This window comes from Clostridium sp. CS1-1, assembly GCF_056135525.1.
Genome location: NZ_CM148680.1, coordinates 1,672,474 through 1,787,816 on the forward strand (window position 1 = coordinate 1,672,474; position 115,343 = coordinate 1,787,816).

Here is a 115,343-nt window from a genome sequence, read left to right on the forward strand (position 1 = left end):
TGATTCATTGATGAAAGCTCTATATTTAGCTACAGAGCAGATTATGAGAAAATGGACTTCGCCGAGTCAGAACTGGTTCTTAACATTAGCTCAACTTAGTATAATGTTTGAAGATAGGCTTGAACAATATATCTAAAAAGCTACGCTTGTACTTTTTTGAATAAAAGAGAATAATAATGAAAAAATTACAAACAATACTAACAGATAAAAGCTATACTACGACATTATCTAGTATTACCACAAAAAGTAAAAATTACTACAGGAATTTTTTCCTATAGTAATTTCCAATTAAGTTAGACCTCATCTATATAATTTTACACAAACCTATGAACGTTCTCAAGATGTAGTACAGGCTGTTTCGAAAATGCTAAGCCTATAGGTTCTTAATATTATGAATTTAGGGGCTCGACTGAGTCCCTTTTTCCGTGGCATTTATGCCAAGCTTAATCCAAGCTCATTGGTGCATAAACATTGTATTTAAAAGCCGGGTACATGGCTTCATTCACCATTTTGCTTTCCTCCCTGTTGTTGCAGTATGCCTTTATGGAAAGCGTCTTTATCATCATTTTGTCATAGACAACGCTGGTTTTTGTGGCAATGTTTGCGCTTCTTAAAATATCTGCAAACTCTTTGCCGCTGTCCATATTGTCTGCTGTGATATCAAAGATGTAAAGCTTCTCCTTCTCAGACTTTTTAACGACAAGCCCCGGAATCAGAGTCCCTATAAATGTTGCGGTACATATCGCCATGATGCTGAGTATACCATCTGACTTTGCCATCCTCACAACAGCAAGCATGTATACAGTTGTAGACAACGCTGCTAGCAAGCTCGAAAAGAAGAATTTTTCACGGGTTAGATATATATTTTTCATTGTACCCAGAGTGTTGTCGAGCAGTTTAAGTAAAAATACTATTAAAATTTCCATTTTACCTCCTGATTTTGTTGCAATAAAAAAACAAAAACTCTTGTAATAAAAATCACAAGAGCCGAATAATATCTTAATTTATTGATAAAATTGTTTTGCACCATAGGGTGCGTCCTTATGCAATTATATTAGTATATCATAAAATATATAGATTGTCTACATATTAATAGTTGAGTTTTCATGTTTTATCCATTTGCAAGTAAAATACAAATATTATATAAAAAGGTAGAACAAAATCGGAGCAAAAGTATATTAAAAATGGTTTATAATAGTAATATAGAAAACTTGAATTAGAGACTGTGATATACGCTAGGGGCTACAAACTGGTGGCACAGTAAAGAGCACTTAGTTAAATCCAAGTGCTTATTTATTTACATAGAGTTAACAAATTACATAAATATGTAATAAAATTGACATAAATATGTAACAATTACTATTTATAATAATAAGTGTACTAAGGAATTAGGCCTTAGAGGAATTAAAAAGTATATAATAAGTCCCCTTTATTATATATAGCAGATAAGCACTGGTAGAAATACTGGTGCTTATTTATTTTGGAAAAGGAGAGAGAATATGCTAAACATCTATACAAGCTATAAATGTAAAACATGTAAACTAGATTTTATACTGTTATCTGAAGATGCAGATAAAATACTAAAGGATAGATATTTAGTATGTCCTTATTGTTGTAGTAAGAGAGTAGATAAAGAAAATGTTGCAGATAGCTTAAAAGACTACATGAGGGAAAGAAGTTATAAGAAAGTACATGGAGTTATAAAGCAAATAAAATAAATCTTTATTAATTTTATTTTATAAAAGAAAATTAATAAACACGATAAATCAAGATGTTTCACTAAATTTATTATTATTTAAAACCATACAAAGAATTTATAAGATAAAAAATTGATGTATTAAATATTACAATAATTTTGATTTACAATGCTAAAAGAGAAAATGTGAGGGATTGTATTTTCAAGGTGTATAGGGGGTTTATTAGATATAAATAAAATAACTAGTAAAGCTAAATCTACTAGTTGTTTTATAATTTTTATTAATATTATTCATTAATACACCTTTTTTTGAATAATTTCATACAATAGCATAACATAGAAGCGTGAGAAAATGAAACAATAGGATACGTATTCGAAGAAATAGCGTTGTAATTTGCTTTGTTAATTAAATATGTTGGAAAATGAGTGTATTTAGCTTAATTTAAGTGGTTTCATTTTGTTAATATTATTATTTTATAAAAGGAAGGTGAGCGTGTGAGTAAGAGATATAAATTTAATACTAGATGGAATAAAGATATATTAAGATGCGTATGGCTATATAGAAATGCATGTTGTGATAGATTTAAAACCTGTGAAGTATTAGAAATTACACTTGATCCTTATGGCGATTTAGAAGAATGTATGAGACAACGTAGATATAAAAGAGATAAGGGTGCAATTAGGCAGAGGTAAAAGAAAGATAATGAAAATACTTAAGCAAGCATATAAGGTAATTAAGACTATCCTGTGTGCTATTTTATTTTCAGAGATTATTATTTAGGCATTAATGAAATCAAGTCAAGATAAGAATAAAAAGTGTTACTTAAATTGAATTGTTATGCAATAAATTTTATTAACTTAATATTTAACAAGCCAGATTGTAAAAGGGGTTTAACCCAGATACAATCTGGCTATAGTCCATTATCTAACAGATGTACTAAATATCAATAGGAAAATGATAACCATAGCAAGAATAAAAAACACTCTTGCAGGTAATCTTATTTAGTTTTTCCTCCTGTATTTATATCGATATGTTAAATACTCGCATAGTTATTATAAAATGATTGTCCTAAAAAATGTATGATAAAATAATGTAAAATTAGGAGTAAAAAAGAAGTTACCTGAACCTTAGTTATTTTTATTTTATAAATAATTTTAAGTCAAGAAGGAAACCGTCTTTTAACACAGAAATTGTTATGTGGGAGGGGAGAAAATGGAAGAGAATAATATTGAAAATTTAACAGAAAGTTTTTCAAAAGAATTAGTAAAAGAATTAAATGACCCGATAATTGATATAGCAGAAACAGGATTAGACACTATATTTAATGAAGAAGTTATTAAAGAGATACCTTTTTTAAAGACAATTGTAGTAACGTGCAAAGTAGGATTAAATATTAGAGATAGATATTTTGCAAAAAAGCTTGTAAGTTTTATTAATAACTTTAGGAAACAAAGATTAGATGATGAAGAATATAATGAATTTAAGGCTAATATGAAGGATGAGAGTTTTAAAAATAAAGTAATTGAAACGATAATTGTTAAAATAGATGGCTTAGATGATATTAATAATACTATTAGGATATCCAAATTGTTTAATTCTTTTATAGATAAAAAAATAAGCTGGAAAGATTTTTTAGAGTTTTCTAGTTTGGTTAACTATTTAGTTAAAGAAGATTATGAAGCTCTAGCAATATTAAGAGAAGAATGTAATAATACTATATGTTTTAATACCCACGAAAGAAAAGATTTAACAGGTTCCGCCTACAAGTTATCACAATTTGGTTTAGTAACTTATCAGATCATCGTAAGTACTTTTGCGGGAGTGAGTCCAGCAACAACAACACATAAAATTAGTGAAAAAGGTGTGAAATTTTACAATAGTATAAAATAATATAGAGATAAAAAATTATAAAATTAGCATTTATACATAAGTATAGATGCTTTTTATTTTGTAACTAGCAATGAGGTGGTGATATGGACGATATAAGAGCTCCAGATGTAAAAGACTTAGCTGAAAAAGATTATATAGATAGAATGAAATACAAAGATATAGCAGCTAAATATGAGGTGTCTTTAAATACAGTTAAGTCATGGAAAACAAGATACAAGTGGAGTAGAAGAAGTGTGCACATAAAAGAAAAAGTATGCACACAAAAAAATAGTAGGCATATTAATAATATAAAGGAGCCTGAGCTTGAAGCAGTTACCGGATCAGAGAATTCGGAATTGACTGATAAGCAAAGGCTCTTTTGCATTTACTATATAAAATACTTTAATGCAACTAAAGCAGCGATAAAAGCAGGGTACTCAAAAGATATAGCATATTCACAAGGGCCTAGGCTGTTGGATAATGTTAAAGTGCAAAAATAAATACAAAGTCTGGAAGCTTCAAAGTTCAGATGATGCAACTAAGCAAGGTATAACTGTAATGGATAGTAAAGGGAATGCAGTAAATGTAGGTATTCAACTAGGGCAAGATAACAAAACAGTTTCAGTAATGGCTCCGCAAGGTGGATATACACCAGGAGAAAGTTACATATTAAATGTTGGAGCTAAGGCACACTCTAATAAAGGAAAGTCGTTAAAAAATCAATATTTGTTACACTTTAATGTTAAAGACCGTATGTCTACTGAACCAAAAATAAAAGAGATTACTTGTGCTGACAATGGAGATATTAGTATTAGGTTTGATAGGCCAATGGATACGGAAACAGCAGTTAATTTTAACTACTATAAAATTAATGATCACGACATCGACGGAGCTAAAATTGAGCTTAAGGAAGGTAATACTGTTGTAAAAATATCAAGATTACCTAAGGGGATACTAGATTATGGTACAAATGTATTATTAATTACTGATGATGTTAAGGATGCTTATGGAAACAAAGTGGATGATGATATAAGGCTAAGTTTTGATAAACAAAAAGATGAAATAAAACCAACTATATTGAGTGCTACAATAATAGATAGTACTACCCTCCGTGTTCAATTTAGTGAAGATGTTAAGTATGCTTACGCTACAAATGTAGATAATTATAAACTAAAAAATGCATACGATACAGATATGATGAGCAAAGCTGGAATATATATAAGAGCATCGTCTGAAGTTGATGAATATGATAAGGCTGATACTGATACGTATGATATTAAATTGGATAAAACATCATATGAACTTGACAGTTCAAAGTATACTTTGGCTGTTCAAGATATAATTGATCAAGCAAGTGACCCAAATAAAATGGATGATCAGATAATAACAATTGACGGAAATGACAATACTGCACCAGATATAAATAAGATGGAAGCGGTTGTAAAACCGGGTTCAAATACAGAGGTAGCTATATACTTTGGTTCAAAGATGGATTTATCTTCAATTTCGAATAAGAATAACTACTACTATGTTAATGGAGACGGAGATTCAGAAGAACTTCCAGATAATACTGATATAATAATAAGTGCTGATAGCAAAGCTGTAGTTATAGATTTTAGTGATACTAATAAGACAGTAAATCCAAATGCAACTTCAGGAGAAGCCATAGTAAAAAAAATCGGAGTTAAGACTGTTAAAGATGCTTCAGGTAATGAAGTATATCCAGGAGCATTAACAATAGCATCTTCCTCAACTACTGGCCCCAAATTAGAAGATAATACATTCAAGTTGTATATGGATGGAGATGACGTTAAGGCAGAGTTCAAATTAGATACTGCTTTAGATACAGTAAATGTAGATGACTTTAAAGTTTCTGGAGTAGCTGCAGATGACGCAGATATTGATGGAGATACAGTAACTCTTACATTTGCTGAAGGAGATTCAGCTGATAAGGTACTAGCTCTTGGAAGTGCAGCAGAACTTCAAATAAAGGCATCTTCAACAGATCCATCAGAAGATATAGCTGGACGTACAATAGAACCAGCTACACAAAAAGTTTATTTCAATTGCATTGCACCAGAAACTGATAGAGATAACTATAGCGCAAAAGTTTCTTTAAGTGGTACTACTGTAACATCTGCACATATATACATTACCCTTAAGACACCAGTTGACAGGGATATATTAGGAGCATACAAAGATGATTTTATATTTACAAATACGACTAAAGGAACAAAGCTTACTGTTTCTAATGCAGAACTAGATGGAAATACGTTAATATTTACAATAAAAGATGCTGCTATAAAGGTATCAAAAATGGATAAGATAGATATAACTGCTAATCCAAATGATAGTGATATCGATTTAAGGAGTGAAGAAGATGGAGATGGAACTCATTCTGTATTTATTCCAACATCTGATGACTTAAAAGTTAAAACAGTTAAAGTTATAGAACAACTATAAGTGACACAATTGCAATAAAATTAGGCGATATGGATATGGATGTTAATATAACTTAAAATATATAGTTACATATTACCTAAAGCTATAAGAGTTGTAAATGTTACCAGTAATAAAAAAATTAAAGTTAAGAGTTTGAACAAGTAAGTTCAAGCTCTTTTATTTTATAAAAAAGTAGGAGGTGCAACATGAATTAACTAGAAACACTACAGGACCATGAGAAAAGAATAAGAAGACTTGAAGAAAGTGATGCAGCTGGCTAGTATAGAAAAGTCTCAGATAGAAATAAAATTAATAATTAATGAAAATTCAAAGGAACAACAAAAAACACTTAATGATTTTATCGAGAAAATACTGACCGCATTTACCTCTAATATATCAGATGATAACAAAACTAAGAATAAGATTAAATTTTATAATACAAAGGAATTTTGGGCTATTGCTGCAGCTATAGTTACTGCGGTGGTAGCTCATTCTTCTAAGTAAAAATAAGGAGATGGTTTTATGAGTATTACAGAAACAAATTTAAACTCTAGAGGATTAGCTTATACTAATAAACCTAATAAAATAGTATTACACCATTCAGAAGCTTCTAAGTGTACTATACAAGACATTCATCAGTGGCATTTAGCTAATAGGTGGGCAGGATGTGGATATTATTTATGGGGTTATAAAGTAGCTTTTATAACTGGAGTTTTTGATAACGAAACTTTCCAAGCCGTAACTGAATTGCAGAAAAACTGGGAACTTGCTACTGATGGAATTATAGAACCTAAGACATAGAATATATTCTTAAATAATTAATTTGAGGGAGTTGTGAAAGGCTCTCTTTTCTAAAATGAATTTTAGGAGTGATTTGTATGGATATAAAGAAAAGATTACAAAATAAAGCTTTCTGGTTAGCCTTAGCGGCATTTATAGCACTTATGGAAAAGACATTTAATTTATTTACTGTACCAAATAGCTATGACCAATTAGTTAATATGTTATTAGGCTTATTGACTATGCTTGGTATAGTGATTGATTTTAGTACTCCAGGAATATCAGATAAGTGATTTTGACTTATAGGTACGTTATATTTAAAGGGCTTTTAAGTAGTTCTTTTTATTATTTTAAGACTTAATGTGGCCTTTGAGGAGAGGGTAATGCATCTCCTTTTTCTATAGATTTTGAAAAAATCAAGATTCAGGCGGTCAAATTATGTATTAAAAGGAAATAATAAATGTAGACAAGCTAAAACACTATAATAGGTATTTTTCTTTTTATGGAGAGAAGAATTGCCGGATAAGTTCCGCTAGCTCCTAGAAAATAAAATCTAGGGTAGAGATTTATATGAGAGTAGTAAAAATCAATGAAGTAAATGCAAAAGTATTCGAAAAAAAGGAGTTAGTTGAAAAACTAGGATTTACAGAAGATGAAGCTAAGATAGTTATGAAGTATCAAAAGACATTTCCGGAGTTGTTACAAGATGGAGTTGAGGGATTTGTCATTGATGGAGAAACCTTATGGCAGCAATTAGACAAACCACAAGGAGAGTTTGGCAAATGGCTTAATAGAAAGATATTTAGTAAGTTTGTTGAAAATACTGACTTTACCAGTAACGACAAGATTGTCGACATTGAGGATATAAATCTAAAGAGGAGCAAACTAGAAGTAAAATTAACTTTAGAGATGACAAAACATTTAGCTATGTCTACTGATATGGATAACAACTCCAGTGAGAAGGTAAGAGAAAAAGGAAAACTAGTAAGAAATTATTTTATTAAAATGGAAAAAGCTATCAGAGACTATGAGCAATGGACAATGATAAGAGAAACGCAAAATATAGGGTACATCCAATTGAGCAAAGTATTAGATGAAAATTATAAGCTAACTCATAAAGGTAAAGAAGCTCCTAATTACATATATTCCAATGAAGCAGATATGATAAATAGAGCATTGCTAGGAAATTCGGCTAAAAATATAAATAAATTTCTAGAAAATAAGGACAAGACTACCAGAGAGCACTTAAATATAGAAATAAATAAAACCATAAGTGAACTTCAAACTATGGACATGGCTCTAGTTATGGCAGGACTGGAATATGAGGCGAGAAAAAAGGCTATTAATAATATATACAGTACTAAGTACATACATATATCACTTATAGTTAAAGAATTAAGAAAAACAAGTTAAAGTTAATTTTAACTCAGGCTTATGCTTGGATATTATTTTTATGCAAAAAAGCTAGCAATTACGCCAGCTTTTTAAGGAAAGAGATTCTCCAATTAAGGAGAGCTATGCGAGTTTGTAAAGGAAGTATTTCACAAGATACATAATAGATTATAACCACATAAGAAAAATATAGTCATATAGTATACTAACCTTAAAAATGCATAAACTATACATCCCTTACTTTTAGCAGAATTTTGCTATAGCAAAAAGCCTGTATCTAATTGATGCAGGCTTTTCTATGTTACAAAATATGAATATTGTTTTATATTTATAGTCAATTCTTTTATTACTCAACATGTTTAAAGTTTTTATCTTTTTTATCCTTCATTGGTGATATACTTATTTGAGTTATATCTTTAAGTTCTGAATTATAATTATATCTATAATTGTAAATAACTTTTGGTTCATCATTAAAAATTACATTTATAGAGTATGGTCCTCCGAATGAACCCACGCTATCTGTATGATATTCAACATTTACCTTAAACTCGTCTTCTTTATAGCCTTTCGTTTTCAAATATGATACTACCTTTTGTTTGACAGATTCTACAGGTTCTACTTTATTTTCTTTTGGTGATACTCTACTACAACCAATTATTAAAATACTAATTATAAAGATACTAACAATTAGTGCAGTTCTTCTTTTTGAAACTCCCATGGAAAACCTCCATTTTTAAATCTTTATATTATATAATATCCTACCATTCCAACATATCTTATAAATAAATTGCACTATTAAAAACTCTCTTTCTTATTTTCTTCTGATATATGCTTTATAAAGGATTCAGCAAGTACTGATATATACATAAAAAAATAGTGAGACAACTTAAAAGGCGTTAGCTTTAATTATAAGTCTAGCTGATAGAACTTATAGCAATATAAAATATTAACAATACTTTAGGGTGTTGAATTGCTAAAATATTTGTATTATAATTTACAATGTTGTTTAAATTTGTAACATGGGGATGGGATAATGGAAGATCAATTAGAAATACTTAGAGAAGAACTAAATCTGTTAACAGAAGGTGATGTATGTCTGTGTTCAGATGAAATAGTAAAACTCAGCCAACAGTTGGACAGGCTTATTTATAAATGCTATCAAGACTTAGTAAAAGAGAATAGAGTAGGTTAACGTTTGTCTATCTGCTTTAATGAGCATAATAAAAATTTTATTATAGAATTAAGCCTGTGTTTTATAGGATACAGGCTTAAGTTGTTTTCTAAAACCAGAAAAGTACACCTTGACTAAAATCTATATAAATATATAAGTTTACAAGATGCTATCTAGGAATTCTTTCTTCTTATAAATCTGTTTTTTGATATTCCTCTTCGTCTATTAAATTATTCTCTTTGAGTTTATTTAGCAGATCAATTATGTTAATACATAGTTCCTTTAAGTTTTCTTCAATATCTTTATTGTAATCATTCATACTAGTGGTCTCCAGTATCATAAGTTTATATTAGTTATTTTAATATTCTATAAATGTTAAAAGATCCCTTCTACACTTTGATATTTTTAACAACTATCTTCCTTATTGTCATTAACGATATACTTTATAAAGAATCCAGCTAATACAGTCATGTATATAAACAGCATTATAATTGCACTTCCAAATCCATAGCACATTACTTTTATTATATCTAATTCCATATATTTATCACCTTTCTTATAAAATAGTAATCCTAATTGAGATTCTTTCAAGAAGCATTCCTGAGTGATTATTTTGGGGATAGCCTAGCATCTGTATTCTGGACAAGTCAGACAGTTGTTATACATTATTTACTAAATTTAAAAGGGAATAATAACGATACCTAGAATACATAGATATAAACAAAAGGGGAGGCATAATTGTGGATATAGAACTTAAGAAAGCAACAATTTTTCAGTTAATAGAACTTGGTTATGGAGAACTAATAGGTAATAAGACAAAGCTTAGTAGGGAGAAAATTAATAATAAAATTGAAGAGCTGGAACCATTGGAATTAGATAAGGATATATATGAAGCTGTTGAGACTAGAGAACTTCTCATAGGTATAATAATTGCACTAATTATAGCCAAAGATGGAGAAGAATTTCTCGAACTTATGAATAATCCTCATAAGATGAAAAAACAAGGAGCTTTAGAGCTATTTGTACTATTGACGCTATTTTATAATATAGATGAACCAGAATTTGATGATGAATATTGTAGGCTTAAACTTTTAGGGGATATCGATTTTCTTATTAAACAATATGAAAAAATTAATTTGACCTACATAAACTAAAAAAGGGGTGATGTATATGGGGTGAAAAATGGACTTAAAGAAGAGGTATAATATACGCATTACTTTATAATGTTCTGGAGGATTGCTTGATGGGACAATTAATTGATTTAACAGGTAAAATATTCGGGAGACTAACAGTTATAGAGAGATATAGTCCTTATAGTGAAAAGAGTAGTATTAAGTGGAAATGTTCTTGTGAATGCGGCAATGAAGTTATTGTATACGGTTCCAGTCTGAAAAAAGGTGCTACAAAATCATGCGGATGTTTAAATAAGGATATAGTTAAAGATAGAATGACTAAACACCATTTGTTTGGGACAACAATATATAAAATATGGGCAGATATGCTGCAAAGGTGCAATAATCCTAAAAATCCATACTATAGTAATTATGGCGAGAGAGGAATAAAAGTTTGTGGTGAATGGATAATACCTGAAAACTTTGTTCAATGGTCCTATAATAATGGTTACAATGAAGAGTTGACTATAGACAGAATTGATGTAAATTCTAACTATGAACCTAAAAATTGCAGGTGAGTTACAATTAAAAAGCAACAAAATAATAGAAGAAATAATAGTTTTTTTACCATTGAAAATAAAACCAAAACTTTAGCTGAGTGGTGTAATGAATATGGTATGAACTACTATTCAGTATACTATAGAGTTAATAATGGATGGGATATCAAGCAAGCATTAACAACGCCAATTAATCAAGGAAATAATGGATTTAAAATAAATATTTGAGGTGGGGTATGGCAGTAAAAAATAACTTAAGAACCATACGAATGAAAGAATATATATAATGAGCGCTGTGGAGTTATCTAAAATGCTAGAGGTAAAAAAGTCGACATATTCTCAATGGGAAAATGAACTCAATAATCCTACTCTTGAAAAAGCATTTGAGATAGCTAGAAAACTAAATAAAAATATTAATGAGATATGGTATGAAGAATAACCATATCTTTTTTTATAAATAAAGTTCAAAAATTATAAAAAAAGTTCAATTAAATATGAAAGAACTGCATGATGAACAATGAAGTTTTTTACGTTTAAAGACTAAAGCGAACTTTATCATAAGCAAAATATATTACTTTAGTAATATAGCTTTTAGTATCCAAAGTAACTATAAAAGGCCTAGGCTATGAAGTATACTTAACGAGTAACAAATAAGAAATTGATATATGCACTAGATATTAAAAGGAGCGTGATTAAATGTATCAGAATGAAGAAATAAGTCAACATATTAGAAAAACGCAAAAGAAATTATTATCAAGTATTGTTTTAAGCTTAGTTGTTCCCTTGGTAGTAGTAGTGCTGTTACGTGACAATTTTGAAGGTGATGCTACTATTCTTGCTATTGCCGGAGCTATTCCGGTAGTGAGAACTATAGTTTTATGGGCATGGCGTCGACGAGTTGATTGGATAGGCTTAATAGGTGCAATTGGATTTGCTGTCTCATTTGCAATTACAGCAATCCTTGGTCGAAACGCATTGCCTCTTAAATTATATCGACCAATAGGCACTGGAGTGATTGGATTGACATTCCTAATCTCTGCAATTATAGGAAAACCGTTTCTATTATTTTTACTTAGTAAAATCAAGAACATTGAAACAGAGCGTTTTAGTAGCCTTGAAAAACGGAAAAAAGTTACTATAATGACTGCAGTGATTGGGCTAGTACTCATCGGCGATGCTGTGGCTCACATAATAATGGCACTTATAGTACCGACCACTGCAACTTACCTAGTCATGTCTCGAGTTATCACGATAGTCATGATTGTTATATTAATAGGAATAAGATTTATTGCTCAACGAGATAAATAGGAACTAAACGCATTCTTAAGATATAAATAGAAAATTGATAAATTTGATGAATAATTTAATATTTTTGAAAAATGTCATGTTATTTATAGATTGATATTGACATAGCGTCAACCGTTATAATTCTTATCAGAGAGGATGGACTGAAGAAAATGAAAAGAATTTCAATGAGGGATATAATATCTCTCGTTCGAAACTTAAAAAATTAGTTAAGCAAGAAGCAGACCCCGCAAGTATAGGAGCTCAAGAATTAGGAAATTTATTATATGATATAAACAATAATTGTATTCAAGGCTACTCTGATATACATGAAGGAATGAAAAAATCGCGAGAAAATTATAATGCTAGTTCTGATGAAAGAAAACCTTTAATCTATAAAATACCAGATGCAGAAGTAGGGTTTATCAAAAAAGTAACGATAATTTTTTTGCAAAAATAAGACATTAGGAAAATGAAATAAGTTATTTTAACATCCTCTTCAGTAAATTGAAGAGGATGTATTATTTGTAAATGTAAGTTTTGAGCTTATGATTCAAACTGATTAATAAATAGCGCAAGTTCAGTTCTACTAGTTAACTCTAACTTCTCAAATATTCTAGTTACATAATTTTTTACTGTACCTTCTGTTAAAAAAAGTATTTTGCAAATATCCTTGTTACTTTTACCTTTAGCAACGAGCTTTGCAACATCAAGCTCTCTTGGTGTAAGTATATCTAATTTATGCTTATGTTCATTAAGTTTGTTGGAATTTTGATTTCCACTTTCCATTGAATTATAAGCTTTAACTATTTTTACTGCAACCTCTGGATCAAGCAGCATATTACCATTATAGGCTGTTTTTATGGCTTTAATTATATCCTCCGACCCAGCATCTTTTAGTATGTATCCATCAGCTCCATTTTTAATTCCCTTAAAAATATATTCATCTTCATTAAAAGTAGTTAATATGATTACCTTTATGTTTTTATATTTTTCTTTAACAATCTTAGTTGTCTCAACACCGTCCATTAGGGGCATTCTAACATCCATGAGAATTACATCAGGAAGTATTTTTTCAAGAAGTTCTAGTAATTGTTTTCCATTCTCCACTTCTTCTATAACATTTATCTCTTCATCCAAACTCAAAATCATTTTTATTCCTTCTCGCACAATTTGTTGATCATCAGCTAATATAACATTTATCATATTTTGGTTTCCTCCATTTACATCGGAATGAATATCTTTATACCAAAGCCTAAATTATTATGACTAAAATAATCTATTGAGCCTTTTAGCAAAGTTATTCTATTTTCAATTCCACTTAACCCAGTAGATTTCACAATTTTAGCGCAACCTATACCGTTATCTGTTATAGCAAGATTTACACCATCGTTATTGGTTGAAATTTTAATATTAATTTCTGTTGCATTTCCATGCTTTATGCTATTAGTTATAGACTCCTGGACAGTTTTATATATAGAAGTTTTAACAGTTAAATTTAAGTTATCAATGCTTTTATCTCTATTAAAAGCTATTTTAATGTTACTAAATAAATGAAAGTTATCAATAAGTTCCTCAATCGAATCATTAAGATTTTTTATTTCACGTTCCTCCTTAAGAAGGTTAACTGCCCTTCTTAGGTCATTAATACTTGTTTTTGCAATATTCCCAGATTTTATTAAAACCTCTTTTGCTTTTTCTGGTTTTGTATCACATATCTTCTTAGCAAATTCTAAATGCATAGCTAAAGCCATCAAGGAATGGCCTAATGAATCATGAAGCTCCTGTGCTATCCTTGTTCTTTCTTTAGAAACAGTCAACTCTTCTACTTGAAGTGCATATTCTTGAAGTTTTATATTTGCTAACTTTAATTTTTCATTTAACTGTTTTATTTCTTCTTTTTCTATTTGAATCATTTTCATAGAGTATGCTATGCTAGCTATAGCAAAATAACCTAATAAGTTAACACCTAAGCTTGAAAGCTTACTCATAGTATTTGGAATTCCGGTGTTTAAAATAGATACTATAAAAAATATAAATGAATATAGTGATAAAAGAATTATTAATATATTTCTTTTTAACTGGAAAATTTCAGTTAAGAAAAAAAATATATATATATTAGATCCTATTCCCTTTACAAAATATTTTAGTAGTGCTGCTCCTAAAATACTAAGAAATAATGATGAATACTTATATAGATTATCTCTTTTTAACCTTGTAATTCTTATATAGTCATTAATCATTATTGTGGAACTAAAGATAAGCAATAGCATCATTAATAAGATAAAACTATTATATTGAGAATAGATATTTATAAATATTGATACTAACACTATATATTTTAAACGTACTAAATACTTTCTAAATCCGAACATCTGGTTGACCTCACTTTGTCATAGGTATTCTTTTCTATATTATAGCATTGTGCATTTATAGAGAATATATGACTTAGGTCATATGATATCCTATAGCTATTGTTTAAAGTTAAGAATGTAATGGGGCTCTAAGAGTTTAGAGAAATCTAAGCTCTTTTTATTTAACAGGAAATATTATATCTAATTTATGTAGATGTGCACATAAATTAAATGGTGTAAATATAGATACAGAGATAGATATATTCAATTTATTAAAGCTCTAATTAGGATATTTAATATAATAATCAGTTATTATTAAGAATATTAAACTTAAAATTAAAAATGTTAATTTTAATATTGATTAAATTAATAAATGGTATTATAATTAAAGTATAGCAAAGGAGAGAATAATTATGGGTTACAGAGTGATAAGCAATTGTCCTATATGTAGTGCAAAACTAAAGGTTACTAAGCTTAAATGCAATAAATGTGGAACTATCATAGAAAATGACTTTGAGTTTTCTAAGTTCGAATATTTATCAGAAGAACAGCTTAACTTCATGGAAGTTTTCTTAAAGTGTAGAGGTAATATCAAAGATGTAGAAAGAGAACTCGGTATTTCATATCCTACTGTAAGAGCTAAATTAGATGAAGTTGTTTCTGCTCTCGGTTATACTGTAGTAAAAAAATCTACAGTAGGAAGTAAGGAAATAATTGACATGCTTGAAAAAGGCGAAATATCAGCTGAGCAAGCTGTAAATATGATTAAAGATAACTAAAATTTTAAGGGGTGGATTATAAAATGAAGGAAGAAGTTAAAAGAATCCTAAAAATGGTTGAAGAGGGAAAAATTGATTCTGATAAGGCCGCTGAGCTTATTGAAGCCATTAATAAACCTGTAAATATGCAGCAACTATCTGTATCAGAAAATATAAATAGGATGTTAATAGTTAAAGTGTTATCAGCTACAAATGACACTGTAAATGTAAAAGTACCTGTTAAATTTTTAAAGGCTATAGGAAATGCAGTTAACAATATAAAAATACCAGGTATATCGGAACAGGAAGGAATAGATATAAAGATGATTATGGAAGCTATTGATTCTGGATTAGAAGGTAAAATAGTGGATGTAAAAAGTGGTAATGGAGATATAGTAGAAGTTTCCATAGAATAAGTTTTATTAAACGGGTAGCTGAGAGTGGAAGTAGGTATGCTTAAGGTGCCTATATGATTAATGAAAGGAGTTATATAGTTGAGGGTTTATGTAAAACTTAACAACGGCAGACGTTTTAATATACCAGCACCAATAGGACTTGTAAAAGCTGCTCTTAGTTTTGGTGGTTTAGGAGTATCAATTTCCAAAAGATATATTCCAGTGGAGCAAAGACAATATGTTGATTGTATTGATTTCAGGAAACTTAGAGAAAGTCTTGATGTATTAAGAGTCTATAGAGGGCTGAAAATAGTAGATATAAAAAATAGTGATGGAACAGAGATAACAATAGTTGTTTAAATCATGTATAAGATATATCAGGGAAGGTATGTTGAAATAGTCTAATTAACATACCTTTTTACGTTAATTTAAGTGTTATAACTACAGTATTTTTAATATGTTCATCAACAGTTAACAATAATTCTACTTATAATTTTAGATAAGATGCAATATAAATAACAGTAGCTTTTATGGGGGGAGAATATATATAACTTAAGATTAAAACCATAGTAGATACATATTATTTAAATGATATAAATTATGTTATAAAAAAAGTAGTATCCTCCAAAGAGAAGCTAGAGAAATTTCTTAATGAAAAATTATATGCCGATATAGGCTTTATAGAAGTACTAGAAAAGGTTGTTGCATATTATAATAAAAATTCTAGAATTCCAGTGTCTATTCACTCTTATTTAGATTCCAGAGTTATAAACTTGGGTTTTATTTGAATGGAAGGATATATTAAAATGGAGGAAGAGGAGTATAGTATTTTAACTAAGTTTATCACGTATTAGCCATTATGGAACTCTTCTGAATTAGTACTGGACTCTAATAGATTGCAAGAAAGAGCAGAAGATATAAAAAAACGCATCGTTGATGTTATTCATATTGAAGTTCCTCATAATCCTACAGTACGTTTTGATAATGGCACAGTAGTAAATTATAATAAAGAAGTTTAAATTATATTGACAGTTTTAGCAAAGAATAGTATGCTTTCATTGTAATTTGTAATAAAAAAGGAGATTTAGTCTAATGAGCATTATTATTCTTAAATAAGCTATTAAAAATTAATAGTAATTTGAAAGCATTAAGATATTTCTATAACATTTTGGTGTAGGTTTATTTGTGCTTTTTAAGAATAATCTCAGCAGATAAGTTTCTTTACAGTATAAAGGTATTGATAATTCGCATTTCATGAGATATATATGTTAGTATCATGTGTTTTGTGAATTTTGGTATTATAGATTTTGTAATGGAAGTTGTGCTTTAGGGTACAACTTTTTATATTTATATAGTTTTTGTTTAGGTAAATTTATATGACAAAATAATATATCGAATAGATAAATTTCTGGATATGATATTTTGGATAAATACCTAGGATAAATGCTAAAATAAAATTTTATTATTTATGCTTAAAGAAAAATTAAGTTTTGTAACTAACAATACTGTTTTGCTATCCCTGTAAGTGAGATTATTCATTTGCAGGGATTTTTTGTTCAATTAAAGCAATAACAGAATTCATATACTACAAGTGTTAGAATTACATATTAAAATGGTATTGTTATGCTATTTTATAAGCATTACTAAATATATAAGGGAGGATTGGCTCGAATGAGAACTAAAGTTATTGAATATTCACTTACGATTAATGATGCAGGTCCTTATGGAATTACTGTTGGACCAGATGGTGCGTTGTGGTTTACTGGAAATAAAAGTAATAAGATAGGAAGGATGACTCTATCAGGCGATATTACTGAGTATTCTGTTCCTACAGTAGATGCTGGACTTTCTATTATAGTACCCGGATTCGATGAAGACTTATGGTTTACAGAATACAAAGCTAATAAAATAGGCAGAATTACGGTAAGAGGAGAGGTTATTGAGTACTCTATACCTACTGCTGGTTCAGGTCCATTTGGAATAACTCCAGGTCCAGACGGAGCCTTTTGGTTTACTGAGATTACTGGAAACAAGATAGGGAGGATAACAACAAATGGTGAGATTACAGAATATAACCTATTAGCTCCAGGTTCTTTTCCATCTGGTATCGTAATGGGGCCAGATGATGCATTATGGTTTACAGAGAATCAAAGTAACAAAATAGGAAGAGTTAATACGTTTGGCAATATATCGGAGTACTCGATACCAACACCTAATTCAGCTCCTGTGGGAATTACAAAGGGAGTAGATAGTGCTCTTTGGTTTGTAGAAATAGGTGGAAATAAGATAGGAAGAATCACTACTTCAGGTGAGATTTGCGAGTATACAATTCCTACAATAAGTGCTCGTCCACATGCAATTGTGTCAGGGAATGATGGGGCCCTTTGGTTCACAGAGTGGGCAAGTAATAAGATTGGACGAATCACTACAGACGGAGATATTACAGAATATGGTATTCCGACAGAAAGTTCTGAGCCACATGGTATTGTATCAGGGCCAGATGGAGCAATATGGTTTGCTGAAGAAGTAGACAAAATAGGAAAATTAATATATTTATCGGAGTAAAAATAGGAGAAGGAATTAATTTGATATTCATTCTCTTTAAAATAGCAAATATGATAATAATTATAGAAATTATAAGTATCTTAAAGTGTTCAATATAACTAATAGAATATTAGAACTACAATAGCTTTTAATATACTAATGAAAAGCAGTCTTTAAAATAGGCTGCTTTTCTTATAAAAGAGTTAAATCACCACTGTCTCCCAGGATCATCTGCCATAAGGTTAGCAGTTCCTTGTGGGTAAAGAATAGAGTAATGATCTAATAAAGGGTCTGGATTTTTGCTTGTGGGCTCAGGAAACACAAGTAATATTTTAAACTCATTGCTCGCTACGTAACCAATTATTTCTTCACCATTTACTTTAACATCATAGGATGGTTTTCCAAACACTTCTTTTACTTTAGAAAGAGATACTTTCTTTATTTTGTTATCAAAGGATCTAACTTCAAATATTTGAGAGCCTTTGTTAAATCCAAAAGCTACACTGTGTTTTGGATATGTGGCATAAGTTCCTTTAGCGGTAGGAACCCAATCTGTTTTTTCAGGTTTTCCCCACTTTTTTTCTATATCGTCAATAACAGTAGTCTTAGCTGGGAATTCGCAGTTAATAACTTTTCCTTGCTTGGCTAATTGCATAATACTTGACAAGAGGTTTTTTGTATAGTCTTCTTGAGTAGAAGATTCTTTAGAAGTATTATTAGAATTAGAAGGCAAAGTATTAGTCTCCGATTTAGAAGGTTGAGTAGTGTCCGCAACTTTTTTATTTGAGCTATCTTCAGTAATTTTTTCCGTTTGCGTGATAAATTTAGAGCATCCTGTCATTAGGGTTATAAATACAATAGGTATAATTATTCGTTTTATAGAAAAGCTTTTTTTCCACAAGAACATAATATAGTCCTCCTTTTAATATCTAGTGTATATCTCTATGCACTAATTAATTTTGTTTGTTTTTTACATAGAATATATATTGTCTATACTTTACTAATAGAAATAATGATTAGTATAACAGTATTAATTAATTAGACGAAAGTTCCAGCACTTTTGTTTCACAGAAAATATTTTTTATTTTAAGTTATCGATGAAATAACTAATTGTTTTTTATAAGTGTGACAGAATATGAAGGGGGATTTTAAAAATTATAAGAGTTTTTCAATCCTAAATAGATAAATGATGCTTATCTAAAAGTTTAAGGTGTATAGTAAACTTGTGAATATAAACAACAAATATGCTTAATATATATAGATATGGCTTAGGATACCAAAGAATTCTTTAATATTTTAGCAAAATATTACGAGAAATGTTAAAAATTTAAGCTTCATTAGTTAGGGGTGATAGAATGACAAAAGCATGGGTTTTTGCAGTAATATTTATGATAATTGAGTACAGTTTATGCTTTCAATTAGCAAGAAGTATGGGAAATGCTGCATCTATTATTTTTTGTATAACATTATTGACTGGTGTGATATTAATATGCACAAGTATGATAATAAAAGCTATTAGAGAAAAAAATTAAAGATGCAATTTGCTATTAATTTTTAAGGGGGTATGATGAGTTGATTGCTAGAGAGTACAGGTTAGTATTAATACTAATAACTATTTTTTTACTTACTGGATGTAATAATATAAAGCAAACTAAAAACTCAGATCACAAAAATGGAACCTCAAATGAAATTACGTCTAGTGAAGATAAAATCAATGAAGTTAAGCAACAACAATCCGATAATATAAAGAAGCAGGTTAAAGAGATGACATTAGAGGAAAAAGTTGGTCAGCTGATTATGGTGGGGATTGATGGATATATAAATGATGATCATTCTAAAGAAATGATAGAAAAATATCATGTAGGAGGATTCATATTATTTCAACAAAACATTAAGGATGTCCCGCAAGTACTAGATTTAGTCAACTCTCTAAAGAATACAAATTTAAAAAATAAATCTCCACTTTTACTTAGCGTTGATGAGGAGGGAGGAAGGGTGAGCAGAGTTCCTCATGAATTTAAAAAAATTCCTTCAAGCAAAATTATAGGACAGAAAAATAGTGAAAGCATGTCTTTTAACATTGGCAGTATAATTGGAGAGGAATTAAAATCCTTAGGACTTAATATGGATTTTGCACCAGTGCTTGATATTAATAGTAATCCTAAGAATCAAGTAATAGGTGATAGATCTTTTGGGTCAACTACTAATATAGTAAGTAAATTAGGAATTGAGACTATGAAAGGAATACAATCACAAAATACAATTCCTGTTGTAAAACATTTTCCGGGCCATGGAGATACCTCGGTAGATTCACATATAGGTTTGCCTGTAGTCTATAACGATTTGAATAGACTTCAAAACTTTGAGTTTATACCTTTTTTGGACGCAATTAATAATGGTGCGGATGTAGTTATGGTTGCACATATCTTGCTACCAAAGATAGATGCCAAAAATCCAGCTTCTTTTTCTAAAACAATAATTACTGATATTCTAAGAAATTCCTTGAAGTTTAATGGAGTAGTAATTACAGATGATATGACAATGGGAGCTATAGTAAAAAATTATAATATAGGAGAAGCTGCTGTAAACTCTTTAAATGCAGGAAGTGATATTATTTTAGTTTGTCATGACTATGAAAAAGAAACAGCGGTAATAAGCGCTATAAAAGAAGCTGTGCAAAATCGTATTATTTCCGAAAGTAGTATTGATGAAAAGGTCTACAGAATACTGAAATTAAAACATAAATATAATATAACTGATGAAAAAGTTGATCCTATAAATATAGATAAATTAAATAATAAGATAAGTAACATTATGTTATAATATAGAAAAAGGTTTGATTTTTGGGGGAGGAATAAGAATGGATTATAAGATTGAAGATGAAAGAATAGAGCGGTTAATTAAAATAGGCACTATATTTGAAAGTATCGGTGTTGACTCAGTAGAGCTAGCAGAAAGTATTAAAGTGCATATTGAAAGTTGCCCAGGTGGCAAGGCATGTCTAGAAAAGCTGATTCTTAATGAGATATAAATGAAAGAATTCTATTATAGTAAATAAGCCTGTATTCCTTGAATAGGATGCAGGCTTTTTTTGTTCTGGTAGATTAAAAACTACGATAATATAGGTATCTCTAGGAATTCTTATGATGATGTATATATGAAGATGTAAAGAAAGTATTTAATAAGATGTTTAGGACTCGGAAAACGAATTAAAAAGTTTGCAAGCATTTCATAAATCAGTATTGACAAAATAGGACTACAATTGTAATCTAATTATATGGACTACAATTGTAAGAAGGAGTGTTAACATTGAAAGAATTACCTAAGATATCTGATGCAGAATGGCAGGTTATGAAAATTGTATGGAGAAAATCACCTATAACATCAAGTGAGATTATTGATGACTTAAAGCAAGATAGTACGTGGAGTTCAAAGACCATACATACGCTAATAAGTAGATTAGTCAAGAAAGAGGCACTTGGAATTGAAAAGGCTTCTCCACATTATTTATACTATCCACTTGTTTCTGAAGAGGAATGTAAAAGAGAAGAAACAAAATCCTTTTTACAGAAAGTTTATGATGGCTCTATTAATCGTTTAATTGCAAATTTTATAAAGGAAGACAAACTAACAGAAGATGAAATTAAAGAATTGCAACATATATTGAATGAAAAAAAGGAATAAGTAGGTGACATATGGATTTATCAATATTGTTTAGAACTGTAGTTTCTTTATCCTTTATGGGAAGTATAGTTGCAGGCTTGATTATTTTGATTAAACAACTATTCAAAAATAAGCTAAGTGCTAAATGGCATTATTACATTTGGATGCTACTTGTTATTAGGCTCACAATTCCTTATGCGCCACAAAGCAACCTTAGTATATTTAATTTATTTGTAAATGCTTCTAAAGATATTCAACTGCTACAAAATAAAATAATAAATGAATATAAAATTACTAATATACAAAACCGGAATAATAGTAATTCAGTAAATAAAACATCAAATAATAACGTTGACTCTATGAAAGAAGATATTAACAAAAATGAAGAACGAGACTTTACTGCGGGAAAAGAGCTAAATAAGGAAATTTACAAAAATAATACTACAGAAGTTAAACAAAGTAATAACAAAAGTTTTATTAGTAATTACTTAGTTATAATATGGCTTATAGGTATATTTAACATGCTTCTATATGTAATAATCGTAAATATGAAGCTTCACAGGGCAATTGGCAAGCAGGCTAGGTGTAAAGATGATAATATAAGTCAGCTTCTAGGACAATGTAAGATAGAGATGAAAATAAATACTAATATACCTATTATCCTTAACAACTATAAGAAAGCACCTTATCTTTTAGGTTTTTTAAGACCTAAAATTATAATATCTTCAGAAATAGTTAATGGATTTTCAACAGAGGAAATAAGATATATATTTTTACATGAATTGGCTCATTTAAAAAAGATGGACATACTGGTAAATTGGGTAACTATATTAGTGCAGATAATACATTGGTTTAACCCAATAGTATGGTATGCTTTTCATAAAATGAAACAAGACTGTGAACTTGCATGTGATGAAATGGTATTAAATTATATAAATCCAAAAGAACGTATAAGTTATGGCCAAACGATAATAAACTTAACAAAAGCGTTCTCTGGCAGCTATCTAACCCCAGGGGTGACAGGAATAGTGAATAAATCTGAAATAAAAAGGAGAATTGTCATGATTTCAAAGTTTAGTAAAAAGTCAATTAAATGGACTTTCGTTGCAATAGCAGTAACTTTAGTTGTAGGTGGTATAGGGTTAACAAATGCCAATGAATCGGTAAGAGGGTATCTAGGGTTGAATAGTCAAAAGGGAAGTAAAGAAAATGGAACATCAAAAAATGATACGACTAAAGGTGCTGAGGTTTTAGCTTTAGATAAGCAAAAAGCTATACTTGATGATTTTGATAGTTTAATAAATAAAAATGCAAAGGTAGCTGAAGTTAATCGATTTGTAAGAGACAATATTTCTAAAGTCTCAAAGGAAAATGCATCAATTATGATTTCTAAACTTGAAGATTTTCAGAAAAAGAATTTACCTAAATTTGAGGAAAGATTCTCTAATGGTGATGTTATACAAAATATGATGAACAAAGTGTATAAAGCTGATTTTGATATAGACAAAATAGACTATATTCAAGATAAGGAATTGAAAGATTTATTGGTAGAAGTAAGAAACAGTGGATATAAAATTGAAACTGCAGAGGGAATGTACTTTCCAGTTTTGGACTATGAGCTGTATAAACAATACAGTCCATATGTAACAGGAGATATAAAAGACTATATAGAAATAATGGCTGTTGAATCTAATAAAACTCCTGTAAAAGATGCAGGTCTTATGATTAGTTGGGAAGAACTATTGAAAAGAGCATTAAATCAAGAAGAATTCATTAATAAGCACGGAGATTCAATAAAGATAAATGATATAAAGCAGCTCTATAAACGTTACACAGTTTTTGCTTTATATGGTTCAAATAACACACCGCTTTTTAGTTATGATACAAAGATTTTAGTATCAGAAGCTAAAAATAGTTATATTAATGCAGTGAAAACAAATAATAATAGTAGATTATTAGCAAATATAAAAGGGTTACTTAATATATTAGAAAAAAATAATTATAAATTTATAGATGAAGTTGAGAGTTATAGAAAAAATATAATCGAACAGATGTAAGATTAAGTGTAGTTATATAAGAATCAATGAAATTTGCGATATGCAAAAAAATAGAAACCGCGAGTAAATGTAATATAATTAGATGGGAGGGAGACTTTTGGTAAAAAATAAAACAAGAAGAAAGGCTAGATCTAAGAAAGGCATACTAATTACCCTAATGCTATTTACGTTTATTGGATCTTGCTATTATAGTCTATATAAAATTACTCATCAGAAGTTAACTAGCGGGAAAATTTCAGACAACAAAAACACGGAACAGAGTAGTCACAGAGAGGAAGATAAACTTAATAACAAAAAAGAACAAGTCCAAACAGAGATACTCTTAAGCAGTGCAGGGGATGCTACCATAGGACATGATGATAAGTTTGGATATTCTAATAGTTTGCCTGCAGTTTTAAAGAAAAATGGTGATGAGTATTCATATTTCTTTAAAAATGTAGCAGATATTTTTAAAAATGATGACATAACTACTGTAAACTTAGAGACAACTTTTACAAATGCAACAGTGAAGGCAGAAAAACAATTTAACTTCAAAGCTCCACCAGAATATGCTAAAAGTCTACCACTTGGCTACATAGAAGGAGTAAATCTTTCTAATAATCATATATATGATTATCTTGATAAGGGATTTAAAGATACTATTACTGCAGTAAAATCACAGGGAATTAACTACTTTGGAGAAGGAAATAAGTGGTTAACTGAAGCTAATGGAAACAAAATAGGATTCTTAGGATACAGAGGATTTAGTGACGATGAAGCTTTTTTAAGGAAATTAAAAAAGGATATTGAAGATCTTAAAAGCAAAGGATACACAGTTGTAATAAATTTTCACTGGGGTGAAGAAAATTCATATTATCCAAACAACGGTCAAAAACATATCGCACATTACGCAATAGATCAGGGTGCAGACCTTATTGTAGGGCATCATCCTCATGTTATTCAAGGAATAGAAAAATATAAAAACAAGCTTATAGCATATAGTCTTGGAAACTTTGCTTTTGGTGGGAATATGAATCCAAGAGATAAAGATACCTTTATACTTCAAACGAAGTTTATATTTAAAGATAGCAAACTTACATCCTATGGAGTTAAAGTAATTCCTTGTAGTATTTCAAGCGTGAATTATATCAATGATTACTGCCCTACTCCTCTTACAGGAAGTAAAGAAGAGGCTATTCTTGCAAAACTAAATAAGTTATCTATGAATTTGGACTTTACTTTAAAAAATGATTTTACATTTGTAAATGTGAGTTCGGAAGAGGAGAAATAATTAAAAAAGCGTCAAATAGAGACGCTTTTTTATTATTTATCGCTACTAAGGTCTAATTTACTGACACCAAGAGCGTGATTGGACCACAATGCTTCTGTTACCGTATCTATCTGATTTTCGTTACATTCTATAATAAGAACCACTTCAGTAGATTTCTTGGAATTTTGATTTTTCGAACTATTCTTGAATGTAATAAATTTTATAATGAATCCTAATATAATTCCTATACTCATTCCAATTAACCCCCAAATAAGAGGCCCCCATTTAAAAATAAATCCATAAACGCTTCCAAAAATCATAAGAATAGTGCCTAAAATCATAGGAATATCTATTGAACTTACACCGTCAGATTGGTGTATAGAGTCTAAAACCATCCTATCTTCATTTCTTTTATCCATAGGAGCGGCTAGAATATTTTCCTTTTTTACTCCTTTCATCTGAATTTCAGTAACTGCTAATTCAAGATAGTTCGAATAATCAAAAGTAGAAATAACGTACATTCGCTGCCACCTCGATTCTTTAATCTGAAAATAGGGAACAATTATATCTATATTTGTAACTAATGGGATTTTAAAGTTTTTGTTCTGATATTGTCTTTTCAAAAATTTAGACTGTTCCCATTCAAACAAATTATTTAATTCAACGGTATTTATATATACATCGTATGCAGCAAACATATAGATAGAAGGAATATTTAAAAACCAATGAGGGTTTATGACTGCTTTAGCATGAACAAAATCTCCTAGCAAGGTATAGTGAATACACGGAAGCAGTTTAGAAAAATAGACAATGGCAATCCACCAAGTAAGAATAAAAAATGAAGCTACAATCCTGTGAACATATAACTGGCTTACTCCTGGCATTAACAAAGACCAAGCAAGTGCAATCCCTGGAGATCTTTTGTCTATATAATTATAACCCATAGCCCCCATCTTAAAAGGGTGTATTTCAGCATCTTCTCTGGATGCAAGTTTGAACTGGATATTGGTAGTTACAGTTGTTCTATAACTATCCCAAACAGCAAATATATAAGTTGGAAGATAAATAAGTATCCATTCTTTTCGTAAAGCTTGTTTAGACATTTCGAATCTTCCAGTGAAAGAGTATAAAATGGCAAGATTTATATTAGATTGTAAGTTAATAAAGACTTCCCAAGTGAATAGTATAAACCCTCTTATATATTTGTTTAATAACATATGCCCGAAACCTGGAAACATTAGTGACCAAAATGCAACTACTAATGGGTTCCTTAAATGCAGCTGAGTGACACCTATAGTGCTAACATAGGCTCTTGGGTGTCTAGGAGATGAATTTTGTGCGTTTTTTTCATTCATGACTAAACTCCTTAATAAAGCAATTGATCTATTATTGATTATAATTTGCTTTAAAGGTGGTTTTAATTCATGAACACAATACTTAATGTAAAAATGCAAATTTCTAAGTGAATCAAAGGTTTCTCTATTTTTAAAATACAAATTTTATTCTACTAATTAATAGTTTGCATTACTCAGCACATAATGTGTAGTGGGATAGTGAATTGTATTTGAAAAATATTTTTGATAGTAAATAGGAGACTTAGGATTCAAAAGCTCACTGCTTACTTTACTGAAAACACAAGCACTAAAAGAGAAAAATAATACTAAAACAATAAGAAAAAGACTTTTTGCATCAAAACTTATTTGACGGTTTTGTATTGATGCAGTGTGGCTATAGATTAGAACTTCTATACCAAGCATTATTAATGTTAATGGCCACCATTTAAGAATTTGTATGATAATTTCTAAACTATAAATATTACCTAAAAGATAGGTTACACCAGTTATTATTAATAGTAATCCTAAAGTTAAAGTTCCTACTCTTCTTCCTTGCATAAGTTTGCATCACCTTTCACAAGACTTGTCTTGTTTTTATTTGTTAAAAGAGTAAATCCTACAAATAGAAAAATTAGTGAAGTAAAACTTGATCTAGCAAATCTAATAACTCTGTAGTCTATATATTCACCAATTATAGGGAAAACTATATTATTAATCAGTGCAGCTATTCCAACAAAAATAAATCCATATCCGATGTATTTATATGCAGCAGTTTTTGGGATAAACTCATCCTTATTACCGATACTTGAAAAAATCTTCAAATCACAATCGGTTAGGGGTTCTTCACTTGAAGCCTTTGACCTTACATCAAAAACACTATAAAACCATATGATAGGTAGAAATATTGCAATAAATCCTAGGTTAATAGATACGCTTATACCAAAGGTTAAGAAAAATAACAGCATAAGCTGAATCCCCTGCCTTGTAAGTCCAAGGTACATATGACCAGCTCCAGGAATTAAAGAAAAGAATATTGCAATTTTTTTAGAATGTTTCAATTTACATTCCTCCTCGTTTCATTTTTAATCTATATGCTTATTTTAGATACAAAATCTTAAAATAAAGTTAGATGAATTCTTAAGAATTTCTTAAATATGATTCCTAGTAGATAAGTTTCAATAAACAGAATTCTTGGCTTAAGGTGGAGTTTTAACTCCATCTGAAGTTTAGAAGTCGTTATCCAGGGACGCAGCCGCTCTAATACTCCCCCTTGAAGAAGGGGGAGTATTAGAGCGGCTAGTCATCGGATAAATATGAATGATTTTACTGAATTAGACTAGGGTTTTAAATCAGGTAGAGTTGAATTGTAATAGCTAATTCACAACTCCTACTTATAATTTGTATTTTCTTGAACTTGGGGAAGAGATTAGTTAGTTCTATTTATAAATGACAGTTATTATTTCTTCGATATATTAAACGCATAGTGCTACTAGTACATAGCTATGGATAAATTTATTAGGTTATAATATTAGCTTTATGCCCACATTTCTGACAATTAGTATCCTCTATATGCAGTTTTATTGTGAAACTATTACGATCAACTAATAGTTCACCGCATTTAGGGCAGTAAGTATTGTTGTCTACCCCAGAAACATTGCCAATATATACATAGCTCAAATATTCTTTAGCTATATCACTGCAAATTTTAATTCTTTCTATAGAAGTTGCAGGAGCATTAAATTTATATGAAGGAAAATATCTTGATAGATGAAGAGGGATATTCGGGCTTAACTTCGAGAGCCATTTACATAAGTCTTTTATCTCCTCCTCAAAATCATTATAACCTTCTACTAAAAGAGTAGTGACCTCCAGATGGCACTTATCATGTATTTTTTCTATGTTATTTAAAACTGGTTTCATATCTCCTGCACAAATACTTTTGTAAAATTTGTTATTGAAAGCTTTAAGATCAATATTGGCTGCTTTAATATATGGTAGCAATGTCAGTAATGGTTCTTCGCTGATATAACCATTACTGACTAATATAAGGTCTAAGTTTTCAGATGGTGACTCTGTGCAAACATCGTAAATATATTCATACCAAATCGAAGGCTCATTATAAGTAAAAGCTATACCTATATTTTCCCTTTGTTTCAAGGCAAATTGTACGAGATCCTTAGGGTCAGTGTATTGGGTTTCTGGTTTAGTTTGAGATATTGAGTGATTCTGACAAAAACCACACCTAAAATTGCAACCGAAGCTGCCTACTGAAAGAATAAAACTACCAGGTCTATAGTGATAAAAAGGTTTCTTTTCTATAGGGTCCAGTGAAGCTGAACTTATATCGCCATAGTTTAAGGTGCATAGAACATCATCTTCAACCTTTCTAGCACCACAAAAGCCTATGCCACTTTCTTTAATATGACATCTTTGAGGGCAAAGTAAACACAAAATCTTTCCATTGTCATCCTTGGTATAAAAAAGAGCTTCTTTTTTCATAAATACTTTTATCTCCTTATTTATGTCTTATAACTTCGAATCTTTCAATGGTATAAGGTTCATACTTATCAATACCAGCTTTTCTTAGAGCAATCTCAAGCTGTTCTTCTACGGTATCGACTCCGCTTAAATCTGGAAGAAGTAAACCACTTCTATTACCACTGCGAACAATAACACCATAGTTTTTAGGATCTAAATCGTCTCTCGTAGCTTTTTCCGCAGGCATTAGAACATCTACAGAATAAACTATGTCATCTAATTCATCGTCGTCAACTGGGTTAAACCTAGGATCTCTTTCACCAGCTTCTATAGCATTATGAATTATTTCTTCAGCTACATTGTCATAGGCAGGAAAAATTGTACCAATACAACCCCTTAGTTCACCATCTTTTTTTAGTGATACGAAGACACCACGTCCTTCTTTTAACATTTCATCTGTAACGTAAGAAGGTGCTTTTATCAATTCACCAGTTTCTACATAATGTTCCAAGGTTTCACGAGCAAGTCTTACATAGGGGTCTTCATCATCTCTAATTTTTTTAATAGCTTCTTTTTTCTGTTCAGATATTTTATGTAACATATCTTCCTCAGTAGTTTCATTTACATCAAATCTCATGACACCATATCCAATGCCAAAAGGCGCTTCATAAGATAAAATATCACCTTTAAATTCATATCCATCCATAGTGCCAAGCATAATATAAAAAGATCTTAGTCCGCATTCACCAGCACATTCAATAACATTTTTGTCCATCTGAAATACATTTAATACATCGCCTTTTTTTAGAAGTTCTAGAATCTTACTATCAAACTCCTTACCGTGAGGACTATAGCCATAGGGTGCTGCTTCTGTAACCTTATGAGATAAATCACCAGAAGCTATAACTACAACATTATCACTTGAAAGCTCAACTGCTTGTTTTATGGCTATTCCAAATTTGTATAATTCTACTTCAGATAAAAATCCATAGGTGATATGAACTAATTTATAGTTAACATGTTTTTTATTTACGAAATAGAGTGGTACCATAGAACCATGGTCTAGTTCATAACCTATTTCAAATCTTCCAGCAGAATCTTCGTTGATAGAAACTGCAAAAACTCCCATTCCGTGAGCATAGCTCACTATAGCTTCTGTCAATGATTTATTTATCTTTAAGTTAAATTCAACCTCTTCAGCATTAAAATTTCCTAGATTGCCGCTTATATAATCACCATCAGAAACTGCAATTGCATCCCTAAAAACTGGGCCGTGGGGAGTAATAATCACTATTGTATCAGGCTTAAGCGAACTTATTTCATCAGCAACTTTATTACATGCTTCTACCGTCGATATAGCTTCCTTTTCCTCGCCTTTTCCAACCTCAGAAACTACAATAGGTGGATGAGGCATTACAAAATGTCCAACTATTTTTCCCATATTAAATCCTCCTGTAAGATAAAAAATTACCTAACTGAAGTTTTCCACTATATTAATATTTAATACAAGGTGTGCTAAAAATAAGATAGGAGTGTATAAAAATAGTGCTTTAATCTAAATAATTACGTTATTGGTATTTATTTAATAAGTTATTAAAATAAAAAATTTAAAATAAAAGATTTGTTAAAAGTTAGTATGATATATTATAATAATGTAAAGGTAAAGTTTTAAATCATTAGTAAAAACTGTTAGGTTATGAGTGTAAAGGGGGAAAAGTATGGGGAAAAAGAGCTTAAGGAAAGTTATTGTAACACTATTATGTGTATCTGCAGTAATACCACTTCTAACAACAGCCATGTTTACTTACATATCTCAAAACAAAGTATTTAGGGATGACTTTAGTATTCTGATCAGAGATAACTTAGGAGAAATAACATCAGTAGTAAAAAATACATACAGGAATAACGTAGAGTCCGTGGAAATGATTTCCAGCAGCGCAAATGCTCAGTCAGTATTAAAAAATCAAGACTCTGCTAAATTTCTCATGGAATCAATGGATGTTTTTGTTAAGTCCCATAAAGAAATAACGAATGCTTATATGGGTTCTGTGAAAGGAGAAATGATATTAGCTCCTAAACAAGCACTACCAGAAGGGTATGACCCAAGACAAAGATCGTGGTATAAGGAGGCTGTAAATAAAGTTGGAGAGGTTATAATTACTGAACCATATGAAGATGCATTGGAAAAAGGAAGATACATGGTAACCTTTGCTAAGAGTGTCAAGGATCCGGAAAGTGGACAAGTCATTGGGGCAATCGGTTTGGACGTTAAATTAGATGAACTATCTAGTATTGTAGCAGAAAAGAAAATCGGTGAAAAAGGATATGTAATTCTTATAGATAATGCTGGTACTATTATTGGCAGTAAGGATAAGAGTATATTATATAAAAACTCAAAAGATTTAAAGTGGTTAGAAAAGTCAATTTCCAAGGAAAATAATATATATGAAGATAAAATAAACGGTATAGATTACCTAATTTATACAGTAAAGGATAGCTCAACTGGATGGATAGCAGCTGGACTTATACCGAAAGATGAGTTAACAAGTAAAGTGAACAGAGGAAGAAATTCAATTTTATTAATTTCTATTATTGCTCTTATCATTTGTTTAATATCGGGAAATATATTCTACAGATTAATAGATAAATCTGTAAGAAAAATAGAGCAAGTATTGTATAAGATGAAAAGTGGAGATTTTACTGAAAAAATAGAGAAAGAGAAAGAAACTGTTAGCGAGTTAGAAAGAATTATTGACAGTGTAAATGCACTTCAAGGTCAGATGATTATCATTTTAGGAAAAGTAAATGAAGCATCAGATAATATAAAGAATTCTTCAAAATTATTAAAGGATGTGTCACAGCAGTCAAGTAGAGCAGGGGATGAGATAACAAATGCTGTACAAGAGATTGCATCAGGAGCATCAAAACAAGCAGAGTCTACAGAAGAAGGGCAGGAGTTGATTGTTGGGCTTGGAATTGAAGTTAAAGATTCTTTAATTGGTGCAGATACTATGGTTGAACTTTCTAAGCAGGTTAAAAAGTCAACAGACAATGGCATAAATGTAGTTAAGAATTTAAGTGAACAGTTTATACTAGTGTCAAAATCAAGTAAGGAAGTTTCAGATAAAGTTAAAGAACTTGCCGATAAATCAAATGAGATAGGTAAGATAACAGAAACAATAGGTGAAATAACGGAGCAAACTAATCTTTTAGCCTTAAATGCTAGCATTGAAGCTGCAAGAGCAGGGGAATCTGGAAAGGGATTTGTAGTAGTAGCTAATGAAGTTAAAAAGCTTGCAGAGCAATCTGCGATATCGGCTCTTCAAATTAACGGAGTGGTCAACGAAATAAAAGAAAATATTGTTCAACTATTTTCTAAGATTGAATCAACAATGGTATTAAATAAAACCACGGGAAGAAGTGTAGATACTACAGAGAAAGCATTCCTTTCCATAGCCGAAGCTATTGTAAAGTTAAAGGAAAGTATTGAAGATACTAGTACATCTTTAACTAGAATAAATAATAATAAGGAAATTGTTATATCAAAAATTGAAGAAGTATCATTATTATCTGAAGAAATTGCATCTAGCACAGAGGAGGTTAGTGCATCAACAGAGGAGCAATCAGCAGGTCTTCAAGAAGTTGTGATGGCCGCAGAAAAGCTTGAAGAATTCTCTAATGAATTACACAGCCTTGTTGAAAGATTTAAAATTTAGTTAAGAAATTTTTGAATATGGTCAATAATAAAGACATCTATTTAGACTTTAAATAGGTGTCTTTAAACTTTTGCTGAAATAATATTGACATAACATATTGTAATGGTGTACTATTAGTACAGAACACTAAAACAATATTGAAGTTATAATAGTACTGAGGGGGTGTGGTGATGAGTGTGAACTTTGATGCAAAAATACCAATATATATTCAGATAATGAATTTGATAAAAAGAGATATTGTTACAAATAAATTGGAACCAGGCGATAAAATTCCTTCTGTCAGAGAAATGGCTGCGGAGTTAAAGGTAAATCCAAATACTTTGCAGAGAGCATATCAAGAACTAGAGAGAGAAGGAATAACTTACACACAACGTGGGATGGGAACTTTTGTAAAGGAGGATAAAAGTATGATTGATTTGTTAAAAAGAGAAATGGCAAAAGAAATCATAGATAACTTTATAGATGGTATGAAAAATCTTGGATTCAATGGTGAGGAGATTTTAAAAGTAATTAAAGATAAGATTAAGGAGGAAATATAGATGGACGAAATATTAAAGACTTCAAGCTTAGAAAAAAGTTATTTTAATAAAAAGGCTTTAAATGGATTGGATTTAGAGGTTAAAAAGGGAAGAATTGTAGGTCTATTAGGACCTAATGGAAGTGGAAAGACAACTTTTTTAAAAATTGCTGCTGGACTTTTATCGCAAAGTAGCGGTGAGATATTAATAGATGGTCATAAGCCAGGGGCGTATACAAAATCTGTAGTCTCTTATTTGCCGGACAAAGACTATTTATATAAGTGGATGAAAATAAAGGATGCTATACAGTTTTTTAAGGATTTCTATAAAGATTTTGATGAAAATAAAGCAAAAGAGCTTCTACAATTTATGAATTTAGATATAAACAGTAAGGTTACTACGCTTTCAAAGGGAATGGCAGAGAAATTATATCTAACTCTAGTGCTCTCAAGAAATGCAAAGCTTTATATATTAGATGAGCCTTTAGGAGGAGTAGACCCAACTACTCGAGAGAAAATATTAGATGCCATATTAAACAATTATAGTGAAGATAGTTCGATGATTATTACAACCCACTTAGTTACTGATATTGAAAGGTTATTTGATGACGTAGCATTCATTTCAGAAGGAAAAATAGTTCTAAATGGTAATGCTGAAGAGTTAAGAAATGAAAGAGGAATGTCTATTGATGAGATATATAGGGAGGTATTTAAATAATGTTTGATTTAGTTAAATATGAATTAAAGGGATACTATAGGGATTTTATCATTATACTTGGTATAATAATTTTTGCTAATTTATTTCTGTTAACTAGAGTTGATTGGCCACCACAGGGAACCTTATTTTTCTCAGGAATGATGACTTTTGCTGCAATGGTAGTAGTTTTTATATGGAATATAAGAATATTTAGTAGAGACATGTATGAAGATACTGGTTATTTATTATTTACGTTACCTCAAAGTGGTTACTCTATTTTAGGTGCAAAGTTACTAGCTGCATTAGTTCAAGTTGGAATAGTAGGATTAGTAGCTATGATTTTTAACTTTATGCACTCTAGAAATATAATCAATTTTACTGAGGCATTTAAACATCTATCAGATACTATAAATATAGGATTTATCATATTTATGATATTTTGTGGTTTATTAGAGTATGTTTACTTCTTGTTATCTATTTACTTTTCTATATCTTTAAGTAAAGTAGCAATTAAGAAGAAAAAGATGGGCAAAATGGGTAGTTTCATAATCTTTATAGTAATGTCTATAATAGTAGGAAAGGTTACACAATTGTTAACTGTTACTTTTCCACAGGTGTTCAAAATAAATGCATTTACAGCACAAGGGCAACTTAATATATACGGAGCTATGGGAGTTTCGGGATCGTCAATACCAGTAAATATAGCTGCAGCAATTTTTAATGTTGTATTCTTCGTAGTTATGTATTGGGCAACTTCTTATATTTTAGAAAATAAGCTAGATTTTTAGTGTAACTTGATCTAAGTTTTAGCAACTGTTTGAAGAGTAGGCTTATAGTGTTACGTCAGCCCTCACTTCAGGAACGAAATCTAATACAAATAAACCTTTAAAAGCTCCAATAATTTTTAATGTTTTCTTACAGAAAACTGTGAAAAATATTGTGAGCTTTTAAGTTTCCAGTCCCTAATCTATTATGCGGCAGCATAATATGATAATAGCCTTATAACTAATATGATGATAAGATGTCTAATTTAAAACAATTACACAGTGCGTTAGCGCTGTAATATTTGAAAATCTAGATAATTAGATAGATTCGCACAATATGAAAGTTGCGTCTTAATCAAGTTTAATATTAGATTTTATTAAATAAATTTACTCATTATTTACTTTCATTTTATATTCCGTTCCCCAATCCCACATTGAATCAAGAATGTGTTTAAGACTTAAACCCGTTTCAGTAAGGGAATATTCAACCCTTGGTGGAATTTCAGCATAAGCCTTACGAACCACAAGTCCATCTTCCTCCATAGACCGTAGTTGCTGAGTAAGAACTTTTTGACTTATAGAACCTAATGACTTTTTTAATTCACCAAACCGTTTGGTACCTTCAATAAGGTCTCTCAATATTAAAATTTTCCACTTTTCCCCTATAAGCTGGAGAGTTGTTTCAACAGGACATAACGGCAACTCTTTTCTCATAAAGTACGCTCCTCTCTCACTAGTTATAATTTGTAATCTAATTCCTTAGATTAATATAATTAGATTATTTATTAAAGAGCACTTAGGCCCTTCATTTTTTAATTAGTTACCCAAAGGTACTTATAGTACTTTGAGGTGCTTACTTGATGAAATATACTAATACACTTATTATATATTTGTGGCCACTAAAAATCAATTTAAATTAGGAGATGTTAAGTATGAATGAAGTAGTAAAATTTTTAACCGAAAACCCAGTGCAGTATTTGGCAACAGTTGGTCGCGACAGAAAGGCAAAGTGCCGTCCTTTCATGTTCTGCTTTGAGAAAAATGGTAAGCTGTGGTTCTGCACTAATAACACTAAAGATGTTTATGAAGATATGAAAGAAAATCCTTATGTTGAAGTTTCTGTTTCCAGCCCTGCATACGCATGGATTCGTCTAAGCGGTAAGGCTGTATTCGAAAATAACATGGCTGTAAAAGAGGACTGCATGAGCAATCCTATTGTAAAAGGTCAGTATAACGCTGCCGATAACCCAATATTTGAGGTATTCTATCTTGCAGATGCGAAAGCTGTTATAGCTGATTTCTCAGGCAATCCACCTGCAGAATATTCCCTTTAATTTAATTATATATGCCCTGTTTTTATGCAAATAGGGCATATTAATCTTAGAAAATATACATGAAGGAGGAAGAGTGTAATGATAACAGTTTTTACTTTTTAACTGCAAGGGGCAAGGAGTTTTCTAAACAACTTGAAGCTCAAAAGTTCGTTGCAATTACAGGTATTACTGGTGGTAACGGTGATATTAAAGAAGAGATTGCAGATATAAACTCTATCCAATTCGAAATATAGGTAGCAGATTAAGGTGATTTCATAACACCATAGCCTGCTTTTGTCTCCTTCAATAATTACTCTAAATCCATTGTTATAGTATGATAAATTTTTATTTATAAGTTTTCACTAAGAACATATATACAATTATAGTATAGTCCTTCGGACAATTGTTTTGTTATATTTTATCATATCAGTATTTTAAAGCCTTCGGCATGAGGCATTACCATGCCTTTAGGATGAACATTTTACAGTATATAATAAAAAAGTTAGAGTAAAACTAAAGTTTAGAACTGTTTTAAGGTTAGGTTTATAGTGTGGAGTCAGCTTCGAGCAAAAGATTACATCATCTAATACTAACTAATTTAAAGACTCTCAATTTTTTCACAGTTTTCTGTAAGAAAACATTGAAAAAATTGGAGTCTTTAAAAATGAGTTAGTATTAGATGATGTTCTTGAAGGGAGGGCTGACGTAACACTGTGAACCTAACCTTAAAACAGAGTACTAAGGTTAGATTAAGTCGCCCCTTTCTGCTATTGAGGAAGTAATACAAATCTAACTACAAATAATACTGCAAGTATATATATAATTGGATGCACTTCTTTATGTCTGCCAGTAAAAACCTTCATTATAGGATAGAATATTATTCCTGCTGCTATACCGTTCGCTATACTATAGCTAAAAGGCATAATAGCTATTGTAAAGAATGCAGGTACTGCTTCTGTAAAATCATCAAAGTTTATATCCTTAACAGCTCCTAGCATAAGTACACCTACAATAACTAGTGCAGGGGCAGTTGCTTCCGCTGGCACTATTCCAACAACTCCACCTAAAAATAATGCTATGATAAATAGAACACCTACAACAAGTGAAGTAAGACCTGTTCTTCCACCTTCTGCAATTCCGGCAGTAGACTCTATATAAGTTGCTGTTGTTGTAGTACCAAATACTGAGCTTATAGTGGTAGCTACAGCATCAGCTAAAAGTGCTTTTTTCATATTCTTTATTTTACCGTCTGGTAGAATCATATCTGCTTTTTGAGCTGTTCCAACTAAAGTTCCAATAGTATCAAACAAATCAACGAGACTAAAAGTTAAAACTACCATTACAATACTTGTTAAAGCTCCTATAAAGCCTGTACCATTATGAACTAACAGACCCTTAAAATCGAATGCCATAAAAGTTGGTGCTATTGATGCTGGAGCACTTAGTAGTTTTAAGCCAGAAATATTTGTTATTCCCATAGGTATACCGATTAGGGTTGTAACGATTATAGATATAAGCATTGCGCCTCTTACACCTCTAGCCATTAGAATACCCATAATAACAATGCCGATTAAAGTAAGGATAGTATGTGGGTTTGAGAAGCTACCAAAACCTACAAGTGTAGCAGGATTTGAAACAATGATGCTTCCGCTTTTTAAACCTATTAAAGCTATAAAAAGACCTATACCACCAGTAATTGCAATCTTTAGGTTTTCAGGTAAACTGTCCACAATCTTTTCACGAATTGATGTAACAGTTATTAGTATAAATAGTATCCCTGAAAGAAAAACTGCAGCCAAGGCTTGTTGCCATGTATAGCCAAGAGTTAAACATACGCTATAAGAGAAGAAGGCTGTAAGTCCTATTCCTGGTGCCACTGCGAAAGGCAAATTACCGTAAAAAGCCATTATAATAGTACCAATAGCTGATGTTAAACACATACCAACATAAGCTGAGGCAACTACTGGGTCATTTATAGCTGAAAGGCTAGCAGCTGCATCTCCTTTTAATCCTGCTGCGTTCATACCTGAAAATTTTAGAACGTTGGGAATTACGAGTAGAGCATAAGCCATAGTTACGAAAGTGGTAAAGCCTGCCAAAACCTCTGTTTTGATATTAGTTTTATTAGATGATAAATTAAAAATTAATTCGAATATTGATTTCTTTTCTTTTTTAGATGTCGATTTAAGCGATGTATCCATTTTTCCCTCCATAAAATAAAAAAATTCTGCCATCGAATTTATGAGTAAATCCGATAACAGAGTTATCTTATGCGGATTCACCCATAGTGAGAAATTTACGGCTTCTCGTAGAAACTTCTGAACCTTATTATCAGAAATATATGGATGGCTTGTTCAAAATTTATTAATGTTTATGTTATCATCATGTAGAATTAAAGTCAATAGTTAAAAAATATGACGTAATTGTTGTAATATTTGTATATTTTGCGAATGATATAAACCCTATTGTTTCAGTTGATATTAAAGGGGGAAAGTATTATACTTATGATAAGCTTTTAGAGAAAGTTTTCAGGCACATTTACAAGAGTTTCTAACATAAAAAGCTTTTTAGTATTATTTAGAGGAAGAATAGATTATATGAGTAGAAATGATATAGAAAAAGAGATTAGAGAAGAAGAGAAACGTTTATATGAAGAATATAAGAGAAAACTAGCAGATTTGAAAAAGGTACAGAAAGAGAAAGAAGCTGTAGGTCAGGTTTTTACGAAAGGCCTGCTTCCACTTTATGTCTTATTTATTTTGAGTCTAGGACCCACAAATGGAAATGATATAGCTAATAAAATTGGAGAAAGAACAAAAGGGAGATGGATTCCAAGCACGGGGGGAATATATCCTATTTTAAAAAAATTAGAAAAAGAAAAAATGATTACTGGCAGATGGGATGAATCTAAAAAGAAAATACAGAAAATATATACTATAACCGAAATTGGATTAGAAGAATTGAAAAAAAGAAAAGGACTTTTAGAAGGTAAGATACAAGAAGCATTAGAAGTGTTTAAAATAGTATATAGAGATTTGTATAAATAAGAACTAACTTGATTAATTTTAATAAGGCAGATTAGAAGATAAAATTTTATCTTCTAATCTGCCTTACCCTTATATGTTACTAAAGATTTTGTTCTCTAAATTCCTTAAAGCTTAGTTTCTTTGGTCTTTTTATCATGTATAAACCGTAAAGAAGCGTTGCTAACGCAAAGCCATAAGGAATAACAATAGTCATAATATGGGGAACATAATTTACCAATAGCCTGTCTTCCAATAACATTTTAAAAGAAGTATGAGCAAGCACTGCTCCACCTATATAGGTAACAATTGGATGTTTATTCATCAGTTTGGCAACATACTGACTTCCGAAGAATATAATTGGAATATTTAAGACAAGGCCAAATACAATAAGAACTGTATTTCCGTGTGCTGCACCTGCAATAGCTAATACGTTATCTAAACTCATAGTTACATCCGCAATAACGATACTCCAAACAGCGCCCATAAACTTACTGGAAACATTAATATGAGCATTTTCTTCTTCCTTTTCGGGTTTAATAAAATCCCAAGTAATCTTTACCAGTAAAATACCCCCAACAAGTTTTATAGGTAACCACTCTATCATAAGAATATATGTAATAAGAGATGCAAAAATAATTCTAAGTGCTACTGCAGCAAAAACTCCTATAGCTGAAGCTCTCTTTGCATATTTCTTAGGAAGATTCCTTGTAGCTAATGCGATTACACCTATGTTGTCACCACTTAACACTATATCTAAAAGGGTTATCTGTACTGCACCCAGTAAAAATGTGACTAAGTTATCCATATATCTACTCCTTTCTAATTTTTAAGAATTTAGTTTACTTATAATATTCTATCATAGAAAGTAATTAATGCAAAATAAAAGGGGGGTGGATAATTTTACAATGAAGTATTATAAAACTAAGTCAGCCTTAGGATGCACTTCATATATTAAATTATATTAGCTTACATATAGTTCTATAACTACTACTCTGTATTGACAAAAATAAAATTAAGGATAGAAAGATATGTACATATACTAGAACTATATAATATAATATATAAGGATTATGGAGGGGTGAGAATAGTGTTAACTTATATTTTTATTTTTTGTGCTAAAATAATTGAAGTATCTCTTATGACAATAAGAACTGTATTAATAACTAGAGGTGAAAAATTATACGGATCAATAATTGGATTTGTAGAAGTTTCTATATGGTTGTATGTAGTTAGTAAAGTTCTTATAGGTATAGATAAGGATCCGATTAAAATGGTAGTGTATGCTTTTGGTTTTACTTGTGGAAATTATATTGGTTGCATTTTAGAGGAAAAACTTGCACTAGGAATACTAACAATAAATGCAATAACCTCGGAAAAGGATGGCCAAGAACTAGCTAAGATACTTAGGGAAAAACAAATTGGTGTTACAATGGTAGAAGCTGAGGGGCTTAAAGAAGATAAAAAAATGCTTATCATACATGTAAAGAGAAAAAGAAAGAGTGAAGTCATAGATATAATACAGCAATCGGATATAAAAACTGTTGTTTCAATAACAGATACTAAAACTGTATACGGAGGATATGGTATTAGGAAATAAGGAGAAACTAAAAGTAAGATAAATATATAAAGTTACATTGCAGCTATTATGAAAAATTATAGTAGTTATAAAATAAATTGATTGAATAACATGTGATTATATATAGTATAATAATTATGTTATGTAAGTGAAACTATAACAAAGGAGAAGTATCTTTATCATGGGAGTATTAATTGTAGATGATTCTAAATTTATGAGAAATATTATAATAAAAATATTCGAAAAACATAATATTACGGTTCTTGGAGAAGCTTCTAACGGAAAAGAAGCTGTGTTAATGTACAAAAAGCTTAATCCAGATGTGGTTACAATGGACTTGACAATGCGGGAAATGACGGGATTGGAAGCAGTAAAAGAAATTATTGAATTTGATTCTAAAGCATACATAATTGTATGTTCAGCCATGGGACAACAGGAGATAATAAAAGATGCTATAAAAATGGGTGCCAAGGGATTTGTAATAAAACCTTTCGATGAAGAAGATTTGGTTAACGAAGTAAATAAAGCTTTAAAATCAAAAGACAATTAATATTATAAAAGGGTATTCAACTTTCTATAGTGAATACCCTTTTATAATATTTAAAGGAAAAATAGACTGTGAGTTTATGCACAGCCTATTTCCTTCATATAAGAAACTTCTAAAGTAGAAGAAACCTCTCTCATACTACAGGTGGTATTATAGCAACTTTCACAACAATGATCTTTTTGCTGGTTAAGAACCATACTTTCATCAGCTCCATAAATATAAGACATTGATTTAGCTGGATATAACATATTATTAATGAGACTAATATCTATTGAATTTTCACCTCTTAAATTCTCCAATATTTCTTTTTGATATTCCAATCCTATCAAACCATCACCAGGTGCGATTTTACTAGTAAGACCTAAATTTATACTGTGAGATTCTTCACATATTTTGCGAAATAACTGAGAACTAATATTAAATAAATAGATACTAGCCATAGTGTCTAAAAGTATTGCTTCAAAGAATTTTCCTTCGTTAAATAAACTATCTACTTTATCAACGGAATCTTGACCTATAGTTACAGCGCAATATACTACAAACTTGCAGTCACTTAACGTATGGAGTTTTAAGTTTTCAGGTTTTTTATCTATTTTATACATGCCTGTTGGCTTGCAATATTCTCTTAATACAGGAAGTAGACTATCGTACATTTTGCTCAATTCCTCATAGGGAGGTGTTTGGCAATAAGACTGCACTGAGCTGATAACTCTATGCTTATTTAATTCAAATTGAAAATCAGATAGTATATTCATAAGCTCCACCTCTATTTTTTATTTATAAGTATATTATAACTAAATAGAAGTTAAATTGCAAGATTAAGTTGAATATATTTCAAAATAAATAAAGAAGTATTATCAAGGCAACCAATTCAACTACCAAAATCCATGGAATATCAAAGTTTATTGATTAATTGGAATGATATCAAGGTCCAATGCCCATGCCAATAAGGTGTTTAATGGACTCAGTCTTGCAAAATGATGATTCTTAAATTAAGTAAAGCCCTGAAGTCTATAGACTTCTATTCAGTAAATAACAATGTAAGGCTAGAGGAAACAAATAGCATTATCTTTTAATTCTTATAAAAATATGTAATAATAAGGAAAGGTAGAAAGAGGTGATGGGCATTGGTCGTTGTAAACGCTTTAGGTAGTGTATTCAGCATAGTTATTATGATATCCACAGGTTATATGTTAACTGTAAAAGGATGGTTTGATGAAAAGATATCAAAGGTTTTGACTAAATTGGTATGCAATTTGGCCTTGCCTTGTCTTATGTTATCTAATTTAATGAGTAGCTTTGATAGAGATAAACTAAGTCATATGGGAAAAGGATTGATTATTCCATTTTTGTCTATGGCAATTTGTTATTTAATTGGAATATTAGTTTCTAAAATTATTGGAGTAAAAGAAGGAAGAGTTGGCACCTTTCGTTCAATGTTTTTTGTATCCAATTCTATATTTATTGGACTCCCTGTTAATTTGGCGTTGTTTGGAGATAAAAGTATACCTTATGTTTTGTTATATTATATAGCAAATACAACATTTTTTTGGACAATAGGCGTATATGGTATATCTATGGATGGGCAATCTAACTGCAGTGAATACAGGGTTACAATATTCTCAATGGACACATTAAAGAGAATAGTTTCTCCTCCTTTAATGGGATTCATGATTGCTCTGATATTTATTTTCTTGGATCTTAAATTACCTAAAACTATTTTGGATACATGCAAGTATTTCGGTAACCTTACAACTCCATTATCGATGTTATTTATAGGCATAACAATTTACAATGTAGATTTAAGCAAAATAAAGATAAATATGGATATAATAGTCGTACTTATTGGACGTTTTTTTGTTTCTCCATTACTTGTTTTAATTATGGTTCATTTTTATCCTATACCAGATTTAATGAAAAGTGTATTTGTAGTACAAGCTGCAATGCCAGTTATGACAAATACAGCTATAGTTGCAAAATCTTACAATGCAGATTATGAATATGCGACTGTTATGACTGTAGTAACAACTGTTTTAAGTTTAATATTTATACCAGTGTACATGATGATTTTATAAGATAAAACTAGAAGATGGGCGGAATGTCAATACTACCTAATTCTAGTTTGATGAATCCAAAAACGAGTAATTATTGGATAAATAAATATAATAGCGGTTGATATTAATAATACCGTAAATTTAGTTATAAGAAAGGAATGTTATTATGGGTAAGCTAGTTTGTGTAATATGTGGCATGGAGGTTAATGATAGAAATTATCACCTTAATAATGAAGCATTTGTAGGTTCTAATAGTGAAGAATATATAAAATTTTGCCCATTTTGCGGTGCATCAATTGAATACTTAGTGGAAGATGGAAAAGAGTTTTGTTATGGTAGTAGCAAATTAAGCAATTCAACTATAAAAATAATAGACCATGCAGTTAAGCTAGAAATTTTTAATGGAGATTTTTATAAGAAGGCTTCAGTTCTAGCTAAGGATGAAAAAATAAAGAAAATGTTTGAGGATTTATCTAAAATTGAGTATATGCATGCTAGGATACATAAGAAAATAGGTGGTATCAAGGAAGAGCCTATTCTTAGGGAAATGGATTACTCAAAGTATGATACTGATGAAATCTTATTAGAAATGGCTTGTAAAAGAGAAAAACATGCAGTAGAGTACTATAAAAAATATAGCAAAGATGTTGAAGATGATAGTATTAAGAATATATTTAAAGCGTTATCTATTGTGGAGCAAGAACATATTGAACTTACTAATAGAGAAAAAACTATATAAACAGATTTCTTAGTGTCTTTGACACTTAGAACTCGTTATCCAGAGACGTATCCGCTCCTTACACTTGAGGGTATTAGAGCGGATAGTGAAAAACACACTTCTTACTTCTTGTTTCTGGGAGTGGGAGGTGTGTTTTTATTTAGAATTATTTAGAAATAATTATGAAAATACAGGGACTCTATATACATATACGATGGAATTTTAAAATATATATATTTTAAAGAAATATAATAGGGAGATATGATATGAAGAAGTTTTTTAAAATTCCACTGATTTTAGTTCTTATATTTTTATCAGTTTTTTTTATTAAAAGATATTATGATAGTGAAGTTGCAGCTAAAGATGTAAGTCTAAAAAATGATAAATTAAATTATCATGTAAAATATAAAGGTTTATATGAAGCTAAGGATTTTACAATTGATAGCAAAGGTGATTATTACATAGCTTACAAAGACAAAATCCAAGTAATCGAAAGTAAAGGAAAAAGCTATGACATATTAAAAGATGAAAATCTAAATATAAGCAGTATCGAATACTCAAATAATAAATTATATTACTCATCTGATACTAAAATATACTACTACGACTTGAATAGTAAAAAAAGCTCGGTAATATTTAAGGACATGCCAAACTTCGGAGACTACAAGAATAGTATAATTAAAATAAGGGGAGATTATTTATATATAACTATAGGCGCAGCAACTAACTCTGGAGTAGTAGGTGAGGATAACAAGTGGACTAAGGAAAACTTTTATGCACATGATATAACACCGAAGGATATTACTCTAAAAGGTATTAATTTTGGTACTGATAAAACAGGAGCTTTTCAAAGCAGCAGAACTAAAAGTATAAAAGGACAAATAATCCCCGGTCATTTTCCAGGTAACGGCTCGGTTGTAATATTTAATTTAAAAACTGGAAATAGTGAGACTTTTGCGTGGGGAATAAGAAATGTTACAGGAATGGACTTTAATAGTGAAAGTAAGTTAATATCAGCTGTAGGAGGAATGGAAGATAGAGGCGTTCGTCCTATTAAAGGTGATACAGATTATATATATGAAATAAAAAAAGGAGAATGGTATGGCTGGCCTGACTACAGTGGAGGAGACCAGGTAAATTCACCTAAATTTAAATCTAATACACCAGGGTCACTACAGTTTGTGCTAGAGAATCATCCAACTACTAATCCACTAGCACCGCTATACCAACATAAGACTGTAGGTAATATAACTGCACTAGCAGTAGATAGCAACGGTATTATAGGGGAAAAGAATTGTGTATATTTTTATGATAAATTAGATAATGTAATATATGGATTTAGCGGAACTGGTGCAGTCAAACAAGAAATGAAATTTGAAGAAAGCAGTTCAATTTCTAGTATTAAATTTGGAGAAAAGTCATTAGTAGTTCTTGATAGCAAAGGAGGCAATTTATTTAGCATAGAAAAAGGAAGCATAAATAGTGGTTTAAAGATAGATAAGAATCTATATCTTTATTTACTTGCTACCACTATATTTGGTATATTTGCACTTTTAAAACTTCAGAAGGAGTAGCATACTATTTAATAAAAGGAGATAGGTTTAAAGATGAGAGACAGGTTAGAAAAAACCTATAGTAATGCACTACAGGGGATATTTACAGCAGTAAATCCAGTTAAAAAGAAAATTTTAAAAACTCATTGCACCGTGCATAAGTTTATTATGATGCACGCAGTTGAAATACTAAGAAATGATGGGTATGAAGAAGAATATAATTTTTTTAGAAAACATGTAAGACCCTTGAATGCTGGAGTAACTTGGGCAGATCAGGATTTTAAAAGCTCAAATCACTTTTATCATATAACTAGGGGGAAAGGTCTTTATGGCAGAAGTGACGCTTTAACTGAATGCAAAAAGTATTATAATAAGTCCATAGAATGTCTAAGTTCAGGTGAGACAGAGAAGGGGTTATTTTATTTCGGTGCAGCTTGTCACTTGGTGCATGATGTAACTGTTCCTCACCATGTGAATAATAAGTTGCTAAAAAACCACAGAAGATTTGAACTATGGATAATAGGAAGGCTTATGACGGATTATTCTTTTGAAGCTAATAGTGGAACTGTATATTACGATAATTTAGATGATTATATTAAGAACAATGCCATAATGGCTAATAGTACCTATATTAAATATTTGGATATAGAATCTAGAGAAGAAAGATATGGAAAAGTAGCGACAGTAATACTAAAAGAAGCTCAACGGACAACTGCTGGGCTTATGATTAAATATTATAATGAAATTAAAAATTCTAAAATTCTTCCATAAAATGGAGGATTTTTTTTTTATCTGAAGAAATTATATATATTGGAACAATTTACGGTGTGAGGTGGTAAAGTGAGAAATACTATATTTATTAACATGGAAAAAGAGATATTTAGAGGTAATGTACTTGATATAGGTTTGGAAAATTACGGTATAGTGTATAATATATATAAGCAGTACAATGATAATGTTAATGTGGAATATATTAGTGGTAAGGAAGAGCAGCAAAGCATAAAAGAAGAGTTTTATGATAGTTGTATTTTATTATTTTCGTTTAGCAATATATGGATGAAGAAAAATAAGAAAAAATTTATAGAGGATATATATAGATATTTGGCGAAAGATGGTCTATTATATATTTGGGACATTGATAAAGGATATGGAAAAGTTTTTAATTCTATAGTTAAAATTTTAGTACCAGAAAGAAAATTAAAAGAAATAAAATTAAGAGATTTAAATATTCTTAAGGATAACTCTAAAGGAAATGCAGTTAAATTATTAGAAGGTTGCTTTGATATATTAGATTTAAAGTCTTCAGATGGAATCTATTATATAAAAGCTAAAAAAAAGTTACCACAACAAAAGATTGTCAAGGATACAATGAAACTTGAGACTGAGGAGATTCTAACACCTCCTGCTTCTTAAGTTATGTAATCTACTAAATATTGCTATCTTTATAAAGTAATTGTAAAGACTGTCTAAATATATAGATGAAGTCATAGTGATGAATAACTAATAGGAAAATATAGGAGAAAGGAATTGAAAAATAGATGAAAGTAATACTAGCAGCGCTTAACTCGCAGTTTGTTCATAGTAATTTAGCGGTAAGATATATGAAGGCCTTTAGCAAGGATTTGAATTATGATTGCGTTATAAAAGAATTCTCAATTAATGATAGAAGAGAAAAGGTAGTGGAAGAGCTTATGAATGAAAAGCCAGATGTCCTGGCTTTTTCTACTTATATATGGAATGTAGAATATGTACAGTCTCTTGCAAAAGTAGTTAAACTTATAAATCCCGATATAGAAATATTATATGGAGGTCCTGAAGTTTCCTATGATAGTAAAAGCTTTTTAGAGGATAATATAGGTGAATATGTAATATTTGGTGAAGGTGAAGAAACTTTTTATAACTTTATTGAATACAAATTAGAATATGAAAAGTTTAAGGAAGAGAGTAGAGAGTTATCTAACGCCGAGAATTTAGAATTAGAAAAGAATTTTATAAAGAAGCTTAGAAATATCAGAGGTTTATGCTTTAAAAAAGGTGGAGAAGTATTTGTCAATTCGCCGAGAGAACTAATGAATATGGAAAATTTGATTTTTCCTTATGTTGAAGAAGATATTTTGGAGAATAAAATAGTATATTACGAAGCCTCAAGAGGGTGTCCTTTTAGCTGTAAGTACTGTATTTCATCTACGATTCATGGAGTTAGATTTTTACAGCTTGAGAGAGTAAAAAAAGAATTAAAATTTTTAGTAGATAAAAAGGTAAGATTATTAAAATTTGTTGATAGGACTTTTAATTGCAGCAGCAAATTTGCAATGGGAATTTGGAAGTATTTAATGGAACTAGATACAGAAACTACTTTCCACTTTGAAATATCTGCGGACATTCTAGATGACGATCAATTAGAACTTTTAGCGAAGGCACCTGAAGGAAGATTTCAGTTTGAAGTAGGAGTTCAGACTACAAATGACGAGGTGCTAAAAAATATTAATAGATTTGTAATCTTTGAAGATATTAAAAAGCAGGTTGTAAAATTAAATGAACATAGGAATATAAAACAGCATTTAGATCTAATTGCAGGACTTCCAGGAGAAAACTTTGAGTCTTTTAAAAGATCATTTAATGATCTTTACAGCATTCATCCAGACGAAATACAGCTTGGATTTTTAAAAGTATTAAAGGGGTCTCCAATGGAAGCGGAAGCAGAAGAATGGGGTATAGTCCATTCACCTTATACCCCTTATGAAGTTTTAAAAACTAATGATATAAGTTATGAAGAGTTACTAGAATTGAAAAAGGTAGAGGAAGTTGTAGATAAATACCATAACTCAGGTAAGTTTAACAACATATTGAAGTATTTTGTGCCAGATTTTGCGACACCTTTTGATTTTTATTATGAGCTAGGTATGTTCTTTTATAATAAGGGTTATTTAAATAGAAACATATCCTCAGCAGACTATTATAAGGTGTTCATAGAATTTAATGAAGAAAAACTAGAAAAAAGCAGTGAAGAGCTAAAAGAGATAATTAAATTCGATTATTTAAAGTTTAATAAAAAGAAGTGGATTCCAGAGTTTTTGATTAGAGAGAGAATTAAAGAGGAAGAGAGAAGAATTAAGAGTGAGATAGATAAGGGGGAGATTAAAGTATCAGATAACTATCACATTGAAAAATTCTTTGTGGATGTATCAAAGTTTATTGAAAATGGAGAATTAGAGAAAAAAGTATTATTTGTAATTTTTGATGAGAAGGATAAGAGCGAAACTTTTTACGATTTAACTTAATTTGTAATTATTTTAGCTATTAAATGAAAGTGGGAAATATCATTTTGGTATTTACCACTTTTATTTTTCAAGTCCTTTGAATAATAAATATAATTTAAATGTAGAATAGGTCTTTTAAAATATTGGGGATGGGAAATAATGAAATAAACTGAAAGTTATATAAACTAAATTTAAAGAATTAAGTAATTCTAAATGGAACTATAAAACATTGATTCTTTGAAAGAATGTATGTATAATAAATATCGATTAGATAAACAAAGGAGGATGTTTAAAGCATAAGGGCTTTAAATAGAAAGTTATGGCGATTAAATCGATATTAGAATTTGGAGATAAAACTCTCACAAGAGTAAGTAAAAAGGTTACAAAGATTGATGAAGAAATATTAGGTCTTGTTCAAGATTTAAAGGATACCTTATATAATTCATATGGTATTGGATTAGCTGCACCACAGATAGGTGTATTAAAGAGGGTAATACTAATAGATTTAAGAGATGGTTCAGAGCCTATTATACTTATAAATCCTAAGGTAGTTAAGAGAATAGGTAAAGAAGAGGATATAGAGGGGTGTTTAAGTTATCCAGGATACGAGGGATCAGTTGTAAGGCCAAGGAAAGTTATAGTAACTGGACAGGAATTAAATGGACAAGAGATGGAATATACTGCAACTGGACTTTTAGCAAAGGCCTTTTGTCATGAAATAGATCACTTAGATGGAATCTTATATACTGATAGAGCTAAAAAGATGTACAAGTTAGAAGATGAATAATATAAAAAACAAAGAACGTATGCGAATTTGTGTTCTTTGTTTTTGTAACCTAGAGAGACACTATGGATATTATTAAATTTTAATAATAATCTATAGTGTTTTTACTATGTTTAACTAAATTTATGAAGGTTAAACTAAAGATACTGAATCATTTTTAAATACTGAATCATTTTTTTCTTTGGCACGATTTAAATAAAACCAAGAAATAATACAAATACTAATTACAGTTAATACTTAGAAAAAAGAGAAGTAGTATCTATTTAATAAATATATATGGTTTAATGATATTTTCATATAATCAATACTATTAGTAACTATGGAGGTAAATATGAAGATCAAAAGAGATTTAAATAAAGGAGAAGTTATTTCATCAAGTGAATCGGAACAAACAAAGAGGAATGAGATTCAATCAAGTGAAGAAACAATTAAGTTCATAGAGTTAATGAATAAATTATTAAAAGAAACTGTAGAGCAGCACCAAATAGTTAATAATCAACATAATGTTTTAGCAGAGCTTGCTGACAAAGTAAAAGCTCATATGAGTGAAATTTCCAATTTAAACAATATGACGAACAAATCTACAGATAGCTTATATGCAGAAGGAAACAAACTCATAAAAATAACTGAAGATACAGTGAGCAAATCAAGTGAAGGAAAAATGGCTATTGAAGAAATGGATGAAATCATTAGATCTTTAGAAAGTGAAAATAAAAATAACACACGTAGTATTAATGATTTAGCAAGAAAGTTTAATAAAATTAATGAAGTAGTTCAGTTAATAACAAGCATTGCAAGTCAAACTAATCTTTTAGCATTAAATGCAGCGATAGAAGCAGCTAGGGCAGGAGAGCAAGGCAAAGGCTTTGCAGTAGTTGCTGACGAGGTGAGAAAATTGGCCGAGATGACTAAGCAAAGTACTAAGGATATTTCAGATTTAATAGAAGGAATTGAAGATGAAACAAAAAAGGTACTAAATAATTCAGATAAATCCAATGCAGTTATTTCTAAAGGAGTTCAGACCTCTAATAATGCTATAGAAAAAGTAGAGAAAAGCTTATCTACTATAGCTCAGGTAGAACAAGAAGTTCGTGTAGTAATAGATATTTTATCTACTCAAAAAGAGCATATAGGAAGTATGAATAAACAATTAATAGAAGTTGACCATATTTTAAAGGTTACAACTAAAGCTATAGTAAATCACATTCAAGAAGCAAGTGTAGTTGATGAACGTTTAGAAAAAACAGAAAAACAACTTGCTTCTTATAGTAAAAAATTTATTGAAAAAATAAAATAAAATTACTAATAGGGCACAAAGAGATAATCTTCATAGAAGAATAAGAACTTTATAACATCAATCTTATGGATAGGTGTGAGAAGAGCTGGTACAGTAATTTGTGTCCTTTACTCATTTAACTATATTCAAATGTATTTAACAGAAATACCTTTAGTCCCGAATACATTTCCTATGAGGGGAAGTTTTATTTTTTGATAAATTAATATATCTTCCTGTAATTCCAGATACCTCTCGATGAATACCTTTACTCCGTTATACTCATAAGAGATGAAGTTTTTGTTTTCTTTAAAGTCTGTTGAAAATTCAACACATAAGTCTTTAACGGAAACGTCACAGCAACCACCTGAAGCTGAGATAGTTTTAACTATAAAACTACCGCCTTTTTCTTTTGCATAATTAAGAGCCTTTTCTTCTATAATTAACATAAAATCTCCCCCTATAACTTATTTTAAGCGTAAAAATAATTCTATTAAGGTTATTATATCATATAAACAGAGTTCTTGGCATCAGATGGTGAAAGTGCCTTATTAATATAAATACCTGATACGCCAAATCTTCCACTACTCATTGGTATATATGATTTTTGATATATTAATATGTTCTCGGACAATTTTAGGTTTTTATCTATATAAACCCTTACACCGTCATATTCAAGACCAATATAATTGTCATTTTCTTTAAAATGTCTTAAAACCTCAATCCAGAGGTACTTATTCTGTATAGTGCATCACCCATCTGATTTCATAACTGTTTTAACTACAAAGTTTCCACCTTTTTCTTTTGCATAATTAAGAGCTTTTTCTTCTATACTTAACATAAAAATACCTCCATGAGTAACGTGGTATAAAAATATTTTAAAGCGTGATTACATATTCTGTCAACCTGATATCACAGTTGATTTCAAGAAAGTATAGAGAATTGTTTACATAAAGAATAAGTGTAAGTGATGCATAGAGGTGCTGTAAAGTAATCCTATTAGAATCGTTAAAAGTTATGCTATCATTATAAAAATATATTTGTAAAAAGTATCATTATAATGTAAAATTACACTATAATGATACTTTTACCATTATTCATGATTATAAATTGAAAGGCGATGAATGGTATGACAAGAGAAGAGTTTATTAATAAAATAGATAAAAAAATCAAGCTTATAAGAAATGAAAAGGGGTATACACAAGATAAAATGTCGGAGATACTTGGAATTTCTAAAAAAACACTTGTTCAAGTGGAAAAAGAGAGGGGGAGCTTAGGATGGTCAGTTGCTGTGGCAACATGTGTTATCTTTAAAGACAGTGAAGTGCTACAATTAACTCTTGGTGGTGATACAGAGGATATTATTTTATCATTAGCCTTTACAAGATACGAAAGAGAATATGATAAAACACTTGGAGGAAACGTATGGTGGAAAGATATTAAAACTAAAAATGGTTATAGGATTCAACAAAATATAATATCGAATCATTATAGAGTTTTAGATAACAATGATAGGAGAATATGTTCTTCCTTTGAGTTAGCGTATATAAATAAAAGACTACAAGAGTTGGGAGAAAAATAATTATTGTTATATTAATAAAGGAAGGTTGGGTTGGTATGAAAATAAATAAAAAATATATAAGTAATTCCCTTGCAGTGCAGATGGGTATTGTGCCAATAGTACTTACTGCAGGTCTTTATCTTATATTCAGTATTTTGGCACGGGTTCCAAGTACACCATCAGTATTAGGAGCTGGTAACAATTCTGAAAAGCTTGGACTTGTTTTATTTTCCTTTTTTAGTACATCAATAGTTGGTGGATTTATAGGATTTGTTTTTTCAAAGAGATCAGAAAGCAAACTAGCCTCTGAAAGAACTAAATACTCAATATCTATAATACCTGTTATATATACTATTATATTTACTATTATTGTAGAAATGATGTCGAAGGGAGATTATAATTCAGGTTGGTGGGCTATATATGCTCTTAAAAATCCTATATTCTTAATATTTGATTTTTCACTTTTCTTTATAGGATTACATTTTATTGTTCCTATTGCAGAGATAATGGGGTACTTAGGGTTTATATTTGGAATCTTTATATATGAACAAAGAAATAAAACTAAAATAAAGAGTGAATTTTCAAGAGATTTAAAGGTAATCTTAACAGTTGTGAGCATTACTGTGGTTGTATTTGTAGGTGTTATCACAAAAGATATTATTAATAATGGGTTTATTGAACTACTATATGGTAAGTCTACAATAGGACAGGAGTTAACTGAATTCAATTTAGAAACAATAGCACCATTTAAGAAAAATAACGGGCTTGCTACACTCGATAAAGAAGCATCCCTACAATTCATAGATTTTGAAGAAATGCCACGACTTGATGGTGCAACAGCAGCTTATCCAATTTATGCTGCTTTTGTACAATCCGTATATAAAGGGCTTGGTAACTATTATGACGTTAACAAAGGAAATCAAGATAAAGATATTTTCTCTGCTTTTGTATCAAGTAATAATTACCCCTTTGATATAGTTAAATGTTCAAAGACTAATAGTGCATATGAAAGTCTTATAAGTGGTCAGACTGATATCATATTCGTTGCAGAACCGTCGAAGGCTCAGGTTGATGCTATAAAAGCAAAAGGCGACGATTTTATATTAACACCTATCGGATATGAAGCTTTTGTGTTTTTCACAAATGTAAAGAATCCAGTCAATAATATTACAATAAATCAAATACAAGACATTTATTCAGGCAAAATAACGAACTGGAAAGATATTGGTGGACAAAGTAAAAGTATATTGCCATATCAGCGTCCTCAGGATTCTGGCAGTCAGACAATAATGCAAAATAGAGTTATGAAGGATATTGCAATGTTAACTCCGACAAAGGAAACCTACTCAGGGGGAATGGGAGAAATAATAAGTCAAGTTTCAAGCTATAAAAATGCTAAAAATTCAATAGGTTACTCCTTCATGTATTATTCATCTTCAATGGTAAAAAGCAATCAAATAAAATACATTGCTATTAATGATGTTAAGCCAACTGCTGAAACAGTTCGTAATAAAACATATCCTTTTATTGTACCTGTTTATGCTGTGACTTTAAAATCAAATGCTAAAAAAAGTGTAAATAAGTTTATTGGTTGGATATTATCAGACGAAGGTCAAAGTCTTATTCAGAAAACAGGTTATATACCTTTAAATTAACTATATTTAAAAGGCTAAAGTTACTTATACTTATTTAGAAATCGGCTTAGGAACTTCTAGTTACTCAATACATGCCCTATATTTTGCTATTTGCCACGTAAGTGGCGCTATGAGTTTCTATATTTTTCATTATAAAAAGTATATAATTTTATATTTACATCAGAGTAATAATAATATATACTAATGTATATACACCAGTATATATTAGGAGGAATAATAAATGAAAAATATTAAAAAACTTACTTATACAGGCCTTTTGACAGCATTATCAATTGTAATTCCATTAACTTTCGGATTTTTAAAGGTACAAGCAGGCCCTTTTAGTGCTACTTTAGCATCTCATGTGCCGTTATTTATAGCTATGTTTTTAGGGCCTTTCGCAGCAGCTATGGTTGGAGTTGGTTCAGCGTTAGGTTTCTTAGTATCAGCACCAGCAGTAATAGCAGCAAGAGCTTTTATGCATACATTTGTTGGACTAGTAGGTGCGCTTCTTATAAAAAAAGGTGTTTCTTTTAATAAGGTTGTATTAATTACTGCACCAATTCATGCAATATTAGAAGCTATAGCTGTAATTCCTTTCGGATTTACAATGTACAAGGTACTTGTAGTTGTTGGAGTAGGTACATTACTACATCACATGGTAGATGGTATTATTGCTTTCGCATTAATTAAGTCTTTATCTAAGAGTTTAAGATTAGATTTGAGGAAGGCAGCAATTTAATTTACAGCCAAGGTGTTTATGATATAATAAGTTGTAAATTTAATATGGGTATGTATATAAAGATATGATAGTTCAAATTTGAATTAGCATATCTTTATTTTATTAACTACCCTTTAAAAGTTATATAAAAAACTCAATTGAACTCAATCTACCATCATTGATATATTTTTATCTAATAATGTGTAACACTCCCATACTACATATGTGAGGGATGCAAGCTTGAGCGCATATAATATTGCTGTATTTTACTGAATATTATAGTGTTTAGTAAAAGTATGGTATAATATGGGTAGAAGGTGAGGTGAGTAAGGATGTATTTATGTGTAAAACAGCAGCTAAAAAAGATATCTAAAGAAGATTATAAAAATATTAGGGAGTTATCACATATTGCTAAAAATCTATATAACTATGGATTGTATAATGTAAGGCAATATTACTTTGAACAAAAAGAATATCTTAACTATGAAAAGAATTATGCCATTTGTAAAAGTAATGAAAATTATAAATTACTAAATAGTAATATGGCTCAACAAATTCTAAAAGAAGTAGATGGAGTGTTTAAATCATTTTTTGGATTAATTAAACTTGCAAAGAAAGGTACATATGATTTTAGGGCAATTAAACTACCTAGATATCTTAAAAAAGATGGCTTCGCAACTCTTGTAATAGGTTTTGTAAGAATAAATGGTAATGAACTAGTTATTCCTTATTCCAATAATTACAAAAAAAACCATAAGCATATTAAAGTTAAAATACCACCTATACTCTTAGATAAGAAAATAAAAGAGATTAGAATAATACCTAAGGATAATGCAAGGTTCTTTGAAATTCAATATACTTATGAAGTAATTGAAACTCAAAGGGAATTAGATAAAACAAAAGCACTTGCGATAGATATAGGAATAAATAATCTTGCTACTTGTGTAACAAATAAGGGAAAAACATTCATTATAGATGGAAGAAGATTAAAATCCATTAACCAATGGTTTAATAAAGAAAATAGTAGATTACAGAGCATAAAGGATCTACAAGGAATTGGTGGAACTACCAAAAAGCAGTCTATATTAAGAAACAACAGAAACAATAGAGTAAATGATTACATTAATAAGACTTGCAGATATATTATTAATTATTGTTTAGGAAATAATATAGGTAATTTAGTAATTGGATACAATGAAACACTTCAAAGATATAGTAATTTAGGCAAGGTTAACAATCAAAACTTTGTTAACATACCAGTTGGAAATATAAAAGAAAAGTTAGAATATCTTTGTAAGCTATATGGAGTTAACTTTGTAAAGCAAGAAGAAAGCTATACTTCAAAGGCCAGTTTTTTTGATAATGATATTATGCCTAAATATAATGCAGATAATCCAATACAGACAATTTTTGCAGGTAAGAGAATTAATAGGGGACTATATAAAACTAAAGGTGGATACTGTCTAAATGCTGATGTCAACGGAGCATTAAATATATTAAAGAAAAGTAGCGTTGTGGACTTACAAGTCCTATACAGTAGTGGCGAGGTGGATACGCCCATAAGAATAAAGATTGCATAAAATTTAAGTCTTATGAAGCCACCATTTCTAAAGTGGGGGAGTTCACAATATCTATAAAATTAGGATTTGAATACTAGGCTGGAGGTGAGTCACTTGGCGTTGAGTTTAGAACAAATGGAGTTAGAGAGAAAAAATTTGAAAGAGACTAACTCTTGGATTAAGGATGAAATCGTTAAAAATGAAGAAGATGATAGAGAGTTAAAGAATAAAATTGATAGTCTTAGAAAGCAAACAAAAGGCAAATACAATGAAGAGTTGGAAACTAAGGAAAAGCTTTATAAGATAACTCATAAAAATTTAGAAAAATATCTGGAAGCAAAGGGGCAGCCATACTTCGGAAGAATAGATTTTAGGGAGTATAGAAGAGATAAGGAAAGTTTTTATATAGGAAAGCTTGGACTCGGAGATATGACAACAGGTGATGAAAAGGTTATTGACTGGAGGTCACCACTTGCGGACTTATATTACAGTGGAACCTATGGAGATTCCTTTTATAGAGCACCTATGGGAGTGATTAGTGGAGATTTAAGCTTGAAAAGAAAGTTTTTGATTAGAAACGGTGAGCTTACTGACGCTTTTGACGAAGGAATAAATGAAATTATATTAAAGTCTGCAAATGAAGAGGGGAATTCATTAATTGACGAATTTTTAAGGATTAACCTTGAGGAAAGTGTAAGCAGTAAGCTTAAGGATGTAGTAGCAACAATTCAAAAGGAGCAAAATGATGTTATAAGAGCAGAGAAAAATACTGCGCTTATAGTTCAAGGGTCAGCAGGCTCCGGAAAGACTACTGTAGCTCTACATAGACTTGCATATTTATTATATAAATATAAGGAAAGATTAGATGGGAAAGACATACTAGTAATAGCTCCAAACAAGTTGTTTTTAGATTACATATCTGATGTTTTACCAGATCTTGGAGTAGGTAATGTAAAGCAGAATACTTTTGAGGATATAGCCCTTGAAGTATTGGGAATCAAAGGGAAAGTACTTACTAAGGACAAAAAGCTCTCGTATATTTTAGAGGAGAAAAATGGTAAAGGTCTAGAACCTATTACTAGAGCTAGCAATTTGAGGGGGACCATAGAGTATAAAAGTTTATTAGATAAATATGTTCAATTTATGGAGTTAAAAGATTTAGAAATAGAAGATATTAAAGTTCAAAACTATACACTCTTCGAAACTGAAGAAATAAAAAGACTCTATGGAAAAGATATGGCTCATCTATCATTGAATAATAGAAAAGATGAAATAAAAAGATATTTTAATTTAAAAATAGATGAGAAGATATTAAGTATTCTTGATAGGATAGACTTCTCCTTTGAATATCAAATATCACGAACAAAAAAAACTATGGAAGATAGTCCTGAAAGAAGAGGAAAGCTTACAGAATTATATAACGAACGGGATATTAAGAAGAAGGAGCTTAAATTAGAAGCAAGAAGCAGTTTTGAAGAATACTTTAAAAGGTGGAAGCAAGTAGATACACAAAAGCTATATGTTGAATTTCTAAAAAATGATGAAATCTTAAGAGAATTTGTAGATTCCGGAGAAATAAGAGAATTAATTAACCAAATAAAGAAAGAGTTTACGGATAACTTTGAAAAAGGAATAGTAGATAGTGATGATTTAGCATCTATGATGTATTTAAAATTTAAAATTGAAGGGGTGCCGGATAAGTATAAATACAAGCATATAGTAATCGACGAGGCACAGGATTATAGTTATTTTCAAATTGCAGTTATAGGAGAAATGGTGTCAAGTAATTCATTAACAATAGTGGGAGATATAGGACAGGGAATATACTATTATAGAGGCATTCAGAGTTGGGAAAAGCTTATAGATGAAGTATTTAAGGATAAGGGAACGTATGTGCAACTAACTCAGAGCTATCGTTCTACAGTAGAAATAATAAATTTTGCCAATAAAGTGCTGTCGTTGCAAGAAAATAAATTGAAACCTGCAACACCAGTTTTAAGACATGGAAAGGTTCCTGAGGTTTTAGAATTTAAAACAAACAAAGAGTTTGCTCAAAGGATAGACAAAATAGTTGAAGAGGTAGAAAATATAAATAAGAAGAGTGTAGCGATTATTGGAAGGACTTATGATGAGTGTAAAAAAATTAAGGAATACTTGAAAAAGAATAGTAGTTATAAATGGGAACTCGTAAAAGATACGGATAAAAACCTAAAGTTAGAGAAAATAATAATACCATCTTATATGACTAAAGGTTTAGAATTTGATTGTAGTGTAATATATAATTGCAATAAGGAAAACTATTCAAATAATGAGCTGGATAAGAAGATATTATATGTAGTGCTTACAAGAGCACTTCATTTAGAGTATATATTTTATAATGGAGAGAAGTCTGAAATTATTGAGTAGAAAGTAATAAAAAAACTCAACAAATAATCATTATTAGTATTGAAAAATAATTGTTTTATGTTAAAATAAATACATGAGGAAAATGTATACAATGTATATAGTGTATATAGTTCAGGAGGGGTAACGCATGAGTAGTGTAAAGTTAAAAAGTAATATTCATTGGATTGGAGTTGATGATCCAGATCTAAGAATATTCGATATCATAATGGAAACAAAAAAGGGAACAACTTATAATTCATATATAGTAGATGATGAAAAAGTTGCTGTCATCGACATTGTTAAAGAGGGATTTTTCGATACCTATTTATCAAATATAAAAGAGGTTATAGGAGATAGAAAGGTTGATTATATAGTTGTTCAGCATACAGAGCTAGATCACAGTGGATCGATAGTAAGATTAATAGAAACTTACCCAGAAGCAACTATTATCGGATCAAGAGCAGCTCTAATTTATTTAAAAGACATTATAAATAAAGAGTTTAAGAGTATGGAAGCGCCGAAAGAGTTAAGTCTTGGAAATACTACCTTAAAATTTATTGTAGCACCAAACCTTCATTGGCCGGATACAATGTTTACCTATGCAGTAGAAAACGAAGTAATATTTACTTGTGATTTCTTAGGATGTCACTATTGTCCTAAGAGCGGAAATATAACTAAAAATACTGAGGAATATCATGAAGAAATGAAATACTACTTCGATGTAATAATGGGGCCATTTAAGAAATTTGTATTGGCTGGTTTAGATAAAATTAAAGACTTGAAATTTGATATGGTATGTACAAGTCACGGTCCTGTTCATATTGAAGACATATCAAAGTATTTAGAGTTATACAGAGAATGGGCTACAGTAGAAGCTCCTTCAGAAAAAAATGTTCAAGTTTTCTATGTTTCAGCTTACGGTAATACTGAAAAAGTTGGTAAGTACATGGCTGAAAAAATCAACTCAAAAGGCATTAAGGCAGAAGCACATGAGATTACATCAATGGATATGAATGACATAATATCTCTTGTAGAAAAATCAACAGGAATACTTGTAGGTTCTCCAACTATAAACCAAGATGCTGTTAAGCCAGTATGGGATATGTTATCCTTAGTATGTGCTATTACTAATAGAGGAAAAGCAGCAGGCGCATTTGGTTCCTTTGGATGGAGCGGCGAAGGTGTTCAAATGATAACTGATAGATTGAAATCTTTAAAATTTAAGGTTGTAGAAGAAGGCTTTAAATTTAAATTTGTACCTAATGAAGATGAATTAAAGAAAGCTGATGAATTCGTAGATAAATTTTTAGAATTAATGTAAAAAGTAATAAGAGGCTATCTCAAAATGATTAAAAATTATTTTGAGATAGCCTCTTATTATTATGCTAAATATATTCATTATATATTTGATCGTAGAAAATACAAGAAAATTATTTAAAAATGGAAAGTTAAAAATATTATTTTTAATAATAATTTATTCATAAACGTGAAAAAAATACACATAAATACGCACTAAAAATTACAAAAATTATTCTTGTGTGAAAATATTTTCACAATTATAAAAATATTTATAGACTTTCCGATGAAGGTGTTTTATAATAATATTATGAATATTAGAAAAAAGCAAGATGAGCTTCATTTACATTTTAATGATGAAAATGTAGTAAGTTATATAAAAAAATTTTTTCTAGTGTTTAATATTTAATCATTAAACAAATTATTTAATTTATATTTTGTAAACCTTATCAATAAAAAAGATGAGTTTTTAACTCAATCTTATATACTATCTTAAGGGGGATTTATTATGAATGGACAAGTTGAAATTTTGACTGAACAACAGAAGCCGAAGCATCCTAAGGGACTCTATCTCTGTGGTCTGACAAATCTGTGGGAAAGATTTGCATATTATGGAGTTAGATCAACATTAGTTTTATTCTTAACAGCACAAATTGCAACTGGTGGTTTGGGGTTTTCAAAAGCTGAGGCAGCATCTTTTTTTGGAACCTATGCTGCTCTAACGTATCTTTCACCAGTCATAGGTGGATGGATTTGTGACAGATACATAGGGGCAAGCTTTTGTGTAATTATAGGCAGTTTATTAATGGCTGCAGGTTATGTTGTTGCTTTTGTATCACAAGGACAAGCATCGATTTATATCATGATGTACCTTGTAGTTGCAGGAACTGGTTTTTTTAAAGGAAACTTAAACACACTAGTCGGTAGCTTATATGAACAAGAGGATCCTAGAAAAGACGGGGCTTTTTCAATCATGTACTCATTTGTAAATGTTGGGGTTATGTTTGGGCCACTTATTTGTGGACTTTTAGCAAATGAATTTTTCTCAACAAAAGTCAATGGTCAAATTACGTTTTATGGATATAAATATGTTTTTTTAGCAGGGGCTATAGCTTCTATGATGACAGCGATTACATTTATAATTGGAAGAAAGAAATATATAGGAGAGAGTGGAAATTTTCCAACAGCTAGACTACATCTGGCTACAGATTCTGAATCCCATAAGAATACTGAACCATTAAGTGAAAAAGAAAAGAAGAGAACCTTAGTTATTGTAGTATTAGCATTTTTCTCAATGTTCTTTTGGACTGCGTACAATCAAGCATCCACCTCTATAGCTCTTTACACTAATGATTTCATAAATATGAATATCGGTAGCTTTACTGTTCCAGTACAGTGGCTTGATTCTTGGAATGGATTTCTATGTGTCGTATTAGGACCAATAATGTCGGCTATATGGTATAAACTTTCAAAAAGTAAAAACGGAGATTTTACTGTTTCAAATAAAATGGCTCTTGCATTTGTATTTTTGGCGGGCGGCTTTGTATTTATGATATTTGCTGTTTTACAAAGAGGAACAGGTATAGACCCTTCAATAAAGGCTAGCGTAATTTGGGTAGTATTATTTTATGTATTCCAAAGTATAGGCGAAATGTGCTTTTCTCCTATAGGGAATTCTATGGTAAGTAAAATTGCACCACCTAAGTATGCGTCACTATTAATGGGTGCCTGGTTTATAAGCATATTTGCTGCTGGTAAGTTAGCTGGATATGGACAAGGTGTTATGGATAAATTAGGAACTCTACAGGTATTTATAGCTATACCAATAATTCTCGTTGTAATCGGCGCAATATTATTTTCTTTAAACAAAACACTATCACAATTAATTGAATAAAAAACACTTGACCTAAAGGCATATATATAAGTAAATATATTTTTAATTTAAGATTGTAGGCAATAAAAAAATTCACAATGTCAACATCATCAAATCTGGTGATAAGTAACACAGGGTATCTACCGTGTTAATACAAGTAAAATAATATTATTTTTAAATTTTAATTCAAATAATAGGAAAATGAAAAACGCCTCTTGAAATCTAAAAATTTCAGATGACGTGAGATCACAAAAAATTATAATTAAGTAGGAGGAAAAAATATGTATAAAGAAAGAATAGCTAAGTTAAGAGGCTTGATGAATCATAAGAATATTGATGCTGCACTTCTAGTAGGGGATTTTAACAGAAATTATTTAAGTGGATTTACGGGAAATGAGAGTTTTTCGATTATAACTAAAAACAAGGCGTTTTTTATTACAGATTCAAGATTTACTGAGCAGGCAAGACAACAAGTTAAAAACTATGAGATATTAGAATATAATAAAAATCTTCCTTTTGCAGACTTTTTAGGAGAAATGGTTAAAGAAAATAATATAAAGAGGCTTGGTTTTGAAGAAGATGTATTACCTTTTAGTATTTACAATCTTTATAGAGGTAAAGTTCAATGTGAACTAGTTCCTATGGAAAGAATAGTTGAGACTATAAGAACTATAAAAGATGAATCTGAGATAAAGTTAATAAAAAGGGCAGCAGAAATCGCAGATGAGGCTTTTGAATATATAATTAAGTTTATAAAGCCAGGGATGACAGAAAGAGAAATAGGGCTTGAACTTGAATTTTATATGAAAAAATTAGGAGCACAAGAATTATCTTTTCCTTCAATTATTGCGTCAGGTGTTAGATCAAGTCTACCTCACGGGGAAGCTACGGATAAGGTTGTTAATAAAGGAGAATTTTTGACGCTTGACTTTGGGTGTGTTTATGAAGGGTACTGTTCTGATATGACAAGAACGATTGTAATTGGGAAACCATCAGAGCAGATGATAGAGATTTATAACATTGTACTTGAAGCACAAGAAATAGCTTTAAGAACTTTTAAAGCTAATATACCTGCTATAGATGTAGATAAAATTGCAAGAGAGTATATAAAGGAAAAAGGTTATGGAGATTACTTTAGACATGGGCTTGGACACGGTGTAGGTAGGCAAATTCATGAGGCGCCTAGTGTTGGATATGGAAGCACTGAACAACTACAATCAGGTATGGTTGTTACAGATGAACCAGGAATATACATACCAGGTTTTGGTGGTGTAAGAATAGAAGATCTACTTGTTATCACTGAAAATGGATCAGAAGTACTATCAAAATCACCAAAACATCTTATATGCATAGATTAGACCTATATAATTGATTTAAAGAATTGTAATATAAGTTTTTGAAACATTACTTATAGAATTTTCTTGAATTTTTACTTAAAGTAAATTTTTGAGATTACTGAATTTAAGGAGAACTAAATAGTAATCCTGTTTTAGTATAAATTTACTTATTTTGTGTTAATTACAGACAATCATAATTTATGAGGAGGAATTTTGATGATACAAGAAAGAATAAATAAAATTTTAAAGCTTATGGAAGAGAAAAAGGTATCTCAGATGATAGTTTCTGATCCATCTGCTATATTTTATCTTACAGGAAAATGGATTCATCCAGGTGAAAGAATGCTAGCACTATATATTAATTTAAGTGGGAACAACAAAATTTTTATAAATGAGTTATTCCAAGTAACGGAGGATCTAGGCGTGCAAAAGATTTGGTTTAATGATACCGAAGATCCTGTTGAAATTCTTGCAAAGTACGTTGAACATGATAAACCAATAGGTGTAGACAAGAATTGGCCAGCTCGATTCCTTTTAAGACTAATGGACCTTGGATGTGGCAGCACATTTACTAATGGTTCTGAAATTTTAGATAAAGTAAGAATGTGTAAAGATGAGAAAGAAAAGGAGCTCATGAGAGAAGCTTCAAGACTAAATGATATTGCTATAGATAAGATGATAAAGCTTATCCCACAAGAACATTCAGAAAAGAAAATGGGTCAGTTGCTTTTAAACATATGGGAAGAACTAGGAGCTGAGGGACATTCCTTTGATCCAATTATAGGCTATGGTGCAAATGCTGCAGATCCTCATCATTCGATGGATAACTCAACAGTTAAACCAGGAGATAGTGTAGTTATTGATATTGGTTGCAGAAGTAATTCATATTGTTCAGATATGACAAGAACTGTATTCTATAAACATGCTTCTGAAAAAGCTAAAGAAGTTTATAGCATAGTACGCGAAGCTAATAAAAGAGGCATTGCGAAGGTAAAAGCAGGAGTTAGGTTTTGTGATATTGATGCTGCTGCCAGGGATTATATTACAGAAAAGGGTTATGGTAAATATTTCACACACAGATTAGGTCATTCAATAGGAATAGAGGTCCATGATTTTGGTGATGTTTCTTCTGTTAATACAGATAAAGTAGAGGTAGGTCAAATTTTCTCAATAGAGCCAGGTATTTATATTCCTGGTGAAGTCGGCGTACGTATAGAAGACCTAGTAATCGTTACAGAAGAGGGATGCGAAGTATTAAATAAGTATCCTAAGGATTTAATCATTGTAGAGTAGAACTAAAAAGTGTTTATATATGCAAAAACTAAAAGATGGATTCTTAGGAGTCCATTTTTTAGTTTTTGAAAGAAATAAGGCTATCTCTATAGAAATTGCTTTCTCTAGAGATAGCCTTATTTTTATTACTTTAAATATCCAAAAGTCCATGAAACTAAGTCAATATACAAATCTGCAGTTTTGTCGTTTTCATCAAGCTCTGGATTAAGTTCCACGATATCCATAGATTTTACAAGTTTAGTTTCCATCAAGTATTTTAGCATATACTTAACTTCAATTACACTCATTCCTTTTGCTACTGGAGTACCAGTACCAGGAACTAAATCTGGATCAATACAATCCACATCAAAACTTAGATGAACTGCTTTTATTCCTTTATCTAACATTTTGTTATGGATTATTTCCATTATCTTTTCTAGTCCTATATTACGAATGTCTTCTGTAGAGAATACAGTCATATTATGATTTTTGATTAATTCTTTTTCTCCATCATCAAGGTCTCTTGCTCCAATAATAAATACATTCTCAGGTTTTACTTTTCCGCCTATATGGTATAAATCCACTAGTTCGTCATATCCTATGCCCATAGCAGCTGCAAGTGGCATTCCATGAACATTCCCTGATGGTGTAGTTTCAGGAGTATTTATATCACCATGTGCATCTATCCAAATAACTGCTAGGTTATCGTAAAATTTGCTTGCACCCGATATGCTTCCTAGACCGATTGAATGATCTCCACCCATAACGAGCGGAAAGCTATCAGCACAAAGAGCACTATAAACTTGATGAGCAAGGTTTCTATTAACGTTAACAATAGGTTTTAAATACTTCATAGTTGGGTGAAATTCATATTTAAGATGATCTGGTATATTTTCAACATAAAGATCTCCGCAATCATATACAGTGTGATTATTTCTTCTAAGAACCTCTACAATATTTTTTTCTCTAAGTTTACTTGGTCCAAACTCTGAGCCTTTTTTATCAGATCCGAAAAAAATTGGTACACCAATTAAGCTAATGTTCATTATAATTACCTCCGTATATAAATAATTTGGTTGCTTTAAACTCTCACTTAAAGCGTTCTTTAAATTAAATCCAGCCTGTACCATTATCTAACCTTGTATTCTAATTTATAACGTAGAATTTGGCAGTGATTGGATGATTTTTATCATATGATACTTGATTATATACTAATCAAAAAAAATAAAAAGTAGTTTTTAAAAAGACAGTCAATTGGGAAAATTTTTACTTTTTATAAGTATTCATATATGAGACATATATACAAAATATATTTATCACAGATAATATATAATTAATATTAATTAAGTATTATTGGCATTATAATAACAATTGCTTTATATTAAATTGCCCATTTTGAATAGAATTTATAGTTGAATATATTAATTATTAAGCACCAATGAATAAATAAAGTTACATAAATACAAAAAAAAATATTGTTTTACTTATAATTCAATAAAAGTAATAAAAAAGGAAATAGTATTAAATATACAATGAAAGTTTTTTTGAGTCTAGTATATAATATAAAAGTATTAGTAAAAATGACTCACTTGTGGTAAAATTACTACGTTAAACTCAAATATGGAAAAACTTAGTTTTGTACTAAATTAGTTACTATAACAAAAGTAACTTTAATAGAAGGAGATGTTACTATGGATAAGAAAAAAATAATAGACATTTTACAAAGTAATGGTTTAGAGGAAATAGAAGATTTAAGCTATGAAGATGTAGTTGTGTTAAGATTTTTCTTTGATTTTGATGATGATGAGTTAAATGCAGCAAAAGCTTATGCTAACGATGAGTGTGAGGAAGAGGAAGAAAGTGATACATGGTATGATGAATTTTATCTACAGTATTTGAGTGAATTGGCAGTTGATAATGTAGGTGAAATAATAGAAGACTTAATGGAAGAACTTGAGATTGAATCACAGTACATGTCATATGAATTAGACAAAGAAAACCATGAATATAGTGAGTTTATAGCCGTATTTTATGAAGCGGGTAAAGATGTTGATTTAGATAAAATATTAGATAAAATCGAAGGATAAATATTCAAAATGTAAATACTTCTTAACTAAGACGCTGACAACCTACAAATTATTATGATTTGTAGGTTTTTGTTATGTAAAACGATAATAACGCATAAATGTATATAAATCTTATTGAGCTTTAACAAAATCTTTATATCTTTGATACTCTAAAATAAGCTTGTCTAACTCTTGGCTACACTCGACTACGTTATCGTCAGTCAATTTCTTCTCATCTAATAAATCATATAAAGTTTCTTTTAAATTATCAATTTCTTTATTTAAAATTCTTATATCCATACTCATATTAATTACCTCATTACAAAATTCAATTATTTTTGGCACTTCTATATTCTAGCAGAAAACATAAAATTAATCACATCTTTTATTAGTCAACAAAATTCTTATTTCAACAAAATTTTACGTGGTTTCTGTAGATAAAGTGTGGATTAGTGTGTGGAGTAAATGTGGAGTAAATGTGGAAAAACGGAAAAATATGTCTTTACATACTGGTATGAAAGAATGTGTAAAAAAATGGAATCAAAAAATAATGTCTAAAAGTTTTTCGTTTTTATAGCCATATTTATAATATAAATCAATATTTAAAACCTAGTTATTAGACTAAGATATTAGTGCATATTTAGTAATATTTTAAAATGTAAATGTTTAATGTTATATATTATAACTTGAGTTATCGACTAAATGTGATATAATATTTAAGTGTAGGACAGGTAAAATGGTGTAAAATACACATGAATGATATATAATAATGAGGCTTATTAAGAATATATACATAATATTAATAATAACAAATAATTTAATAGCAATTGGAGGTAAATTTTATGTTGAATACAGATATAGCTATGGGACTTGTTAGGGTTACAGAAGCAGCAGCTCTTTGTTCTGCTAAGTTTATGGGAAGAGGAGATAAAATTGCAGCTGACCAAGCGGCAGTAGATGGTATGGAAAAAGCTTTTGCAATGATGCCTGTTAGAGGTACTGTTGTAATTGGAGAAGGAGAATTGGACAATGCTCCTATGCTATATATAGGTCAAAAAGTAGGTATAGGTGAAGAAAATATGCCTGAAATGGATATAGCAGTAGACCCATTAGATGGAACTAGTTTAATCGCAAAAGGATTGCCTAATGCAATTGCAATAGTTGCTATGGGGCCAAAGGGAAGTTTATTCCATGCTCCAGATATGTATATGAAAAAGCTTGTTGTAGGACCTGGTGCTAAAGGGGTTGTTGATATAAATAAATCTCCAAAAGAAAATATGTTAAATGTAGCTAAGGCTTTAAATAAGGATATAACAGAACTTACTGTGATAGTTCAAGAAAGAGAGAGACATGATTATATAGTAGAAGCAGCAAGAGAAGTTGGAGCTAGGGTAAAATTATTTGGTGATGGAGACGTTGCAGCTGCAATTGCTTGTGCTTTCGAAGATACAGGAATAGATATGTTTATGGGCACAGGTGGAGCTCCAGAAGGAGTTATAACGGCTGCTGCGATTAAGTGTATGGGTGGAGAAATGCAAGCTAAATTAGAGCCACATACAGAAGAAGAAAAGGATAGATGCAAAGCTATGGGAATAAACGATATAGATAAGACGCTTTTTATAGATGATTTAGTAAAAAGTGATGATGTTTATTTTGCAGCAACTGGTATTACTGATTGTGATTTATTAAAAGGTGTTGTGTTCTCAAAGAATGATTGGGCAGCTACTCACACAGTTGTAATGAGAGCTAAGACAGGAACTATAAGATTTGTTGAAGCTCATCACGATTTAAACAGAAGTAGTTTAGTAGTAAGATAATAATAAAAACTCCTTTGACTCTGGTTGAAGGAGTTTTTGTTATTTAAGAAATATTTTGAAATAAGCGATTTCCATACTATATTTGACAATAAATTAAGGTATAATGTAATATAAAAATGTAATTATAAATATTAAGTAGGAGTGATCGTGATGAATATCGATGAGTTAACAGCAAGAATAAATTTTTTATATAAAAAAAGTCAAAATGAAGGACTTACACCAGAGGAAAAAGACGAGCAGCAAAAACTTAGACAAAGATATATTGATAATGTAAAAAGAAACTTTAGAGCTCAATTAGAAGGAATAGAAAGAATCCCAGCTAAAGATAAATAGGTTAAAAGGAGGAAATGTATGGCAGTAACTGTAAAAGACCTTATAGCAGACCTAAATCTCGAAATAGTTAATGAAGGCGATAAGGTTAGTGAAATAAAGGTTATAGATATAAATAGACCAGGGCTTCAATTTTCAGGATTTTATAACTATTATGCAAATGAAAGAGTTCAGGTTGTTGGAAAAGCAGAGTGGAGTTTTTTGGATGCGATGCAGCCATCTTTAAGAAGAAAGAGATTAGAAAAATACTTTAAATTTGATAATCCATGTACAATAATGACAAGAGGATTGGATCCACACCCAGAATTTATGGAAACTGCCATAAGTAATAATAGATGGATTTTAAGAACGAAAAATACTTCTACAAGATTTGTAAATAAGCTAATGAATTACTTAGATGATAAGTTAGCGCCGGAAACAAGGCTTCATGGAGTTCTTGTAGATGTTTATGGAATAGGAATACTTATCACTGGTGAAAGTGGTATAGGGAAAAGCGAAACAGCACTAGAGCTCATTAAAAGAGGCCACAGGCTTGTAGCTGATGATGCCGTAGATATTAAGGAAATAGATGGCAAGCTTTATGGAACATCGCCTTACATAACTGCTGGAATGATAGAAGTAAGGGGAATGGGAATAATAGATATACCAGCTCTCTATGGGTTAAGCTCTATACTAAAAAGCAAAGAGATACACCTCGTTACTTATATCGAACAGTGGAAGGATGAGCAAAACTACGATAGGTTAGGAATAGATAAGGAATTTGTAGATATATTAAATGTCCCTATTAGAAAGATTAAAATTCCAATAAGACCAGGCAGAAATGTAGCTGTTATAATCGAAGCAGCTGCAGCTAACTATAGATATAGCTTTATAACTAATATTACACCTGTAGATATAATAGGTCAAAGAATAAAGGAAGAATCTGAAAAGAGGGAGTTAGGTGGAAAGTAAAAAAGATATTAGAAAAATGATAAAAGAAAGAAGGGCGTTTATAACTAAGGAGGAAAAGGAAAATTTAGATAAGTTTATATTTGAAAAAGTGGTAAGTAGCAAAGAATATAAAGAAGCAGAATTTATATTCATTTTCGTAAGCTATGATACTGAGGTTGATACTCATAATATTATAAAGCGAGCAATTAAAGACGAAAAAAAACTATGTGTTCCTAAAATAATATCTTTACAAGAAGGAATGATTTTAGTTCAAATTAAGAGCTTCTATGATTTAGAGGAAGGCGCTTATGGAATACTAGAACCTAAAGATATAACGTTAAAAGTTGATGAGTCATTAATTGATGTTTCTTACCTACCTGGTCTTGCTTTTGATAGAAAAGGAGGAAGAATTGGATATGGCGGAGGCTTTTACGATAGATTTTTAAGAAAAACTAGAAAAGACTCAAAAAAAATTGCACTTGGGTATAGTTTTCAAGTATTAGAAAAAGTGCCAATGGATGATAATGATGAAGTTATAGACGGAATAATTACAGATTAAACGTCACACAATATGGATAATACAAAAAGAAGTTGAGAATTGAGAATTTAGAGTGCTCAATTCTCAATTTTTAATATGAGAATATTTTTGTATCCAGTATTTATATTGGTGGTGTTTTAAATGAAAATATTTGATTTAGCAAATAATTTCAAAGATGTTACTGAGAACTTTAAGTTTGAAAAAAGCCATTATTGGATATTAGTTCATGTGGATGAATTAGAAAAAGTGAAAGAATTAATCTTACTAGATGAAGAGAGTATAGGTGAGTGCAAAAGTTTTGCTCAATCTTCTAAAATTAGCTTTTTCGATGGGTATATATTTATTATTTTTAACATATTAAATTATTATAATGAGATTGTTACCTCGAGAGAATTAAATGTATTTTTAGGTAAAGACTATTTAATTACCGTTTATAAGGATGATATTAATGTTATTAACAACTTAATTAAAGATATAAGTGACTCTAAAAATTGTTTCTTATTAAAAGATAAGCCTAAAGTATGCATATTACTTTATTATATTTTAGATAGAATAATTGTTAATAACTATAATGTTATATCATCGCTGGAAGCGGAAGCAGATAAAATTGAGATAAATATTTTAAAAAATCCAAGACACGAACAAATAGATAATTTGATAACTCTTAGAAGGCAAGTGTATAAAATAAAAAAATACTTAAATCCTCTAAGATATATAGGCGACAGTTTAGTGAGTAATGATAATTTAGTAATTGAGAAAGAAAATATTGGTCATTTTGTAAGCTTGAATAAAAAAATTGATAAATTAATGCTAGCTTTGGAGAATCTTGTTCAAGATTTAGCATTAGTTAGAGAAGCTTTTGAATCAGAAATTGCCAATAAGACAAATGAATTGATGAAGGTATTTACAGTGATAGCTACTATATTTTTACCTTTGAATTTAATTACTAGTATGTATGGTATGAATTTGAAGGGAATTCCATTAATGGGTATAGAACATGGATGCTATTATATAATCTTCTTTATGTTTTGCGTAGCTTTTACTCTAATTTATATTTTTAAAAAGAAAAGGTGGCTTTAAGAAAGCTTGAGAGTGAATTTGAAGGGAGAAAAGAAATGACTAAAGATTTGATAAAAAAATATGAGTATGCTTGGGATAAGTATTCAGAGGAGGATATGAAAAATGCTTTTGGATTAGCTGATAGATATAAGGAGTTTATATCTAAATGCAAGACTGAAAGGGAGTGCGTGCTGGAGTTTATAGCTAGAGCCGAAAAAGAAGGATATAAGAACTTAGAGGATATTTTATTACAAAATGGGTCACTAAAGCCTGGTGATAAGGTTTATGCAAATAAAATGGATAAGACACTGGCTTTGTTTGTTATAGGAAGTAAGGGATTTGAAGAGGGATTAAGAATATTAGGTGCTCATGTGGATTCTCCTAGACTTGATTTAAAGCAAAATCCATTATACGAGGATACAGATTTAGCTTTATTTGAAACTCACTATTATGGTGGAATAAAAAAATATCAATGGGTTACGCTTCCGCTAGCAATTCATGGAGTTATAATAAAAAAAGATAGAACAAAAATAAATGTTGTAATAGGAGAAGATGAAACCGATCCAGTAGTTGGAGTTTCAGATCTTTTAATACACTTAGCTGCAGATCAAATGGACAAAAAAGCAAATAAGGTTATTGAAGGAGAAGATTTAAATATTCTCATTGGAAGCATCCCAGTTAAGGATAAGGATACCAAAACTAGGGTTAAAGAGAATATACTAAAATTATTGAATGAAAAGTATGACATCATCGAAGAGGATTTTGTATCTGCTGAACTAGAGATAGTTCCAGCAGGAAAAGCTAGAGATTATGGAATAGATAGAAGTATGGTTATGGCATATGGTCATGATGATAGGATATGTGCTTATACTTCTTTTGAATCAATGATGAATATAAATAACCCTGATAAAACTTGCGTAACTTTGTTAGTAGATAAAGAAGAAATAGGTAGTGTGGGAGCAACTGGAATGCATTCTAAGTTCTTTGAGGATACCTTAGCTGAAATCATGAATCTTTGTGGGGATTATAATGACTTAAAGTTGAGAAGGACACTAAGAAATTCTAAAATGCTATCTTCAGATGTTACTGCAGCTTATGATCCGAATTTTCCATCAGTTATGGAAAAGAGAAACACTGCATACTTTGGGAAAGGTGTAGTGTTTAACAAATACACTGGAGCAAGGGGAAAGAACAGTTCAAACGATGCTAATCCAGAGTATATAGCAGAACTGAGAGGGATCATGGATAAGTATAATGTATCTTGGCAAACATCTGAACTTGGAAAGGTTGATCAAGGCGGTGGCGGCACTATAGCCTATATTTTGGCTGAATATGGTATGAATGTTGTGGATTTCGGAATTGCTCTTCATAATATGCATGCCCCATGGGAAATAGCAAGTAAAGCAGACATATTTGAAGCTCTAAAGGGATATGAGGCCTTTTTAGGAGAAGCATAGAGTTATATAAGAAAGACTTGAGATTTGTTATTTATATAAATCTCAAGTCTTTTTATCCGAGGACTACCCGCTCTAATACTTCCTCGAACCCTGTGAAAGTGATTCACACAAAATCAAAGATTTGGGATATCTGCTTTTCTCCAAGAGGGTAAAGAGCGGCTACGTCCTGGATTCGTTCAACTAAGAATCAGGTGGGGTTAAAACCCCATCTGATTCAAGTTTCACTTTATTCCTAAAGATGTAGGTGCATGAATTAATAAATTAAAAAAATTATAAAACAGTAACAAAGAGAGCCCTTCTTTAATAAATAATACTAAGGAGGGATGACTATGAATAGATTTAAAAATTATGGCTTATGGTTTTCTGTAGCTGCATTTATACCAATGCTTCTAAAAGGCTTTGGCATGGATGTTATTCCTGACAACTACGATCAAATAGTAAATTCATTTTTAGCAATACTTGTATTAGCAGGGATTTTAAATAATCCACAGACAGAGAATAAAGGATTCCTTGATGATAAGACTGATAAAAAAGATTAGAGTAATGACGGAATGTATGGAGTAAATCAGGAAGTGAGATGTTCAAAGTAATGGATAGCTGACAGTGGGGCAATTGACAGTAAAGAAAGTTTTCCTCCAGGCCTCGGAAAATCAACATTTACTGTCAATTGTTAACTGTCAGATTTTACTAAGTTTATCTAAAAAAATCTGGATACCTTTCTTATCAAGAAATACCTCTCCAACCGTAGAAGCATGTTTTAAGTCATCCTTAGATATTCCATGAAAATCAGAGCCAGCTGTAATTATTTTGTTATACTCTTTGGCATATTCTCTAAATTTCTCTGTATCTTCCTGAGAGTTTAAAGAGTAAATAGCCTCAACACCATCAAAAGGAAGCTTCATTAACTCGGCTATATCTAAATTTTTTATTAAAACTGGGTGAGCTAATGAAACCAAACAGTTAACGGATTTTAAGAGCTTTATTCCATCCTCCGTGCTTAGTTTCTTATTAGGGATGTAAGCTGGACTATCCTCACCAATGAATTTTTCGAATATATAATCCCAAGTATAATCGTAGCCTGCATCTACAATAGCTTTTGCAATATGAGGTCTAGCTACAATTCCATGTGCTCCTTCTAAAATTTTTTCATAGTCTAATTTAATATTAAACATATTGTTTAAGTTTTTTACAATCTTTGCTGCTCTATAAATTCTATATTCATTCATCTCTTTTAAATAAGATTTGAACTCATCACTTATCTGTTCAAGAGATTTAAAATATCCTAAAATATGAACAGTTTTGTTTCTATGCAAAGTAGAAAGCTCAATTCCAGGGATCACTTTAATACCTAAATTTTCGCCTTCTAATATAGCCTCATCAATCCCACTTACGGTATCATGGTCTGTCACTGCCATGATATCTACACCTTCTCTTTTTGCAAGATTCACTAGTTCCTTGGGTGAGAGCTTACCATCGGAAGCTTTGGTGTGTAAGTGAAAATCACCTTTTTTGTACAATAAAATCACCTACTTGTAAAAGTTTTTATATTTCTATATATTCTACCACAGTTTTTTAATATATTTAAGTACAGTTTTATGTAGCAATAGAGAGTTTCACACAAATATTAATATGTCATTGTATAACTAATAATATTTAGTTTACATAGAAAAAATAAAAGAATGCACAAAGAATTAAAAAAATTAACTAAAGACTTCTCGGTATAATTATATTTGGAAATTCTTATCTTTGGAAACAGTTAAAATATTAAAGTAATTGGTTTTTCATTTGAATTTATGTTAATATGAGACATGAATTGCAATATAAAATTGTATATATGCATTATTAAAATTTTAATACCATTTAAGGAGGGCAATAAGTGAAAGAATATATTATAGAAGTTGATAAATATGATAAAGAAATTGGGCCTATAGAGAAAATGGAAGCTCATTGTAAAGGAGTATTGCATAGAGCTTTTTCAATATTTGTCTTCAATTCTGATAATAAATTATTATTACACAAAAGGCATATCGCAAAGTATCATTCAGGAGGGCTATGGACTAATACCTGTTGTAGTCATCCTCGATATGGAGAAAAGTTAGAAGATGCAATATATAGAAGACTTAAGGAAGAGATGGGATTTACCTGTGAACTTAGTGAGGTGTTTAGTTTTCCATACGAAGTAAGGTTTGAGAATAATCTAATTGAAAATGAATATGATCATATTTTTATTGGGACTTTTAATGGTGAAGTAATCCCTAATGAAAATGAAGTAGAAGATTTTAAGTGGATTGACATTGCTGAAGTTAAATCTGATATTATAAATAATCCACATTTGTATACTTTTTGGTTTAAATCCTTGTTTAATAGAGTTATAGAATTTATGAAACTTGATTCTGATTGCGATAAATCAATATAACCCATAGAAACAATTTAATCTAGGGCATCATGAAATGATGATTACTACTTATTCTCATAATTATTTTCCAAGATGCCTTAGATTATGTTAATTACTTTCCAGGAGTAAATCCACAATAACCTATCTCATCACATTTAGCTTTCATTTCATTCCATAGGTTAGAATCAGAAAGTGTTTCGATTGAAGAAGGATATAAAATGTGATTTTCCTTATAAATATGATCCCTAAGATTAAAGATTAAAAATTTAGAAGCCTCATTTAAAGAGTTCTTAAATTCTACAAAATTCATTTTAGATACTTCTAAGGCTAAAGTTCTGATTTCTTTCTTTCTAGTTCTTAATAAATCGTGCTCCATTCTCATAATTCTAGTTGGACCAGTAACCCCCCTGTTCTCTAGTTCAGGGAATAATACATCTTCTTCTCTTTTATGATGATTCTCTGCATCAATTATACTCTCAATCACTTTTAATAGATCACCAAATTCAGAAGCTTTTTCATCGTAACTGCTCATATTTTGCAATGTATTATTTAATGATTCTAGTAAATTAAGTAGTTTTAATATTTCGTCGTGTTCTTCAATTAGAGTAGTAAGAACGTGGTCTGGATCTAACTTAACCTTAAGCTTAACTAATTCGTCTTTTAGAACCTCCATATGAATATCACAAAGATGTCTCAAGTCTTCCGGTTTAGTGCCAGTCTCTATTAATTTTTGTTCAGCAAGTGATAGTTCAAGAGGGTCTACCTTTGAAACCATTTCTAGTGCTTCAGCTCTTAATTCTTCAGATATATTTCCGGAATTTAATTTTCTTAATAACTCTACTAATTTTTCCACTTTATCCATAATAAAGCCCTCCTCGTGTTTTTTCCTCTTTATTTGACTTTATTATAGAACTATTTATAATTGTTTACTGTGATTATAATCAAATTTTTTTGATAAGTAATGATATTTCTAAAAGTTTGAATTAAATTATCACTACAATAAACGTGCAATTATTTTCAATAGAGGACTATTTATTAGAGTGAGATTTTAAAAACCTTTGAGGAGATATTCTGCAAAAGTTTCAGCCTTAGCTTTAATATCTTTCGCGTCTAATATAGCTTTAGGGTCATTTGCGGTTTCGGTAATTGTTGCATAAGGTGGAAGTCTAAAGCCCTTATTTATGGTGAGAGCACCTATAAGCTGCTTAGCAACAGAGTCTCCACCAGAGTTTCCTGATACGATTACTCCAAATATAGATTTATCGTAAAATTTAATCTTATGATATAGGACTGTAAGTCTATTTATTGTTGCAGTTAAATTAGCTGCTATGGCATCATTATAGTTTGGACACAACCATATTATTGCATCTGATTCTTCAATAGACGGAAGTACATCTTCTACCATAATACCACCATAAAAGCAGCTGTTTCGTTTGCTATAGTGGACGCATAGCTTATAGGGACATCCTTTGCAGTCCTGTACTTTGCCATTATCAATTTGTATTTCATTTATATTAAGGTTTGTTAAATGTCCTCTTATCATATTCCAAAGCTCTAAAGTGTTAGAAAATTCATTCGGTGAAGAATATAAGACGGTAATTTTCTTATTATCCTTTAAGGGTGAATCTTTGTATTCTAATAATCTTTTACCCAACTTGCTGCATAAATCAAAGCATACTTCCTCTAAAGGTAATGGAATAACCTTTTGCCATGTTAAAAAGTTTCTCAAGCTAGCAGTAGCTTCTACTAAAGGTTTACCAATAAAAGTGCATCCTAAGTTGTTTGATAAAAGTATTGTATCCTGAGCGGAACCTTTAGTTCCAAGTTCTGTGCTGCTGTGAACTAATAATGCAGCAGTTGAGCCATAAAAGAAATTCCTATCCTCATTTTTTAATTCTTCAAAAAAATTAAGCATGGATAAATCAGAACCTGAAAATCCCACTTCTAATGCAAAAAGGATTTTTTTATTTCTAAAATCGGAGCAATCTTTACTAGTCTTCACATATACTACCGAATCAAAGCTGTTGGAAAAACTTTCAATCATCTTTTGTAGTTGTTCAGATGTAGATTCATTTGGAACTATTACATGTAATGTTTCCATGTTTTCACTCCTTTTAGATTTTTAGTTTATGGCTTTAATAAGCTATAAGAATTTGCTATAGGTGTGTTGAAGTCTAGCAAAAAGAGTATCGGGAAGGTTCTCATAGGTTTCAAGCTCGATACCAGAAGTAAGTAATCTGTTTCTGCACCCCATAAAAACACCGCCTAAGAAAGAGGCACTGTAATGCCAATCACCTCTAATAGTTGCTATTAATGAAAGTGACCCAGAAGATAAAGCAGGGGCTATATAAGGTTTAAATCCTATTGAGCGTACCTCTAGATTAGCTTTTTTTGTTCTATCCGTAAGATAATACGAGATTTCTTCGTTATAGTTTTCTATACTATCAGCGATTACAAGACCTTCGCCGTGTGGTCCAAAAGCTCTACCTTCGCTTAAATAGTGTTTGTATTTTTCATTCTGGGAAGCATAGTAAGCTGCTCTTGCATTCATAACTCCAAGGCCATAACCTCTAATTTGCTCAGGAGCAAGACCTTTAAAATCATAATTGTCAGTTTCAGTTTTATTACTTTCCTCAAACACAGTTTTACAAAGCAAGTCAACAGGATCTGAAACAACTGCAAAGAGACCTTTAAAATTATATTTTCTAGCTAGCTTAGAATAATATCCTACAATTTTTGAATTCCCTTGGAACTGAGCAAGTCGAACATCAAAATCCTCCTTACCAACCTCAGGAACTCCAACAGAAACGCAGAAAACAAACATATCACAATTGAATAAAGCATCTTCTGATACGGAAACTATAGGTGGATAGTCATTACTAGAAGAAGGGGAGAGAATTTGATTGCATTCATACTCCCATCTTTTTGCCTTATTCTCATTTTTGTCAAAAATATTAATTTGAGAAATGGAATCACCACCTAAAAGACGAAGCCCAGTAATTAAAGTTCCACCTACATCTCCAAGTCCAACTACAGTCACACTCCACTTTTTAAAGTCAACATTTTCACTAGAAACAATAGGAAATTTACTAGTTAAGACCTTCTGCCAACTAGGATAAGCAGTATTTACAGAAGTAACATTTCTATTATTAATATGCTCTATAATCCAATTAGGTATATTATTACTTTTACTATCGATATTCTTAAGTAAATTCAAGTTTTCTTCTTCGACAAATAAGTTATTCACTGAAGTAACACAAAAACTTCTACGAGATTTTTGTGGATTTAAATAATTAAGAGCAAAAATTCTTCCCTTATAACTAGCAGCATAATCCTCAGATACTTCTTCTAAGGTATACTCTTTATTCCCTATTAATAGTTTATCTTTAAGTTTATAGTAATATAACCTGTTATCCATAATATAGCACCCTTTCTTGCATGTATTGTTTTACAAAGTGTATTTATAAAAGCATGTTTTGTTATCATTCATATAAAAATGGATTGTGGTTGTTTTGTAAAGATGTATATAGTCGATTATGAAGATACATTTAACTGACTTTTTAGCATTATTAGCTTGTAAATTCATGAAATCTTAGAAATCTTGCTTGTCTGAGCGTCAGCGAGTTAGCAAGATTTCTTAGGTTTTGCGAATTTACAAGCTTTAGAATGCTTGAAGACAGTTAACAGTATCGAAGAATTGACTATATACATCGGTATTTAAAGTAACTATCAAGCCATATTCTCGTTATTCAAATGCATGATTCATCCTAGTTAACATCTCCAATTCATTCCTTAAATAACTAGACGCACTCAAATTTAAATTATAATCTACATTTTTACCTAAGTCAGGACATCTAGGTATAGTAAACACCTGACCAAGAGAATATAAATTTAAATTCTTTTCATGAATAATGTGATATTCATCCTCAATAACCTCTAAAATATCAATAGCATTCTCTATACAGGTTCTAGATAAATTATAGATGGCTGATTTAGAGGCACCTCTAATAAATGCAGGATAAGTATAAGGTAAAATTAAATTTATAGAAGGCAATAAGTTTCTTTCAGGGTAAGCACCACGCCAAACAGCATCTCCACCTATAAATGGATATAGAGAATTTTCATTAAACCATATTTTAAGCCTTGGTATAAAATATACACCGTCTACTTCTCTGTTCTGCATATCCATCAAATCTTTTCCTCTTCCAGAAAGAACTCCAACTATTATTTTTTGTATCTTTATATCCTCATTCTTGAAAATAGGGTCTAAGGCTTTTATTCTATAGCCTTTGTGAAGCAAGTTGTCTACTAAGATTACTGGTCTGTTAAAAGACTTCATCATCCTTACTTGAGTTTTTAGGTCAAGATAATGTGGGAACTCAGCAATTCTAAACTTTTTCATATCTGGATTGAATAATTTTTCAGTGTGTAGGGCTTTAGTTACGGTATTTGGTATAACATATCTATCCAATATATCCCCATAGGGTATACACATAGCATCTCCCAATTTTTTTGGAACTAAAGTTTCGGTTGACACATCATTTTCACTGCAAATCTTTCTTATCATAGATTGGTGTACAAAGTTTATGTCAAAAGATAAAATCAGTTCACCAGGATAAAGTTTTGTTATTGACTCTAGTAATTTTCTTCTAGAGTTTGCCAAAACCAATTTTACTCTAGGATCGCTTCTAAAAGGCTCTTTGATTATATTTTGTATATCTAAATTTAGTATGCAAGGTGTATTCATATTAACAGCGTAAACAGGATTGTTGTCATCACAAAAAGGTACTTTTATAAAACCATGAAGTTTTAATAAATTATATATATTTTCGGAGTAATGTTTTATGCCAAAGACATTTTTATAAATACCATATTCATAGTCTTTAGAAACGCACATAGATAAAGTCTCATTTAACAGTAATTGCTCAAATTCTTTGGACTTTTCCGAGTTTCGCATGAAAATACCATCAATTAAAATTATTCTACCCATACTTTTTTCACGGATATATTGAGATACTGATGAATTTTTAAACTCATCATATAACATGGATGAACGAATCCAGTGAAAAACCGAGAAACCTAAAATTTGATTATTATTAGTATTTTTTAGGAATACAATTCTAGGAGATGGTTTTAAGGATATATCTCTTAAAGTATCTTTAAAGCTATTATCAAGTTCAGGAAAGGATTTAGATATCCTATCTATCGTATCTTCTGCAAAGTCTTCTACAACTTCTATATCAAGCAACAGGGACTTAATTAGTGATTTATCCTGAGATTCCCTTTGATAAAATCCATTCTCATATATATATTGCTGTGCCATTGGATCAACGAGACTTGAGATATCCCTATTCTCATCAATATTATTTCTAATTTGTGTAGAACTTATTTCTGAGTATTTAGATGTCAAAGTTAATACCAGAACATCCCCATCTATGTTTTTCACAGTAGTCTCAAATTTTTTGTTTTTTCCTCTCTCAAATACTATATGAGAAAAGCTGTGAATTGAATTTTCTGTTTTTGACGTTTTATAACTAGAGGCATTAGCTATGACATCACTACCAACTGAAATATATACTTCAGAGGATGGAAAATTGTCTCTCAAGACTTTTAAGTCTTTCTCATTTGCAATATTAATTGGATACATGTCAGGGTATATATACATCTTTAATTCATCTGCAATGGACATATTAACTATATTCTTTCTCAAAAGACTTGGAAGGGTTTTCTTAGACCAAGAAAACTCATCTATTGCCAAGTAGACCTCAAAACCTAGGTTTTCCACATATTTTGCAATCTCCTTATGACTTATTGAAAAGGGATCAAAAGTACCAGGGAAAAATGCAATTTTTGATGGTATAGGTATATCAATACCACCATGAAAAAAGGTGAAATCTGAAATAAATCTATAAATGTGATTTAAGCTAGCAGACCTAGTTAAAAATAAAAGTTCTTGATTATCGTTGGCTGTAATAAGTGTAAGAACTTTCTTTGCTATTAACTTGAAAATAGATTCCTTTCTTTGAAAATCATGGATTGAGCTTCCAAATAATTCTTTTCCAATAACGCTGAAGGCAGATTGTTTAACCTGAGATTTATAGTTTCCAAGACCATTTAAAAGAATTCCAAGCATCTTTTTTAATCTATTAGAGTACTCAGTCTCACTCTCCTCAAATCTTGTTCTGTAAGACTCATAATTTGATATTGTTATGCCAATAGTTTTAAGAATTAAAGATTTTAAATTAGTATTCGAGGTTTTAATTTTTACTATAGAATCATCAATAATCTCATCTAGTTCTTTAGGTTGAAGCCATAAAATAGCCTGGCCGGTATATCTTGGTATATATTCAGTAAACTTATTGCCTTCAATTTCAAGTGCTCTAATTAGCTCAACTGCTACTTCATTTCTTTCCGCCAAAGTAAGTCTTGGCATAAGTTCTAGAACTGCCCTTCCAGCTCTATTTCGTACACTCTCTATAGCACTAACCTTTAGTAGGTTACAGAAGTGAATGGCAGTATGAAGGCCATTAGACTGACGATTTTGTAATGCGTAATCTAAAAGAAGTTCTATTTGATTTCTCTTTCTTATCCAGTCAGTAGCAGTTTTTAGGTTACTTAAAAATATATCTGTAACAGTTTTCTGATTTAATTCGCAATAAAGTTTAAATATAGTTATATTTGTTGCTAGATTTAAAGCTATATTTATCTTAAGAAGTAATAGATTTTCAGCAGGAATCTTACTCTTAGTTGTAATAGAACTAAAGTGATTTTTTAAGCTTTCTATAAATTTATGATTTTCAGGAAGTTTATAAATAATAGATAAAATAGTTTCAAGGGTTTGTAATCTTATAATACTACTTCTTTTCTTAAGTCTAGAAAAAACATAAGAAAGAACAGACTCAAGGTTCTCTTCATAAGGGAGTAAGGGTATATATTTGGCTGTTTCTAGTAAAAACAATTCACATTCTGTAGTTCTGTAGCTTTTATTACTGTAATAATCCAAAATTCCATCTCTATAGTACTTTATTAGAGGTTCTCTGCAATTAAGAAAAAGAGAGTTTATCATTATATTTATGCTGTATCCTATGTTAAATCTATGTGAAGCTATTATTTTATGTCCTGGACACAGCATTAAATCAAAGTATTCTTTTAGCAGCTCCAGGCTGCTAATTAAAGGAGGTGGTAGCTCTACATTTTGAGGAATTTCTTTTCTATAATCCTCATCAAAAATAGCAATTAAACTTCCTATAAGTTCAGCACAATGCCTTCTTATATCATCTTCAGGATGAATAAGGTTTTCATACAAGAATTTAATAGTTTGCAGTTTTTGCTGCTGAGTAAGGTAAGTGGAGTACTCTTGAAAGATTCTAATATATTCACGTAAATTCTTCCAATCAGTTTCACTTCGTGCCTGATCTAGTATTGCATCAAGTGAGTATTCATCACGAAGCTGATACATTAGATTTATATTATGATTTATTGAAAGATATTTTAAGTTTTCAACTATGTCATTTCCTTGTAATAAGGTGTAGTTCCTATTTGCCTTTTTCATAAGAGAAAATTTCTTTTTAGGCTCAATATCTGCACCAAGATTTAGAATGAATTCTTCAAAATCTTTTAATTTTGAGTAAACTCTTTTGTATCTTTTGCTCTTTTCTTCATCAACATTTTCAAGTTTACTTAAAATTACATAAAAGGAGTCTTGGAGGGAAAATAGTTTCATCTCAGGTGTTCCATTAATAAATTCATTTTTTACTCTAAAATCAGAATAAATCAAAAGTAAAGATTCAAGAGATAAATTCTCAAGTTCTAAATCCCAGGTGGAATGGTTTATAGCAATGTTTCTAATATAATTTATATTATATTTTTGGAACCATTTATCAGTATAGTAGTAGTGCAAGTGAGGAACTCTTTTTAGTTCTATGCCTTTACAACCATACTTTCCTATATCATGACCTGCAGCGGCACCGGAAACCCTTCCCAAATCAACTGTAACACCTAAAATTTTGAGTTGACGAGCGATATAAAGGGATAGATAATGTACGCCGCACACATGATCTAAAGTGTTATATCCCATTAGTTCACCGTTTATTTTCATCATCTCATAGGTATAATTATCATAAAAAGCTTTTACAAATTTGCGATATTCTTCAGGATGTTCTAGTTCATTTTCTTCCTCTAAGGTCAAAAAATTCATAGGATAGCGACTCTGAAAGCTGACCTCTAGGGAATTTTTTTCAGCGTCACATAACACTCTAAGTATTCTAAGATAAAGTTCGCAGGGACCAGTTAGTTTCCCCGTAAAGGTTATAGAAGAAGCCTCTGGAAAGTTTTTATTTAAAGTATATTCGTATATATAATTTATCCAATCAGAAGGGGACTCCTTACCTACCAATCCATCTAGCAAATCCTTGCATAAATAAAAGGCTCCTTTGGCGGAGAAATCTTTATTATCTATCAGATTACTTAGAATATCTGTAAATGCCTTGGTTCTAATATGAGAATGTACATAATCTCTATCCAAATCCCATTTTTGAAGCCATTTTACACTAGTTAATTTTCTTACTATCTTATTATATATTTCAACGAATGATATACTATTCATGGATACCTCCTTATGTATATTTACAGAAAATTATAAACCTTTTATATATATTTTAAAAGGGTGCATAGGAAAAAAGAACCAACAAAATGGAAATAAGTTAAAAGTGTTACTATAAAAATATAGCTTAACTTATCTTAGTATGGTATAATATTCGGGTGATTTCGACGGTAAAAATAAAGATTTTTATTTTAGTTAAAAGCATTATTGTATCTAGATTAAAAGTTTTAGAGATTACTATACAGTAGCTACAAACTTAGGCTAAGCCTATACTTTGTCTGCTGGTGAAAAAATATATAAACAATGATGGAGGAGTTATACAATATGATAAGCACAAGTAATATAAGTTTAAGATACGGTGGGCGTAAATTATTTGAAGATGTTAACATAAAATTTACACCAGGAAATTGTTATGGAGTAATTGGGGCTAATGGTGCAGGAAAATCTACTTTTTTAAAGATACTTTCTGGAGATGTTGAACCTAATACTGGAGAAGTTATAATTACACCAGGAGAGAGATTAGCTGTTTTAAAGCAAGATCACTTTGAATTTGATGAGTATCCAGTCCTTGAGACAGTAATAATGGGTCACCAAAGATTATATTCTATAATGAAAGAAAAGGATGCCCTTTATGCAAAGCCAGACTTTACAGATGAAGATGGAATAAAGGCATCTGAGCTTGAAGGTGAGTTTGCTGACCTTAATGGTTGGGAAGCTGAGTCAGAAGCAGCTGCGTTATTAATGGGACTTGGAATAGGTGTAGATCTTCAAGATAAATTAATGAAGGATCTAGACGGTTCAGAAAAGGTAAGGGTATTACTTGCTCAAGCTTTATTTGGAAAACCTGATATACTATTACTAGACGAGCCGACAAACCATTTGGATGTAAAATCTATTCAGTGGCTTGAAAACTTTTTAGCAGATTTCGAAAATACAGTAATAGTAGTATCCCACGATAGACACTTCCTAAATAAGATTTGTACTCATATGGTGGATATTGATTTCAGTAAAGTACAAATGTATGTGGGTAACTATGATTTCTGGTATGAATCAAGCCAATTAGCGCTTCAAATGGCTAAGGATCAAAATAAGAAAAAAGAAGAGAAGATAAAAGAGCTAGAAGCTTTCGTTGCTAGATTTAGTGCTAACGCTTCAAAATCAAAGCAGGCTACATCACGTAAAAAGCAGTTAGAGAAGATAACTTTAGATGATATAAAGCCATCTTCACGTAAGTACCCATTTGTTGGATTTAATCCAGACAGAGAAGCAGGAAATGATCTACTTACAGTTGATGGTTTAACTAAAACAATTGATGGCGTAAAAGTTTTAGATAACGTAAGCTTTATAGTAAATAAAGGTGATAAAATTGCCTTTGCAGGAGCAAATGAAATAGCTAAAACTACTTTATTCCAAATATTAATGGGTGAACTAGAAGCCGATAGTGGAAGTTATAAATGGGGAGTAACTACATCACAAGCATACTTCCCTAAGGATAATACAAAGTTCTTCGAGGGTGTGGATTTAAGCCTAGTTGACTGGCTTCGTCAGTTCTCAGATGAAAAATCTGAAAGCTTTATAAGAGGATTCCTTGGAAGAATGCTTTTCTCAGGAGAAGAAGCTCTTAAGAATGCAAATGTACTTTCTGGAGGAGAAAAAGTTCGTTGTATGCTTTCAAGAATGATGCTAAGTGGTGCAAATGTTTTACTTCTTGATGAGCCAACTAACCACCTTGATCTTGAATCTATAACAGCTGTAAATAATGGGTTAATTAACTTCAGTGGAACAATACTCTTTACATCACATGATCATCAGTTTGTTCAAACTGTTGCAAATAGAATTATAGAAATTACTCCAATGGGAATAATTGATAGACAAATGAGCTACGATGAATATCTTGAAAATGCTGATATTCAAAAGCAACTTGAGGAGATGTATAAGTAAAACTATCACCAAATAAATGCACTTAGCATACTATATTAGTGGAATAAAATATGGGGGTATGCTATGTGATTGCTGTAGCTCAGATTCGTGGAGGTAGTTTGGCACCGAATCTTGTTGGGGTGGTGTATTTTAGAGATGTTGCTGGTGGGGTAGATGTGTCTGTGGAGGTTAGGGGACTTCCTAAATATAAGGCTGGTATTGCAAATGCATCACCTATTGGTCCTCATGGATTTCATATACATGATATGGGAAGTTGTGCGGTAGGAGATCCTAAGAACCCATTTGCAGCTGCTGGTGGACACTGGAACCCAACAAATCAGCCGCATGGGAATCATGCTGGGGATTTTCCAGTACTTTTTTCTAATAATGGCTACGCCAGAATGATGTTTTTTACAAACAAGTTTAGAGTTTCAGATATAGTAGGAAAGACTGTGGTAATTCATGAAAATCCAGATGATTACCGTACACAGCCAGCTGGTAATTCAGGTAAAAGGTTAGGTTGTGGAGTTATAAAAGCTTTTACTGCTGTTCCTGAACCAATGCCACGTATGTATTGTTATTAAGAATTTGATATAAGAATTAAGCTCCTCTATTCTATACTTTTGTGCAGAATAGAGGAGCTTAACTTTTAACTTTATTAGGATAATTTTTGTGATTCAATCCTTTCAGCTAATTCATTCAGATAGGTCCATCTTTCATATAAATTATCTAGTTTATTTGTTAATTCTTCCTTTTCTGCTAAAAGCTTTTGTAGTAACTCAAAATCACTTCCAGCTGAATTTATCTTATTATCTAATTCAGAAATTTTGCTTTCGGTTTCTGCAATTACATTATCTATTTCATCAAATTCCTTCTGCTCTTTATAAGAGAATTTTAAAGCTTTGTTTTTCTTTTTTTCCTCTTTGTCGAAAGCTTTTTCCTCTTTTTTTAAGTTATTCTTCTTTTCATCTTCTTGTTTTTTGACTATAAGACCATACTTTTCGACATACTCAGAATAGTTCCCTGTATGGTGTTTTATTTCTCCTGAACCATCAAGGATAAGAAGTTTTTCTACAATTTTATCTAAGAAGTATCTATCATGAGAAACTGTGATCACAGTTCCTTCGAAACTGTCTAAGTAATCCTCTAATATTGTTAAAGTCTGAATATCTAAATCGTTAGTCGGTTCGTCTAGGATTAATACATTTGGTGCTTCCATAAGAACTCTAAGAAGATATAATCTTCTCTTTTCTCCGCCAGATAACTTAGAAATAGGAGTCCACTGCATTTCAGGATTAAATAAGAATCTTTCAAGCATTTTAGCCGCACTAATAGTTTCACCATCTGATGCTTTTAGGAATTCACCAGCTTCTTTTATGTATTGGATAACCCTAAGGTTTTCATCCATCTCTTCATTTTCTTGTGAAAAATAACCTATTTTTACCGTCTCACCGATGTCTACATTTCCACTATCAGGATTAGTTTTTCCTGTAAATATATTAAGAAGGGTTGATTTTCCGACACCATTAGGACCAACTATTCCTAGTCTGTCATTTTTAGAAAAAATATAACTGAAATTTTCTGCTATTTTTTTATCACCAAAGCTCATAGAGATATTATTAAGCTCTATTACCTTTTTTCCAAGTCTTGTGCTTGCTGAAGACATCTGAACCTTATCCTCGATTTGCTCTACTTTACTATTTGCTAGTTCTTCAAATCTATCAATTCTTGCTTTTTGTTTAGTAGTTCTAGCTTTTGCACCTCTTTGAATCCATGCTAGTTCTTTACGGTAAAGATTTTCACGTTTACTTTCAATTGCTCTTTCTAATTCTTCACGTTCGAGTTTTTTCTCTAAAAATATACTGTAGTTCCCACTATAGCTATACAATTTTCCTGCATGAAGTTCCAGTATTCTGTTTGTTACTCTATCTAGGAAGTATCTATCGTGGGTAATCATAAGTAGGGCACCTTTTCTACTGTTTAAATATTGTTCAAGCCATACAACAGTATCATTATCAATGTGGTTAGTTGGTTCATCTAATATAAGTAAATCAGCAGGAGTTATTAGTGCCTGTGCTAAGGCTATTCTCTTTTTCTGACCACCAGAAAGGGTTCCTACTTTGGCTTCAAAATCTAAGATGCTAAGTTTAGTGAGTATAGTTTTAGCATCGCTTTCTATCTGCCATGCATTTAATCCGTCCATTTTCGGAGTCAAATCTAAAAGCTTTCTTTGCAGGTCTGAATCCTCGGGATATTTTTCTAGTGCATTTGTTATGCTTTCATACTCTCTTAAAAGCTTCATCACTGGAGAATCTCCCTTAAAGACTTGTTCCAGCACTGTAGCATCTTCATCAAAATTAGTTAACTGAGATAGAAAATTTGTTGTTAGCTTATTGGCAGTAATTATATTACCACTATCATAAGTTTCTACACCTGCAACAATTTTAAGTAGTGTAGATTTACCTGTACCATTTATTCCGATAAGACCTATTTTTTCTCCTTCGCTTATGGAAAGAGATATGTTGTCTAGTAACATTCTTTCTCCATAACTTTTATATATATTTTCTAAAGATATTAAATTCATTAGGTTCACTTATCCTTTCTGACTCGTATTCATTAGTAAAATTTAAAATATAAAATCTACTATTAAGTATATTGTTATATAAGCATTTTTTCAACTATATATAGAGTTTCTAGTTTTAAAATTAACTTGTTCAGAAGGATATGCTAGTAATTATGAAAGTACATTTAAATACTTTGAACTTATTAAAAGTATTTATTAATGGGTAGGAATTGGTAGCATATTCTAGCGTATAAGTTAAAGCTCTACTTCGAAATCTTATGGTAGTAAGTTACCTAATAAATAATACAATTCAATTATGAAAAATTATAACCACATTTGAGTAATTTAGGTTATAATATAAAGATGAGATTGTTAGTTCTGTTTGGAGGTGAAAGAATGAATTTAGATGCAGCACAAAAGAGAATAATTCATAGCAAGGTTTTAGGTTATAACTTAGTAAGAGGGGCAGAAGGTTCCGGAAAGACAACTATAGCAGTAAATAGAAGTGTTTATTTAAAGGATAACTATTGTTTGTATGAAACTGATAAAGTTTTAATGATAGCACAAAATGATAAGCATCTTCACTATATAAAGGAAATTCTCCATATGACAGAAGAAGAGAGTCAGACAGAGCTTATAACTCTATTTTCGAATCAAGTGGACAAGGTACACCTTGAAACTATTGATAATATCGTATATAGTTATTTTTTGAAATATAAAAGTAATGATAAGGTTAATAGTGAACTTATTTCAGATAATGATAAGAAAGCGGTTATCTTGGAGTGCATAGAGGAAATAAAAAAAATCTATAAACATGTGAAAATACTAGATAAAAAATATATTGATTTTTTTATAGAGGAAATAAATTGGATTAAGGATTGTAGTTATTTGGATCTGAATTGTTATCAAAATTCAGATAGAGTAGGAAGAAAAGTAATCAAAGGGAAAGGTCCTCAAAGGCTTTTAAAGAATTCTATGGCTAGAGAAGCTATCTTTAATCTTATGGTTTTATATAATAAAATACTAAGTGAAAAAAAGTTGATTGATGCTAGAGATATAATATTACTTGCAACTAAATATGCTAAAAATAATATAGAAAAATACACACACATAATAGTAGATGACAGCCAAAACTTAACTAAAGTTCAATTAGACTTTTTAGACGCATTATGTAGTAAAAAGACATATTCTAATATAATGCTGATTGTAAATAGGGATGGATATTTAAATGAAAATGGTTGGATTATAAAAGGACGCAAATTTTCTAGCTTAAATTTAGAAGAGAATATTAAAAAATATTCATTAACTAAAAGCTATGTTTCTGATAAGAGACTGAGGGAAAGCGAATATGAAAAGAACAGGACTATTTATAAAAGAGCTATTGCTGATTCAAATATAAAATTAGAGGAACAATTAAAGTATAGTGAAATTGGCACAGGGTACCTAAATGCTAGTGAAGAATCGGCAAATAAACTATTATTATGTGAAGACATTGAAGAGAAATACATGGATAAAGGGACGATCGAAATGGATAAGAAGAGTTCAGTATTTATAGAAAGCTTTGAGTACTGTGATCTAAGGCACAATAGAAAATTTCAGTTTTCGAGGGATTTAAATAATATATCAGAAATTATAGTTAAGAATGAAGATAGCGAAGATATATATAACAGTGATGAGCTAAGAGAGTTAACTATTTTTAGTGATATAGCTGCTGGAGAGCCAATATTAATCAATCCAGATGTTCAGGGTGACTTTTTTATACCTAATTATTGGCTAAAGGGAATAAAGGATTGCTTCATACTAAAGGTTAAAGGTGATAGTATGATAGAGGCCAGCATTGAGGATGGAGACTGCGTAGTAATTCGTAAGCAATCTACTGCTCAAAATAATGATATTGTGGCTGTAGACTTAGATGGAAGCGCTACCTTAAAGAGGCTGCAAATAGGTAAGGGTAGAATAGTGCTTATGCCTGAAAATGAAAAATACAGTCCTATAGAAGTTACTGATAATGAGGTTGGTGTTATAGGGGTAGCAGTTGGAGTAGTAAAACAAAAAAATTTAATTTAAAACTTATAAATAACCGTTGGTAAAAATATAAAAGTACTAAGATTTTAGATTATACTTTATTATAAATGAATATATTAAGTATGTATTAGATTAAAACTTAATTTTTAAACTTTGGAGTTGTTAGAATGTCTCAAAAAACTATTATAAAAGAAGAAATAAAAATTAAAGTAAGTAGACCTAAAATGTTTAAGGTACTAGTTCATAATGATGATTATACAACGATGGAATTTGTTGTTGAAGTACTTGTAAAAGTATTTAAAAGGTCAGTAATTGAAGCTACACAAATCATGTATGACGTACATAAAAAGGGTATAGGAGTAGCGGGGGTATATTCCTACGACATAGCTTCAACAAAAACTATACAGGCAATGACTATGGCTGAAAAAAGTGGATTTCCACTAAAATTTAGTATGGAAGAGGAATAGAGATGAGGTTAGATAGAACAGTAAATGAAGTTATCACTGCAGCTTATAATGAAGCGAAATATTCTAATCATGAGTATTTTACTCCAGAGCATATCTTATACGCTTCACTATTTTTTAGTGAGGGGAGAGATATCATAGAGCACTGTGGTGGAGATATAGAAGAAGTAAAAAGTGATCTAGTTAGATATTTCCATGAAAATGTAGATACTGCATTAGGTGTTGAGCCCCTTGAGACTAAAGGACTTCAAAATATAATTACATCAGCAGGGGAACACGTTCTAGCAGCAGAAAAAAGCGTAATAAAGCTAGGAGACATATTTGTAGCTATTTATGATCAGGAACAAAGTTTTGCTAGTTATTTTCTAAAAAAGCAAGGGATTAAAAGAATAGACATCTTGAATTATATTACTCATGGATTATATGAAGAGGAGTCATATTACCTTGAAGATGATAATTTTGAAGCATATGACGAGGATGAGGAATTCGAAGAGTTTAAAAAGTTTATGGAAGAAGACGAAGAGCATTTAGAAGAATTTGAAATGAAAAAGAAAGAAAGAACAAACCTAATGGATTATGCTGTGGACCTTACAGAAAAGGCAGGGAATGGAGAGGTTGATCCTTTAATTAGTAGAGAAGATATACTGCAGAGAACTATACAAGTTTTATCAAGAAGGCTTAAAAATAATCCTATTCATGTAGGTGAACCAGGAGTGGGAAAAACAGCTATTACTGAAGGTTTAGCAAGATTAATTGTGTTAAATAAGGTGCCAAAGTCACTTCAAAAAAGTAAGATATATTCACTTGACATGGGTGCATTGCTTGCAGGAACTAAATATCGAGGAGACTTTGAAGAGAGAATTAAAAAATTACTCAAGAAGATAGAAAAAGAGGAAAAACCTATTGTATATATTGACGAAATTCATACTATAATTGGGGCTGGATCAGTTTCCGGTGGGTCTATGGATGCATCAAATATTTTAAAGCCTTTTTTAACAAAGGGAAAAATAAAATTTATAGGATCTACAACATATGACGAATACAAAAAGATTTTTGAAAAAGATAAGGCTTTATCTAGAAGATTCCAAAAAATAGAAGTTCCAGAACCAAGTGTAGAGGATGCTTATAATATTTTAATTGGACTTAAAGAAAACTACGAAAAGTTCCATAATGTAAAATACACAGATGAGGCATTAAAGGTTGCTGTAGAGCTTTCCGCTAAGTATATAAATGATAGATACCTTCCAGATAAAGCTATTGATGTAATGGATGAGGCTGGAGCTTATGCTAAGCTTCAATCAGAGAATAATAAGGCTGTGATTATTGAAGCAAAGGACATAGAAAAGATAATTTCCTCTATGGCAAGGATACCGGAGCAAAGTGTATCTGTGAGTGAAACAGATATTCTAAAGAATTTAGAAAAGAATTTAAAGGAAAAGATATTTGGTCAGGATAAGGCTGTTGAAATTTTGGTTCGTTCTATAAAAAAATCTCGTGCTGGTTTTAATGATGAAAACAAAACAGTAGCAAACTTGCTATTTGTTGGACCTACCGGGGTAGGAAAAACAGAAATTTCTAAGCAGCTATCAAAGAAATTAAATATACCTTTAATAAGATTTGATATGAGCGAATATCAAGAAAAGCACAGTGTTGCAAGGCTTGTTGGGGCGCCTCCTGGATATGTTGGTTATGAGGAAGGTGGACTATTAACTGATGCTGTTAAAAAGAATCCTTATTGTGTTTTGTTACTCGACGAGATTGAAAAAGTTCATCCAGATGTTTTAAATATACTACTTCAATTAATGGACTATGCTACCCTTACAGATAGTACAGGAAAGAAAACAGATTTTAGAAATGTTATACTTATAATGACATCTAATGCTGGGGCAAGGTCCGTAGGTAAAGCTTTAATGGGCTTTGGTGAAAGAATAAATAATGAAGGAGTAATTGCTGAAGAGGTAGAGAGGGTCTTTTCTCCAGAGTTTAGAAATAGACTTGATGATATAGTTGTATTTAATAGAATGGATGAAAGCATGGCAACGCTTGTAGCTAAAAAGGCAATATCAGAATTTGAGAAAAAGCTTTTAGAAAAAGGTATAAAAATTGAAGTTACTGATAGATGTTATGAATGGCTAGCTAAAAAGGGATTGTCATTAGAGTATGGAGCAAGAGAAATAATAAGAATTGTTCAGCACGAAATTAAGCCTTATTTCGTGGACCAGGTTTTGTTTGGTGATAAGGACTGTAATGGGATTTATATAGTAGATATTAAGGATAGCAAGATCACAATAGACATAAGCTGAAAAATTGAAGACTCTGACTTAGAAAAGTTGGAGTCTTATCAATGAGTAATTATTTCAAATTTAAGATTTAAGCTTTAGAGGAGTTGGAACAATGAATAAAGTAACAGAACAGGATTTTATTAAGATACCTTTATTTGATAAATTAGATAAGTCAACTTTAGAACTGCTATTATCCAAATCATCAAAACTAAAGCTTAGTAAAGGAGAAGTACTTTTCCACGAGAGGCAAGAGGTAGATAAAATATATCTAATTCTAAAAGGAAAAGTAACTATGTTTAGAAGCTCAGAAGAAGGTCAAAAGAGAGTTATTTATATTTTAAATGATGGTGAGCTTATAAATGAGGTTATCTTTGATGAGCTGGCTGCGTCTATAAATTGTGAAGCATTTGAGGAAACCTATATATTGTATTTTCAAAGAAAAGACTTATTAGAAATTATGGCTGGAGATTTTAATCTTACAAAGAGAATAATAGATTCAATGGCGAGGAAAATTAGAAGACTATACAGGCAGTTAAAAAACACTGTACCACTTAAATTAGATAAGAAGGTTGCAGCAAAGCTATGGAAACTATCTAAAGATTATGGGGTAGAAACTGAGGGCGGCACTTTAATAAATATAAATATTAGTATAACTTATTTAGCAGATATGCTTGGAAGTACAAGGGAAACTATTTCAAGATGTGTAAATGGTTTCGAAAAAAAAGGCATGATTAAAATAATAGGGAAGAAAATAATAGTTAGAGACCCTAAGGAGTTATCTATTTACTTTAGGGGAAAATAGAGGATTGAAGGTTAATTAGCGATTCATCTAATTTATAAGCATTTTAGCTAAAAACTGAAAAAAGCATTGCATACCTAAGTAGAAAAATTACTTGGATATGCAATGCTTTTTTGGAGAGATAATACAAAGAACAAGAAATAACAATTATTAGTGCATTCAAATAAAAGCCTTTTAAACAAGTTACAAAGTGTTTTATTTATGCTCACATATTAACACTTTAATTAATATAATATAAGCATAGTGTGAATATGGAGGAGTTTTAGATGAACATTGTAGTAAATTTTTATATGCAATCAGAGGATGAAGAGGATAGCTATGAAGAATTACTTGTAGGAATGAATGGTAATAGCCCATTGTACTTAAGTTTGCAAACTGGAGATGTAATTATTCCACCAGATAACGAGAATAATGAGTTTGTGATTGATAAGATTGTGAAAAATCTTTGTAATGGAGAAATCGATGTTTACGTTTCCAAGTCGAAAGATGTTGGAGAATTGTTTGAAGAAATAGGTGCATTTGCTAATAATACTTTAAAAAACATGTTCAGCACTCTTGGAGTCAATATCCATGATATTGGTAATGATGAAGATGAAGAAAGGGCAGAAAATAAAGCGGATAAGTATTTAAAGGACGTTAAATATGAAGAAATAGAAAAGGATAAATAGGGTGCGGAGAATTATTAGAGTAGATAGCTATCGAATAAATTAAGTTAGGAAAGAAAAAACTGTCACGACAAAAAGTGACAGTTTTTTCTTGTGATTTTATAAGTTTTTTATCAAACGTGATAAATATCACATTATTTTTTTTTGAGATATGTTATGTTAAATGTATAACGAAGATGATCGATGAATAGTTAAAAGGAGAGTTGATAAAATGTTCAGTGAAGAAATTAGCAAGCTAAGTTCGGCAGCAGTAAATAAGTCAGCTTTGTTTAAGAGAAGTAAGGGTAAATATTTAGTTGCTTCTGCACTAGCAGGTATGTTTGTAGGATTTGGAATTATACTTATTTTTACCATTGGAGGTCTTTTAGGGGCTGTAGGATCACCAGCTACAAAAATTGTAATGGGTGCATCTTTCGGAATAGCCTTAAGCTTAGTTTTAGCAGCTGGTTCAGAATTATTTACTGGTAATAACATGATTATGCCAATAGGAGCCTTAGAGAAAAAAGTTAAATGGAGTTCAGTTTGGAATATATGGATTTTTAGTTGGATTGGAAACCTTTTAGGTTCTGTAATACTAGCTGCACTTTTTGTTGCGTCTGGATTATGGAAAGGCGCTACAGCTGAGTTTATTTTGAAAACTTCTGCAGCGAAGATGTCTGCACCATTCGTGGAACTTTTTGTAAGGGGAATTTTATGTAATATTTTAGTTTGTTTAGCAGTATGGTGTTTCTTTAAGTTAAAAGATGAAGCAGCAAAACTTATAATGGTATTCTGGTGTTTATTTGCCTTCATAACATCAGGTTTTGAGCACAGTATAGCAAATATGACACTGCTTTCAATAGGTTTAATGATTCCACATAAGTTGCCTGTCACATTAGGTGGATTTGGGTACAATTTAGCAGCGGTAACTCTTGGAAATATTGTTGGTGGAATGTTATTCGTGGGAATTGCTTATTGGTATGTTTCTAAAAAAGGAACAGATGAAATAAATAATACAAATAATAAGATTGCATAAGGAGGGTTAAAATGGGCTTTATAATGAATAATGAGAAGTTCAATAGTTTTTTAAATTCAATAGGACAAGAGTATAAAATATATGCTCCAGTACTTTTAAAGGGTAAAGGTGCTTTTTCAGATACAGATACAGTTAGATATCAGCAAATCAAAACTGTAGAAGAAATAGTTTTTGATAAAAAATCAAACTTTTCACCAAAGGAAGTTATACTTCCAATAACTCAAACCTTGTTCTATTTTACTGAAGATAGTGTAACGGAACCTAAAGTTGATGATAAAAAAATTCTAATATTCTTAAGAAGCTGCGATATTCATGCTGTAAGAAGATTAGATCAAATATACTTAAAAAATGGATTTGAAGATCCGTACTACAAGAAATTGAGAGAGAAAGTTAAATTTGTACTTATGGAATGTGAAAAAAGTTTTGAAAACTGTTTTTGCGTAAGTATGGGAAGTAATAAAACTGAAGAGTATGATTTGTTTGTAAGAGCACAGGAGGGACAAGTGCTTGTTGAATGCAAGGATGAAAGCTTTAAGACATACTTTGCAGAAGATAAGAAAGAGGAGGTAACTCCAAACTTTATAGAATCAAACGAAGTAGAAGTAAATATACCAGAAGGCCTAGATCAAAATGTATTTAAATGGGATGGTTGGAAAGAGTATTCACAAAGATGTATTGCTTGTGGAAAATGTAATGCGGTTTGTGGAACATGTAGCTGTTTTACAATGCAGGATATATTCTATAAAGATAATGGAAAAGTTGGAGAGAGAAGAAGAGTTTGGGCTTCTTGCCAAATTGATGGCTATACTGATATGGCTGGTGGACATAGCTTTAGAAAAGATAAGGGTGACAGAATGAGATTTAAAGTTATGCACAAGGTTTATGATTTTAATAAGAGATTTGGATATCATATGTGTGTAGGTTGCGGAAGATGTGATGATGTGTGTCCTCAATATATATCATTCTCAAATTGTGTAAACAAATTAAATGAAGCAGTGAAAGAGGTGTAGTAAATGGAAAATATATATTTACCATTCGCAAGCAAAATACTTAGTATAACTCCACATACGGATGTAGATTACACTTTTAGAATGGAGTTTAGTGGAGAAGTAAAACCTGGACAATTCTTCGAAGTTTCAGTGCCTAAATATGGTGAAGCTCCAATTTCTGTTTGTGGTATAGGTGAAGGATGGGTAGACTTAACTATTAGACGTGTTGGTGTGGTTACAGATGTAATTCATAGTTTTTTCCCAGGAGATATACTTTTCATGAGAGGGCCTTATGGAAACGGTTTCGACATAAATTTATATAAGGGTAAAGAAATTATTGTAGCTGCAGGTGGAACAGGGCTTGCACCAGTTAAGGGTATAGTAGATTATTTTGCAGCTCATAGAGATGATTGCAAGAATTTTAATGTTTTAATGGGATTTAAATCTCCAGATGATATCTTGTTCAGAGAAGATATTAAAAAGTGGAGTGAAACTGTTAATGTAACTTTAACTGTAGATAAAGCAGAAGAAGGATATACAGGAAATACAGGGTTAATTACGAACTATGTTAAGGAATTAAATATTGAAGATGTTGAAAGTGCACAAGTTGTTATAGTCGGACCACCAATAATGCTTAAATTTACTGTGGCAGAGTTTATTAATAAAGGGATAAAAGAAGAAAATATTTGGGTTTCTTATGAGAGAAAAATGTGTTGCGGTGTTGGTAAATGCGGACATTGCAAGATGGATGATACTTACATCTGCTTAGAAGGACCAGTATTTAATTATACTAAAGCTAAGAATTTAGTAGATTAAAAAGGGGGGAATGAATTATGACTATGGATATGAATACTAAAAAACTTAAAAAGAATGCTTTTAGGGTAACAAAGGAAAGAGGAAAAACTGCTATAAGAATAAGAGTGCCAGGTGGACACATGGAAGCTAAGCATTTTGAAATATTACAAAAGGTAGCAGAACAATATGGAAATGGAACAGTGCATATAACTATAAGACAAGGTTTTGAAATACCTGGAATAAATATGAAAGATATGCAAGCAGTAAATGATATGATTCAGCCTGTAATAGAAGGGTTAGAGATAAATCAAGTAGACCCAAATACAGGATATGCATCAGCTGGTACAAGAAACGTGTCAGCTTGTATTGGAAATAAAGTATGTCCTTTTGCGAATTATGATACTTCTGAGTTTGCGATGAAAATAGAAAGGGCCATATTCCCTAATGATCGTCATGTTAAGGTAGCTTTAACAGGATGCCCTAATGACTGTATTAAGGCAAGAATGCAGGACTTTGGAATACTTGGAATGACGGAACCTCAATATGATAAATATAGATGTATAAGCTGTCAGGCCTGTGTTAACAACTGTAAGAAAAGATCTACTGGTGCATTGAGCTTTGAAAACTTTAAAGTAGTAAGAGATCATGATAAATGTATAGGGTGTGGAGAATGTGTTAACAAATGTCCTACAGGTGCATGGACAAGAAGTTCTGAAAAGTATTATAAATTAGTTATAATGGGTAGAACAGGAAAGAAAAATCCTAGACTTGCTCAAGACTTCATTAAGTGGGTGGATGAGGAAAGCATCATTAAAATTATACTGAATACTTACGATTATATAGAAGAGTACATTGATAAAGATGCTCCAGAAGGAAAAGAACACATTGGTTATATGGTTGATAGATCTGGATATCAAGAATTTAAGAAATGGGCATTAAAAGATGTGAATTTAGGACCCATGGCAGAAGTGAAAGAAACTATTAATTGGTAGTAAATATTTAAGTAAATGACCCTCGAAATTAGCCAGTTCGAGGGTCTACTTGATTGCTAATGATATAAGCAATAGTTGAGAAGATTTAAAATTATAGAATTTTAGTGATTACTTATGGATAAACAGTTATATAATACTGTTTATCCTATTTTTTATTTGTTAATAGTTTGTGAATTAAATAAATTGAATATTCAAAAGTATGGTGTATTTGAGTTATAATAGAAATGTAAGGTTTAATAGTTGATAAATTAAATAAAAACATTCATTTTAGATAAAAAAATGAAATTAGCTATAAATTTTTAGAAATTTTAGACGATAAATAACTAAGAGAAATGTTTTTGTAATTATATGAAGCTATATATTGAAAATGTAATTCCTTATATTTATTTTAACAATTTGGTGATGGAGGGAGTAGTAGATATGAAGAACATAAGTATTTGTAGATTAGCAAAGGATCCAAGATTTAAAATTAAGGTAAGCGTTGATAAGGAAGTAAAGAAAATAAATTATTTAAATCTTATAACTGGAGTAGAGTGTGAAGAACCAGAATTGGTTTTACAGAGTACGACTAAAAATAGTGAAGTTGATGAAAAGTGGAAATATTTAATTCAATCTGTAAAACATGATAAGAGACTTTATTATAAAGTTCTAGATGGTGTACAAGTCATAGAATATTAAAGGAAAAAGTAAATACAAGTATTATTAGGGATACATGTAGTTTTTTAAACTTCAGCTTAAAAAACTACATGTATCCTTAAATATTGAGCGTAATATTTGGATAAATAGGAAATAAAACTGAAAGTCAGTCTATTAGCTATGGTTATTAGAAAACCAGTCTATAAGATTTCTTGCAATGCTGCCGGTGGGTGGTATATTAGGTAACTGTTCTGCACTATAGAAGCCAGCATCATCAATTTCAATTCCGTCTACTTTTATCTCACCACTACTATATTCACAGGTGAAAGCCACCATTAAGGAGTCTGGGAAGGGCCATGGCTGGCTTCCAAAGTATTTTATACTTTTAACCACTATTCCAGTCTCTTCAAAAACTTCTCTAGCCACGCAATCTTCAAAAGTTTCACCTGGTTCAACAAATCCAGCGATTACACTATAGCGTTTATCAGGAAAGTTAACATTGTGGGCTAGCAATAATTTTTTATCTCTGACAACGGCTGTTATTATAGCTGGAGATATTCTTGGATAGTTAACAAATCCACATGAAGGACAGATTTTTGCTCTTTCATCTTCCTTATTTTTTACCAAAGTACCACATTTGCTGCAGTACTTATATGTATTATTCCAATGAATTAGATGAAAAGCTTTTGCAGCTAAATTAAAAAGAGATAACTCCATTGATGTAATAAGTAAACGTATATTCATCAGTTGGAATTCTGAAGATACGTTCTGAAAGCTATCTATTTCACCAAAAAAATATTCTTGATTATTTTTTGATGCCAGGAAATCTATATTAGCTGAGCAGATATTCAAACTACATAGATCTAGTTCTGTTACTATTGATATTGTTTCGTCCTTTATTTTCACTAATAATTTATTATCTTTAAAAATAAAATATTTTTTACTATTATTCATTTGTATACACCTTTTCACTATAAATTTAGTTTTTGTTTCACTTTAGCTTTAAAAAATTAAACTATCATTTTAATATTATATTTTTCGAAATTTCCATTTATATCTTGATAATAATACCTGTATACCTAGGTCACTTGCCTGTTACTTTTTCTATTTTGACAGAATACGTTTTTTCGGGAGATGTAACAGTAACTTCATCTCCTACTTTATGCCTATAAATAGCACGTCCTAGAGGAGATTCTATACTTATCATATTATTCATAGGATCTGCATCTATAGTAGTTACGATGTTAAATTCATCCAATTCGTCATCGTCTAGAAACCTAATGGATACTATTTTATTAATTCCAACTTCATCATTTGAAGTTGTATCCACTATAACTTTTGCTGTTCTTATCATTCTTTCGAGATATCGTATTCTGCTTTCATTTTGTGCTCTATCTCTTTTAGCAGCTTTATATTCAAAGTTTTCACTTAAGTCACCATGGGCGCGTGCTTCTTTAAGGTCATCATTTATTCTACGTCGAACTACTACCTTTCGGTGCTCAATTTCATCTTTCAATTTATTTATTGATTCCTCGGTAAGGAAATTATGCAATATAACCCTTCTTTCTATTTATCATGTATTATAATACAATGAAATATTAATAGGAAATAATTTCTATTATAAAACTTAAAAAATATCACATAATAAATTATATAAACTTAATTGTTTCTTAAATTATATCATATAATAGACCTCGTCTGGTAGATAGCTTAATTGAGCAACATGATTCTACAATTAGAAGTAGATTAGGATATCCTTATTTATATATTTTAGTTCATACAGCGGGAGAATACTAGAAGTAAGAACTGATTTAATTGAGTTAAAGATATTTAGTTAACGAAATTAAATTATTTTACCAAAATAACAAAAATATTGAAAAGTGTTAAAAAATACTAGACGAAAGTATATTATTATGTTATACTCAATAAGTAATATTAAATCAGGGTTCTAATATCATGAAAACATTCTCCGGATTTATATTTTGGAAAATGGTTCTTTTATGATTAGTTTATGCCCAGGATAAAAAACGGAGGTATGTTTAAAATGGCAGATAAGACTTTAACATGTAAAGATTGTGGAAAAGAGTTTGTATTCACAGAAGGCGAGCAAGCTTTCTACAAAGAAAAAGGTTTCGAAAATGAACCACAAAGATGTGCTGATTGCAGAAGAGCAAGAAAGCAAGAAAGAAACAACAACAGAAGATACTAATTAGAATTTTCATAGCTACTAGCTTCGCTAGTAGCTATTTTAATTTTTGAAAAGTTAGAAAAAACTTAGTGAAAGCAACAGAAAATTTGATTAATATAGCTGTTGAACTTGAAAAGAGTATAAGTATATTTAAGAAATGAAGGCATGGGAATATATCTCATGCTTTTTTTAGCTTTACTATTTTAATGTTAATGTATCTTAAATTTTATGTTATAATAAACTAAATTATGGGAAAACTCTTTGTAGGCAATTTAGGAACTTAAGTCATCTTTTTAAGTGTTACTTTGTCTCAGATACTTATCGTTAAACGTAAATAATTCAGAAGGAGCGATTTATTATGGCAGAAGTTAAAAAACTTAAAACTAGAGAAGAAATATCACAGGAACACAAGTGGAAGGTTGAGAATATATACGAAAACATAGATGCATGGGAAAGAGATTTCAAAGTGCTAAAGGACATGGTGCCGAAAATTACAAACTATGTAGGAAAACTCGGAGATGGAAAAGAACTCTTAAGCTATCTTAAATTAGACGAAAAGATTTCAAGGTTAGCAGGAAGGTTAGCTGTTTACGCTCACTTAAGAAGTGATGAAGACACCGCAAATCCAACTTATCAGGCTTTAAGGGATAAGGTATATGCATATTTTGCTGAACTTAAGAGTCTGCAATCATTTTTTGTCCCAGAATTGCTAAGTTTACCAGAAGAAACTATAAAAAGCGAAATAGAAAAAAATCCAGAACTTAAAATGTATAGTTTTATGATAGAAGACATATTAAAGATGAAGCCTCATGTTTTAACGAAGGATAAAGAGGAGCTTATAGCAGCAGTGTCCGATTGTCTCCAAGCTCCGGATAAGATTTTCAGTATGCTTTCTGATGCAGATATGACATTTCCTGTAATTAAAGATGAGAATAATAATGATGTTGAACTTACGGAATCTAACTATGGAAGTTATATACAGTCAAAAGACAGAAGAGTAAGACTAGAAGCGTTTAGGGGATTATTTAATACCTATAGTAATTTTAAAAATACCTTTGCTGCATCTTTAACATCTTCAATTAAAAATTTCGTGTTCCTAGCAAAGACTAGAAATTACAATAGTGCACTAGAGGCGTCGCTAAAACCTAATAATATTCCACTTGAGGTGTACGATAACACAATAAATACTATTAATAATAATTTAAAGTCACTTCATAGATATGTTAATGTAAAAAAGAAGTTATTAGGACTTGATGAAATTCATATGTACGATTTATATGTTCCTATAATAGATACTCCAGTTGAGCACATAGAGTTTGACGAGGCAGTGAAAATTGTTAAGGAAGGATTGAAACCTTTAGGAGAAGAATACTTAAGTATCTTTGAAGAAGGGGTAAAAGAGGGTTGGATAGATGTTTATCCTAATAAAGGCAAAAGGGGCGGTGCATATTCCTCAGGAGATTATGATACCATGCCTTATGTACTTTTAAATTATGACTATAAATTGAGAGATGCATCTACTCTATCACACGAGATGGGGCATTCAATACATTCTTATTATTCAAGAAAAATGCAACCTTATATTTATGCTGACTATTCACTTTTTGTAGCAGAGGTTGCATCAACTACAAATGAAAATCTGTTGATAAATTACTTAATAGAAAAAGAGCAGGATAAAAACAAGAAACTATATCTTATAAATCAACAACTTGAACAAATAAGAACTACTGTATTTAGACAGGTTATGTTTGCTGAATTTGAAAAAATAACACATGAAAGTATAGAAAAAGGGGAGCCTCTTACCTCTAAAGATTTAAATGGTATTTGGAAGGATTTAAATGTTAAGTATTTTGGACCAGAGATGATTATTGATGACGAAATAGAAATTGAGTGGGCTAGAATACCGCATTTTTACAGAGATTTTTATGTATATCAGTATGCAACAGGATATGCAGCAGCTAATTCTTTTGCTAAAGAAATACTTGAGAAGGGTGAAAAAGCAGTTGAGCCTTACAAAGGTTTCTTAAAGAGTGGTTCAAGTGATTATCCTATTAATGTACTTAAGAAGGCTGGTGTGGATATGACTACTCCAAAACCTCTTGAGGATACTATAAGAAGATTTGATGAACTCTTAGATATGCTTGAAGAGTAGAGGGGGTTAGAACTAGCAGTAAGATGCGACTTAATCGTAAATTTAGTAATCTGTTTTAAGATTAGGTTCACAGTGTTGTAACTTACAATTAAGTCGCACTCTCCCTTTATTTAAAAGTAGCCACTATAATCAATTAGCCACTTTCTATTCTCAAATTTAAATCTATAAGTATTATGATAGTGCTTAGGATCGGATTTTTTAACATTTAAATTTCCAATTTCATCATAACTACTAGTGTATTCGTCAGTAGATAGAAGATCGGCAACAAATTCAACTGTATTGTTATCAATATAATGAAGATTGATTATGGAAATACTGTCCCAAGGAGTACGCTCTCCCCAATCACCGGCCACTTCGGCATACTTTCCATCTATATATTTGGTTCCTAGATAAGTCATTAATCTTCGGGACATATCTTCAGTATAATAATTTTTCAGGAAGCTGAGTACTTTTTCTTCACTGTTAAATTCATCAGTAAAAGGAAGATAGGATTTTTCGTTTTCATATAAGTAATTATTACTCCTAGAATAACAGAGTTTTAGAACACTAGCTTCTGCTTCTTTTAGAATGTTTTTTATTTGCAATTCATTTAAATCTTCCCTTATATTAAACATTAAACTCTCTGTTCTATTTAATGTAACTCCTTTTTCCGAGTGTATGTCTTTATCTATTTTTAAGGTGTACTTTTCACCCTTTTTATATCCAAGAGCTGAAGGGGTTACTAGGATAGATTTGCTGTCCTTATCCAAAGACAGCGATATAGGCACTAAATTGTTGTTGCTATCTACAACGGAAATAGATTTTTTTGTTATGTTATTAAAATTTATCCTTTGGTTAAATTTTATTTTCCATGTTTTAAATGGGTTTACTGTTGGGTTATCCTTTATTTCAGCAGCATGGACTGTAGTGCATATTGGTATGAGGAACATACAAACAGGAATTAGTATTTTGAGTTTTCTTTTGAACAAGAGAAAAACCTCCCTGAATTAACATTTACAATCTAGTATATGCGTTAAGCAATCTATTATGTTTAATAAATCGCTATACATATTTAATTAATTTTCTCAATTTATTCTTTTTATTAACAAGAAACTTTTTCTTGTTAAAGTATACAATAATACATGGTATAATAATTATATTGAAATTTTATTTGTGAAATTGTTAATGAATTTATCACTGCTGTTAACTCGTATACAAGAAGGGGCTGGTGGTAGTTTGGTACGAGCAAAATATTATATTTATAAAAGGGGAGATGTAATTGAATAAATACGTAAGATGTATCGTAGCAACAGTAGCTACAGTAATAATTTATAGCGGTTCAGTACTAGCTAATCCAAGCGTTGATGGTCAAGCATCTCAAGTTCAAAATAGTAATAGTCAAAGCAGTCAAATGCAGGATTCTAATGAAAGTTTAGATAGTCAGATTCAGAAACTTGAGGTAAGCGTAGAGAAATTAGATAGTCAGATAGAAGAAGCTATGAGAAAAATAGAGGATAATAATAAAGAAATAGCTAAAACAGAAAATGATATAAAGGTTTTGGAGAAACAGATTGGTGATGCGGAAAATAATATAAGTGACCATAAGGATCTATTTAAGAAGAGAACTAGGGCGTTTTATATGAATGGAGTAGATGGATACCTAGATATAATTATGGATTCAAAAAGCTTTGATGATTTTATAGTGAGAATTGATTCGGTTAAAAGAATTCTAGAGTTTGATGAAAGTGTGATATCGGAATTAAGTGACAAAAAAGAAAGTATCGTAAAAGAAAAAGAGAAGCTTATAGAAAAGAATAAATTGCTTATAAATCTAAAGGCTGATAACGAAAAAGAATTAGCCAAGCTTAATGAAGATAAAGAAAATCAGAAGAAATTAATAGAACAACTTCAGGCTCAGATAGCTGCATACACTTTAACAAATGGACAACTTACAGCAATAACATCTAAAAAAATGGCACCAAATACAAATGATGCTATTGTGAACTATGCTTATGATTTTTTAGGAGTTCCCTATCTATGGGGAGGTACAACTCCATCAGGGTTTGATTGTTCAGGTCTCATGCAGTATGTTTATGCTCATTTTGGAATTTCAATTAGTAGAGTTACTTACGATCAAATAAAAAATGGAGTTGAAGTACCAAAAGATAAACTTCAGGCAGGTGATTTAGTGTTTTTTGGAACATGGGATGATCCGCACCATGTGGGAATGTATATTGGTAATGGAATGTATTTGCATGCACCAAAGACTGGAGATGTAGTTAAAATTTCACAACTTTCTACTAGAAGCGATTATCTAACAGCTAGAAAAGTGAAATAGTAGTGATTAAAAAAGCCTTTCATGGCAGGGGGTATTAGAACCCTAGCCATGTAAGGTCTACTTTTTTTGAAAAAGGAAAATAAATTTCCTGTGTACCATCTGTAATTGCTCTGAATTCATAACCATGATCTTTATAGTATTTAATTATATCTGGTAAAGCTTTACAAGTGTTCTTATGCATGTAGTCGCAGTGCATAAGTAATATAATTGAATCAAAGTTATCAACTTCTTTAATTGCTTCTTTAAACAGCTTTTTAGGAGAGGTCTTAGGATTAATTCCATCAGATGTCTGTACATTCCAATCGTATATTTTAAAATTATGAGTATGTAATTTGCTTAAAAATTCCTCGTTTAAATGTTTTCGGCTTCCTCCAGGAAATCTAATTACGTTTGGTGAATTACCAGTAACACTCTTGATTTTATCACGACAGTCGAGCATCTCCTTAATAAAATTATCCTGATTACGATATATATGTTTAAACTTATGAGTGTAGGTGTGAAGACCTATGCCATGACCTTTAGCATCCATTCTCTTTAATACATCTTCAAAATCATCAATTTGATTTCCGATAAGAAAAAATGTTCCTTTAACGTCATTTTGATCTAGAATATCTAAAATATTATTAGTTAAAATACTAGGGCCATCATCAAAGGTTAAATAAATAATTTTATTTTTATTGGATTTATTTTCAGATGAAGTACGATTTGAAAAAAATCTTTCAATTAGATTACTTCCTTCAGCGGCATATGTATTTTGTGAGATAAAAATAGTAAGAGTTATTGCTGTAATAAAATATAAAAATGGATTAACCACTTTTTTCAATTTTATCATCTCCTAAATTCAAATATCATCTATGGAAGTTTTAACCTGAAATTCGGTTTATTTTAGTTTTATCATTATAATTACATTTAATAGCTTGTAAATTTTACAATCTTCATAATTGCATTAAAAAGTAATCTTTGAAGAGAATAATATCATAGTAAAATTAGCATTTTTACCATGGAGGACTTTAGAATGAATTTAAGAAATAAAAGAAAAATAAAGCTATTAGTTATAATGATTTTTTTTATATACATATTGTATTCAAATTTTAATTATACAGCTGCTACTTGTATGACACCTGTTGTGGAAGATGATGAAAAAATTGTATTAATTGATCCAGGGCACGGAGGGATAGATGGAGGTGCTGAAACTAAGAAGGGTAATATAGAAAAACATATAAATTTGAGTATTAGTCTTAAGTTAAGAGATAGATTGAAGGATATGGGGTATACAGTTATTATGACAAGGGAGAATGACAATGGCTTATATACAGAAGGAGGCAGTATTAATAAGAAGAAATTTGAGGACCTAAATAATAGATGTAAAATTAAAAGGGAGTCTAACTGTGATGTTTTCGTAAGTATTCATCAAAACTTCTTTGATGAAAGCTGTTATCATGGAGCTCAAGTTTGGTATTCAAAAAGTGAAAAAAGCGAAAAACTAGCACATATAATACAGGAAAATTTAAGAAAAGATTTAGATAGGAAGAATAAACGTGTAGAGAAGGCTGCTGGAAATTCCTATAAGGTTTTAAGATGTTATTTTAGTATTCCGTCTGTTATTGTAGAATGCGGATTTTTGACTAATCCTCAAGAAGAAAAGAAATTAGTTGATGATGAATACCAAAACAAGATAGCGGATTCATTAGCTAAGTCCATACAAGAATACTTTGGTGATATTGAAGAAGTTGTGCCTTATTGGAAAAAAATTTTAAATAAATTATAGTTTTTATATACAGAGGTAGTGTCAATCTATGATTTGATGCATATATTAGAAGTAAACAAGGGATAAAAGTAAGAAGGTACTAGTACAATTTTTACTGTAATAAAGGAGCAGAGGTGAGGCCTCTGCTCTATTTACTTGCCCAAAGATGGAATGGTATTATTTTTGAATTGATTTTTTACAGTTATAAGAAAAGCTTTTAACAGCTAAATTTTCATATATTATAATTCTATGGTATCAATGATTTCACTATGTTTGTTAATTCAGGTTCGGATATATTTCCAACTATTAAATATTGGATATTATCTTTCTCGAAGACAATCTCCGTAACTGATTCATTAGTATTGCTATCGTTTTTATTTTCTGAAATGGTTACGGTTGTGTTATTTATATTTAATTTTTTACCAGTAATGTTGTATTTAGTACTCTTGTTTTGAGTTATTTTAAAATAGGTATTATTTAAACTGTATGTCAGTTTTACGTACTTTTCTTTGTCATCCTTAGCTATAGATATGTCAGTAAGCTCAAAACCAGATGGTATGTATGACGGAAGCGTAATTGAACCTCCCCAATATTTTTCCGCCTCTGCAGTAGTTAATGTACCAGTAACTGCTGCAATGAAAGAATTTGCAGTAGTGGAATCGGAAACAGGTTTGCTCAATTTTACATTAGGGACATCCTGTAGCACGACATTATCGCTAGTAATATTATTACGTGCAGTCTCTGGTGTTTGTTTATCTAGGATTACGTTTTCTGAAGACGCTTTATTATCATCATTGGCGGAAGCGACATTAGTATTAGTGTCCTTAGGTACAATATTATTATTTGTTATATCTTTCTGTACTGAGTTTTTAGATTCATGTGTATTTGGAGTTTTATCTAAGTTCACCTTACTTTTGGTATCGGTATAATCATTAGTTACACTTTCCTTTAGCTTTTGAGTGTCTACAGGACCTTGAACGGAATCAGGTGAGACTCCAATATTATCCATTGCTATGCTTGGGCTATTATTTACAGTTTGTACAGGTTGTTTTGTATTAGCAAGGTTGCTATCACTTTTATGAGAAAGATATTGGTATCCTGTTAATGATAATGCTATAGCAGCAGCAGACACTGCAGCTGTAAGAAAAGGTTTCACTATTTTGTTATTTTCTTTCTTACACATTTCTAAAGTTTTGGCTCTTAGTTCATCTGTTACATAGATATCCTTAAGAGCTAAATCAGTAATATTTTTTAAATTACTTATATCATCTTTCATATTCAATCTTCCCATCTATACTATATTTTAACTTTTCTCTAGCTCTAAATAATCGACTTCTCACAGTACCTTCTGGTATCTTTAAGATTTTACTTATTTCTGCAGTAGAAAAATCTTCATAGTAGTAAAGTATTATTAATTCTTTATACTTTCGAGGCAAATTCATAACTTCTTTTAATAATTCCTCATATTGAATTTTATTAATTATTTGGTCATCTAATGAATGATTATTGGATTCTAATTGAAAATTATTTACTTCGTCAGTTTCGAAAGTTATAAATCTTTTTACCCAAGAACTTCTTAATATATCTTTACAAGTATTCATTGTAATAGTTAAAATCCAAGTTTTTTCACTACTTTTTCCTTGAAACTTATCGAGGTTTTTATATACTTTTACAAATACCTCTTGAAAAACGTCTTCTGCCAATTGCTTATCCTTGAGATAAAGATAAGCAATTCTTAATACATCATTTCCGTATGTATCAATTAAGCGTTCAATTTCTTTTTCTATATCTGTCACAAAATTCATCATGTAGATATTTTCTCCTTGTATTCCTTAAGGTTTAAATTGCCCATTCTAATATAATTAGACGTAACAAGTGAATTTCCTGCTTCAAAAAATAAAAAATGGGGTTAGGACCCCTAGTAATAATTGGAATTAGGACTAACTCTATAGTACACCGTAATCTAATATATAAAGATTATTATCATTGTCATGTCCAAAAGTGCTTATTTTGGAGTATTCATTTTGTAATTGTGGCGTATTTGTTATCCAATGATTTTTAAATTTTTCAAGAATATGAAGAAATTTTGATTCATTAGAAAACTTTTTTCCTTTTTCTATGCATGTATATAACGTTTCATTTGAATTGTTGTTAGTAGCTAAGGGCGTAAGAAGCTTATGAACGGTAAAATATAAAAATTTACTTTCATAAATAGCGTATACAGGGCAAAGTATTTCTTTGAACTGATCAAGTCTCACATCAGACGAATTATATATATTGAATTCATTAATGCATTGATCCGCTCCAATAGGTAAACGTAAGCTTGTGGCATCCGATGAAGTTTTAATTATGAAATTATCTATCTTATATACATAACGCATAGATTTTGAAACCAAGGTTTGCCTATTTAATTGTTTCATTAGTTTTTGGCTAGTAGTTTTATTATATCCAAGCTTCATATTATAGTTTTTCAAAAAACTTTCTACATCTTTTAAATCAGAATTCATAAACTTCGCCTCCCATCATAATTCTTAGAATTCATTTAGTATCTGTAAAAATGAAATTTTTATTTCTAAAAATAGAAAAGTAGAAGAAAAAACCTCTGTTATATAACAGAAAAAGTTATTTTAAGGTTCGCAAACTAAAAATATTATGAATAAATTTAGTTGTAATAATTCATAATGCAAGTGCAGGTTTTAGTCTATTTTCTATATTTTATAAGGTTTATAAGAGATTGACAATAGAATTATTGGAAACAAAGTGTAAAATAATTGTGAATAATATTCAATTGATTAAATATTTAAAATAGTTAGAATTGGGTTACATATTATAAAATAGAAACGTAAATTTTAGTAACACCGTACAAACTGTATCATGTAATAGGATTAAACTAAGGATAAAATATTTCAAATTAAAATTAAGAACTTAAAATATAAATTTGAATATAATAAATATTGGTAGAATACAAAAAGAGGTGCGTATTTTGAGGATATATGTAGTTAGACCAGGAGACTCAATATGGTCTATATCAAGAGCATTTGGAGTTGATCCTAATAGTATTGTCAGCGCTAATGGAGGGCCGCAATTCACATCAAATTTAGTGGTAGGGCAGACACTAGTTATTCCATCTAAGGAAAGGCCATACAGGGTTCAGGAAGGTGATTCTATTTACTCAATTGCTAGACGTTTTGGTGTTTCAGTAGATAGCATAGCTGAGCTTAATAACCTTACTGCGCCTTACTTACTTTCACCAGGTCAAGTTCTAAGGATCCCTGAGAAATCGAAAAATTACGGATTTATTGAAACTAATGCATTCATTCAACCTACAACTCCAGAAAGAGACAGGAGAGTAACTAATGAAGCGATTGAGTACTTAACCTACATTTCACCTTTTAGCCATCACGTAAAGGCTGATGGAAGTCTTACCCCAATGACAGATGATACTGTTCTCCAAATAGCGAGAGATAATAAGGTTGCTCCACTGTTATCGGTAACAAACCTTTCAGAAAGTAATTTTGATACAGAAGTTGCTCGTAAGATATTGAATAGTGATACACTTTCACAAACAGTAATCGATAATATTATAAGTATGCTTAAAAGTAAAGGATATTATGGAGTATTGATCGATTTTGAAAGAATTCCACCACAAGATAGAGAGAAGTATAACAATTTTTTAAGGAAAGTAGTCGCTCAGCTTAAGCCTTTAGGATATGTAGTAGGCACAGCGCTTGCTCCAAAAACCTATGATGTAACAGAAGGAGCTTGGCATGGTGCACATGATTATAAGGCACATGGAGAGATTGTAGATTTCGTTGTAATTATGACATACGAGTGGGGATGGTCAGGAGGTACTGACCAAAATAAATGATGTCGTATTAACTTAAGAAAATTCGCAGTTCATTTTCGTCAGAATCCCAAACAATCTTTTCAATAATAAGCTTTATCAGCCTTTTCTGTTCTTCAAGTATATCAGTTGATAAAAATTGTTTAATGTTCATATACATAGCATCTACATTAGTATTATCAATCTCGCTAAATATTTTTTCTCGTTCTAGTTTTAGTAACTCCTCTTTTAATAAATTATTAGCTCTAGTTAATTCCTCTATTCTTTTAGTTACTTCTTTAGCAGCCTCTTCTGAAAAGAGTATCAACTTATCAATTAGACTATCTATAGCACGCTTATTTTCTGAAATTTTCTTATTTATATTTTTGATATCGTTATTAATGTTTTTTGATCCCTTACTCTTTTTCATATATTCATTTAATATCTTTTTATCACATATGCTTTGCAAAAATTCTTTTACTTCATTTTCAGCCCTTTCAACTCGTATAGAAAGGTTTTTGCAATCATTTTCCTTATACCTATCATTTCTACAAGTGAAATAATATCTTCTAGCACCATCTGCACGTTTAGCACTTACAGAGACGCTTAATCCACCGCCACATTTACACTTCATTATTCCTCCAGTTAAGAAAGAAAATTGACTCTCACGTGGACGAGGATCTACTGATTTTTTAGCAAATTGTTCTTGTACTAGTATCCATAAATCTAAATCTATTACAGCCTTATGATTTGAAACTCCAACAAACATACTTTTATCTTTCCATGATTTTATGCCATTTTTCCTCGGTCTACGATTATAAGGCAAAAAACCACATCCGTTAGGTTCACCATATACGGTATAGCCATGGTTCTCTAAGTATTTTGAACTTTCAGGTGTTGATATCAGGTATGTTGGATTTGTTAGCATATTATATATAACATTAAACTTATATTGAACACCTTTTGCTGCAAAATACTTGGATATCTCAAAAGCTGTATAGCCTTGAGCGTATTTTAGAAATACCTCTCTAATATTATTTGTTTCACTATCTATTAATTTTAGATATGCTACTGTCTTAGTACCTTCTTTAACTTTTTCTATAGTATAACCTGTAGGTGCAGTCCCACCAGACCAGCGCCCTAGTTTAGCAAGCTCTTTCATATTGTCTTTAACTCTTTGAGCTATGTTCATACGTTCCATTTCAGCGAAACTTGCTAAAAGCATCATCATCATTTTCCCTATAGGTGTGCTTGGATCAAACCCTTCAGTAACAGATACAAGCTTAACATTTAATTTTTCAAGCTCATCAAAAGTATTAACAAAATCAACTATATTCCTTGCAATACGGTCAATTTTATAAACTGCCACAGCATCAAACTGTTTAGCCTTTACAAGTTCCATCATACGCTTAAAATCAGGTCTATTAGTGTTGCCACCGGAGAATCCTTCATCCTCAAATATTTCAAATGTGCACTCTTGATTTTCTCTTTTAAAGTATCTTTTACATATCTCTATCTGATTCTTAATGCTTTCTCCTGTATCAGTTTCAATAGATTTACGGCTGTAAATTGCTACTCTCACCATTCATTCTCCCCATATTATTTAATATTTATATATTAGGATGTTTATGCAAAAATAAAAACCCAGTACATAGCTAAGTAGCTTGTAAGGGTTTCGTGGAACCTCTATCGTCTGGACCTCAAAGGGTCTCTTGGGTTTCTATTTACAATATAACAAATGTATGTTCTTATGTCAATGAGTATCATTTGCTAAAATATATAGATAGACAAAAGTGTTTTTGTGATTTAAAACATTTTTAACACAGTAAGGCTTGGCTCAAAGTATACTATGTAATTATCTATCTTATGGCACAAACCATACTTTTCTTTATAATGATTAATTGCTGATTCTAGAAAGCTCTCTGTAATATTTAGATGCTCAGCAAGATCGTGTCTTCCCCTGATACCTAAATTGAAAGCATCTATCAAAGAGTCAATATCTACTAATTCTTCATACGCCCAGTTACGAGCAACCTTTTCTTGTTTTACATTTCTTACATCTGTTTGGTCTAATATATTTCCAACAGTTCTATAATGATGTCCTATTTCTTCTGCTAGGACACATCTTTTTTCAGCATCTAAGGTTATCTTTGTATCTATAATTATTTTATTGTTTCTATATAAACCTTTAAATCCATAGTCGAGGGGCTTTTCCTTAACTGATACCCCTATCTTTTCCACCTCAACTAGTAAGCTGTCGTAAGTCATGTCTTATCCCCCTAAGTATTAGTCTTCATCATGGAATAAAAAATCAATATATCTTGTAATCTCCTTTATTTTCTCAGGTGTTAAAGGTTTTCCCTCCAAATGAGCTGCTATTGTGTCTATTCCAGTATCCTTACTAGGATTCTCTTTTGGAATTTCATCAGTATTATCTTCTTTAAAGAATTCATCTACTGGAACATTAAGAGCGGTTGCTATACCTTTTATTACATCAATACTTGGATTATATCTGTTATTTTCTACATCTGCTAAATAAGAACGAGATATGTTTGATTTTTCAGCTAATTCTTTTTGGGTGAATCCTTTTTCTTTTCTGTAAAGTTTTATCTTTTCACCGATATTCATAACAAACCTCCTATGTCGTTGATACCGACTTTATAAATTTATTATAACCTTTAAATGACGGTTATACAATTCAATTTATGACGGTAATACAAGTAAACGAAAGATAAATGACGGAATAACAAGTTAAAATACTCTAATTGAATCTGTTGCCTAGATTTGAATTAGTTATGAATTTTACAATATGACGGAAATACAATACAATAATATCGTGGAGGTGAGGAAATGACAGCAAAGGAACAAAAAAAAGTAATAGGTTCAATAATAAAAGAAGCAAGGCTCAAAAAGAAACTAACACAAACAAAAGTATCTGAAAAAACAAATATATCTAGAAATTATATATCAGATATCGAAAACGGAAGATACATGCCGAGTGTTTCAACACTTATAGTATTAGCTGGTTTTTTAGAAATAGACTTAAATTTACTGCCCAGGATGACGGAAATACAAGACAAGAGTGCAGAAGTTAATTCATTAGTAAATTAAGATATAACGGAGGATGAAAAGTGAGTAGCTTAATACCAGTTGAGTTTAAAAAACAAAGAATAATGACAACAGATGTTTTGGCAGATAGTTTTGGAACAGATAAGAAAATAATCAGCAATAACTTTAACAGAAATATTCAAAGATTTACAGAAGGTAAGCACTATTTCAAGCTCGAAGGTGAGGATTTAAAAGCTTTCAAAGGTGTTCATCAAAATGATGAAAGCCTAAAATTTGTATCTATGTTATATCTTTGGACTGAAAAAGGGGCAGCAAGACATGCAAAAATTTTAGATACTGATGAAGCATGGGAAATATATGAGGCTTTAGAAGAAACTTATTTCAGAGTTAAAGAAAATAACGTCTTAATAAATCAACTTAGTCCAGAACTTCAGATGTTCAATAAATTATTTAATGCTTTAGCTGAACAAGAACTAGCTAATAAACAAATAGCTGTAGCAATAGAGGAAACCAAACAAGAGGTTCAATCTATGAGAGATGTTATAAGTTTAAATCCTAATAGTTGGAGAAGTGAAGTAAGTAACTTACTAAACAAAATGGCAATACAACGCGGTGGAACTCAGGAATCTTATAAAGAGGTAAGAGATGAAAGTTACAAGCTACTCAATGAAAGAGCTGGAACAAAGTTGGAACTAAGACTTACAAACAGAAGAAGAAAAGTTTTAGAGGAAACTGGAAGTAAAAGCAAAGCTGATAAGGTTAGTAAGCTAGATGTGGTTGCAGATGATAAGAAATTAACAGAAGTATATATAGCTATAGTTAAAGAAATGGCTATTAAGTATAAAGTTGCGTAGGGATTAACAATGTAGCAAATTTAAATTATCAACATATAATGATAAAAATAATATTTTAGGTGATTAATATGGCAAAAAGAAAAGATGAAAAGATAAAAGTAGTAGTTATGAATCCAGAGAGACTTCCGGCAGCAAAAGAGAAGCTTATGAAGTTCTTATATGATGAGTACATGAAGAAAGTATCTCAAGAAGATAGGAATAAGACCGCGGAGCAAATTCAAGCCTAAGACTTTGATTTGCAAAAGATATAAGGTTAGGAACTATTTTTTACTAAAAATACGC

At 30.6% G+C, this 115,343-nt stretch carries 116 protein-coding genes and 1 riboswitch (1 of these 117 running past the window's edge); of the genes, 81 read left to right on the forward strand and 35 right to left on the reverse strand.

What is annotated here, in order from left to right; all coding sequences use genetic code 11:
* A protein-coding gene (locus AC0N0V_RS07600; protein WP_474464472.1) for an IS256 family transposase crosses the window boundary here: on the forward strand, positions 1–136 show its end. It extends 1,091 nt beyond the left edge of the window; the window shows 136 of its 1,227 coding nt (coding positions 1,092–1,227); its start codon lies beyond the left edge, outside the window; the stop codon is at positions 134–136.
* A 307-nt stretch (positions 137–443) separates the two neighbouring features.
* On the opposite strand, the gene AC0N0V_RS07605 is transcribed toward AC0N0V_RS07600, so the two are convergent.
* On the reverse strand, positions 444–926 hold the full coding sequence (locus AC0N0V_RS07605; RefSeq protein ID WP_474463228.1) for a hypothetical protein: 483 nt from the start codon (positions 924–926) through the stop codon (positions 444–446).
* A gap of 573 nt (positions 927–1,499) precedes the next feature.
* Between AC0N0V_RS07605 and AC0N0V_RS07610 the strand changes: the two genes are divergently transcribed.
* The 9 genes from AC0N0V_RS07610 to AC0N0V_RS07650 all read left to right on the forward strand — a co-directional run bounded on the left by AC0N0V_RS07610 (position 1,500) and on the right by AC0N0V_RS07650 (position 8,201).
* Positions 1,500–1,718: a hypothetical protein gene (locus tag AC0N0V_RS07610; protein ID WP_474463230.1), complete on the forward strand. Its 219-nt coding sequence runs from the start codon at positions 1,500–1,502 to the stop codon at positions 1,716–1,718.
* A gap of 473 nt (positions 1,719–2,191) precedes the next feature.
* Positions 2,192–2,389, forward strand: a complete 198-nt coding sequence (locus tag AC0N0V_RS07615; RefSeq protein WP_474463233.1) for a hypothetical protein — start codon at positions 2,192–2,194, stop codon at positions 2,387–2,389.
* A gap of 520 nt (positions 2,390–2,909) precedes the next feature.
* On the forward strand, positions 2,910–3,587 hold the full coding sequence (locus AC0N0V_RS07620; protein ID WP_474463236.1) for a hypothetical protein: 678 nt from the start codon (positions 2,910–2,912) through the stop codon (positions 3,585–3,587).
* Positions 3,588–3,670: 83 nt separating this feature from the next.
* Positions 3,671–4,066, forward strand: coding sequence for a terminase small subunit (locus tag AC0N0V_RS07625; protein ID WP_474463238.1), 396 nt, complete (start codon positions 3,671–3,673; stop codon positions 4,064–4,066).
* On the forward strand, positions 4,047–6,029 hold the full coding sequence (locus tag AC0N0V_RS07630) for a hypothetical protein (RefSeq protein ID WP_474463240.1): 1,983 nt from the start codon (positions 4,047–4,049) through the stop codon (positions 6,027–6,029). Before AC0N0V_RS07625 ends, AC0N0V_RS07630 begins: the two co-directional genes overlap by 20 nt.
* A gap of 234 nt (positions 6,030–6,263) precedes the next feature.
* Positions 6,264–6,512, forward strand: coding sequence for a hypothetical protein (locus AC0N0V_RS07635; protein WP_474463242.1), 249 nt, complete (start codon positions 6,264–6,266; stop codon positions 6,510–6,512).
* An 18-nt stretch (positions 6,513–6,530) separates the two neighbouring features.
* The gene (locus tag AC0N0V_RS07640; RefSeq protein WP_474463244.1) at positions 6,531–6,809 is read left to right on the forward strand and encodes a peptidoglycan-binding domain-containing protein; all 279 of its coding nucleotides are present in this window, start codon (positions 6,531–6,533) and stop codon (positions 6,807–6,809) included.
* A gap of 77 nt (positions 6,810–6,886) precedes the next feature.
* A complete protein-coding gene (locus AC0N0V_RS07645) occupies positions 6,887–7,081 on the forward strand; it encodes a phage holin (RefSeq protein ID WP_474463246.1) in 195 nt (64 codons plus the stop codon).
* A gap of 277 nt (positions 7,082–7,358) precedes the next feature.
* Entirely contained in the window at positions 7,359–8,201 is an 843-nt protein-coding gene (locus AC0N0V_RS07650; protein WP_474463249.1) for an antA/AntB antirepressor family protein, read from the forward strand.
* Positions 8,202–8,526: 325 nt separating this feature from the next.
* Here the strand turns inward: AC0N0V_RS07650 and AC0N0V_RS07655 are convergent, their stop codons facing one another.
* Complete coding sequence (locus AC0N0V_RS07655) at positions 8,527–8,898, reverse strand: DUF3139 domain-containing protein (RefSeq protein ID WP_474463251.1); 372 nt, start codon at positions 8,896–8,898, stop codon at positions 8,527–8,529.
* A gap of 315 nt (positions 8,899–9,213) precedes the next feature.
* Here AC0N0V_RS07655 and AC0N0V_RS07660 point away from each other — a divergent pair, with 315 nt between their 5' ends.
* On the forward strand, positions 9,214–9,372 hold the full coding sequence (locus tag AC0N0V_RS07660) for a Spo0E family sporulation regulatory protein-aspartic acid phosphatase (protein WP_474463253.1): 159 nt from the start codon (positions 9,214–9,216) through the stop codon (positions 9,370–9,372).
* Positions 9,373–9,541: 169 nt separating this feature from the next.
* On the opposite strand, the gene AC0N0V_RS07665 is transcribed toward AC0N0V_RS07660, so the two are convergent.
* Both AC0N0V_RS07665 and AC0N0V_RS07670 read right to left on the reverse strand, forming a co-directional pair.
* Positions 9,542–9,670, reverse strand: coding sequence for a hypothetical protein (locus AC0N0V_RS07665; protein ID WP_474463255.1), 129 nt, complete (start codon positions 9,668–9,670; stop codon positions 9,542–9,544).
* Positions 9,671–9,756: 86 nt separating this feature from the next.
* A complete protein-coding gene (locus AC0N0V_RS07670) occupies positions 9,757–9,891 on the reverse strand; it encodes a hypothetical protein (protein WP_474463257.1) in 135 nt (44 codons plus the stop codon).
* 200 nt (positions 9,892–10,091) lie between these two features.
* Between AC0N0V_RS07670 and AC0N0V_RS07675 the strand changes: the two genes are divergently transcribed.
* The 4 genes from AC0N0V_RS07675 to AC0N0V_RS07690 all read left to right on the forward strand — a co-directional run bounded on the left by AC0N0V_RS07675 (position 10,092) and on the right by AC0N0V_RS07690 (position 12,328).
* The gene (locus AC0N0V_RS07675; RefSeq protein WP_474463259.1) at positions 10,092–10,505 is read left to right on the forward strand and encodes a hypothetical protein; all 414 of its coding nucleotides are present in this window, start codon (positions 10,092–10,094) and stop codon (positions 10,503–10,505) included.
* Positions 10,506–10,594: 89 nt separating this feature from the next.
* Entirely contained in the window at positions 10,595–11,041 is a 447-nt protein-coding gene (locus AC0N0V_RS07680; protein ID WP_474463261.1) for a hypothetical protein, read from the forward strand.
* 289 nt (positions 11,042–11,330) lie between these two features.
* Complete coding sequence (locus AC0N0V_RS07685; RefSeq protein ID WP_474463262.1) at positions 11,331–11,459, forward strand: helix-turn-helix transcriptional regulator; 129 nt, start codon at positions 11,331–11,333, stop codon at positions 11,457–11,459.
* Positions 11,460–11,716: 257 nt separating this feature from the next.
* Positions 11,717–12,328, forward strand: coding sequence for a VC0807 family protein (locus AC0N0V_RS07690; RefSeq protein WP_474463264.1), 612 nt, complete (start codon positions 11,717–11,719; stop codon positions 12,326–12,328).
* 522 nt (positions 12,329–12,850) lie between these two features.
* Here the strand turns inward: AC0N0V_RS07690 and AC0N0V_RS07695 are convergent.
* Together AC0N0V_RS07695 and AC0N0V_RS07700 are read right to left on the reverse strand one after the other, a co-directional pair.
* Positions 12,851–13,510, reverse strand: a complete 660-nt coding sequence (locus AC0N0V_RS07695; RefSeq protein ID WP_474463266.1) for a response regulator — start codon at positions 13,508–13,510, stop codon at positions 12,851–12,853.
* 17 nt (positions 13,511–13,527) lie between these two features.
* The gene (locus tag AC0N0V_RS07700) at positions 13,528–14,547 is read right to left on the reverse strand and encodes a sensor histidine kinase (protein ID WP_474463268.1); all 1,020 of its coding nucleotides are present in this window, start codon (positions 14,545–14,547) and stop codon (positions 13,528–13,530) included.
* A 524-nt stretch (positions 14,548–15,071) separates the two neighbouring features.
* Here AC0N0V_RS07700 and AC0N0V_RS07705 point away from each other — a divergent pair.
* The 5 genes from AC0N0V_RS07705 (at position 15,072) to AC0N0V_RS07725 (ending at position 18,376) form a co-directional block, all read left to right on the forward strand.
* Positions 15,072–15,437 (forward strand): DUF2089 family protein, encoded by a 366-nt coding sequence (locus AC0N0V_RS07705; protein ID WP_474463269.1) that lies wholly within the window; start codon positions 15,072–15,074, stop codon positions 15,435–15,437.
* Between the two features lie 23 nt (positions 15,438–15,460).
* Positions 15,461–15,832 (forward strand): SHOCT-like domain-containing protein, encoded by a 372-nt coding sequence (locus AC0N0V_RS07710; protein WP_474463271.1) that lies wholly within the window; start codon positions 15,461–15,463, stop codon positions 15,830–15,832.
* Positions 15,833–15,910: 78 nt separating this feature from the next.
* Positions 15,911–16,171 (forward strand): hypothetical protein, encoded by a 261-nt coding sequence (locus tag AC0N0V_RS07715; protein WP_474463273.1) that lies wholly within the window; start codon positions 15,911–15,913, stop codon positions 16,169–16,171.
* A gap of 536 nt (positions 16,172–16,707) precedes the next feature.
* Positions 16,708–16,830, forward strand: a complete 123-nt coding sequence (locus tag AC0N0V_RS07720; RefSeq protein ID WP_474463275.1) for a hypothetical protein — start codon at positions 16,708–16,710, stop codon at positions 16,828–16,830.
* Positions 16,831–17,482: 652 nt separating this feature from the next.
* A complete protein-coding gene (locus tag AC0N0V_RS07725; RefSeq protein ID WP_474463277.1) occupies positions 17,483–18,376 on the forward strand; it encodes a Vgb family protein in 894 nt (297 codons plus the stop codon).
* Between the two features lie 187 nt (positions 18,377–18,563).
* On the opposite strand, the gene AC0N0V_RS07730 is transcribed toward AC0N0V_RS07725, so the two are convergent.
* The gene (locus AC0N0V_RS07730; RefSeq protein ID WP_474463280.1) at positions 18,564–19,262 is read right to left on the reverse strand and encodes a YjgB family protein; all 699 of its coding nucleotides are present in this window, start codon (positions 19,260–19,262) and stop codon (positions 18,564–18,566) included.
* Positions 19,263–19,710: 448 nt separating this feature from the next.
* Between AC0N0V_RS07730 and AC0N0V_RS07735 the strand changes: the two genes are divergently transcribed.
* From AC0N0V_RS07735 to AC0N0V_RS07760, 6 genes are all read left to right on the forward strand, one after another.
* The gene (locus AC0N0V_RS07735; RefSeq protein WP_474463282.1) at positions 19,711–19,887 is read left to right on the forward strand and encodes a hypothetical protein; all 177 of its coding nucleotides are present in this window, start codon (positions 19,711–19,713) and stop codon (positions 19,885–19,887) included.
* 43 nt (positions 19,888–19,930) lie between these two features.
* Positions 19,931–21,178, forward strand: a complete 1,248-nt coding sequence (gene nagZ, locus AC0N0V_RS07740) for a beta-N-acetylhexosaminidase (RefSeq protein WP_474464479.1) — start codon at positions 19,931–19,933, stop codon at positions 21,176–21,178.
* Between the two features lie 37 nt (positions 21,179–21,215).
* Entirely contained in the window at positions 21,216–21,386 is a 171-nt protein-coding gene (locus AC0N0V_RS07745; RefSeq protein WP_474463285.1) for a hypothetical protein, read from the forward strand.
* 278 nt (positions 21,387–21,664) lie between these two features.
* Entirely contained in the window at positions 21,665–22,039 is a 375-nt protein-coding gene (locus AC0N0V_RS07750; RefSeq protein ID WP_474463287.1) for a BlaI/MecI/CopY family transcriptional regulator, read from the forward strand.
* An 11-nt stretch (positions 22,040–22,050) separates the two neighbouring features.
* Entirely contained in the window at positions 22,051–24,075 is a 2,025-nt protein-coding gene (locus AC0N0V_RS07755; protein WP_474463289.1) for a M56 family metallopeptidase, read from the forward strand.
* A 97-nt stretch (positions 24,076–24,172) separates the two neighbouring features.
* Positions 24,173–25,345 (forward strand): CapA family protein, encoded by a 1,173-nt coding sequence (locus tag AC0N0V_RS07760; protein ID WP_474463291.1) that lies wholly within the window; start codon positions 24,173–24,175, stop codon positions 25,343–25,345.
* A gap of 32 nt (positions 25,346–25,377) precedes the next feature.
* On the opposite strand, the gene AC0N0V_RS07765 is transcribed toward AC0N0V_RS07760, so the two are convergent.
* From AC0N0V_RS07765 to amrA, 5 genes are all read right to left on the reverse strand, one after another.
* Positions 25,378–26,679 (reverse strand): hypothetical protein, encoded by a 1,302-nt coding sequence (locus tag AC0N0V_RS07765; RefSeq protein ID WP_474463293.1) that lies wholly within the window; start codon positions 26,677–26,679, stop codon positions 25,378–25,380.
* Positions 26,680–26,835: 156 nt separating this feature from the next.
* On the reverse strand, positions 26,836–27,216 hold the full coding sequence (locus tag AC0N0V_RS07770; RefSeq protein WP_474463295.1) for a LiaF transmembrane domain-containing protein: 381 nt from the start codon (positions 27,214–27,216) through the stop codon (positions 26,836–26,838).
* Positions 27,198–27,716: a hypothetical protein gene (locus tag AC0N0V_RS07775; protein ID WP_474463297.1), complete on the reverse strand. Its 519-nt coding sequence runs from the start codon at positions 27,714–27,716 to the stop codon at positions 27,198–27,200. The genes AC0N0V_RS07770 and AC0N0V_RS07775 overlap by 19 nt, the downstream gene beginning before the upstream one ends.
* Positions 27,717–28,173: 457 nt before the next feature.
* A complete protein-coding gene (gene amrS, locus AC0N0V_RS07780) occupies positions 28,174–29,157 on the reverse strand; it encodes an AmmeMemoRadiSam system radical SAM enzyme (protein WP_474463299.1) in 984 nt (327 codons plus the stop codon).
* A 16-nt stretch (positions 29,158–29,173) separates the two neighbouring features.
* Positions 29,174–30,577, reverse strand: a complete 1,404-nt coding sequence (gene amrA, locus AC0N0V_RS07785; protein ID WP_474463301.1) for an AmmeMemoRadiSam system protein A — start codon at positions 30,575–30,577, stop codon at positions 29,174–29,176.
* A gap of 277 nt (positions 30,578–30,854) precedes the next feature.
* Between amrA and AC0N0V_RS07790 the strand changes: the two genes are divergently transcribed.
* The 4 genes from AC0N0V_RS07790 (at position 30,855) to AC0N0V_RS07805 (ending at position 34,854) form a co-directional block, all read left to right on the forward strand.
* Positions 30,855–32,852, forward strand: a complete 1,998-nt coding sequence (locus tag AC0N0V_RS07790; protein ID WP_474463303.1) for a methyl-accepting chemotaxis protein — start codon at positions 30,855–30,857, stop codon at positions 32,850–32,852.
* A gap of 170 nt (positions 32,853–33,022) precedes the next feature.
* On the forward strand, positions 33,023–33,391 hold the full coding sequence (locus tag AC0N0V_RS07795; protein ID WP_474463305.1) for a GntR family transcriptional regulator: 369 nt from the start codon (positions 33,023–33,025) through the stop codon (positions 33,389–33,391).
* Complete coding sequence (locus AC0N0V_RS07800) at positions 33,392–34,087, forward strand: ABC transporter ATP-binding protein (RefSeq protein WP_474463307.1); 696 nt, start codon at positions 33,392–33,394, stop codon at positions 34,085–34,087. It abuts the gene before it with no gap.
* Positions 34,087–34,854, forward strand: a complete 768-nt coding sequence (locus AC0N0V_RS07805) for a hypothetical protein (RefSeq protein WP_474463309.1) — start codon at positions 34,087–34,089, stop codon at positions 34,852–34,854. The genes AC0N0V_RS07800 and AC0N0V_RS07805 overlap by 1 nt, the downstream gene beginning before the upstream one ends.
* Before the next feature lie 363 nt (positions 34,855–35,217).
* Here AC0N0V_RS07805 and AC0N0V_RS07810 read toward each other — a convergent pair whose 3' ends face one another.
* Complete coding sequence (locus AC0N0V_RS07810) at positions 35,218–35,544, reverse strand: winged helix-turn-helix transcriptional regulator (RefSeq protein ID WP_474463310.1); 327 nt, start codon at positions 35,542–35,544, stop codon at positions 35,218–35,220.
* A 218-nt stretch (positions 35,545–35,762) separates the two neighbouring features.
* On the opposite strand from AC0N0V_RS07810, the gene AC0N0V_RS07815 reads away from it, so the two are divergent.
* Positions 35,763–36,164, forward strand: a complete 402-nt coding sequence (locus AC0N0V_RS07815; RefSeq protein ID WP_474463313.1) for a pyridoxamine 5'-phosphate oxidase family protein — start codon at positions 35,763–35,765, stop codon at positions 36,162–36,164.
* Positions 36,165–36,223: 59 nt separating this feature from the next.
* A complete protein-coding gene (locus AC0N0V_RS07820) occupies positions 36,224–36,397 on the forward strand; it encodes a hypothetical protein (protein WP_474463315.1) in 174 nt (57 codons plus the stop codon).
* A 513-nt stretch (positions 36,398–36,910) separates the two neighbouring features.
* Here the strand turns inward: AC0N0V_RS07820 and AC0N0V_RS07825 are convergent.
* A complete protein-coding gene (locus AC0N0V_RS07825; protein ID WP_474463317.1) occupies positions 36,911–38,344 on the reverse strand; it encodes an NCS2 family permease in 1,434 nt (477 codons plus the stop codon).
* A 64-nt stretch (positions 38,345–38,408) separates the two neighbouring features.
* Positions 38,409–38,508: riboswitch (purine riboswitch) on the reverse strand.
* A 232-nt stretch (positions 38,509–38,740) separates the two neighbouring features.
* On the opposite strand from AC0N0V_RS07825, the gene AC0N0V_RS07830 reads away from it, so the two are divergent.
* On the forward strand, positions 38,741–39,190 hold the full coding sequence (locus tag AC0N0V_RS07830) for a PadR family transcriptional regulator (protein WP_474463319.1): 450 nt from the start codon (positions 38,741–38,743) through the stop codon (positions 39,188–39,190).
* 79 nt (positions 39,191–39,269) lie between these two features.
* Here AC0N0V_RS07830 and AC0N0V_RS07835 read toward each other — a convergent pair whose 3' ends face one another.
* Entirely contained in the window at positions 39,270–39,974 is a 705-nt protein-coding gene (locus AC0N0V_RS07835) for a TerC family protein (RefSeq protein ID WP_474463321.1), read from the reverse strand.
* Between the two features lie 333 nt (positions 39,975–40,307).
* Here AC0N0V_RS07835 and AC0N0V_RS07840 point away from each other — a divergent pair, with 333 nt between their 5' ends.
* Entirely contained in the window at positions 40,308–40,766 is a 459-nt protein-coding gene (locus tag AC0N0V_RS07840; protein ID WP_474464480.1) for a DUF2179 domain-containing protein, read from the forward strand.
* A gap of 160 nt (positions 40,767–40,926) precedes the next feature.
* Positions 40,927–41,295, forward strand: coding sequence for a response regulator (locus tag AC0N0V_RS07845; RefSeq protein WP_474463322.1), 369 nt, complete (start codon positions 40,927–40,929; stop codon positions 41,293–41,295).
* A 74-nt stretch (positions 41,296–41,369) separates the two neighbouring features.
* On the opposite strand, the gene AC0N0V_RS07850 is transcribed toward AC0N0V_RS07845, so the two are convergent.
* Positions 41,370–42,047: a 5-methyltetrahydrofolate--homocysteine methyltransferase gene (locus tag AC0N0V_RS07850; RefSeq protein WP_474463324.1), complete on the reverse strand. Its 678-nt coding sequence runs from the start codon at positions 42,045–42,047 to the stop codon at positions 41,370–41,372.
* Between the two features lie 372 nt (positions 42,048–42,419).
* Between AC0N0V_RS07850 and AC0N0V_RS07855 the strand changes: the two genes are divergently transcribed.
* The 8 genes from AC0N0V_RS07855 to AC0N0V_RS07890 all read left to right on the forward strand — a co-directional run bounded on the left by AC0N0V_RS07855 (position 42,420) and on the right by AC0N0V_RS07890 (position 50,958).
* The gene (locus tag AC0N0V_RS07855; RefSeq protein ID WP_474463326.1) at positions 42,420–43,367 is read left to right on the forward strand and encodes an AEC family transporter; all 948 of its coding nucleotides are present in this window, start codon (positions 42,420–42,422) and stop codon (positions 43,365–43,367) included.
* A gap of 145 nt (positions 43,368–43,512) precedes the next feature.
* Positions 43,513–44,085 (forward strand): ferritin family protein, encoded by a 573-nt coding sequence (locus tag AC0N0V_RS07860; RefSeq protein ID WP_474463329.1) that lies wholly within the window; start codon positions 43,513–43,515, stop codon positions 44,083–44,085.
* Between the two features lie 245 nt (positions 44,086–44,330).
* Entirely contained in the window at positions 44,331–45,638 is a 1,308-nt protein-coding gene (locus AC0N0V_RS07865) for a PQQ-dependent sugar dehydrogenase family protein (RefSeq protein ID WP_474463331.1), read from the forward strand.
* A 33-nt stretch (positions 45,639–45,671) separates the two neighbouring features.
* Entirely contained in the window at positions 45,672–46,388 is a 717-nt protein-coding gene (locus AC0N0V_RS07870) for a zinc dependent phospholipase C family protein (RefSeq protein ID WP_474463333.1), read from the forward strand.
* Positions 46,389–46,481: 93 nt separating this feature from the next.
* Entirely contained in the window at positions 46,482–47,030 is a 549-nt protein-coding gene (locus AC0N0V_RS07875; RefSeq protein WP_474463336.1) for a class I SAM-dependent methyltransferase, read from the forward strand.
* 125 nt (positions 47,031–47,155) lie between these two features.
* Positions 47,156–48,898: a B12-binding domain-containing radical SAM protein gene (locus tag AC0N0V_RS07880; protein ID WP_474463338.1), complete on the forward strand. Its 1,743-nt coding sequence runs from the start codon at positions 47,156–47,158 to the stop codon at positions 48,896–48,898.
* A 298-nt stretch (positions 48,899–49,196) separates the two neighbouring features.
* A complete protein-coding gene (def, locus tag AC0N0V_RS07885) occupies positions 49,197–49,664 on the forward strand; it encodes a peptide deformylase (protein ID WP_474463341.1) in 468 nt (155 codons plus the stop codon).
* A gap of 328 nt (positions 49,665–49,992) precedes the next feature.
* The gene (locus tag AC0N0V_RS07890) at positions 49,993–50,958 is read left to right on the forward strand and encodes a methyl-accepting chemotaxis protein (protein WP_474463343.1); all 966 of its coding nucleotides are present in this window, start codon (positions 49,993–49,995) and stop codon (positions 50,956–50,958) included.
* 125 nt (positions 50,959–51,083) lie between these two features.
* Here the strand turns inward: AC0N0V_RS07890 and AC0N0V_RS07895 are convergent, their stop codons facing one another.
* Complete coding sequence (locus AC0N0V_RS07895) at positions 51,084–51,383, reverse strand: hypothetical protein (protein WP_474463345.1); 300 nt, start codon at positions 51,381–51,383, stop codon at positions 51,084–51,086.
* Between the two features lie 680 nt (positions 51,384–52,063).
* Between AC0N0V_RS07895 and AC0N0V_RS07900 the strand changes: the two genes are divergently transcribed.
* From AC0N0V_RS07900 to AC0N0V_RS07940, 9 genes are all read left to right on the forward strand, one after another.
* Positions 52,064–52,516 (forward strand): helix-turn-helix transcriptional regulator, encoded by a 453-nt coding sequence (locus AC0N0V_RS07900; protein ID WP_474463346.1) that lies wholly within the window; start codon positions 52,064–52,066, stop codon positions 52,514–52,516.
* Positions 52,517–52,551: 35 nt separating this feature from the next.
* The gene (locus AC0N0V_RS07905) at positions 52,552–54,150 is read left to right on the forward strand and encodes a PstS family phosphate ABC transporter substrate-binding protein (RefSeq protein ID WP_474463349.1); all 1,599 of its coding nucleotides are present in this window, start codon (positions 52,552–52,554) and stop codon (positions 54,148–54,150) included.
* Between the two features lie 220 nt (positions 54,151–54,370).
* Positions 54,371–54,871 carry an ECF transporter S component gene (locus AC0N0V_RS07910; protein ID WP_474463350.1) on the forward strand — a complete coding sequence of 167 codons (501 nt, stop codon included), beginning with the start codon at positions 54,371–54,373 and terminating at the stop codon, positions 54,869–54,871.
* 311 nt (positions 54,872–55,182) lie between these two features.
* Complete coding sequence (locus AC0N0V_RS07915; RefSeq protein ID WP_474463353.1) at positions 55,183–56,430, forward strand: RNA-guided endonuclease InsQ/TnpB family protein; 1,248 nt, start codon at positions 55,183–55,185, stop codon at positions 56,428–56,430.
* A 114-nt stretch (positions 56,431–56,544) separates the two neighbouring features.
* A complete protein-coding gene (helD, locus tag AC0N0V_RS07920; RefSeq protein WP_474464482.1) occupies positions 56,545–58,815 on the forward strand; it encodes an RNA polymerase recycling motor HelD in 2,271 nt (756 codons plus the stop codon).
* Positions 58,816–58,942: 127 nt separating this feature from the next.
* Positions 58,943–60,115, forward strand: a complete 1,173-nt coding sequence (locus tag AC0N0V_RS07925; RefSeq protein WP_474463356.1) for an FprA family A-type flavoprotein — start codon at positions 58,943–58,945, stop codon at positions 60,113–60,115.
* Positions 60,116–60,598: 483 nt separating this feature from the next.
* The gene (locus tag AC0N0V_RS07930) at positions 60,599–61,984 is read left to right on the forward strand and encodes a peptide MFS transporter (RefSeq protein WP_474463358.1); all 1,386 of its coding nucleotides are present in this window, start codon (positions 60,599–60,601) and stop codon (positions 61,982–61,984) included.
* Between the two features lie 260 nt (positions 61,985–62,244).
* A complete protein-coding gene (locus AC0N0V_RS07935; RefSeq protein ID WP_474463361.1) occupies positions 62,245–63,321 on the forward strand; it encodes a M24 family metallopeptidase in 1,077 nt (358 codons plus the stop codon).
* A 195-nt stretch (positions 63,322–63,516) separates the two neighbouring features.
* Positions 63,517–64,593 (forward strand): M24 family metallopeptidase, encoded by a 1,077-nt coding sequence (locus AC0N0V_RS07940; RefSeq protein WP_474463363.1) that lies wholly within the window; start codon positions 63,517–63,519, stop codon positions 64,591–64,593.
* 125 nt (positions 64,594–64,718) lie between these two features.
* Here AC0N0V_RS07940 and rocF read toward each other — a convergent pair whose 3' ends face one another.
* Complete coding sequence (gene rocF, locus AC0N0V_RS07945; protein WP_474463365.1) at positions 64,719–65,618, reverse strand: arginase; 900 nt, start codon at positions 65,616–65,618, stop codon at positions 64,719–64,721.
* Positions 65,619–66,263: 645 nt separating this feature from the next.
* Here rocF and AC0N0V_RS07950 point away from each other — a divergent pair.
* On the forward strand, positions 66,264–66,659 hold the full coding sequence (locus AC0N0V_RS07950; RefSeq protein ID WP_474463366.1) for a hypothetical protein: 396 nt from the start codon (positions 66,264–66,266) through the stop codon (positions 66,657–66,659).
* Positions 66,660–66,770: 111 nt separating this feature from the next.
* Here the strand turns inward: AC0N0V_RS07950 and AC0N0V_RS07955 are convergent, their stop codons facing one another.
* On the reverse strand, positions 66,771–66,944 hold the full coding sequence (locus AC0N0V_RS07955; protein ID WP_474463368.1) for a Spo0E family sporulation regulatory protein-aspartic acid phosphatase: 174 nt from the start codon (positions 66,942–66,944) through the stop codon (positions 66,771–66,773).
* A gap of 536 nt (positions 66,945–67,480) precedes the next feature.
* Here AC0N0V_RS07955 and glpX point away from each other — a divergent pair.
* From glpX to AC0N0V_RS07990, 7 genes are all read left to right on the forward strand, one after another.
* Positions 67,481–68,455, forward strand: a complete 975-nt coding sequence (gene glpX / locus AC0N0V_RS07960; protein WP_474463370.1) for a class II fructose-bisphosphatase — start codon at positions 67,481–67,483, stop codon at positions 68,453–68,455.
* A 150-nt stretch (positions 68,456–68,605) separates the two neighbouring features.
* On the forward strand, positions 68,606–68,788 hold the full coding sequence (locus AC0N0V_RS07965; protein ID WP_474463372.1) for a DUF896 domain-containing protein: 183 nt from the start codon (positions 68,606–68,608) through the stop codon (positions 68,786–68,788).
* An 18-nt stretch (positions 68,789–68,806) separates the two neighbouring features.
* Positions 68,807–69,736, forward strand: a complete 930-nt coding sequence (hprK, locus tag AC0N0V_RS07970) for an HPr(Ser) kinase/phosphatase (RefSeq protein ID WP_474463373.1) — start codon at positions 68,807–68,809, stop codon at positions 69,734–69,736.
* A complete protein-coding gene (locus AC0N0V_RS07975; protein ID WP_474463375.1) occupies positions 69,726–70,274 on the forward strand; it encodes a 5-formyltetrahydrofolate cyclo-ligase in 549 nt (182 codons plus the stop codon). Before hprK ends, AC0N0V_RS07975 begins: the two co-directional genes overlap by 11 nt.
* 120 nt (positions 70,275–70,394) lie before the next feature.
* Positions 70,395–71,333 carry a magnesium transporter CorA family protein gene (locus AC0N0V_RS07980; protein ID WP_474463377.1) on the forward strand — a complete coding sequence of 313 codons (939 nt, stop codon included), beginning with the start codon at positions 70,395–70,397 and terminating at the stop codon, positions 71,331–71,333.
* Between the two features lie 35 nt (positions 71,334–71,368).
* A complete protein-coding gene (locus tag AC0N0V_RS07985; RefSeq protein ID WP_474463378.1) occupies positions 71,369–72,769 on the forward strand; it encodes an aminopeptidase in 1,401 nt (466 codons plus the stop codon).
* Positions 72,770–73,098: 329 nt separating this feature from the next.
* Entirely contained in the window at positions 73,099–73,308 is a 210-nt protein-coding gene (locus AC0N0V_RS07990) for a holin (RefSeq protein WP_474463379.1), read from the forward strand.
* A gap of 138 nt (positions 73,309–73,446) precedes the next feature.
* On the opposite strand, the gene AC0N0V_RS07995 is transcribed toward AC0N0V_RS07990, so the two are convergent.
* Positions 73,447–74,286, reverse strand: a complete 840-nt coding sequence (locus AC0N0V_RS07995; RefSeq protein WP_474464484.1) for a PHP domain-containing protein — start codon at positions 74,284–74,286, stop codon at positions 73,447–73,449.
* A gap of 359 nt (positions 74,287–74,645) precedes the next feature.
* Between AC0N0V_RS07995 and idi the strand changes: the two genes are divergently transcribed.
* Positions 74,646–75,185, forward strand: coding sequence for an isopentenyl-diphosphate Delta-isomerase (gene idi, locus AC0N0V_RS08000; RefSeq protein WP_474463380.1), 540 nt, complete (start codon positions 74,646–74,648; stop codon positions 75,183–75,185).
* 91 nt (positions 75,186–75,276) lie between these two features.
* Here the strand turns inward: idi and AC0N0V_RS08005 are convergent, their stop codons facing one another.
* From AC0N0V_RS08005 to AC0N0V_RS08020, 4 genes are all read right to left on the reverse strand, one after another.
* The gene (locus tag AC0N0V_RS08005) at positions 75,277–76,026 is read right to left on the reverse strand and encodes a DUF438 domain-containing protein (RefSeq protein WP_474463381.1); all 750 of its coding nucleotides are present in this window, start codon (positions 76,024–76,026) and stop codon (positions 75,277–75,279) included.
* Between the two features lie 186 nt (positions 76,027–76,212).
* Positions 76,213–77,265 carry a flavodoxin family protein gene (locus tag AC0N0V_RS08010; RefSeq protein WP_474463382.1) on the reverse strand — a complete coding sequence of 351 codons (1,053 nt, stop codon included), beginning with the start codon at positions 77,263–77,265 and terminating at the stop codon, positions 76,213–76,215.
* 42 nt (positions 77,266–77,307) lie between these two features.
* Positions 77,308–78,582 carry a lactate/malate family dehydrogenase gene (locus AC0N0V_RS08015; RefSeq protein ID WP_474463383.1) on the reverse strand — a complete coding sequence of 425 codons (1,275 nt, stop codon included), beginning with the start codon at positions 78,580–78,582 and terminating at the stop codon, positions 77,308–77,310.
* A 327-nt stretch (positions 78,583–78,909) separates the two neighbouring features.
* Positions 78,910–83,769 carry a nucleotidyl transferase family protein gene (locus AC0N0V_RS08020; RefSeq protein ID WP_474463385.1) on the reverse strand — a complete coding sequence of 1,620 codons (4,860 nt, stop codon included), beginning with the start codon at positions 83,767–83,769 and terminating at the stop codon, positions 78,910–78,912.
* Between the two features lie 321 nt (positions 83,770–84,090).
* Between AC0N0V_RS08020 and AC0N0V_RS08025 the strand changes: the two genes are divergently transcribed.
* A complete protein-coding gene (locus tag AC0N0V_RS08025; RefSeq protein WP_474463387.1) occupies positions 84,091–85,707 on the forward strand; it encodes an ABC-F family ATP-binding cassette domain-containing protein in 1,617 nt (538 codons plus the stop codon).
* A 65-nt stretch (positions 85,708–85,772) separates the two neighbouring features.
* Positions 85,773–86,270, forward strand: a complete 498-nt coding sequence (locus AC0N0V_RS08030) for a superoxide dismutase family protein (RefSeq protein ID WP_474463389.1) — start codon at positions 85,773–85,775, stop codon at positions 86,268–86,270.
* Positions 86,271–86,344: 74 nt separating this feature from the next.
* On the opposite strand, the gene AC0N0V_RS08035 is transcribed toward AC0N0V_RS08030, so the two are convergent.
* Positions 86,345–88,270, reverse strand: a complete 1,926-nt coding sequence (locus AC0N0V_RS08035; protein WP_474463391.1) for an ABC-F family ATP-binding cassette domain-containing protein — start codon at positions 88,268–88,270, stop codon at positions 86,345–86,347.
* 375 nt (positions 88,271–88,645) lie between these two features.
* Here AC0N0V_RS08035 and AC0N0V_RS08040 point away from each other — a divergent pair, with 375 nt between their 5' ends.
* The 10 genes from AC0N0V_RS08040 to AC0N0V_RS08085 all read left to right on the forward strand — a co-directional run bounded on the left by AC0N0V_RS08040 (position 88,646) and on the right by AC0N0V_RS08085 (position 98,953).
* Positions 88,646–90,316, forward strand: coding sequence for a LexA family protein (locus tag AC0N0V_RS08040; protein ID WP_474463393.1), 1,671 nt, complete (start codon positions 88,646–88,648; stop codon positions 90,314–90,316).
* Positions 90,317–90,441: 125 nt separating this feature from the next.
* Entirely contained in the window at positions 90,442–90,741 is a 300-nt protein-coding gene (locus AC0N0V_RS08045) for an ATP-dependent Clp protease adaptor ClpS (RefSeq protein ID WP_474463395.1), read from the forward strand.
* 2 nt (positions 90,742–90,743) lie between these two features.
* Positions 90,744–93,041: an ATP-dependent Clp protease ATP-binding subunit ClpA gene (clpA, locus tag AC0N0V_RS08050; RefSeq protein WP_474463397.1), complete on the forward strand. Its 2,298-nt coding sequence runs from the start codon at positions 90,744–90,746 to the stop codon at positions 93,039–93,041.
* Positions 93,042–93,132: 91 nt separating this feature from the next.
* Positions 93,133–93,822, forward strand: coding sequence for a Crp/Fnr family transcriptional regulator (locus AC0N0V_RS08055; protein WP_474463399.1), 690 nt, complete (start codon positions 93,133–93,135; stop codon positions 93,820–93,822).
* 263 nt (positions 93,823–94,085) lie between these two features.
* Entirely contained in the window at positions 94,086–94,487 is a 402-nt protein-coding gene (locus tag AC0N0V_RS08060; protein WP_474463401.1) for a hypothetical protein, read from the forward strand.
* Between the two features lie 208 nt (positions 94,488–94,695).
* On the forward strand, positions 94,696–95,499 hold the full coding sequence (locus AC0N0V_RS08065) for a formate/nitrite transporter family protein (protein ID WP_474463403.1): 804 nt from the start codon (positions 94,696–94,698) through the stop codon (positions 95,497–95,499).
* A gap of 11 nt (positions 95,500–95,510) precedes the next feature.
* The gene (gene asrA, locus AC0N0V_RS08070; RefSeq protein WP_474463405.1) at positions 95,511–96,509 is read left to right on the forward strand and encodes an anaerobic sulfite reductase subunit AsrA; all 999 of its coding nucleotides are present in this window, start codon (positions 95,511–95,513) and stop codon (positions 96,507–96,509) included.
* 3 nt (positions 96,510–96,512) lie between these two features.
* Positions 96,513–97,304, forward strand: coding sequence for an anaerobic sulfite reductase subunit AsrB (gene asrB / locus AC0N0V_RS08075; RefSeq protein WP_474463406.1), 792 nt, complete (start codon positions 96,513–96,515; stop codon positions 97,302–97,304).
* A 23-nt stretch (positions 97,305–97,327) separates the two neighbouring features.
* Positions 97,328–98,275 (forward strand): sulfite reductase subunit C, encoded by a 948-nt coding sequence (gene asrC / locus AC0N0V_RS08080; protein ID WP_474464486.1) that lies wholly within the window; start codon positions 97,328–97,330, stop codon positions 98,273–98,275.
* A gap of 420 nt (positions 98,276–98,695) precedes the next feature.
* Positions 98,696–98,953, forward strand: a complete 258-nt coding sequence (locus tag AC0N0V_RS08085; RefSeq protein WP_474463408.1) for a hypothetical protein — start codon at positions 98,696–98,698, stop codon at positions 98,951–98,953.
* Between the two features lie 132 nt (positions 98,954–99,085).
* Here AC0N0V_RS08085 and nudC read toward each other — a convergent pair whose 3' ends face one another.
* Complete coding sequence (gene nudC, locus AC0N0V_RS08090; protein ID WP_474463409.1) at positions 99,086–99,865, reverse strand: NAD(+) diphosphatase; 780 nt, start codon at positions 99,863–99,865, stop codon at positions 99,086–99,088.
* Positions 99,866–99,995: 130 nt separating this feature from the next.
* Entirely contained in the window at positions 99,996–100,463 is a 468-nt protein-coding gene (gene greA / locus AC0N0V_RS08095) for a transcription elongation factor GreA (RefSeq protein ID WP_474463410.1), read from the reverse strand.
* 492 nt (positions 100,464–100,955) lie between these two features.
* Here greA and AC0N0V_RS08100 point away from each other — a divergent pair, with 492 nt between their 5' ends.
* Together AC0N0V_RS08100 and pepF are read left to right on the forward strand one after the other, a co-directional pair.
* Positions 100,956–101,120, forward strand: a complete 165-nt coding sequence (locus AC0N0V_RS08100) for a zinc-ribbon domain-containing protein (RefSeq protein ID WP_474463411.1) — start codon at positions 100,956–100,958, stop codon at positions 101,118–101,120.
* Between the two features lie 337 nt (positions 101,121–101,457).
* Entirely contained in the window at positions 101,458–103,251 is a 1,794-nt protein-coding gene (pepF, locus tag AC0N0V_RS08105; protein ID WP_474463412.1) for an oligoendopeptidase F, read from the forward strand.
* A gap of 110 nt (positions 103,252–103,361) precedes the next feature.
* Here pepF and AC0N0V_RS08110 read toward each other — a convergent pair whose 3' ends face one another.
* Entirely contained in the window at positions 103,362–104,219 is an 858-nt protein-coding gene (locus tag AC0N0V_RS08110; RefSeq protein WP_474463413.1) for a DL-endopeptidase inhibitor IseA family protein, read from the reverse strand.
* Between the two features lie 290 nt (positions 104,220–104,509).
* Here AC0N0V_RS08110 and AC0N0V_RS08115 point away from each other — a divergent pair, with 290 nt between their 5' ends.
* The gene (locus AC0N0V_RS08115) at positions 104,510–105,568 is read left to right on the forward strand and encodes a C40 family peptidase (RefSeq protein WP_474463414.1); all 1,059 of its coding nucleotides are present in this window, start codon (positions 104,510–104,512) and stop codon (positions 105,566–105,568) included.
* 34 nt (positions 105,569–105,602) lie between these two features.
* Here the strand turns inward: AC0N0V_RS08115 and AC0N0V_RS08120 are convergent, their stop codons facing one another.
* Entirely contained in the window at positions 105,603–106,391 is a 789-nt protein-coding gene (locus AC0N0V_RS08120) for a polysaccharide deacetylase family protein (protein WP_474463416.1), read from the reverse strand.
* A 192-nt stretch (positions 106,392–106,583) separates the two neighbouring features.
* Here AC0N0V_RS08120 and cwlD point away from each other — a divergent pair, with 192 nt between their 5' ends.
* A complete protein-coding gene (gene cwlD, locus AC0N0V_RS08125; protein WP_474463417.1) occupies positions 106,584–107,336 on the forward strand; it encodes an N-acetylmuramoyl-L-alanine amidase CwlD in 753 nt (250 codons plus the stop codon).
* Positions 107,337–107,562: 226 nt separating this feature from the next.
* On the opposite strand, the gene AC0N0V_RS08130 is transcribed toward cwlD, so the two are convergent.
* The 3 genes from AC0N0V_RS08130 to AC0N0V_RS08140 form a co-directional block, all read right to left on the reverse strand.
* Complete coding sequence (locus AC0N0V_RS08130) at positions 107,563–108,591, reverse strand: DUF4367 domain-containing protein (protein WP_474463418.1); 1,029 nt, start codon at positions 108,589–108,591, stop codon at positions 107,563–107,565.
* Positions 108,581–109,102 (reverse strand): sigma-70 family RNA polymerase sigma factor, encoded by a 522-nt coding sequence (locus AC0N0V_RS08135; protein WP_474464488.1) that lies wholly within the window; start codon positions 109,100–109,102, stop codon positions 108,581–108,583. Before AC0N0V_RS08135 ends, AC0N0V_RS08130 begins: the two co-directional genes overlap by 11 nt.
* Before the next feature lie 159 nt (positions 109,103–109,261).
* On the reverse strand, positions 109,262–109,822 hold the full coding sequence (locus AC0N0V_RS08140) for a hypothetical protein (RefSeq protein ID WP_474463419.1): 561 nt from the start codon (positions 109,820–109,822) through the stop codon (positions 109,262–109,264).
* Positions 109,823–110,298: 476 nt separating this feature from the next.
* Between AC0N0V_RS08140 and AC0N0V_RS08145 the strand changes: the two genes are divergently transcribed.
* Entirely contained in the window at positions 110,299–111,183 is an 885-nt protein-coding gene (locus AC0N0V_RS08145) for a LysM peptidoglycan-binding domain-containing protein (RefSeq protein ID WP_474463420.1), read from the forward strand.
* Between the two features lie 7 nt (positions 111,184–111,190).
* Here AC0N0V_RS08145 and AC0N0V_RS08150 read toward each other — a convergent pair whose 3' ends face one another.
* From AC0N0V_RS08150 to AC0N0V_RS08160, 3 genes are all read right to left on the reverse strand, one after another.
* Positions 111,191–112,723 carry a recombinase family protein gene (locus AC0N0V_RS08150; protein ID WP_474463421.1) on the reverse strand — a complete coding sequence of 511 codons (1,533 nt, stop codon included), beginning with the start codon at positions 112,721–112,723 and terminating at the stop codon, positions 111,191–111,193.
* A gap of 221 nt (positions 112,724–112,944) precedes the next feature.
* Positions 112,945–113,406 (reverse strand): ImmA/IrrE family metallo-endopeptidase, encoded by a 462-nt coding sequence (locus AC0N0V_RS08155; RefSeq protein WP_474463422.1) that lies wholly within the window; start codon positions 113,404–113,406, stop codon positions 112,945–112,947.
* Between the two features lie 18 nt (positions 113,407–113,424).
* Complete coding sequence (locus AC0N0V_RS08160; RefSeq protein ID WP_474463423.1) at positions 113,425–113,766, reverse strand: helix-turn-helix domain-containing protein; 342 nt, start codon at positions 113,764–113,766, stop codon at positions 113,425–113,427.
* 222 nt (positions 113,767–113,988) lie between these two features.
* On the opposite strand from AC0N0V_RS08160, the gene AC0N0V_RS08165 reads away from it, so the two are divergent.
* The 3 genes from AC0N0V_RS08165 (at position 113,989) to AC0N0V_RS08175 (ending at position 115,288) form a co-directional block, all read left to right on the forward strand.
* Positions 113,989–114,249 carry a helix-turn-helix domain-containing protein gene (locus tag AC0N0V_RS08165; RefSeq protein ID WP_474463424.1) on the forward strand — a complete coding sequence of 87 codons (261 nt, stop codon included), beginning with the start codon at positions 113,989–113,991 and terminating at the stop codon, positions 114,247–114,249.
* A 20-nt stretch (positions 114,250–114,269) separates the two neighbouring features.
* Positions 114,270–115,061 (forward strand): ORF6N domain-containing protein, encoded by a 792-nt coding sequence (locus AC0N0V_RS08170; RefSeq protein WP_474463425.1) that lies wholly within the window; start codon positions 114,270–114,272, stop codon positions 115,059–115,061.
* Positions 115,062–115,129: 68 nt separating this feature from the next.
* Entirely contained in the window at positions 115,130–115,288 is a 159-nt protein-coding gene (locus AC0N0V_RS08175) for a hypothetical protein (RefSeq protein WP_474463426.1), read from the forward strand.
* Positions 115,289–115,343: the final 55 nt, after the last annotated feature.

Excerpts from the sequence above, each read along its gene's own strand:
- AC0N0V_RS07605 (WP_474463228.1), bottom strand. The coding sequence starts at position 926 with ATGGAAATTTTAATAGTATTTTTACTTAAACTGCTCGACAACACTCTG.
- AC0N0V_RS07610 (WP_474463230.1), top strand. The coding sequence starts at position 1,500 with ATGCTAAACATCTATACAAGCTATAAATGTAAAACATGTAAACTAGAT.
- AC0N0V_RS07620 (WP_474463236.1), top strand. The coding sequence starts at position 2,910 with ATGGAAGAGAATAATATTGAAAATTTAACAGAAAGTTTTTCAAAAGAA.
- AC0N0V_RS07625 (WP_474463238.1), top strand. The coding sequence starts at position 3,671 with ATGGACGATATAAGAGCTCCAGATGTAAAAGACTTAGCTGAAAAAGAT.
- AC0N0V_RS07630 (WP_474463240.1), top strand. The coding sequence starts at position 4,047 with ATGTTAAAGTGCAAAAATAAATACAAAGTCTGGAAGCTTCAAAGTTCA.
- AC0N0V_RS07640 (WP_474463244.1), top strand. The coding sequence starts at position 6,531 with ATGAGTATTACAGAAACAAATTTAAACTCTAGAGGATTAGCTTATACT.
- AC0N0V_RS07645 (WP_474463246.1), top strand. The coding sequence starts at position 6,887 with ATGGATATAAAGAAAAGATTACAAAATAAAGCTTTCTGGTTAGCCTTA.
- AC0N0V_RS07650 (WP_474463249.1), top strand. The coding sequence starts at position 7,359 with ATGAGAGTAGTAAAAATCAATGAAGTAAATGCAAAAGTATTCGAAAAA.
- AC0N0V_RS07655 (WP_474463251.1), bottom strand. The coding sequence starts at position 8,898 with ATGGGAGTTTCAAAAAGAAGAACTGCACTAATTGTTAGTATCTTTATA.
- AC0N0V_RS07660 (WP_474463253.1), top strand. The coding sequence starts at position 9,214 with ATGGAAGATCAATTAGAAATACTTAGAGAAGAACTAAATCTGTTAACA.
- AC0N0V_RS07665 (WP_474463255.1), bottom strand. The coding sequence starts at position 9,670 with ATGAATGATTACAATAAAGATATTGAAGAAAACTTAAAGGAACTATGT.
- AC0N0V_RS07670 (WP_474463257.1), bottom strand. The coding sequence starts at position 9,891 with ATGGAATTAGATATAATAAAAGTAATGTGCTATGGATTTGGAAGTGCA.
- AC0N0V_RS07680 (WP_474463261.1), top strand. The coding sequence starts at position 10,595 with ATGGGACAATTAATTGATTTAACAGGTAAAATATTCGGGAGACTAACA.
- AC0N0V_RS07685 (WP_474463262.1), top strand. The coding sequence starts at position 11,331 with ATGCTAGAGGTAAAAAAGTCGACATATTCTCAATGGGAAAATGAACTC.
- AC0N0V_RS07690 (WP_474463264.1), top strand. The coding sequence starts at position 11,717 with ATGTATCAGAATGAAGAAATAAGTCAACATATTAGAAAAACGCAAAAG.
- AC0N0V_RS07695 (WP_474463266.1), bottom strand. The coding sequence starts at position 13,510 with ATGATAAATGTTATATTAGCTGATGATCAACAAATTGTGCGAGAAGGA.
- AC0N0V_RS07700 (WP_474463268.1), bottom strand. The coding sequence starts at position 14,547 with ATGATTAATGACTATATAAGAATTACAAGGTTAAAAAGAGATAATCTA.
- AC0N0V_RS07705 (WP_474463269.1), top strand. The coding sequence starts at position 15,072 with ATGGGTTACAGAGTGATAAGCAATTGTCCTATATGTAGTGCAAAACTA.
- AC0N0V_RS07710 (WP_474463271.1), top strand. The coding sequence starts at position 15,461 with ATGAAGGAAGAAGTTAAAAGAATCCTAAAAATGGTTGAAGAGGGAAAA.
- AC0N0V_RS07725 (WP_474463277.1), top strand. The coding sequence starts at position 17,483 with ATGAGAACTAAAGTTATTGAATATTCACTTACGATTAATGATGCAGGT.
- AC0N0V_RS07730 (WP_474463280.1), bottom strand. The coding sequence starts at position 19,262 with ATGTTCTTGTGGAAAAAAAGCTTTTCTATAAAACGAATAATTATACCT.
- AC0N0V_RS07735 (WP_474463282.1), top strand. The coding sequence starts at position 19,711 with ATGACAAAAGCATGGGTTTTTGCAGTAATATTTATGATAATTGAGTAC.
- AC0N0V_RS07745 (WP_474463285.1), top strand. The coding sequence starts at position 21,216 with ATGGATTATAAGATTGAAGATGAAAGAATAGAGCGGTTAATTAAAATA.
- AC0N0V_RS07755 (WP_474463289.1), top strand. The coding sequence starts at position 22,051 with ATGGATTTATCAATATTGTTTAGAACTGTAGTTTCTTTATCCTTTATG.
- AC0N0V_RS07765 (WP_474463293.1), bottom strand. The coding sequence starts at position 26,679 with ATGAATGAAAAAAACGCACAAAATTCATCTCCTAGACACCCAAGAGCC.
- AC0N0V_RS07770 (WP_474463295.1), bottom strand. The coding sequence starts at position 27,216 with ATGCAAGGAAGAAGAGTAGGAACTTTAACTTTAGGATTACTATTAATA.
- amrS (WP_474463299.1), bottom strand. The coding sequence starts at position 29,157 with ATGAAAAAAGAAGCTCTTTTTTATACCAAGGATGACAATGGAAAGATT.
- amrA (WP_474463301.1), bottom strand. The coding sequence starts at position 30,577 with ATGGGAAAAATAGTTGGACATTTTGTAATGCCTCATCCACCTATTGTA.
- AC0N0V_RS07790 (WP_474463303.1), top strand. The coding sequence starts at position 30,855 with ATGGGGAAAAAGAGCTTAAGGAAAGTTATTGTAACACTATTATGTGTA.
- AC0N0V_RS07795 (WP_474463305.1), top strand. The coding sequence starts at position 33,023 with ATGAGTGTGAACTTTGATGCAAAAATACCAATATATATTCAGATAATG.
- AC0N0V_RS07800 (WP_474463307.1), top strand. The coding sequence starts at position 33,392 with ATGGACGAAATATTAAAGACTTCAAGCTTAGAAAAAAGTTATTTTAAT.
- AC0N0V_RS07805 (WP_474463309.1), top strand. The coding sequence starts at position 34,087 with ATGTTTGATTTAGTTAAATATGAATTAAAGGGATACTATAGGGATTTT.
- AC0N0V_RS07810 (WP_474463310.1), bottom strand. The coding sequence starts at position 35,544 with ATGAGAAAAGAGTTGCCGTTATGTCCTGTTGAAACAACTCTCCAGCTT.
- AC0N0V_RS07815 (WP_474463313.1), top strand. The coding sequence starts at position 35,763 with ATGAATGAAGTAGTAAAATTTTTAACCGAAAACCCAGTGCAGTATTTG.
- AC0N0V_RS07820 (WP_474463315.1), top strand. The coding sequence starts at position 36,224 with ATGAAGGAGGAAGAGTGTAATGATAACAGTTTTTACTTTTTAACTGCA.
- AC0N0V_RS07825 (WP_474463317.1), bottom strand. The coding sequence starts at position 38,344 with ATGGATACATCGCTTAAATCGACATCTAAAAAAGAAAAGAAATCAATA.
- AC0N0V_RS07830 (WP_474463319.1), top strand. The coding sequence starts at position 38,741 with ATGAGTAGAAATGATATAGAAAAAGAGATTAGAGAAGAAGAGAAACGT.
- AC0N0V_RS07835 (WP_474463321.1), bottom strand. The coding sequence starts at position 39,974 with ATGGATAACTTAGTCACATTTTTACTGGGTGCAGTACAGATAACCCTT.
- AC0N0V_RS07840 (WP_474464480.1), top strand. The coding sequence starts at position 40,308 with ATGACAATAAGAACTGTATTAATAACTAGAGGTGAAAAATTATACGGA.
- AC0N0V_RS07845 (WP_474463322.1), top strand. The coding sequence starts at position 40,927 with ATGGGAGTATTAATTGTAGATGATTCTAAATTTATGAGAAATATTATA.
- AC0N0V_RS07850 (WP_474463324.1), bottom strand. The coding sequence starts at position 42,047 with ATGAATATACTATCTGATTTTCAATTTGAATTAAATAAGCATAGAGTT.
- AC0N0V_RS07860 (WP_474463329.1), top strand. The coding sequence starts at position 43,513 with ATGGGTAAGCTAGTTTGTGTAATATGTGGCATGGAGGTTAATGATAGA.
- AC0N0V_RS07865 (WP_474463331.1), top strand. The coding sequence starts at position 44,331 with ATGAAGAAGTTTTTTAAAATTCCACTGATTTTAGTTCTTATATTTTTA.
- AC0N0V_RS07870 (WP_474463333.1), top strand. The coding sequence starts at position 45,672 with ATGAGAGACAGGTTAGAAAAAACCTATAGTAATGCACTACAGGGGATA.
- AC0N0V_RS07875 (WP_474463336.1), top strand. The coding sequence starts at position 46,482 with ATGGAAAAAGAGATATTTAGAGGTAATGTACTTGATATAGGTTTGGAA.
- AC0N0V_RS07880 (WP_474463338.1), top strand. The coding sequence starts at position 47,156 with ATGAAAGTAATACTAGCAGCGCTTAACTCGCAGTTTGTTCATAGTAAT.
- def (WP_474463341.1), top strand. The coding sequence starts at position 49,197 with ATGGCGATTAAATCGATATTAGAATTTGGAGATAAAACTCTCACAAGA.
- AC0N0V_RS07890 (WP_474463343.1), top strand. The coding sequence starts at position 49,993 with ATGAAGATCAAAAGAGATTTAAATAAAGGAGAAGTTATTTCATCAAGT.
- AC0N0V_RS07895 (WP_474463345.1), bottom strand. The coding sequence starts at position 51,383 with ATGTTAATTATAGAAGAAAAGGCTCTTAATTATGCAAAAGAAAAAGGC.
- AC0N0V_RS07900 (WP_474463346.1), top strand. The coding sequence starts at position 52,064 with ATGACAAGAGAAGAGTTTATTAATAAAATAGATAAAAAAATCAAGCTT.
- AC0N0V_RS07905 (WP_474463349.1), top strand. The coding sequence starts at position 52,552 with ATGAAAATAAATAAAAAATATATAAGTAATTCCCTTGCAGTGCAGATG.
- AC0N0V_RS07910 (WP_474463350.1), top strand. The coding sequence starts at position 54,371 with ATGAAAAATATTAAAAAACTTACTTATACAGGCCTTTTGACAGCATTA.
- AC0N0V_RS07915 (WP_474463353.1), top strand. The coding sequence starts at position 55,183 with ATGTATTTATGTGTAAAACAGCAGCTAAAAAAGATATCTAAAGAAGAT.
- helD (WP_474464482.1), top strand. The coding sequence starts at position 56,545 with ATGGAGTTAGAGAGAAAAAATTTGAAAGAGACTAACTCTTGGATTAAG.
- AC0N0V_RS07925 (WP_474463356.1), top strand. The coding sequence starts at position 58,943 with ATGAGTAGTGTAAAGTTAAAAAGTAATATTCATTGGATTGGAGTTGAT.
- AC0N0V_RS07930 (WP_474463358.1), top strand. The coding sequence starts at position 60,599 with ATGAATGGACAAGTTGAAATTTTGACTGAACAACAGAAGCCGAAGCAT.
- AC0N0V_RS07935 (WP_474463361.1), top strand. The coding sequence starts at position 62,245 with ATGTATAAAGAAAGAATAGCTAAGTTAAGAGGCTTGATGAATCATAAG.
- AC0N0V_RS07940 (WP_474463363.1), top strand. The coding sequence starts at position 63,517 with ATGATACAAGAAAGAATAAATAAAATTTTAAAGCTTATGGAAGAGAAA.
- rocF (WP_474463365.1), bottom strand. The coding sequence starts at position 65,618 with ATGAACATTAGCTTAATTGGTGTACCAATTTTTTTCGGATCTGATAAA.
- AC0N0V_RS07950 (WP_474463366.1), top strand. The coding sequence starts at position 66,264 with ATGGATAAGAAAAAAATAATAGACATTTTACAAAGTAATGGTTTAGAG.
- AC0N0V_RS07955 (WP_474463368.1), bottom strand. The coding sequence starts at position 66,944 with ATGAGTATGGATATAAGAATTTTAAATAAAGAAATTGATAATTTAAAA.
- glpX (WP_474463370.1), top strand. The coding sequence starts at position 67,481 with ATGTTGAATACAGATATAGCTATGGGACTTGTTAGGGTTACAGAAGCA.
- AC0N0V_RS07965 (WP_474463372.1), top strand. The coding sequence starts at position 68,606 with ATGAATATCGATGAGTTAACAGCAAGAATAAATTTTTTATATAAAAAA.
- hprK (WP_474463373.1), top strand. The coding sequence starts at position 68,807 with ATGGCAGTAACTGTAAAAGACCTTATAGCAGACCTAAATCTCGAAATA.
- AC0N0V_RS07980 (WP_474463377.1), top strand. The coding sequence starts at position 70,395 with ATGAAAATATTTGATTTAGCAAATAATTTCAAAGATGTTACTGAGAAC.
- AC0N0V_RS07985 (WP_474463378.1), top strand. The coding sequence starts at position 71,369 with ATGACTAAAGATTTGATAAAAAAATATGAGTATGCTTGGGATAAGTAT.
- AC0N0V_RS07990 (WP_474463379.1), top strand. The coding sequence starts at position 73,099 with ATGAATAGATTTAAAAATTATGGCTTATGGTTTTCTGTAGCTGCATTT.
- AC0N0V_RS08005 (WP_474463381.1), bottom strand. The coding sequence starts at position 76,026 with ATGGATAAAGTGGAAAAATTAGTAGAGTTATTAAGAAAATTAAATTCC.
- AC0N0V_RS08010 (WP_474463382.1), bottom strand. The coding sequence starts at position 77,265 with ATGGAAACATTACATGTAATAGTTCCAAATGAATCTACATCTGAACAA.
- AC0N0V_RS08015 (WP_474463383.1), bottom strand. The coding sequence starts at position 78,582 with ATGGATAACAGGTTATATTACTATAAACTTAAAGATAAACTATTAATA.
- AC0N0V_RS08020 (WP_474463385.1), bottom strand. The coding sequence starts at position 83,769 with ATGAATAGTATATCATTCGTTGAAATATATAATAAGATAGTAAGAAAA.
- AC0N0V_RS08025 (WP_474463387.1), top strand. The coding sequence starts at position 84,091 with ATGATAAGCACAAGTAATATAAGTTTAAGATACGGTGGGCGTAAATTA.
- AC0N0V_RS08035 (WP_474463391.1), bottom strand. The coding sequence starts at position 88,270 with ATGAATTTAATATCTTTAGAAAATATATATAAAAGTTATGGAGAAAGA.
- AC0N0V_RS08040 (WP_474463393.1), top strand. The coding sequence starts at position 88,646 with ATGAATTTAGATGCAGCACAAAAGAGAATAATTCATAGCAAGGTTTTA.
- AC0N0V_RS08045 (WP_474463395.1), top strand. The coding sequence starts at position 90,442 with ATGTCTCAAAAAACTATTATAAAAGAAGAAATAAAAATTAAAGTAAGT.
- clpA (WP_474463397.1), top strand. The coding sequence starts at position 90,744 with ATGAGGTTAGATAGAACAGTAAATGAAGTTATCACTGCAGCTTATAAT.
- AC0N0V_RS08055 (WP_474463399.1), top strand. The coding sequence starts at position 93,133 with ATGAATAAAGTAACAGAACAGGATTTTATTAAGATACCTTTATTTGAT.
- AC0N0V_RS08060 (WP_474463401.1), top strand. The coding sequence starts at position 94,086 with ATGAACATTGTAGTAAATTTTTATATGCAATCAGAGGATGAAGAGGAT.
- AC0N0V_RS08065 (WP_474463403.1), top strand. The coding sequence starts at position 94,696 with ATGTTCAGTGAAGAAATTAGCAAGCTAAGTTCGGCAGCAGTAAATAAG.
- asrA (WP_474463405.1), top strand. The coding sequence starts at position 95,511 with ATGGGCTTTATAATGAATAATGAGAAGTTCAATAGTTTTTTAAATTCA.
- asrB (WP_474463406.1), top strand. The coding sequence starts at position 96,513 with ATGGAAAATATATATTTACCATTCGCAAGCAAAATACTTAGTATAACT.
- asrC (WP_474464486.1), top strand. The coding sequence starts at position 97,328 with ATGGATATGAATACTAAAAAACTTAAAAAGAATGCTTTTAGGGTAACA.
- AC0N0V_RS08085 (WP_474463408.1), top strand. The coding sequence starts at position 98,696 with ATGAAGAACATAAGTATTTGTAGATTAGCAAAGGATCCAAGATTTAAA.
- nudC (WP_474463409.1), bottom strand. The coding sequence starts at position 99,865 with ATGAATAATAGTAAAAAATATTTTATTTTTAAAGATAATAAATTATTA.
- AC0N0V_RS08100 (WP_474463411.1), top strand. The coding sequence starts at position 100,956 with ATGGCAGATAAGACTTTAACATGTAAAGATTGTGGAAAAGAGTTTGTA.
- pepF (WP_474463412.1), top strand. The coding sequence starts at position 101,458 with ATGGCAGAAGTTAAAAAACTTAAAACTAGAGAAGAAATATCACAGGAA.
- cwlD (WP_474463417.1), top strand. The coding sequence starts at position 106,584 with ATGAATTTAAGAAATAAAAGAAAAATAAAGCTATTAGTTATAATGATT.
- AC0N0V_RS08130 (WP_474463418.1), bottom strand. The coding sequence starts at position 108,591 with ATGAAAGATGATATAAGTAATTTAAAAAATATTACTGATTTAGCTCTT.
- AC0N0V_RS08140 (WP_474463419.1), bottom strand. The coding sequence starts at position 109,822 with ATGAATTCTGATTTAAAAGATGTAGAAAGTTTTTTGAAAAACTATAAT.
- AC0N0V_RS08150 (WP_474463421.1), bottom strand. The coding sequence starts at position 112,723 with ATGGTGAGAGTAGCAATTTACAGCCGTAAATCTATTGAAACTGATACA.
- AC0N0V_RS08155 (WP_474463422.1), bottom strand. The coding sequence starts at position 113,406 with ATGACTTACGACAGCTTACTAGTTGAGGTGGAAAAGATAGGGGTATCA.
- AC0N0V_RS08160 (WP_474463423.1), bottom strand. The coding sequence starts at position 113,766 with ATGAATATCGGTGAAAAGATAAAACTTTACAGAAAAGAAAAAGGATTC.
- AC0N0V_RS08165 (WP_474463424.1), top strand. The coding sequence starts at position 113,989 with ATGACAGCAAAGGAACAAAAAAAAGTAATAGGTTCAATAATAAAAGAA.
- AC0N0V_RS08175 (WP_474463426.1), top strand. The coding sequence starts at position 115,130 with ATGGCAAAAAGAAAAGATGAAAAGATAAAAGTAGTAGTTATGAATCCA.